The organism is Candidatus Acididesulfobacter guangdongensis (assembly GCA_004195045.1).
Classification (GTDB): Bacteria; SZUA-79; SZUA-79; order Acidulodesulfobacterales; family Acidulodesulfobacteraceae; genus Acididesulfobacter; species Acididesulfobacter guangdongensis.
This window is the reverse complement of sequence record SGBC01000003.1, coordinates 346028-461370: the sequence shown is the minus strand read 5'-3', so window position 1 is coordinate 461370 and position 115343 is coordinate 346028. Positions and strand designations below refer to the sequence as shown.

Here is a 115343-nt window from a genome sequence, read left to right as displayed (position 1 = left end):
AGGAGAAGAGACGGAATTAGACAAATCTGTGATTGAAGAAATTGGAGACCCGCTTGTGCATCTTATAAGAAACAGCATAGACCATGGCATAGAGATGCCTGAAGATAGAATAAAAGCAGGGAAATCTAAAGCCGGAACTATCAATCTGTCTGCCGAACATGAAGGAAATTATATTATTATAGAAGTATCGGACGACGGCAAGGGAATGGACCCGGATATTTTAAGAAAAAAAGCAGTCGAAAAGGGACTGATTGACGATAAAACAGCCGCGTCTATTTCAGATAAAGATGCGTTGAGTCTTATTTTTGCCCCCGGTTTCAGCACGAAAGACAAAGTAACTGAAATCTCAGGCAGAGGAGTCGGCATGGATGTCGTCAAAACTAATATTCAAAAACTAAACGGCATAATAGACATAGAATCAGAAAAAGGCAAGGGCTCCGATATAATTCTGAAACTTCCTTTAACCGTTGCGATAATTCAAACGCTGATAATCGGAGTAGAAGATGAAGTATTTGCGATTCCTTTAAATTCTGTTGTAGAAACGTTAAGAATACCCGAGTCTTCAATACAAACTATCGACAATCATGAAGTGATTAATTTAAGAAAATCTGTTTTATCTTTATTGCGTTTAAGCGAAGAATTCAGTGTCGGAGCTTCTCAGAATAAACCTTTGCAATCAGCAGGGAATTCTCCGGCAGCGGATAAAAAAGCTCTGTCAGGCAAAGAAGTTTATGTGGTTGTCGTAGCCCTTGCAGAAAAAAGAATAGGTATAGTGGTTGATACGCTTTACGGACAGGAAGAGGTTGTTATAAAATCATTAGGCGACTATCAATTCGGATATAAAGGTATATCGGGAGCGACTATTACCGGTGACGGAAAAGTCGTTCTTATTATGGACATTGCTTCAATGATAGATGTTTTACAAAAAAGATAATTTAAGTATTTAATATTTAGTTTATTACGCATGGAGGATTTAAATGCCTGAAAAAATTATTAGGGTTCTTATCGTTGACGATTCCGCATTTATGCGAAGGGCGATATCTTCTTTGCTTGAAGATGAAAATGATATAAAAGTAATCGGTCAGGCGAAAGACGGAGAAGATGCCGTTAAGCAGGTGGAAGATCTAAAGCCGGATGTTGTGACTATGGATATTGAAATGCCTAAAATGGACGGTTTGACGGCTCTTAAAATAATAATGAAAAAAAATCCGCTGCCGGTTATCATGCTTAGTTCACTTACCGAAGAAGGGGCTAAAGCAACTCTTGACGCATTAGATTACGGAGCGGTCGATTATATACCTAAAAATCTTTCAAATGTTTCATTAAATATTTTAAAGGTCAAGGATGATTTGATTTCAAAAATCAGAGCTGTTACGGCTAATAAGGTTATCTATAAGGTAAAGCCGTCATTTGAAAATCACGATAATATTTTATTTAAATCGGATAATAATAAAACAAAGTACGGCGAAGATATTACAGCCAAAACACTATATAACGGCAGCAATAATAATGGCAATAGCAATAGTAATAGTAATAGTAATATTAAACCGAATATCGGATTGTATGCCAAAAAAGAAATAGTAGCCATCGGTTCTTCCACAGGCGGACCTAAGGCTTTACAGGAGGTTATACCGCTGCTTCCAGCGGATTTTCCGTTTCCGCTGCTGCTGGTTCAGCATATGCCTAAGGCGTTTACCGGTCCGTTTGCTCAGAGACTCTCCGGTATTTCTCATATAAAAGTAGTAGAAGCCGAGGGAGGCGAAATTATTAAGCCGGGTGTGGCATATCTTGCGCCGGGCGATAAGCATATGAGTATCAGAAGAGACGGGAAAGACGGTGTCAGGATATTTATTTCCGAAGAACCTAAAGACCTTATCAATAGACCTTCCGTTACCGTAATGATGAAATCTGTCGCTGAGGAATATCACGAAAAATCTATTGCGGTAATGCTTACCGGTATGGGGTCCGACGGATTAGACGGGATGTCGGCTATAAAAAAATACGGAGGAAGCACAATCGCTCAGGATGAAGCGACGTGCGTAGTTTACGGTATGCCTAAAGCGGTAGTGGATGCCGGTGTTGTAGATAAAGTCCTTCCGATATATAAAATAGCCGAAGAGATTATAAGAGAAAGTAAATAGAAAAATGTAGCGCATAAAAAAATAAAAAACAGTAAGTGTTAAAAAATAGGCGTGTGTCCATAATTAAAAAAATGGCAGCTGTCCCCATTAAACATTAAAAAAATAGGAGGTAGGTTTTTATGGAGCAAGAAACGGTTAAGATGCCCGACAGTAAGAAAGCCGATGAAAATACGGGCGTGGATGCGATAATGCAATTGGTCACATTTACTTTGGGCAGTGAGGAATTTGCGCTTGATATATTAAAGGTTCAGGAAATTAACAGGATGGTGGAAATTACCAAAGTTCCTAAAGCGCCAAATTTTGTTGAAGGAGTTATAAATCTTAGAGGTAAAGTTATTCCGATAGTAGATATAAGGAAAAAATTTCACTTAAATTTAAAAGAATCAACAAAAGACACAAGGATTATCGTCGTAAATATATTGGGTAAAACAATAGGTCTGATAGTTGACAGCGTGTCCGAGGTTTTGCGTATAAATTCAAATACTATCCAGCCGCCTCCTCCGCTTGTTGCGAGTCTGGATTCCGATTATATAAAAGGCGTAGGCAAACTTGACGACAGATTAATTATACTTCTTGATATAGATAAAATTTTTACCGCCGGTGAACACAATTTAATCGAGTCGGCTGTTAAATAAATTGCTTTGCTGTAGAGCGGCGCATAGATATTAAATAAAATATTAATTTATTATGCGACAGACCGGCGACTGGTGATTAAAGATGTTAAATTCTTAAAAAAGCGGATTATTGGTGATGTAAGATGTTAAATGCATTGAATAGATAATTTCATATATATTATAATGATATGATTTGTCAAAAAAGACCGTTTATTTACGCAGTTGCAAATCAGAAAGGAGGGGTAGGTAAAACTACCACGGCTTTAACTCTTGCCAGTTCCTTATCTGTTTTAGGACAAAATGTTTTACTCATAGACCTTGACCCTCAGGCAAGTTTGACGGCACACCTGGCAATTGAACCGGAAATGGTTGAAAATTCTATAGGCAGTTTGCTGGTTTCAGACTCTTCCGATATTGAACGGTTTATTATAAAAAAATATAAGATTAAGGATGGCGGATGTATTGATATTATACCTTCTAATATTAATCTTGCAAAAATAGAATCTAATCTTTCCGCTTCTAACGGCGGAGGACTGCAGTTAAAAGAAAAATTAAAGTATTTGCCGGATTATTACGATTATGTTATAATAGATTCGTCACCGGCGCTAAGCGTACTTTTAATAAGCGCTATAGCAGCGTGCGACGGCATAATAATACCGGTTGAAGCTGACTATCTGTCTGTAAGAGGGGTTGAGCTGCTTATAAAAACTATACAAAAGGTGGAGCAGGCGCTTAATGTCAAGTGCTATTATAAACTTTTAATAACTATGTTTGACAAAAGAACAAATTCGTCAGCCAAGTCATTAAATTACTTTAAAAGCAATTATAAAGAAAATAGTTTCGACAGCTACATAAATGTTGATACAAAATTTAAAGACGCGAGTTTTGTCAAAAAGCCTTTAACTTACTATGAAGCAAAATCGCGCGGTTCTATGGATTATCTGCATATAGCACGTGAAATTTTAAGTGTCTCTGCAGAAACTGCGCAAGAGGAGGAATAAATAAGATGCAGAATAGTTTTTTAACTGAGAATTTTACAAAAGAGCCAGATATTATAAGCCCATGGATTGATAAGTTGCTGACTCCCGTTAGCAATATCGGCAAGAGCGGTATAATTAAAAAAATCGGTGCGAAGGAAAATGGTGAAGTTTCTGCAATAAAACCCAATTCTAACGTCATATCGCTAAATAATTCAAAATTAAGTCAGGCCCTGTCATACGAAAACATCGAGAACGATGATGAGGGCGAATATTCGGACGAAGGTGCGGAAGCTGAGGAAGGCGGCGCGCGCATTTACACTTATCCGGTTAAAAAAATATTAACACCCTGCAGTGATATTTATACCGATGCCGATATCGGCAGCGGTATAAACAAAAATACGTTCAGGAAACTTTCTGTCGATAATGAACTTGAAAAAGAAATTACATATCTAAGTTTTAATGTTAATAATTCTTATCTTTCTTTTTCCGTTGATAATATTATTGAAATTATCAGATATACAGAACCTTTTAAATTATATACAAAAAAAATAGAACTCTTAGGTCTAATTAATTATAGGGGCAGCGCTATTCCGATATACGATTTTTTTGCGGTTAATTCTTATTATTCCAGCAGCAGCTATGTATATGGATGCAATGACGGCAGTGAGGCTTTATTCGGTAAAGGTAAAAATGGCAGATTTAAATATATAGCTATATGTTCATTTAATAAAGAAAATTTCGGTCTATGCATTGACAATGCAGGTACGATAAAAAAGATAAAAAACAAGGAACTTATGACGCCTAATATTATTAAATATAAAAATTCAAAAAATCTGACCTATAAACTGTTTGAAAATGAGGACGGTAAATTTTCCTCAATAATTGAAATGCAGAACTTGTATAATTATTTAAAATCTTAAATAGGAATTAAACCTGCATTTTAATAATACGGCTATTTAACATTTTCGAAAAAGGTGTCTGACCGAAAAAGGTGTCTGACACCTTTTTCGTGTAGCAATTAACAAAGAAAATATTTGCAAGAATTAGGAAAAAAAAGGTGTCTGACACCTTTTTCGTTCTTTTATATAGTATAATAATAAGTATTTATTATATTATATGTAATGATATGTTATATATAATAATATATTATATAAATTATGGAAGGCATAGTAGAAATTCAGCAGATTATAACCAATGCCTCTTTAGTAGAAAAAGTTGCCGCTACTCCTCAGACTTTTGCAATAAACGCCAATACTATTTCAAATGAAAATAATAATAGCGCCGGAATTAAAAAAACCGAATCAGTAAACGAAGCCGACGAGGTTTTAGAACCTATCGACGACAGCGATAAAAAAAACAGCGAAGACAGCGAAGAAGATACAGAAAAAGATAATGGAGAAGGACGGGCTTATGACGATGAAGCATCCGAATTAGAAGGTGAAGCCTATGATAGCGAAGGCGCAATGACTAATACCGATAAGAATCAAGAAAACTTAAATAAAAAAGATGATAATAAGCGGCAGCATATTAATATTATGGCATAATATAAAAACTAAAATTTGCAGTCAGTATATTCCATAAAGCAAAGCTACTCACATAAACTAATAATTGGTAATATAAAAACTAATAGCTGCAGTATATTCATCATATCAGCGCATAAAAATATAGCATCCTTACTTAAATGAATTTACCCGAAAATAATAATGCTATCGGAAGAATAAATTCTGATGCGAATATTAATATTTCAAAAATATTAATTAATAAAAGTTTAACTAATCTATTAGATTCAATAAAGCCAAATGATATTTTAGATGTTAAATTAATAGACGCAGAGATATCCGATGCATCATTCACAGGCATTTTATCCTTTAACGGAAAATTATTCAAAGCTGAAATACCTGAGTCCGTCTATGACGAGTTTAAAATGTCCGCAGCTGCAGGCGAGGGTTCCAGTACTAACGAAAATTTTAATCTGCGGTTAAGCGCCGAGTCCGTCAACGGAAGCGACGTGATTTTCAAAATAATTAACGAATCACTAGATGAAAATAATTTAAAACTTTTTAGCGCAACTGCAGAAAATATATCAAATTCCATAAAAGAAAATCTTACATCGTTAATTGATAATAATTTAAATTTAAACTTAAATTTAAATATTAACAACTTAACAACAGATATTAAAAATAATACATTAATTTTAAATTTTGCTATGTCTAATCCCGCTGATTTTATTTCGGTATTAATAGCGCCGCGAAAAGAAGAAAAAGACATAGGAAAAGATTCAGCTAAGAAAAATAAATTAAATTCTTACGGTTATTTCTTTTTGGTCGAATTTCAAATCGAACCGTTAGGTCTTTTAAAATTGTCGTCTTACTATTTTAATCGCAATTTAGTTTTAAATTTTAAAACATTTTCAAAAACTGCTGAAATACTCATAAAACAAAATATAAATATGTTAAAAGAAGAACTTCTCAAGGACAATATTATATTAAAAGATATTGAATTTAATAAAAATATGTCTAAAAAAGAATTTGACAATGAATTTGGCGGTATAATCAATGAACAGGCGTAAAGAAGAACCTTTTGCCACAGCTTTAAAATATGATAAAGACAAAAATAAAGCTCCGGTAATTGTCGCAAAAGGAAAAGGTAAATTAGCCGAAAAAATTAAAGCGATAGCAAAAGAAAACAACATCCCTATAATAGAAAACAAAGGCTTAACCGAGGTTTTGGATAAGCTTGAAATTTACGAAGAAATACCTCCAGAACTTTATAAAGTTGTAGCTCATATTTTTGCATTTATCTATAAACTGAATAATAAATTATAGGCAAGTTAAAAATAAATTATAATCAGGATATACTGATTTAATGTTTATAGACCTCTGTCTTTTGCAACGAGTTCCCTCTGTCTTTTAAAGATATACTTAAACATTATGTCCTGCTGCGCAGGTTTTATATTTATTATTTGCACGCCTATTTTATATTTAGAATTCATAGGTATGGAAACTTTAATCTCCGCTCTTACAGTAATAGAAGGAAGTTTTGGGAATTCTAATTTCATGTTTTCTATCACTGTATATTTCTCAAAACTGAAATCAGATAAAAATGAAAAACCTTCTCCTGAAATGTCAAAAACATTAAAACTCAGCACTTTATTTATCCAAAAAAATGTTATCTTTATAGGTTCGGATATAGCAGGTTCTATTCTAAAAAATTTTCTCTTTTCTATTGAATAAATTTCTAACGGCGTGTATATATTAAAATTAAAATAATTATTTTCTTCCGCAAAATTGTAGAGTTTGGATAAAAAATAATGTTCCTTGTCATTAAAATGAAAACTGACTTTCAGATATGCTGAAGACAGCATCTTCAAATTCCCGTTCTTCGGCATCAGCGAATCGATAGTGATAATATCCTCGTCAACGTTTATAATTTCCGAAGAGTAATCATTGTTAGCCTGCGAGCCTGTTAAATCAGGGGAATACGGATAGATTATAAAATTCTTTTTTGTTTTGGCAAAATTCCTTAAAATTGTTAATATTTCTTTTTTTCTGGAAAAAATACTGACATTGGGATTTTCTTTAATTTTTTTAAGGTCAAACATATATATTATATTTCTATTTATTTATTTTTTTTGATAATTAGGAACGGACACTAATTTTATAAATTATTTATTTATTTATTTATTTGTTTGTCTATTTATTAAGTCTGTAATTAAGGGCATACTTACCTATGTATAAATTTTAAATATTATGAAAATAGAAAATAGTACACATATTATAAATTATCTTCATATATAATATCAATTTAAAAAATAAAATTACAGTTTAAATTTTGCGCAAACATTTAAGACTTATTTATTTTGCAGTAAATATAAATTTAATAAAAAAAGTTGCAGTTTAAAATTGTCCTTTAACCGCTATATATTTATAGATGTAAATATGGAAATTTTTTCTATTATATCTTCTTAAACATAACTTAAACAAAAATTAAACGGAAAATATAAGAAATAATTTCCTGAAATTAATGGCATAGTTATTGCATAATTATAATTGTGTAAAATTTTAGCTCTATTTAACTGGATGTTAAGAATTTAACAGATTTTAGCAAGGAGGCGTAAAATTGAACGGCGGACTGTATATTAATTTGAGCGGCATAATATCCGAAGGTAAAAAAATGGCTATTGTAACTAACAATCTTGCTAATATTAACACGGTAGGATATAAAAGCGAAGGTTCGGTATTTGGTGATTTTTTATCTCAAAAAGCTATAAGTGCTGAAAATGCCGGCGACAAAACACCTCTTGCGGATAACCAGTACCCGATAATGCTTTACAGTTATAACAATTTTTCACAGGGTTCGCTGAAACATACTGGCAACAGATTGGATTTGGCTATTCAGGGAGACGGTTTTTTTGCCGTTAAGACATCGAACGGGGTGAAATATACAAGGAACGGAGCTTTTTCGCTTAACGGCGAAAATCAGATTGTGACGCAGGAAGGATACCCTGTGCTCGGTGTCAATGGAAAACCGATAAGCCTTACGGAAAGGGGTTCTGATATTACAATTTCAAAAAACGGCATTATCAATATTTTAAATCCGCAGACAGATGAAAATGAATATGCAGGTCAAATAGGTATTGTTGATTTTAAAAATCCCGAATTATTATCCAGAAACGGCGGCAATCTATTTTCAGAGACTAAAAAATCCGGAAAACCTGTGCTTAACGACAATGCCGATATTACACAAGGGTATTTAGAAGAATCAAACGTAAATGAAATAAAAAATATGGTGGAACTTATAGATATAAGTCAGACAAAGTCCACTATGATGAATGTTTTAAAATCGTATTCGCAAGTTGACAGCACGGCAATAAACACTGTAGGAGCGCCTGTATAACTGCAAAATATAAGAGATATAAAAAAATAAATATGTCAAATATGTAAAAAATATAAATAAAGCAATATAAATTGCAATATAAATTAATGAAGAAATATTAATAAAGCAATATAAATTGCAATATAAATTAATGAAGAAATATTAATAAAGCAATATAAACTGCAATATAAATTAATGAAGTTAATGATGAAATATAAATAAAACAATATTAATAAATATATATAAATACAAATAAATATTACATATTACATAAAAATAAAATAAATATAAATAACAGAAGTAAGTAAATATTTATTCTGAAGAAACAAAAAGAGGAGGATTTAAATTGAGAGCGTTATGGACGGCTTCGACCGGCATGGAAGGACAGCAGATTGAAATAGATAATATAGCGAATAATCTTGCAAATACAAATACTACCGGATACAAAGAATCCAGAGTTAATTTTGAAGACCTTTTTTATCAGACGGTGCAATCGCCTGGGGCTTATTCATCAGAATATACCCAGGTTCCGACAGGAATTCAGATAGGTCTGGGTTCTAAAGTTTCTTCCATAGAAAAAGAATTTACCCAGGGAGATATGCAGCAGACTTCAAATCCTCTTGATTTAGCTATTGAAGGACAGGGGTTTTTTCAGATACAGATGGCAAACGGTGAAACCGCCTACACGAGAGACGGAACTTTACAGACTAATTCGCAGGGTCAATTAGTAAACGCCAACGGAGACGCATTAGTTCCTCCTATTACAATTCCGCCCGATGCTACGTCTATAAGTATATCTAATGATGGTACAGTTTCCGCTGCCGTATCTGGTCAAACTAATCCTGTTCAGATTGGAACTATCACATTGACTAATTTTATTAATCCTGCCGGTTTAAACAGTATAGGGAACAATTTGTATCTTCAGACATCTGCTTCAGGCGCGCCCCAGGTTGGAACGCCCGGTCAGAATGGTTTAGGAACTATACAGCAGGGATTTTTGGAAATGTCTAATGTCAATCTGGTCGGACAGATGGTATCTATGATTACGGCGCAAAATGCCTATACGATAGATTCAAAAGCTATTACCATTGCTAATCAGATGCTTCAGACTGCCGCATCTTTAGTGCCGTAATAGTAATTATTTATAATAACTGCAAATAATGACATTAAAATAAAATGAATAATTGCGGTTAGAAAGCATCTTGATGATAGTTCATTATGATAATTAAAAAATTAATTAGAATAATAAATAAAATGAATAATTGCGGTTTGGAAGATAAAATTGAAAATTTTAACAGTATCCCTTTTAAACCGGTCAAACCGATATTTAAATTAATGCCGAATATCGGTTTAATCATAATTTTTTTATCATACGCATTCGCATTTATTATTTGTTTTCTCTGTTCCGCAACTGCTTATGCATCAGGCAAAACAATTGCCGGCAATAATATTGATAACTTCAAGTATAGCAGGAACATTAAGCATATTAAGCATATTGAAATTAAAAGCGAGGGGCATAAGGGTTCTATATCAGCGACTTATCTTTCGTTTAACAGTTTAAAAAAGAATATAATCAGATCTTTTTTTATGAGCATTCCATCCGGATATAAAAATTATGTCAAATATATGCAAATTTCAAATTTCAGGCTGTCAATAAATAATTTAAATAAAATTAATAGCATAATTAAAAATAAACATAATTTTTATATAGTCAGGTATAATTTCTACGACCAGGGTTTTGCAGGTATGCATACTGCTGTTATTAAAATAATAAATAAAAAAAACGGCAAACTTATTGATATGTTTTATGCCGATTTCAATACGGCAATAACGGCTCCTGTCGTAGTTGCTTCCCGTCCTGTCGGAAAGTTTCAGATTTTAGGCAAAAACGATTTGATGATTAAAAAGATTAATATTTCAAATATCTATGCAGGATATAATTTTTCCGTGAATAAAACTGCAGGGAAAGAAGCCGCCGTTTTTATATCCGAAAATATGCCCATTACTAAAATAAATTCAGAAAGGAAAAGAATTATTAATTTTGGAAATATTGTATCCATAGTTTATAAAAAATACGGAATAAATATTAAGATGAGAGGGATAGCCTTACAGGCAGGAGCTTACGGTCAGATCATAAGAGTCAAAAACCTTGAATCAGGCAGTATAATTTCAGGGATAGTTAAAACAGATTCATCTGTTATTGTAAAATAATTAAGATACTATAATTAAGATAAGACAATTAAGATTTAATTGATAAAATAGTTAAAACATAGGAAAAATTAAGGTATAGCAGACTGCGTACAGTAAGCTATATACAATAAATAATGTATTTTATTCAGTTGATGTTGAAGCAAAGACTAAACCTGAAGTATATATATAAGCTAAAATCATGAGACAAGAGAGGGCGCAGGAAGATTATGATAAATAAAAATTTATTCAATAATTTATTCAATAAGTTATTTAGCGGTTTATTTAATATATCAAATAAAATGAAGCGGTTGAAACATAGAAATAAAATTATATTTGCGGTAATGATGATTACAGGATTATCTTTTACTTTAAGCGGATGCGCCGGCAATATAACGCCGCCTAAATCTATGATTCCTCCGACCTATGTTAAGCCTACGTCAAAAAATTCTATAATACACAAAAAAATAGCCGGTTCTCTGTGGACTGGGTCGGCATCTGGAGCAAATCTGTTTACCGATAACACCGCTTTTACGCTCAATGACATAGTAACAATAATTGTTAACGACCAGACTTCGGCTCAAGATTCTTCAGGCACTACGCTGTCAAAAAATTCATCCGGCAACGGCAGTTTTTCATTCGGCAGTTCTACGTCAAAACCTACCGGATATTCAGGCTCTAATGTAGAAAGTTTTGACGGGGGAGGAGGCGTGACGGATTCAGGTCAGATTTCTACCACTATAGAAGCTCAGGTTGTGAAAGTATATCCTAACGGAAACCTTGAACTTAAAGGAGAACGAACAGTGTCTCTGAATAGAGAAAAAAGATATATCTTAATTAAAGGAATTGCAAGACCTGTTGACATAACTCCGGCTAATACTATTATTTCAAGTCAGCTTGCCGATGAAAGAATATGGATTAACGGTCAAGGTCCGGTCAACTGGCAGGAAGGCACGGGGTGGCTGTACCGTCTCATGAATTTTTTGTGGCCTTTCTGATAATCTTCTATTATCAGTTTATAAAATAGGCGTCTGTTCATAATTAACATGTCCATAATTAACCAAATTGGAATAGCGGAGAAAAAAGTGAAGAAAATATTCGTCGGCAATAATATAGAAACGACAAAAATTAAAACGGTACGTAAATTTAGAAACGATTTATTGGCTGCTGCAGTGCTGATTGTTGGTTTTCTATTTACAGCAGGTGTTTTTTCCAACGGATTCACTTTAAATTTAAACAGCGGCGTTACCGTATGTGAAGGGGCGACTATAGGCGATATAACGTCTGTTTACGGAGCAATGAGCAATCCTTTGGTAGGATACGGCATAGTAGTCGGACTTGACGGGACAGGCGACCAGTGGGGGGTTAACGTAACCCAGCAGAGCATAGTGACAATGCTTTCAAAATTGGGCGTTAATACAGATGAATCTTCATTGTATGAAATTCGGGATTCCGCCGCCGTTATGGTGACAGCCGAACTTCCGCCTTTTGCAGTGCCTGGTCAAAAAATTAACGTGACGGTCGCTTCTATAGGAAATGCTACCAGTTTGCAGGGCGGCGTTCTTTTAATGACGCCTTTAAAAGGACCTAACGGAAAAGTCTATGCGTTGGGGCAGGGCAGTATTTCTGTCGGGGGCAATGTTTCTACCGACAATGTTATGCCGCTTCCCGGTTATATACCTGTTTCGGAAAATTTCCAAACTGCCGGCATTATAGATGACGGGGGCATTATAGAAAAAGGTATTTCTATCGGATTAAATTCATACAAAACGGTAAAATTAATATTAAAAAATCCCGGATTTATTAATGCGGAAAGGGTTGCATCTGCTATAAACGCAAAATTCGGCAAAGGCACGGCTTCAGATTTAAATTCTACGGCAGTTTCCGTCAACGTTAAGCCTGCCTATTTAGGAAAAGTAGCAAAATATATATCGTTAATAAACGCAATAAATGTTAAAACGCATACCCCCGCCATTATAGTTATAGACGAACGTTCCGGCACTGTTGTAATGGGCGGCAATATAAGAATCTCTTCAGTGGCTATTTCAAACAGAAATATAACAATTAAAATAAAACATAAAAGATTTCCCAAAGCTTTTTTGCTTAAAAGAGGCTTAACAGTCGCAAAACTTGTCAAAGCATTAAATGCCGTCGGCGCTTCAACTTCAAGTATAATATCAATTCTTGAAACTATAAAAGCGGCTGGCGCACTGTCGGCAAGGATAAAAGTTATCTGATATTATCTGATAATAGAAGTATAAAGTTATTTAACATAACTTCGCTGATTTTATGATTAAAGAATTATAATAAAAATGACGATTGCTATATAAGAAGTAAATTAAACAAATATGGCGAGGTAATGGTTATGGCAATCGAAATTAACAATATTTTACCGGTTGGCAATGCAGCCGATGTTTATAAAGCAAAGGACAAGAAGGTTCAGAATATTGACGGCGCTGCTCCTTCTTCTTCCGATACCGTCAATATATCAGGCAGCGGTTTATTTATAGAAAATTTGAAAAATCAGATTAATAATGCGGATTCGCTCAGCATTTCTAAGATAAGCGATATACGGAACAGCATTAACGGCGGGGCGTATGCCGATAGTTCTAAAATAGCGGGCGGTATATTAAATTTTATAAACACCGTTATATAATATATAAAAATATAAAAGGTTCTTATAATAATAGAGAAAAGTAAATGAATAATAATACTAATAATATAATAAGGAAAATAAAATTAAGCAAACTTTTGCAATTAGTCAATAATATTAAAACAGGCATTAGAGATTTTTACGCGGCGGTTCAATTAAATAATCCGCATAACAGCGATTTTACCGAATTTAACAGGAAAATAAATGAAATAAACGCTAACGTAAATCTCTTAAAAACTCTAACGTTTAATATTGTCAGCGATAACAACGGCAATAATGATAATAATATTATAACTAAGACGAATAGCAGAAACACTGAAGGGAAAGAAGAGAAAGAAAACAATACAGAAGAAACAGAGAGAGAGGTATTTGATGAAAAAGCAGAAGAGGAAAAAATAGGGGAAGAAGATGACATTTCTGAGTATCTGCTTAAAGACGAATTAAAAAATTCTATTTATGAAGTTATAAAAATAAATGACACTCTCAGCAATTTTCTAAATAAAAGCATAAATTATAATCAACAGACGATTTCTTTTATAGTCAATTTATTTAATAAAGATTATTCCTGTGATTATAATAAAAATGCCTCATATAATAAAAATATAAAAAGGTCGATATGTTTAGTTAAAGACATACAGGTATAGCGGAAAAACGTATATAATATTGCATGATGGCACTATTGTTGTTTAACCAAATTTCGCGCCATTGTATTGTATTAATGTATATGCTTTAAAAAATATGGTTTAACATAAATCAATAAATTAATATTTTTATAATATTTTAATACCTGTCTAATATCAATGATTTTATATTATGCATATTGTATATAAATGTAATAATTTTATAATATCAGTTGGTTGGCATTATATATCTAAATAATAACTTTAATTTATTTTTAATTTATTTAAATTATTTTATAGTAAAATGCTGTCAATAAATAACATAATGGAAATTGCGAATTCTGCGTTAAATGCCAATGAAACGGCAATGAACGTAGAAGGCGAAAATGTCGCTAATGTAAACACGCCTTTTTATAATAATGAAAATCCGGTGTTTTCAGCGGCTCCACCGGTTATAGGCGCGCCCTATAATTATGGAACCGGCGTTAATTTAACGGCAATACACAGACAGACGGATTCGTTCGTGCAGAACGAGGTTAACAGCGAGACGACCCAGAACAGCTATTATAACACATTGTACCAAGGATTGCAGCAGATACAGAATGTTTTTAACGATACTTCAGGTTCAGGATTTAATTCTTCCATTACGACATTTTTTAACGATTTACAGAATGTCGCAAATAATCCTTCAAGCACCGCTCAGAGAACAGTTTTGTTATCCGACGCAAAAACGCTGACGGGAGATATAAATAATGCATATACGACGATTGCCAATACCGTCGCATCGACCGGAACTTCCATTAAAGGAGTAATTCCTGAAATTAATTCTTATACGTCGCAGATTGCCTTTTTAAATCAGCAGATTACATATGCCCAGAATGCGGGCAGCAACGCCAACGAATTACGCGACCAGAGGACGGCGGCGGTAAATAGTCTGTCTAAACTTGTAAATATTTCATATTATGAGAATCAGAACGGAAAGCTGAATATATCGCTTGGCGGAAATGCTTTAGTATCAAGCGACACATCGTATAATTTATCGACGCAGGTTAACGGCAAAAATCCGAGCTCTTTAGAAATAATGTTAGATGGTCCGGATTCTACGGTGAATAACATTACTTCAAGCGTAACGGGCGGTACGCTGGGTGCTTACGTTTATCTGCAGCAGACGGCAGCGCCGTCTTACATAAATCAGCTTAATTCCGTTGCGGCGTCTATTACCGACAACGTAAATGCGGCGCAATTTAGCGGTTTCGGTCTTGACGGTTCTACCGGAAATTATTTTTTTAATCCTGATTTAACAACCGCTGCAACGACAAATTCTTCAACTGCAAAACCTGTAACCGATGCTACAATTTCAACTGGCATGGTTACTAATCCTCAGGATTTGACGGGGGATAGTTATACTATCACAGCCAGTAACTCTTCAGGAGCATTTTCAATAACAAACGATACTACCGGCAAAGCGTTAAGCAGTTCACAATATACGGTAACCCCTTCAACTAATAATTATGGGCAGAGTGTATATACAATAAATTTTGCAGGGGTTTCAGTTAATATTACGGGAACTTCCACAACAGGTACGGCTCCTGCAAAAGGAGACACTTTTACGGTAAATCAGTTAACTACGGCGCCTGCTTTTACTATGGCGGTTGATCCTAATTTATCTACTTCTCAGATTGCGGCTGCTTCTGCGGTTTCAACTGCTGTTAATCCAAGTAATACCGGCAACGCGACGATAAGCGCCGGTTCGGTTATTAATCCGACATCTTCAACGGCAGGAACGAAATTTTCAAAAAGCAATCAAGGCGGGCAATATACAATAACTTATGATGGAGTTGGAAGCTCTAGCTCAACAGCCGATTTTACAATTACGAACAATAGCACAAAAGATTCGCAAGAAATAACAGGCGTTCCAAGTACTGTAAATTCATCGGGGCAGCAAGTGTATTCTCTATTTTTCGGAAACCCGCCTTCTTCTTCAGGTAATGTAGCTAACGGCAATCAACCTGAGAACTTTCATGTCAATATTACCGGAACTCCCGTCAACGGCGACAGTTTTACCGCAAATATTTTAAGTCCTTCAAGTTCTACGTCCGTTACAGGCAACGGTTCTAATCTTAACAGTTCCTATTTGACCCCTATGACACTGTCTCAGATGAATGCGGCAGGCTTGCAGGGCAATAACGGCAATGCCCTTAATATGTCTAATATTCAGAATACCGACGTTCCCATAAACGGAACTACTCAGACTATATCGAATTATTATGCTTCTATCGTTTCAGACATTGGAACGGCGGCGCAGAGCAGCAACACAAATTATACAAATTCGACTTCCGTTCTTACAAATCTTAATAATCAGCTTTCTTCGGCAGTGGGGGTAAATTTAAACGACCAGATGACAAATCTGACTAATTATCAAAATTCATATGAAGCGGCGGCAGCTCTTTCAAAGTCCGCTCAGACTATAATGACGGCTCTTTTAAATATGGTGCCGTGATGATGCATGATGCCGTATCAATTTGGTTTATATTTAATTCATAATGTAATAAAAGCAATCAAAATATAAAAGTCGGTTTGGTGTATATTTAATTTATAGCGCAATAAAAGCAATTAAGTTATAAAAGGTGGATAGTCATGATTCAGATAACAAGCAATATGATATATAATAATATCAATAATCAGTTAGACAATGAGAGCGTTTCTATTTATAATCTTGAAGACCAGATTTCAACCGGACTGCAGATAAATCAGCCTCAGGATAATCCGGCAGGACAGGTGAATGTTCTGTCCTATCAGAATTCTTTATCGAACCTTACCCAATATACTTCTAACGTAAGTCAGGCAAGCGAGATAAGCGCTCTTGCGTCTTCTACCGCAAGCAATGCCATAAGCGTCGTAAATACGGCTAAAACTTTAGCGCTTCAAATGGCTAACGGAACTAACAGTACTGCAAATAACCAGGCTGCCGCCAATCAGGTAGGTCAGCTGATTAACGAAATACAGCAAATTGCCGGCACAAATTATAACGGCGAGAATATATTTACAGGAGAAGATACATCTATTCCTTCCGCATATACTTCTTCAACGGCGTATTATACACCGCCGTCATCTACAAGCGGTGCGCCGGTGCATATTCCTTACAAGGTCTACACTTATGCCGGAAATAACGTTCAACAGAAATATCAGATAACCCAAGACGAAACTTTAGCACCCAGCGTGACGGCTGATGAAATGTTCGGCAGCGATAATCCTCCAGCTTCGAATTCTTCCTCTACATCTACTATCCCCATCGCTTTACTGTCGGTTTTATCTTTATTTCAGTCTGAGCTGAAGTCTAATACTTATGCCGCTAATTCCAGTCTTATAATTAACGGATTAAGCAAGGGATTAAGCCGGCTGACTGCAGCCCAAGCCACTATCGGCACTAAACAGGAAAGACTGACTGAACAGACTACAAGCTATCAGACGGTTAACGCCAATATTCAGCAGCTTTTGGGCGATACTCAGGACGTTAATATCGCTCAGGCAACGACAAATCTCACGCAGGCGCAGACGACATATCAGGCGACGCTTGCAATGAGTTCTGAAATAACGCAGCTGACGCCTATGCTGTTAAAATACCTCGGATAATAAATAAAATTTGAGCTCGCTATAGAATAAGTTTTGTATTTTTGCGAAGTTAGTGTTAAAATACCTCAATAATAAATAAATAAATAAAATTGCAACAATTAAAAAAAACAGGTAAGTTAACTGGCTGTATAAAATAAATAATAATAACTAAGCGACTATGCTCATATTAAACAGACGGGAAGGCGAAAGTATAAAGATAGGCGACGATATAGAGATAGAGATAGTTTCGGTCAACGGAAACAGCGTAAAAATCGGCATAAACGCCCCGCAAGAAGTTTCTATTCTCAGAAAAGAATTGTATGACAGTATAATTTCTGAAAATATAAACGCATCTATGGTTGATTTAGGGGTTGATTTAGGGGTTGATTTAGGGGTTGATTTAGAAAAATTGTCTGAACTGAAATTTTCCTTGCAACAATCCGAAGAAAATATAAACAATAAAAAATGATATAAAAAAATATATAATATACAATTTCATATAAAAACATTAAGTACAAAATAAGTATAAAATTGAGGTTTTAGAGTGAACAGCGAAACAATTTTAGTGAAGAGCAAATATTATCCCGATGGAGTAGAGGTAGAAAAGGTTAAAATTATAGAATTTCTAAAACCTATTCTCGGGTTTAACGATTACAGAAAATTTTGCATTTTAAACGTTGATAAAGAAAAAAATATACCATTTTTTATTCTGCAGAGTGTTGACAACGAAAAGCTATGTTTTATAATTACCGATCCTAATACTTTTTTTAATGATTACAGCGTGCCTGTAACTAAAGAAGAAAAAGAAATTTTAGGATTACAGGATGAAAGCAAAGCTATAATATTTGTTATAGCAAGTATGACGGCGGATATAACGAACGCTACAGTGAATCTTAAAGGTCCGATAGTAATTAATACATTGACGCATAAGGCTATACAATGCGTTCTTATTAACGAAAATTATACAACAAATCAAAAACTGCCTATAATTAAAAAAAGCGAAACGGAACAGAAGATGAAGCAAGAGCAGAAGAAAACTGATTTGTAATATTAAACATTGTAATTATATAAAATATACGTCATAAAATATATTTGATATTATATTTGATATCTAAAAGGACCGTTTAGATTTTTATTCAAATTATTAAAAATTAAAAACTTTTGTTAAGTATGCGTATGTCTTATTTTTTTATTTCTTTCCTCTTTTGTCTATAACTATTTTTGAACCGGGCGAATTTTTTGCTTTCGATTTTAAAGCTGAGGTTATTTCACTTATTTCACCGTAATGAGATACTCTTTTGTTGATATCCGGAATTATCGCTACCGACAGCGACATTAATGGAATCTGTCTTAAAACGTTAGACCTGTCATAGGTTTCTATATAGCCGTTTGATTTATCCGTTTCATCGTAAAAAGACGGTATTATTTTGTCAAAATTTGAAATTATATTACTGCAAATTTCTACAATATCTTCAGGATGAGAAATAGCTACAAAATCGTCCCCGCCTATATGTCCGACAAAAACTTCCCTGCCGTGCCTTTTGCGATTTTTTGATATGTCATATGCTGTTGAAGCTATGAGTCTTGAAGTCAGCATTATTATTTCATCGCCGCTTAAAAAACCGTATTTATCGTTATAAGATTTAAAATTATCAATATCGATATAAGCGAAAGAACAGTTTATATTGTTTGTTATCCTTTTTTTTACTTCGTTGATTATTGATGAATTTCCGGGTAATTTTGTCAGCGGATTGGCATCTAATTGAGTTCTTGAAAACAGCAGAGATATTTTTACTTTATAGAGCAGCTCATTCTTTAACAGCGGTTCTTTCACGTAGTCTTTCATAGAACAGCAGTCTAAATCTATAATATTTTTAAAATTAAAATTGCGCGGCAGGATAAAAACTAATGGTATATTGCTGATTATATTATCTTTCTGGATGTTGTCAGTCATACTGTAAATATCGTGATAAACGGCATAGCAGTCTTTTTTTGAAGCCGTGCTGCTGCAGTTTTTATCAGAGAATGATGATGAAGCAGAGGCTGAAACCATCGGTTCGGCAGCAATAGAATAATCGGATAATTTATTATATTGATTGTTATTGTTAATATTTTTACCGTTATCTTTATTTTGAGTATTTTTGTTTTCTATCCTATTGATACGGACGGCATTTAAGTCTGTTATTTTATTGTCTGTATCCGTTTCTCCAAATATTTCATACCTTAAATCTACTAAAATAAGAGAAGGGGGAGATACATAAACAGAATAGTATGCCTGATTTATAGATTCGTAAAATTGCAGGTTGTAATTATAGAGCTCTTTAGTAAAATATTCCGTCAGTTCAAATTCTTTTTTTGAAACAATAAAAATAATTTCTTTGTTTTCATGCATTTTATTTTAGCAATAGTAAGTTTAGTTATCTTGGAACAGATTTAATTTTAGTAATTGATATATTTTCTATTTCTATAAACTATTTTAGGCAAATCTAATTTTAGCAGTTAAGAATTGTAAGCAGTTATTAACAATCTTAGTTAAAAACATTTAATTCATCTTTGAAATAGTAAATTTCTTCAATAATTTTCTTTAAGAAATCTAAATCTATAGACAGTATTTCCATTATTTCATTTTTAATTTCATCAACATAAATGCTGCCTGAAAAACCTATTCCAAGTGATTTAGTTAGAATGTCGGATAAATTAACTATTGCGGTTTCAATTATATAGTTATTAGAGGAATATGCCTTGTTTTTATTGTCGGCTATTGATTTTACATTATAATTTTTATTTATATTTTCATTTTTGTATAACATCATAAAATCGTGATGAAATCTTATAGGTGTATAAATGGAAGCAGGATAATTCCACGATTTAGTTAAATAATATCCAACGTCGGCGTGAGATATATCTAAAATTTCCTTTTCTGCCTCTGAATAGACCTGTTTCTTTTCTTCAGCTAATTTGATTATAGAGTCGAAATCGTCTCTGAATTTTATTGCGATGATAAGTTTGCCTATATCATGCAGCAAACCGGCAGAAAAAACCAGATCTTCATCTATTAGCTGTTTCTTCCCGTTTATCTGTTTCGCAATATATTTTGCCGTTAATCCGCAAAACAGGCTGTGCTCCCATAAACCTTTCATGGTGTCTTTCATTAATTCAAAAACCGAAGATGTAATTATAATGCTTTTTAATGTATTAGAACCGAGCAGAACAAGAGCAAGATTTAAATTATAAATCCTTTGCGGAAAACCGTAAAAAGGGGAGTTGACTATTTTAAGTATTTTTGCCGACAAACTCATATCTTTTGTCATTAAATTACCTATATAATTAACTGAGATAGTGTCGTCTTCCATTAAGCTATTAATTTTATAAATAACCTCCGGCAATGAAGGAAGATTATCCGTCATTTTAATAGCGCTCATTATTTCATCAAATTTATCTTTTTTCATAATTAGTAATCTAACTAACCTAACCTTGATATTCTTGAATTATGACTTTTTTTATAATATTTTTAATATCTTCCATTAATTTTATATTGCCGACGAGAATAAACCTTTCTTCAATATCCGACAAATCATTTTCCATTGTCCTGCCGTTAAGATAAGAAACGTCGGCGCCTTCATCCGTCAAGCTGCCGTTATTTGCAATATATACGTAAAATATGTGCTGTTTTTTTATCTGATTAATTATTAAATCGGTTAATATTGACCCCTTAGATAATAATACAACCCCGTTATCTAACACAATGCTTTTAGCTAAAACATTCCCTTCGGAAACTTCTTCAACTTTTATTCTTTTCATTTATATCAATAATATTATTTGATGAATTTATTTTTTACGATTATATTGAACTTAGATTAAACGGCTGTTGAATTTTTTCAATACTTATTATATCATATTTATTATAATCTATAGCAGATAAGCAATTAGTTTATATTATATACCGTATATAGTCTGTATATTATATAGTCTGTATATTATATAGTTAGTATCATAGTATAGTTTATATATTATACAGTTAGTATATTATATATTAATATTTTAATAAAGCAAAAATATTTGCAGTGAAAATGATATATCTATATTATAATTATAGTATTACAATGTTAATTATTAAGCAAAAATATTTGCAACTAAAAAAAGACATATCTCAAAAAAAGCATATCTATATTATACAATATTATCATGAAATTATCTAAAATCTGTCGTGAAAAATTAATTGATTTAAAAATAGATATTGCAGGAAGGATTCTTGTATTGAACAAATATATACTGCTTATTATACTCGAAGAAAGAGAAAATATTAAAAATTTAGCAGATATATTAAACAAAAAGAAATTATTTATAGACATTATTGCCAAAATTAAAATAGACTATAATAATATATTAAAATTGAATAAAGCTGAAATGGACAAAATGACAATTTTAAGAAAAATTATTTCAGATAATATTAATATTGAAAAAAACATTGTCGATAAATTTTCTGCAAAACAGGAAAATTTAGCCGAAAAAATAAAATTATTAAGAAAGATAGGCTATGCTATGAAAGCATATGAATCTAATACGAATAACGTATAATTCTAAATTGCAGAATAATTTTTAAATAAGGTTAGATTAGTTATGATAGACTATGAGGCATATTTTTACAAAGACCAGGAAGTTATTATTAAGTCAGGAAACAATAATTATAAAGGTTATATTTCAGACTTAAACGGAGAATATATTTTTGTTATTCTATATGCGCTATTTAAAGAAGACGACATATTAAAATTTGATTCCGGCAGCGAAGTGAATTTTGCCGACCGCGCCGCAGATATTAATATAGACAATATTATATCCGACATACATGATAAAATCGACGACAACATTCTGATTTACGAAGACATTAAGGACGCTTACGTTGTAAAAGTTAAGATAGACGAGATTATTAAAGGAAACGATAATATTGTTTTAAAAATTAAGGTATCTGATGCACCGTCCAAAAGAGAAGGAAGGGAATTTTTAAGAGTCAACGCGTTTTTGCAATTCTCTTATGATAAGATAAGCGCAGATGAGTTTCATAAGTTAAAAGAAGAATATATTTCTAAACCTTCTTTTACCACTTCGGTTTACGGTATATATAAAACTAATATACCCAGATTGTCATCTTCAACGCCTGTAATAGACGATATGGGAGTGCCCATAAATCCGAGACTGGAAAAATTATTAATTGCCATAAACAGCAAATTAGACATAATACTTTCCCTGCTAAATCCTGAAAAATCTCTGCTTTCCAATATAGAAGAGCAGAAGGTATCTATCAGCGGTTCTGGTATTATGTTTAATTATCCGGTTAACGGCGAAAATAAAGATGCTCAAAATGACTTTGCAAACTTAAACTCAAACTTAAATGTAAATTCTAACTTAAATATAAACTCATTAAAACACGGCGATTATTTGAAAATGACTATATTATTTCCTGCTATACCGCAGTTTATCATCAAATTGCTCGCTCAGGTTGTGAGAATAGAAACTGACAATAATTATTCCGTCGCATGCAAATTTTCGGCAATTAACGAATACGACAGGGACGAGATTATTAAATATACCCTTGAAAGACAGAGACAGCAGATAAAAAAATCTTCACTTTAGATTAGCTTACATACCATAATTAACTTATTTATTTGCATTATGATTTTGGAAGTTCATTGTTAAGAAATGTAGAAAGAACCACGATATTAACCCTTCTGTTTAAAGCCCTTCCCTGAGCGGTTTTATTTGAAGCTACCGGTCTGTATTTTCCATAGCCGGAAGCAGAAAGTCTTATCGGCGGAAATTTAACTTTTTTTATAAAAAATCTAAGAACATTAACGGCTCTGGCGGTGGAGAGCATCCAGTTATTGGGATATTTAAAGGTATGAATCGGCGTAGAATCTGTATAACCCTCAATAGACAGGTTGTTTTTAACTTTTAAAAGCGAAGATGCGATATATTTTAAAAGAGGATGAAATTGCCGTAAGATTTTAGCGCTTCCCGAATTAAAAAAATCAGACCCTTTAAGCGAAATAGTCAACCCGCGGGTTGACCTGTAAATTCTCAGAGACGTTCTGTATGTTTTGTTGCCTTTTATATATTTTTCAATACCCACAGAAATCATATTAAAAACATGCGCTTCGTGTTTTTCTTCTTTTATAAGTTTTTTATTCTGAGCAGAAACTTTAGTGGAAGGCGCAACTTTCGGAACAATTAATTTAGGGGTTGACGCGAGGTTTGGTTTAGATTTGGATACGGTAATAAATTTGTTGGCTCCGAAAGCCTGCTGAATAGAAACAGCAAGTTCTTTTAAACGGACATTGTTCACCTTTGAAATTGCAAACATAACTATAAAAAACGACAGCAGAGTGGTCAAAAAATCGCCATAGCTGATCATCCATCTTTCTTTATTAGATTCCGCCGGGGGTTTTCTTCGTCTTAAACTCATAACTGTATTATATCATATTTTTAATTTATTTAATTTTTAAATTATGATAGTTAATTTTTATTATCGCTGCTTGTCATTATTATCAAAAAATAGAACTCATCTTGCGTTCTTTGCTTCATATATTGCTTTTTGGCTTTCGCTCAAAAATGATTTCAGCTTTTCTTCTATAAGTCGTGGATTTTCACCATTTTGAATTGACTGGACTCCTTTAAGCACCAATTCATTTTTCAGCGTTTTTTCTTTTAATCTTATTTTTAATTTACTTGCTATAGGAAACAAAATAAGATTTGCAAACGCCAGACCGTAAAGAGTAGCGGTAAAAGCAACGGCAATGCCGGCGCCCAACTTATTTGGATTATTTAAATGCTGCATGACGTGAATCAGACCTAAAACAGCGCCTATAATACCGAGTGTAGGAGAGTATCCGCCTGCCTGTTCAAAAATTTTTACGCTTTCTTCTCCGAAATCTTCTAAATTGCCTAATTCTGTTTCCATAATCTCCGTAAGCACTTGAGGGTCTATGCCGTCAACTACTAATGATAACGCTTTTTTCATAAACTTGTCGTCAGAGGTTTCAACCTCTGCTTCCAGAGCAAGAACGCCGTTTTTTCTGGCTTTTCCGGCAAAATCTATAATATCTGCTATAGTGCTTTCATAATCGACTTTTTCAGAAATAAATACATCCTTAATGGACATAACCGCTTTTTTTAAATTTGGCAGAGGATTACCGGCAATGGTAGCGCCGCATGTTCCTATTATGACTATAGTAAGACCTATAGGGTCCATTAATTGCATAATAGTCGAGCCCTGCATGGTATTTGCGGCTATTAAACCGCCCAATGCCATAATAAAACCTATAATTGATGCTAAATCCATATTTTTATACTTTTTTATGTATGCTTATATTGAGTTGAGTGTCTATTTAATTTTAATTATTTATTGTTAGTTATTCTTAGTTATTCTTATTTATTTTATTTTATATTGTTTTGTTTATTTTAGTTATTTTAATTTATTTTTTTAATTTATATTACAATAGATAATTTGATATACAATATTAACAGCCTAATTTTTTTTAATAAAATATATAAAATATTATATTAATATTATCAAATTTATTTCATTTTCTCAAGATATTATAAATAAAAAATTGCATAATTTTCTCAATATTCATTCGGTTATTAATAATCTGAGCGGTTCAGATAAGGGGAAACAGCTTAAAATTTATCAATTGTCGTCAATAACCGCCTCAGGACGCCGGCTTATATTTGCAGTGTTATTATAAAAATATTCTGTAATTTTTATAATATATTTAGTATACTATAGATATTATGACGGAAATAATAAATAATCTAAGAAATTATTCTAATAAATACTTATTAAATGTCTATTTTTTTTAATACTATATAAATATTATGACGGAAATAATAAATAACTTAACAGATAAAGATAAAATAGACAAAACAAGTAATGCCGACAACGGCGGCGTAAGTGCCGGTCGTGTTAAAAATATCGCCGCCGCTAAAACGGCGGATAGCTCTGGCAATATAAATACAAAAGACAATAACGATATAACGTCTGCCGAGATGAGCGAGATAAAGCTTGTTGCGTCAAAATTTGAATCGATTTTTTTAAATATACTGTTTGATTCTATGTCTAAAGAAAATAGCGGCGGCACATTTGTAAATCACGGCAGCGCTTATAAGATTTTTAATTCCATGATGTACCAGTCGATTGCAAATGATGAATCTTACGGCAGAGGCATAGGAATTGCAAGAATGATAGTTAATTATTTTAAAGAAAATCCTTCATTAATAAAAAACAGTTTAAATATTTCAAAACTAAAATCAGAAACATCTGAACTGTCCGGCTCCAACGATTTTATGGAAGCCGTAAACGCTTCAGAGAAATATCTGGGTAATGCAAATATTTTAAATAATTATAAAAAGTTAAGCGCTTTAAATAATCAGGCAGACGGCGGCGGCTATAACGGCAATATTTCCGACAATACAGCTTCAGATTATACTTCCGGCGTATACACATCAATAGACAGTTTAGCGAGGGCAGCTTCTAAAACGTACGACCTGCCTTATAATTTAATTAAGGCGGTTATAAAAACTGAATCCGGTTTCAATCCTTACGCGGTCTCGCCTAAAGGAGCCGTCGGATTAATGCAGGTAATGCCTCAAACCGCCGAAGAAATGGGCGTGGCTGACGTATCAAATCCTGCGGCTAACGTGTTTTGCGGAAGCCTTTACTTAAAAAAAATGATAGAGCGCAATAACGGAAATATAGAACTGGCTCTTGCCGCCTACAACTCAGGGCAGGGTAATGTGGATAAGTACGGCGGGATACCGCCGTTTACAGAAACGCAGAATTATGTAAAAAAAGTTTTAAATTATTACAATGAATATAATGAAGGCGCCGGCGGATGAGATGCCGGCAATAGATAACAAAAATATAGCAATGTAGCAATATAGCAAAATAATTTTAAAAGGAAATTTAATAATGTCTATTTTTAGAAGAAATAAAGCGGCAGTGATTAATTTTTCAGGCGCCATAACATCGCAAAGTATAGCCCCTTATGTTTCTTTAATAAAAAAAATTGAGAAGACCGATTCGATAAAAGGCGTTCTTTTTACTATTGACAGCCCAGGCGGCAGCGCTATACATTCTGAACTTTTATACTTTGCAATAGAAAGATTAAAGAAAAAGGGCAAAAGAGTGTACGGGTATCTTGAACTTGCAGCATCCGGCGGATACTTAGTCGCTTCATCATTAGAAAAGCTTTATGCTCCGCCGTCCGGCATAATAGGTTCGATAGGAGTAATAAGCATGAAGCCGGTATTGAAGGAAATATTAGGCAAAATCGGCGTTGACTACGAGATTTTAAAAAAAGGCAAATATAAAGATATGTGGTCCTTTACCAGACATTATACAGACGAAGAAAGAGCGAGCATAGACGAACTTCAGGAAGATATTTATCTAAGATTTATAGAAATAGTTTCGGAAGGAAGAAAAATTCCTAAAGACGATGTTTTAAAACTTGCTACCGGAGAATTATTTTCTTCTAAAAAATCATTATCTAATAAACTTATCGACGAGATTTCTGATTTAGATAAAGCAATAGAAGATTTATGCAAAGAAATAAACGTAAATCCTGAAAAGGTTATCTATATGCAGATCAAAAAACCTTTTTTTCAAAAGATAATTAACAGGTCAATGGTCGGAATAATCGAAGATATATATTACAATTTAATGTTCTAGCCCAATTTAGCATTATGCTCAGTCATAGTAAATTAATTTAAATATTTTTATATTTGTTTATTATTATTTTCATTTTTATATTATATAGTTGTGGTTATGGGTAAAATTATAAATTTAAAAGAATATTTTGATGCGCTGAATAATACCGAAACTTACATTATAAACGGCAATATCACAAAAGCCGTCGGTCTTGCTATCGAAACAACGCATCCTTACTTATCGGTCGGCAAAATATGTAAAATCATTAACAATAATAACGGCAATAATAGTAAAACCGCTGACGGCAACGAAGAGTTTATTACCGCAGAAGTTATAGGCTTTAAAGACGGTAAGGCTATTCTAATGCCTTACGGCGATATTTCAGGAATAAATCAAAATAGCAAAATAATACTATTGGACGAAGAAGAGAAATTTCCCGTAGGAGACAATCTAAAGGGCAGAGTGGTTGATGCCTTTGGGAATCCCATGGATGATAAAGGCAAAGTGATATGTTCGGATTATGCAAGGATTATTAATGAGCCTCCTTCGCCATTATCGCGAAGCAGAATAAAAGAAGTTATGGATGTGGGGGTCAGGGCGATTAATGCGCTCTTTACTGTAGGAAAAGGTCAGAGAATAGGTATTTTTGCCGGTTCAGGCGTAGGGAAAAGTACCCTTATGGGTATGACTGCAAAATATACCTCTGCAAGCGTGAATGTTATAGCTTTAATAGGTGAAAGAGGAAGAGAAGTTAGAGAATTTATAGAAAAAAGTCTCGGGGAAGAAGGACTGAAAAAATCTATTATTATTGTCGCAACCTCCGATAAATCTCCGCTTGTAAGGATGAGAGCGGCGTTTGCAGCAACCTCGGTAGCGGAATATTTTAGAGACAGGGGCGAAAATGTTTTATTAATGATGGATTCTCTGACAAGATTTGCTATGGCTGTCAGAGAAATAGGATTGGCGGCGGGAGAGCCTCCTACGATGCGAGGGTATACGCCTTCCGTTTTTTCCGTTTTACCAAAACTTTTAGAGAGGGCGGCAATATCTGATAAGGGAAGCATTACCGGCATTTATACCGTTTTAGTGGAAGGAGATGATTTAAACGAGCCCATATCCGATACCGCAAGGTCTATATTGGACGGACATATCGTATTGTCGAGAAAAATAGCCGAGGAGGGAACTTTTCCAGCTATCGATCCTTTGTCAAGCATTTCAAGGGTTATGCCGGATATAGTCTCCAAAGAGCATCTTGCCAAGGCGAGAGAGGTTTTAAAAACTATTTCGGATTACAGAACTAATGAAGACCTTATAAATATCGGAGCATATTCAAAAGGCTCTAGCAAAAGTATTGATTTCGCAATTGACAGCATAGACAAAATAAAAAATTTTATAAGACAAAATTTTGACGAAGAATGTTCTTATGATGAAAGCGTAATTCAATTGCAGAAACTTATTTAACTAACATAGAACATACAACTACAACATGTAGCATATATTAAAACATAGGAAAATAGCATTATGACTCCGTTAAATTTACATAAGATTCATAAAAAAAGAATAGACAGGGACGAAGCGCTGAATTTGTTTAAAGGCAATGATTTGCTTAAGATAGGCAAGATGGCCGATGCATTGAGAAAAGAAAAGCATTCTGACGGCATCGTCACTTTTATAATAGACAGAAATATCAATTATACAAATATATGTTCTTCCCGATGTAATTTCTGCGCTTTTTATAAAAATGAAAATGATGACGGCGCGTATATATTAAATAAACATGAAATATTTAAAAAAATTGAAGAGACCATAGAACTTGGCGGTACGCAAATATTAATACAGGGCGGGTTAAATAAAGATATAGCATTTGATTATTATATAGATTTATTATCTTCTATTAAACAAAATTTCGATATTCATATTCATGGATTTTCTCCTCCTGAAATATATTTTATGGCGGAAAATAACAATTTAACCATTAAAGAAACTGTTGCCCTTTTAAAAGAAGTCGGTTTAGAATCTATACCGGGCGGCGGAGCAGAAATTCTTGTTGACAGGGTCAGAACTAAAATCAGCCCTAATAAAATCGGCAGGGATAAATGGCTTGAAGTAATGGAGACTGCGCACAATGAGGGATTAAATTCTTCCGCTACCATGATGTTTGGAACGGTAGAAACCGACGAAGAAATAATAGAGCATCTTTTTAAACTGCGCGAACTGCAGGATAGAACCGGCGGATTTAGAGCGTTCATTCCATGGAGTTTTCAGAGCAGAAATACAAAGTTAAATCCAAGAAACACTTATGGTTATTATTATCTCAAGGTTCTGTCTATTTCGAGAATAGTTTTGGATAATTTTGACAACATACAGGCGTCATGGGTGACTCAGGGAGCAAAAATGGCTCAGGCGGCATTGAGTTTCGGTGCAAACGACTTAGGTTCAACCATGATTGAAGAAAATGTCGTCAAGGCTGCGGGCACATGCAACCCTATGGTAGAAGAAAATGAAATGGTGAATATGATAAAAGATGCCGGTTTTACGCCGGCTCAGAGATTGAATGACTATACAATAATAAAATATTACCGATAGCGTTATCGCTATAATAACTATAATAAGTAGTATTGCTATTGGCAGATATTCTTATTATTTTTTATTATTTCTTATTATTTATTTTTACTGTTGTTGATATATGCTGTTTTGCCAATTTTTGTGTTATAAAAATTAATGAAGATTATTTTTACTTAAAATTTATAAATTATGTTATAATCTTATAAATTATAATTATTATTCAAATTTATAAAATAAAAACTTAAAAAATAATTAAAAAATTTATGAATCAGGAACAATTAGAGCACTTTAGAGGAATACTGAGTAATAAACTTAATTATCTCATAGGCGAAGCAGTAAAGACGGTAGATATCATGTCTAATACCGAAGAAGAAAATTTTCCAGATCCTACCGACAGGGCGACTATGGAATCGGACAGGAATTTTGAGCTCAGAATAAGAGACAGAGAAAGGAAGCTTATTCCTAAAATACAGCAGGCTATTGAAAGAATTAACGATGGAACATATGGAATATGCATAGAATGCGGACAGGAAATATCCGTTAAAAGATTAGAATCTCGTCCTGAAACGGCAATGTGTATCCAGTGTAAAACAAAAGAAGAAGAATTTGAAAAAAAATATAATATATAAATCTGAATATAATATATAAATCTGAATTAAATAGCTATATTAATTAATAGTTATTAAGTATAGCTATAATGCACGACTATTAGTTATTAGCCGATAAACATCGGCTGCTAAAAGAGGAAAAGGTGTCTGGCACCTTTTTCGTGACACCTTTTTCGTTTTTCGTATAAATATACTAAATACGGCAGGAACTGCCGGAATAAACGCCTGGGGAGTTGACGGGTTGCCGCCGATGAAGAACCAAGAAGCCTCGTCCGTGAGGGCGAGGTAGTTCACTATAGGCATTTAAACTCATTAAAACTTAATTTTACTTAAAAAAGGGTTATAACACACTATGAATGTTCTTTTTATGACTGCGGAATATTATCCGTTTGCCAAAAGCGGCGGACTTGCAGAAGTTGCCGAAGCTATAACCGTCAATCTTGTCCGAAAAGGTTTAAATGTCACTGTCTGCGTGCCATATTATAAACAGGTAAGCCAGCAAAAATTCAGAATATCCGGAAAAATTTCCAGAATAGAAATCGATCCGCCGGAGGATTGTTTAAAATTTTTAAATATTGAAGGTTCTTCCAGAAAAAAAGTTATCAACGAATTGCGATTTTTCGATATTTTACCATATAAATATAAAGGCGTAAATATTTTATTTATAAAAAACGATTATTTATTTAATCGTGATTTTTTATATTCCGACGGAAATATTGATTATGAAGATAATTTATTAAGATTTGCTTTATTTAATTATGCGTCTCTCGTCTATGTTTCGGATAATATGCTAAAATTTGACGTTATCCATTGCAATGACTGGCAGACATCACTTGTTCCGGCTCTCGCTAAGTTTAAATTTAAATTGGCTTCAAAGATTTTATTGACTATTCACAACTTAGGATATCAGGGTCTGTTTCCATCAGAACAGTTTCAATGCACTTTCTTAAGCAAATACTTACTAAATATTGAGGGATTTGAATATTTCGGCAAAATAAATCTTCTCAAAGGCGGTATCGAATTTGCCGATATTATAACTACCGTCAGTAAAAAATATGCTCTTGAAATTCAAACAAGCGAATACGGTTTCGGATTAGAAGGCGTGCTTCACGTAGGCAGCCAAAAACTATACGGCATATTGAACGGTGTCGATTATGACGAATGGAATCCTGAAACCGATAAATATATAGCTAAAAATTTTACATCCAAAAATTACAAAACGGGGAAAAAATCCTGCAAAAAAGATTTATTAAACAATTTTTTTGGAAAAGATTCTGCAGCAGGTTTGATGGATAAACCAGTGATAAGCATTGTCGCAAGACTTGACGAACAAAAAGGTTTCGATATATTAATAGAAGCCATGCCTGAAATAATAAAAAATAATACACTGTTTATAATCCTTGGAACAGGCAGTCCCGAGATAGAAAAAGAACTTAAGAAAATAGCGGATAAATATCCGCAAAATATAGGCTTAAAAATAGAATACAATAATCAATTAGCGCATAAAATTGAAGCCGGAAGCGATTTTTACATAATGCCTTCCAAATATGAACCATGCGGGCTTAACCAGATGTATAGCATGGCATACGGCACTGTTCCGATAGTTAGAGGAACAGGCGGATTAGACGATACTATAATCAATTATAACGCTGAGACTGACAATATAGAAGAATCAAACGGTTTCAAATTTTATAATTTTAGCGGCGAAGATTTAAGTAAAACTGTTAATTATGCAATTTCATTATATTATAGCGATAAAAATGCCATGGCAAAGCTTATTCTGAACGGAATGCAAAGTAATTTCTCATGGGAAAGAAGCATAAATGAATATATTGAGTTATACAATAAATAAAGTAAAAAAAGATTTGCTTTAAAAAGATTAATAAAAAATATAAATATATTATAAACTTAATATAAATATAAGTATAAATTTAATATGAGTTTAATGTAAATATATGTGAAATACAAAATTAATTTATTTTATTTATTATTAATACGGATTAATTAAAATGCGAATATTGAAGAAAGATGCCGATACCGATGTTTTTTTGTCAAATTACAATTTTCGCCGCAGCGGCTGCAAATCTAAAAATGATTGCGGAGACGATATATGCGCGCCTGTGAATATTTACGGCGGCAGACAATCGTCAAATTATGCCAATCTTAACGGCGGCGCACTGACTGATAATTCGGCAAGTTCTGCGGACAGCTTAAGCAGAAATGTTTCACAGCCGCTTAATCGGCTGTATAATGATGATAAAACAGGCGAAGACAATGTAATTAAAACCAAGTTTAACATTCTTATTGCTGAAGACAATGAAATAAATGCAGAGCTCATGAAGACAATAATAGAAGCTGAAAATTCGACAGACTCTGTTTCTGATTATAATAATTATAATACAAAAAGACGTTCCAATTCATTGCCGTCTGCATCGTCTTTGCCGTATAAAATTAATACGGTTATTGCAGAAAACGGAAAAAAAGCATTAGATATTATATTTTCGGATGCAAATATCGACTTAATCATTTTAGATTTGATGATGCCGATAATTAACGGTTTTGATGTGCTGCAACAGATAAAATCAAGCGGTTGTAACAGTCGGTTAGCTAATATTCCAGTATTAATAGTAAGCGCTTTAAGCGAGTCTTCAACTATTTCTAAAGGTATTGAACTTGGTGCGAACGACTATATTACAAAGCCTATCGTAAAAAATATTTTTAAAGCAAAAGTAAATTCATTAATAAATTTAAAAAAATTATACGACACGTTAGAAAGTTCTGAACATATAATAATGTCTTTGGCTTTAGCCGTAGAAGCAAAAGATAAATATACAAGCGGACATTCTAAACGGGTAAGCATGCTTGCCTATAATTTTGGAAAATACTTAGGATTGGGCGAAGAAGATTGTCTTCTGCTTAAAAGAGCCGGATGCATACATGACATTGGCAAGATCGGAATCCCAAACGATGTACTAAATAAAACCGGAAAATTGTCCGATGAAGAATTTAAATTAATAAGGAATCATTCCGTAATGAGCAGCGATATCTGCAAGCCCCTGATTTCACTCAAGAAAGAATCGTATATTGCAAGATATCATCACGAGAGATTTGACGGAAACGGCTATCCGGGCGAATTGAGCAGCAAAAATATTCCGTTTTTATCCAGAATATTATCCGTTGTCGATTCTTATGACGCAATGACAAGCGATAGACCGTACAGAAAAGCGCTGAGCAAAGAAAAAGCGCTCTCGATATTTGAAGCTGAAAAAGAGTCAGGACAGTGGGATAGCGATATAGTTAACGAATTGATTAAATTTATAAATATTAGTGATTTTAAATATAACTAAACTAATATTAATTAATAGTTACGCTTATTAACGCTTTTTTGTTGGCAAGTTTTAATCAATATATAAAAATTAGAAAGATATAAAAATATAAAAATTATAGATAAGTTTTAATTTTAATTAAGTTAAAAAGTTCCGATAATTAAAAAATTTTCTAAAGGAGAAATAAAGTCGCCATCCAGACAATAATTTAAAATATGATTAAAAAAGCAAACTTTATGAAAGAATTTATGGCTAAAATTTTAATTTACGGCGGCGGTAAAGCCGCAAAATCTGTTATCGAGCTGCTCCATAACGATAAAAATATTGAAATTGCCGCATTAGTTTCAAGGAATATGCTGAAAGAGGGCGTTCAATATGCGAATGGACTGAATATTAAATGCTTAAATTCAATAAAAGAAGCCTTAGATAACAATCTGGATTTTAATATTATCTTTAATCTTACCGGTGAGCCTTTTTATAGAATACCGGAGCTTAAAGATATATACGATATTAATTTTACTCTGAACACCGCCTATAATCAGGATTATAATAATAACGGCAAAAAATTTAACGTCGAAATAATAGACTCCACGAGCGCTAAATTAATATGGGATCTGCTTTACGACAGACATAAAGCGCATATGGATAAAGAATCTATAATAAATCAGCTCAGGAATCAGAAAGACTATTTTAAAAATATTCTTGACGATTCATTTGATATGATAATGGTTACGGATAAAAACGGCAAAATAACAGAGTTTAATAAAGGCGGAGAGACGATATTAGGATATTCAAAAAAAGATATTATCGGTACGCAGGCATCTGACCTGTATTCTAATAAAATAGAACGCGATGAAATTTTAAACAGGCTGCGCAGCGAACATTTTGTGCAAAATTATGAAACCGTCCTGAAGAGGAAAGACGGCACTCTTGTAAATATTTCTCTTACAATCTCTTCAATTTCAAATAATAATAAAGGAGAAATAACAGGAACAATAGGAATTTCTAAAGATATAACGGAAAAAAAGAAATATGAAAAAGAACTGATGAATCTGAACGAAAATCTTGAACAGAAAATTATAGAGCGCACTAAACAGTTAGAATTGACTAATAAAGAATTGTTAAAAGCAAATGAATTAAAATCAAAGTTTATAGCAAATATGTCTCACGAATTAAGAACCCCTCTAAACGCTATCATAGGATATTCCGACCTCATGCTTGATTCTTCCGATGTAACGGATAAGCATAAAAAATATATTAATAATATATTGGTTTCAGGCAAGCATCTTCTTCAATTGATAAATAATATATTAGATATAGCAAAGATTGAAGCCGGAAAATTTAATTTGGACTATTCAATTTTTTCGGTGAAAGAGGTTTTTGACGAGGTAAATACCGTTTTGAAATCGCTATTCGACCAGAAAATGCTTTCCTTAAGCATTATATATAACGGAAATGAAAATTACAGGCTTTACGGCGACAGAATAAAATTTAAGCAGGTCATTTATAATCTGCTCAGCAATGCTATAAAGTTTTCGTTTGAAAATTCGGCTATTAAAATTGTCTGCAATAAAAATATTCCTGAAATTAAACAGGGTATAGCGCAGGAAGAGAAATACGCAGAACAGAAATACTCTGAACGCGGAGCTAAAAAAAGTTCTCTGGAATATCTGCAGTTAGATATTATAAATAAAGGAATAGGTGTTCCGGAAAATAAGCTGAAAACTATTTTTGACGAATTTGTGCAGATAGACAACAGCTATTCAAGAAAATTTGAAGGAACCGGTCTTGGTCTGGCTCTGTCAAAAAAAATAGTTGAACTTCACGGCGGATATATTAACGTTCAGTCTGTCGAGAATGAGGAAACAATTTTTACTGTTATCATACCAAACGCAATTGATACCGAAAGTCTTCTGAATACGTCGGAAATATCCAAAAACATTGGAATGACATCGGAAGACGGAAGTAAGATTGAAAACTGCTACGATAATAGCTCGGACAACAAAAGAAATAAAAGTTCAGATAATTCTGATGAAATAGAGTATAATACCGCTTATACTGCCGGCGGCGGTTCTGTTTTAAATAAGCGCGCAAACATAAATTATACTTTCAGAGACGATTTCGGCAAAAAGAGAAAACCTGTCGTTTTAGTCGTAGAAGACGATTTGCCGACTTCTGAGCTGTTTACGGTAAATCTTATAAAATCAGGATATTCTGTAATTCATGCCTATGACGGAATTGAAGCGGTTGAAAAAGCAAGAGAATATAAACCATTTGCAATTCTTTTAGATGTGATGATACCGAAAAAAGACGGATGGGAAGTTTTAAGCGATTTAAAATCTGACGACATAACAAAAAGCATCCCGGTCGTAATTACCAGCATGATTGATAATAAAGATTTAGGATACGCTCTCGGAGCTACCGATTATCTTGTCAAACCGATTGACAGGGAAACCCTCATAAAAACATTATCGGAGTTTACGCTTACCACGAAAAGAAAAAAAAGACAGGTAAATATCTTATTGATAGACGATGAAGAAATAACGCATGAAATGATTGCAAAAATTCTCGAGCCGGCAGGATTTAATCTTCTGCATGCCTATACAGGAGACGAAGGATTAAAATTAGCAATAGAATATAAACCTGATTTAATACTGCTTGACCTTATAATGCCAGACGTCAACGGCTTTGAAGTGGCGGAAAACATTAAAAAACATCCGGTTTCATCGCAGATACCGATTTTTATAATAACATCTAAAGATTTAACCGTTGAAGAACGTATGCGGCTTTCAAATAATATCGACAGAGTAATAGGAAAAAGAATATTCTCTTCCGAGGAACTTACAAGGTCTATCAGGGAATTGGAACTTATCTATCCCCATAAAGCCGGCTTATTTGACGATGTAACCGGTTTATTAGACCATAACTATTTCAATATAAGACTTGCTCAGGAAATTAACAGGGCTAAACGATACCAGATAGCTTTCAGCGTTATACTTATAGATGTAGATAATTTCAAAAACTATAATGATACAGTCGGCAGTTTTCATTCAGATATTGCGCTTAAAAAAATTGCCGATATTTTTAAAAAATCTTTAAGAGGTTCAGACGTTGTTGTGAGATTCGGCTATGATGAATTCGCTATTATACTTAATAATACTTTAAAAGAACCGGCTTTATACGTTGCTAATAGATTTTTGTCTTCAATAAAAGAATATCCGTTTTATAAAGAAGAAGAACTGCCTTCTAAATTGCTGACGGCGACTTTTGTCGTGGCGTCTTATCCCGAAGACGGAGAAACCCCTGAAGAAATTATATCCAAAATATTCAATAAATTGTGCGAGCTTAAAAGCGCAGGCGGGAATATTGTTAAAGAGGTTTAAAAAATAATAAGAATATTTAAAAATATTCACGATGATAAATAGCAAAAAGTTATAATAGCGTAAATATTTATCAGTTCATTGCAGTCAATCAATATTTTGATAGCAATTTAATAGTTGATAGCTAACGTGACAGCTAATAATTAATAAAAAAATAATAATAAAATATAATAAGGTTTATCATGAACCTATCATCCGATAATAAAAAAATAATTATAGTAGAAGATAATGAAATAAATATGGATTTGATTCAGGCAATGCTTGAACCTTTTAATTTTAATATCATCGAAGCTTATGACGGATTCGAAGCTGTTGAAAAAATCAATAGCAACAGCGATGCCTTTCTGATACTTTTAGACATTGGTCTTCCTGGAATAGACGGCATGGAGGTATTTAAAAGATTAAAGCAATCGGAAAAAACTGCAAAAATTCCGGTTATTGCCGTTACGGCTCATGCTATGAAAGGAAATAAAGAACATCTGCTGTCCCTCGGTTTTAACGATTTTATAGAAAAGCCTGTCGATAGAAAGATATTATTTGAAAAAATTGAAAATTTTTTACATCTGTAAAATTTAAAAGTTTTATATACGGCATCGATATTGTTCAATGCGCAGTCAATTTTGTTTATTTTATTGATTAAATTAAATAAAATTAGCATAATTAAATAATTAAATAAGATAAATTAATTAAAAAATGGGGAAATATATTAATGGGTTTAATTCCTGAGATTAATGATTTTAAATTTTTCACAGAATTACAGGTAAGATATGAAGAAACAGATTCTATGTCTGTTGTTTATTACGGAAAATATTTTGTTTTTTTTGAAGTTGCCAGAACGGAATATATTAAAAAATTGGGTTTTAATTATATAAATGTTGAAAAAAACGGGCTATATTTTGTAGTTGCTGAATCAAATTGTACCTATATCGCTCCAGCAAGATTTGACGATACTATAAGAATATATACAAAAGTAGAGTACATGAAAAATTCAAGTTTTAATTTTATATATCTTATTACAAAAATTAACGATGATAACTCTGAAAGTAAAATAGTCCGCGGATTCACTGTTCTGGTTTGTGTTGATAAAAACACCTTTAAACCTGAAAGAATACCTTCATATCTCAGAAACGCCATTAATGATTTTGAGAAATTTTCGGTTAATTAATTATTTCAATTAATTAATTAATTAATTGAATAGACTAAAAATGGATTAATTATAACACATTAATGTTATTATTTTTTTTATTTTATAGTCTCCATAGACATTTTGTTGCCCCATAAATATAGCAATGTTGATGTGTTGCTGATAATTATGGTGAAGTTGAGTTAATATAATTAAAATAGTATTAATCCAACAAAACACAGCGATATGATCAATATTATCGATGTTATACGCATAATGTTCAACGATTTCATGATATCTTCGGTATTTGCGTAATCGTAATTTTCAAAACCGATGACAGGTCTATTGCTCTCAATTCCGCCGTAATAATTAGTACCTCCGAGTCGTACTTTTAATGCGCCTGCCATTATCGCTTCCAACTGTCCGGCATTAGGACTTGGATGCATTTTTCTGAATTTCCGCCATGATTTTACGGCATTGTTAAAATCGTAATTATTATTATAATTATATAATTTGTTATAATATGAACCTCTTTTGTTTTTTAAATGATTATTTTCATGCTTATCATCTTTGCTCTTATCATCTTTGTCGGGTTTATTATTTTCATATACGCGGCAGGCATTATTATTAGTTAAATTTTTATACTGATTATTGTTATACGATTTTTTATTTTTGTAAAAAAAATTAAGTATTATTAATGAAAATAACATAAATACAGCCGTTATTCTAAAAGGTACATAATTTAATACGTCATCTAATCTCGCCGAGAATTTTCCAAATTTTATATATTTTTTATTTTTATATCCTACTAATGAGTCCATAAGATTTGAAGTCTTATATATAACAGCGCCTGCTATGCCGAAAATCAGCATGTTTGTAAGAATAATGCCGCAGTTATTTCCGCTATAACCGTTAAAATTTATACCATGCATATTAATAGACGGTAAACCGGCACCGGCAATGCCGTATAAAGTAGCCATCAAATAATAAAATAAAGAAGATAGGAAAGCGGCAGATTTAGCGCAGTATCTATCGTAAAAATCGAAAGATACGGACAGACGCCCGACAGCAAATCCTGCTGCTGTATAAAATACGAGAGAACCAATTCCGTCGCCCGTATTCTCTGCAACAGATTCCACAACAGCTCTTGAAATTTCAGATTCATTCATATTTTCGCTATCGCGTCCGGCAAGAGCTTTCAGATTGGTTCTTGCGCGTGATATGCCGTCATTTTTTAAATCGTGGTACACAGTAAGAGCTGCATGGTTTAAACCTCCTGAAGAAAGAAACGATGACAATATAAAAATAAAAAAAATGACCAGCAGCCATATCGAAATTTGAGCCAGTATAAAACCGATAATTACAGACAAAAACGCCGCTATTAGGAGCGATAAAATTGTAAATAATACACCACCAAGATATTTATTGGAAAAATTATACATAATACGTTCTAAAAATTTTACGATATAGGCGATAATATTTAGAATATGGAAACGATAGCGAAGTTTTCCTGTAATATAATATTCATACAAAAAAGACAGAATTACAGCAGAAAACAATATTATTCGGCAGAACTGAAACGGCGGCAAAATATTATATGTCATTTAATATCCTTTATATATGCGAAAGTGACAAAACATTATATGTCATTTAATATCTTTAGTGTATTCGAAAAAGGAGATTAATTAAATTTTTAGACAAAAAATTGGGTAGTATTTAATTTAATAGTCTCCGTATACTTATAACATTATGATGTTCAGATTTAATTTTAAGTATGAATCTTATGTTAAATTATTCAAATAATAAATACAATAATTTTTTAAAGTAAGGGCTTATAATAATCCTTAATCCTGTAATAAAAAATATTTATGCATTTCTTTAATAGGTTAAGCAAAATATATATAAGGAAAAGGTGTCAGATTTTATTTTTTTTGCATATGGAGTAGTTCAATTAACAAAGAAAATATTTGCAAAAAAATTAATCTGACACCTTTTCCGAGCAGATAACTTTTTATTACAGGATTAAAGATAATTTCAGTCTGCAGTTTACAAAAAAATAGATTATAGTTGACAATTTGTTGTAATTATATTAAATTAAATTTTATATAAAAATTCTTTTTTATAAATATTTTATAATACTTAATCTCTTGCGCAATATCGGTTTTATTGTATTATATCCGATATTGTACCATATTGCAGTGTGTTCTATTCTACTGCATTTTATTGTAGTGTGCTTTATTATAGTTTATTATAGTGTATTGTTTTATTTTGTATAATATCGTATTTGTTTATTCTTTTTTATACTTTTATAGCGCACGTAACCGTTTATAATTATATACATACATATATATGAAAGATTATTATGAGATTCTTGAGCTGCCTGAAGATGCCGAAGATGAGACCATTAAACAACAATTCAGGAAATTGGCTAAGTTATATCATCCTGATAAAAATAATTTTTCCGAAAACATAAGTCTTAATAAATTTATCGATATTAATGAAGCATATAAAGTCCTTAGCGATAGCAATAAAAGAAGACAGTATAATGAAAGATTACATGAATTAAAATTAATAAGTGAAGAAAAAATTACTGCCTACAGATCTAGAGTCAGAGACGGCGGCGATATCAATTTAGAACTGTCCTTGCGTCAGGAAGAAATAATGTCTGACGGAGAGCAGGATTCCTCAGAAAATAAAGCAATTTACCAAAAAGTAGAATATGAAAGATTTATCAAATGTTCAAATTGCGGCGGATTAGGAAAAGAGCCGAATACTAAGATAATACAATGTGATAATTGCGGCGGTTCAGGTCTGGTTATAAATAAGCAGACCAACGCTAAAGATATTTGTCAGAATTGCGACGGTTATGGCGATATAATCTTATACAAGTGCAAAAAATGTAAAGGAAATAGCCGCATCAGAGAATTGTTTGAAAGCAATTTGAATTTTAATATAATTGATTTGAAAAACGATAATAAGATAAAATTTGAAAACTTGGGAGACGCTGGGGCATTCGGAGGTACGCAAGGGGATTTGATTGTATCTATTAATATTATGAAAGACGACGGCAAGAAATTCAAAAAAAATAATAAAAGAGCAGACAAAAACGTCAGCTCTGCCGCTGTTTCCAATATTAATAATGTTTCTAATATTAAAGATAGCCTTTTGACTGAAAACGAAGATAATAATGAAAAACAAGAGGTGAGAAATAAAGGTATAAAAAATCTATTATCAAATTTTTTTAATCATAAAAAATAACAAATAAAAATTGCAGCTATCGCTTAAAATAAAAATTGCAGTTTTCCGTATTTAAATTAGCTCTCACTCTAAGATAGAATAGAGTATGGTGAGCAACAAATGTTGTCGAATATACAAATATCCTTTCATTATATCACTCTTAAACAGAATATGGTATGGTGAGCAACAGTCTTAATCCTGCAATAGAAAGTTATCTACTCGGAAAAGGTGTCTGACACCTTTTACTTTACTTTTTACTTTTTACTTTTTACTTATATTTCGCTTAACCGAGCAAAGAAATGCATAAATATTTTCTATTGCAGGATTAAGGAACAACAGTAAGTATTCGTCGTTAAATAATAGAATCTATTTCATATTTTCCGTTACCGAAGGTTGTGTTTTTTCCTAAATGTATTATTTCACCGACTCTTATAATCCATAAAAATTCTTGTCCGACGTTTTCAAATGAAATTTTTCCGGTAAAACCGCTTATCTTCATATGCCTTTTCTGTCTATTGGAATATCTGTCGACTGATTTCCATTTTAGATTATTATTTGCCCTAACGCCGTATGCCTTTTCTATATAATAATTAAAATCTATATTATTATCAGGATTATCATTAATTTCATTTTTTTTGTTATCGCTATTGACGCAGTGAAAAAAGTTAAGATTAGAGATTCTTCTGAGCAAGTTTCGGATATATACATGAAATTCTAAATTTTGAACTATTTTTTCATTAAAGATTATTTTTGTAGGCGTTATAAAATCAAGATTAACAGAAAAGATTTCTTTTTTTGAAATATTACTGCATTTATATAGCTGATTATTATTATTTTCAGCCGATATCGCAGTTCTATCTGTTTTTAAGCCTATTGTATCATACGGCACAAATTGTTTCAAAACATTGCTGCCGCTGTCTTTTGCTATGCCGCTGTTTCCTGTACAGCAGCAGTCTTTTGTTTTTTCTATAAAATCTTTAACAGTATAGTAATTTCTGAGCGGCAGCAGTTCTTCTTTTTTAAAATCGTATAACTTTTCTTTATTTTTATCATTTATTATGTTAAAAAGAGAAAATTTGCCCTGCTTCATTTTTCCGATGCCTCGTCTGCCTGCTAAACCGAAAGAATATGCAAAATAAGGAAATAAAGATATAGCCTGTCCTATTAAAATCAACGAAAATTTTATTATTTCATTTTTCTTATAAAAATTTTTAGTTTCTAAAGGAGGCTCTATAATGTAAGGATGAGGAAGGGACGAATAATTTTTTAATCTTGATGAATTTGAAGGAGGAGGCGAGTCGAAAATTTTTTTAAACATACATACAGACTTAAAATTGCAGGTTTCGCACTCATTTTCATAAGAAATGCACATTACATCCTTAAAAATATGTCCGAAAACGCCTCTAAAAGTAGAACCTTTGTAGTCAGGAAGCAAGGTGTCATTTTCAGTTTTTATTTCAAAATTCAGTTTTGCTATTTTAAAATCATTTAATATTGCTGAAATTTTTTCATTCATAAGAGAATCCGCTGATATTTTATAACTTATAATTATGATTTTAATGCGACTGCATATACTGCATACACAAAAGCATACAAGCAATTGTATCGTAAATTTCTAAGATTGTAAATTTATAAAATAATTATAATAAAAAAACAATGTTGTTTTTAATTACAAATGCAAAAAGTTTTATTAGTATATAAATAAATATGATTACTGTCTTAATGAAAGCTGACAGCTAACATATTTATATATATTTAATTTTACATATATTCAATTATTTTAACTTAATTTTTTTAACTTAATTATTTTAACTTAATTTTTTAAATTTATTTAATCTTTAATTCAATTATTTTAACTTAATTTTTTAAATTTATTTTTTAAATTTATTTAATCTTTAATTCAATTATTTTAACTTAATTTTTTAAATTTATTTAATCTTTAATTCAATTATTTTTTAGGAGGAACTAAAACTATGTTGGTAAAAACGAAAAAAGATTTAAAAAAAATTGAATCGGCGGCATTGAAGCGGTATGCAGTTTCAATTTCACTTCTACTATTTGCTTTATTTATGTTTTCTGCAAAATCTGCGTTTGCATCGAATATTTATTTTAATAGATATTATGTCAGTCTGAACGGTGGAATTGCAGATACGTCAATAAGCGGAATATCTTCTAAATCTGGAGGGACTTACAATATCACGTTAGGCAAAAATTTCAACATGAATAAGATAGTTATAGGCGGAGGTTTATTATTAGGCTATGCGGACAACGGCTCATATTCATACTCTTACGGAAACGCAAGTCTTCATTCGGCATATTATGGAATATTTTTAAAAGGTGGATATGCATATCATAATTTTATGCCTTTTGTTAAATTGGGCTATATAGATTACGCTTTTGTCGGTACTTCAAGCACCGGTACGCAATGCTTTGACATTGAGGGAGATACTGAATGCGATGATGCTCAGTATGTATCAAGTATGAGTTCTGAAGGCGGCTTAATGTATGGCGCCGGCGTAGAATATTTATTTAATCCTGCATGGGGATTAACCGCTCAATATTTCGGCGGAGCATTGTCTGACAGTGATAAAGTTAACAGTTTTACAATCGGAATCGACTATAATTTTTAGTAGCATAGTTATAAGCATAATTCATAATAACTTTTTAAGTTTTGCAAACGGAACCGACTATAATTTTCAGGAGGAAAGTGGAAAAAATGAAAAAATCAAAAAAAATGTTTTTATTGCTGACTTTAGTATTGGTAATGTCTGCAGTAGCTCTTTCAGGCTGCGCAGACGGAATTGGAAACGGCAGGATTGCAAATCAGTCCAATAATACGCTTTCAAGAAAAATAATAAAAGGCAAAACTACCGAATCTCAAATTAGGCAGATGTTCGGAGACCCTGATAAAACTACTTTTAATAGCAAAGATGATTTAATGTGGACATACGAATATCAGCATGACCATGATACAGTTGCAGCTTATATACCGGTAGTAAATTGGTTTGCAAAAGATGTAAAGGGACATAAAAAAACTCTTGTTATTCTATTTAATAAAAAAGGTATAGTAAAAAATTATGCGTTCAGTAATTCTGCTAACAGTATCTCTTTAGGTATGTAACTATCATTAAATTGTACGAATTTAATTGAATTAAAAAATAGAAAGTTTTAGCGGTCGGCTATGATAGTTATTGATAATATTCATTGATTAACAACGATGGTGTAACCTGCTAAAACTTTTTATTTTTTTTTGCATTCAAAATATTTATATATTTATATATTTATTTGTATATTTTGTATATAATATATATTTATTAGCATATTTTATGTATAATACTAAAGTATAGCGTTATAGTTTATTAATTTATTTTGTTAATATGACATAGCTTATCAACTCGAATCTTTCATAATTATCAGCAGCACATTAATATTGTAACATTTATGAGACAATAAAAATGTCTAGGGGTTTTTTGCTATCAAAAAGTAAAAATATAAGCTTAAATAGACATAAAATAAAAAAAATAAACAAAATAAATAAAATAAATAAAATAAGAATTAATATTTCAGTTATGTCATCGATAATATCAAATAAAACGTCAGATAAAACAATTAAATCTATCGAAATAACTAGTTCCAAATATCTCTGCAATGCTTTTTCTATAAATATGCTTCAAACTTTCCCGGCAGAAATAAAAATAGAAGAAATAACCACTGCCGATGCTTCAAAATTAATTGCATCTGGAAAATATAAAAGTGCGATAGGTCACGCCTCAACAGCAGAATTGCTTTCAAATATATTAAGTTTTCCTATTAAAGTGAACAGGACGACATTACAGTTAAATGAAAACGATGAATTGCTGCTTGCCCAATACTACGGCGAAAGGCTGCCTGAAGGGGTGATAAAATTACCTGAAGGAAGTTCTATAAGGTGGTTCTTAGTTGTTGTGAAGTAGGTAAAATTAATAACGGTTAGATAATTAACAGTCAGACAGTTATTAAAATGACTCATAATTAAATGAATTAAATTAAAATTATTATATATAAAATTAAGAGAATACCCGCTTATGCCAAATAATTCGCTTCTTATAACGTTAGTCAGCGCACAGACTATTCCGAATATTTTATGTACGGATTTTTTTAAACCTGATGCCGTCTTATTTATTTCAACCGATAAAATGGAAAAAATAAATAAGGTAAATGCAACATTAGAATCAATAAAAGCAATTAATCAAAATAGCAGAAGTATTAATAGTTATTACTACAACGAAGCATCCGATAGAGCAGATAGAGCAAATGAGATAAAACATTATACGATTATCGTAAAAGAAGATTCAATTTTAGACACTATAGAAAAATTATCTTTTTGGATATATGAAAATGGTTCTAAGTTTGATGAATTTATAATAAATATAACTTTAGGAACAAAGATAATGTCTATTGCATTATTTGAAGCAATGAGGCAAAACAATAAAACAAAAAAAATAGTTTATATGCCTATAGACGAAAATATTATCGAAATTATTCCTGCCAATCTGTCAGAATTGTCGAAAAAAATGCTGTTATGCGATAATAACAACTATGACGATAATAATTATAATATTAACAATACTGGCAAAACAAACCAAACCCGCAGTATATCGCAATTTAACTGTTCTGATTGCAATGAAGAAAAACTAATAATAAAAAGAAGGTTGTCGTTATTTGAATATTGTAAAGCATATGATGTCGATATAACAAATTTTGATTGTTTGGATAGTATTAAGATACGATCAAAAAAAGACGAAAATTTTGCAAAATGGATTATCAATAACTATTTTGACGATAATTTTGCAGCAAACAGCATAATTGAACAACTGTTATCAAATTTTTTTATATTATTGATACAATATCGCAATGAAAAAGAACACAAAAAGAAATTGTCTAAAAACAAAGAACTTGCATTGAATTTAGATTTTACGCTGACGACATCTGCTAAATCTGATAAAAAAACTGTAAAATTAAAAAAAGAAGCTGTAAAAGAAGTCATAGAAGAAGTTGCGATGAAAGCAGCAAAAGAAGAAGAGTTATCTAAAAAGGTGGAAAAATCTGGGAAGAATACCGGCATATCAATGGAAAACAAGGAAAGTTTTGAAGAAAGTTTTGAAGAAAGTTTTGAAGAAAATAAAGATACTGAAATCAAAATTGAACTACTAAAAAAATTCTTCAGTTTTGAAAAAATGAACATTTGCAAAGTTGATATCCAAAGAGTAATTTCTGATGATTCTATTTCAAATACTTCCAATATAAAAATCGTCGGCACAATCTTAATAAATAAAGACACTGTCGATTTTTTAACAGGAGGATGGCTTGAAGAATTTTGTTTCAATGAAATAAATAGCCTGAAGGATGAAGGAATAATAGATGATGCAGCGATAAATGCCTCTTTAAGCAAAAAAAACGGCACAGATAATGAAATAGATGTTATATTCACTTCAAAGAATAAAATATATATGATTGAATGCAAATCTTTACAGCAAAAACATGACGCTAATTCCGAAATATTCTATAAAATTTATTCCATTCAAGATAAAGTTGGACGTCTTGCTACTAAAAGTTTTTTAGTCAGCACGGCGGCAGATAATATACTTGATAAGCAAGATGACGGGATTACAGATAGAAACAACGCAGCAGAAAATAATATAAAGACGGAAAACTGTAACTCAGAATATGCAAATCAGCCATATTTTCCTGCTATAAAGGACGCAGTTAAAAAAAGAGCTAATGAATTAAATGCAATTGTAATTAATCCAGTTTGTATAAAAAATCTAAAGAATGAAATAAAAAAATATCTATAATTCTATTAGTATAATTATTTTTAGTATAATTATTAGATTAATTTTTAAATTCTATTAGTATAATTATTTTTGATATAATTATTAGATTGATTCTTACTTAAATTAAATAATAATGAATAATAATGAATAATAATGAATAATAATGAATGTTAATGAATAATAATGAATAATAATGAATGTTAATAGCTAACTTAAACACATATCATTAATTCTGCTCAATTATAGCTTAATAATGAATTATATTATTTCCTACGATATAGCCGATAACAAAATAAGATTGAAACTATTTAAGATTTTAAAAGATTACGGGACGCACGTTCAATTCAGCGTATTTGAAGCAACGTTAAACAAAAAACAATATGATAAAATGTTGTCGGAAATATGTCAAATCAAAATAAATAAGTCTAAAGACAGTATAATAATTTATTCTCTGAATAAGTTGTCTGTTAAGAACAAATTGATTATAGGATGTTTTTCCAGAGACGAAAATAAAAGCTGTTATGTTATTTAATAAATTTGGCAAAATCAGGTGAGGCAATGTCTGATTTATTTGAAAATTTTTGTGAGTTCACAAATCTGGCGGCCGCTTTCAGAAGGGTATCTGAAAGCGGCGGAGGTCCAGGTACGGACCACATAACAATTGAAAAATATGCATCTGAATTAGACAGAAATCTCCATTTATTAATCGATGAAATTAAAACTTCATCGTATATACCCAAGCCCATAGCAAAATTTAAATATAAATCACCAAATTCCGGAAAAATTAGAGTATTAGGCATACCTTCTGTAGTCGATAGAGTAGTTCATACCGGACTGCTAAATGTTTTGGAACCTATTTTTGAGAAAGAATTTTTAAGATGCTCTTACGGTTATAGACCACGCAAATCATATGTCTGCAGTGCAGATATACATGCCTTTTTTGATTCTATAAATATCGGGATTTTGAATGAAAAGATTAATGCACGCATAAAGGATAAACCTTTCTTAAATTTATTGCGATTAATAATTGTAAATTCGGCTGAAGGCAAGGACACTGGAATTACCCTTGGTGCCCCTACATCTCCAATTTTCGGGAATATTTATTTAAACGATTTTGATAAAATCATTTTTAAAGAGTCAAATTCAAAATATTTAAGATATGCAGATGATTTTGTAATTTTTTCTGATTCGGAAGAAAATATCTATAAACTTAAAGATATATCTGAAAGATACCTTAAAGAAAATTTAATATTGGAATTATCAAAAGAAAAGACTTCGATAGTAAACATAAAAATCGGTGATGACAACAGAAAAGGATTTGATTTTCTCGGATATCATTTTAACAGCTCAGGTAAATACCCATCAGAAAAATCATTGTGTAATTTTTCAGAAAAAATTAACGGACTAACTTTAAACGGCATTAAGAATATATATTTAGATAACATAATTGACGGCTGGCTGAATTATTTTGACATAAAAATAGCAAATAAGGATAATTATCAGGAGATAGTCGAACTGATAGATCGATTAATAGCTGAAAAGCCTGAATTAAATGTTGGTTTATCAATTTTAAAAAGCGCATTATTTGCAAAAAACTTTCAGAAAGATATTTCATCGTTTATTATTAAATCCATTAAAGATAAAATCTTGTCTGATGATTTAGGAAATGAAAATGTAAATGAAAATGAACAGTATAAAAAATGTAAGAGAGATATTAAATTAGATGCGGCTATTTTAAGCAATGAATTAGATTTAGAAAGAGATTCTTTTGATTTTATTTCTGAAAAAAGCGGAGATACAGAAAGAATTTTGAATATAAGCGATTATTTTGTGTCAAAAAATGAGTATGAAAAGGCCATAAGGTTATTAAACAGATTTATTGAAAATAATCCGAATTTTACAGACGGATACGAAAAATTGTCAGAAATATACAGAAGAATGGGTTTAACCGGACTTTCTGAAAAGATGCAGGATTACAAAAAAGGAACTGAAAAAAAAGAAGGAACTAACGACATAAACATTAATCAAAATGTAAATAAAAACATAGATGAAAAAAAATCTGAAGTGGAAAATAAGGACTCGGAGACAGAAAATAAAACAGACAGCAAGTCTCTATACGATAGTGTACCAGATGCAGATATTTTAACTCCAGAAAAAATGGCTGCTGAAAATAAAGATAAAAAGGACAATAAAGATAATATAAATAACATAATTAACGCAGGTTATTACGATAGCAGTGCTACTTACCAAGATAACAAGAAGATTATAGATATAAATAATGTTGATATTGCTTTAAAATATCTGAACATTTTTACCGGAGCCGAAAATTATTACGCTAAAGCTTTAATCAATAAAAATCAAAAATTATTTTATACTAAAATAAATAACCAATTAGACGAAAATGTTATTTTTGAGCACATAAACGGCATCAATACTATTGGCGAATATATTATTCGAAACGATAACTGCATAAATTATGCTGTAATAGATATCGATATTAATTCGGAGCATATAAAAAGTATTTCTTTGGATTCAAACGAATATAGAGATTATCTTAATGAAGCACTAATGTATTCTATTTTAATTAAAAATAGCTTGAAAGCAGAAACGGATTCTGATTGCTACGTCGAATTCAGCGGTTATAAAGGTTATCATGTATGGTTCTTTTTTGAAAAACCTATTTTGGCAAAAACAGGCAGGGAATTTGTAAATTATTTTATTAATAAGCATAAATTTAGACCTCATATAAATATTGAAATTTTTCCAAAAGAAAATAAGATAAATAAAGATGCTGCAGGAAGTCTAATAAAACTGCCGCTTGGTATAAATCTATTGACAGGCGCCGAAACATATTTTGTGAATGACGAAGGCGATAAAATTGTAAATCAGTTTAAATTTATAATAAATGATATAAAAAGAATTTCTGAACAATCTATTAAAGAGATATTAAACCGAAAAAATTATAGGGCAATAGGGGCAATAGACACAGAAATTGCATTATCGGATATAGAAAGCGAAGAGCTTAAGATACTTCTTGATAAATGCGATGTTTTAAAATATTTATACGATAAAGTTAAAATAACTAAATATTTAACTCACACTGAACGATTATCGATATTATATTCAATAGGATATGCTTATAACGGTAAAAAATTAGTTCATTATATAATTAGCTATTGTGCAAATTACGATAAAAATATTACTCAAAAGTATATAAATAAAGTAAAAGGCGATAAATATTCTATATCATGCTATAAAATAAGAGAATGGCTTTCATATATAACTTCGCAAGTTGGATGCAACTGTAAATTTAAAATTGAAAAGGGTGAATATCCAAATATAACAATGCATCTAAAAGATTTTAATAAGAAAATAGCTGATTTGAAAGCCGAAGACGAATTGATGCTAAAAATTAAATTGAAAGAATCGGAAAATGCGAAAAATCAGGAAAAAGACCAAATTAAAGCAGACACCATCTTGAAATTTAACGATAAATCTTCCGATGTGAAATCTAATACTGATGTTACTATAGAAAATAAACAGAAAAAAATATCTGATTTAGAATTAATTATAAAAGATAAATCATATTTTTCATCTGAAACATCAAGTAACGAAATAAACTTAGAGACAGAAACGGAAATTGATAATCTAATATTAGAATTTATTTCGGCAAAAAAAGAACTTTCTGAAAAATTGCAATTTTTTAATAAAATAAAAGGGAATATAGATGCAATTTTTAAAAATAAAGAATTAAACTATCTAAATACAAAATATGGAAAGTTATATAGAATATCAGTTGACAATAAAAGAAATATTAACAATACTGAACATAATGATAATGATATCAAAAATGAAACAGATGGCTCTATAAAATATTTTATTGAGATTTAAATATAGATACAAATTTTAAAATAAAACTACATATTGTTAAAAAATTATAAAAATATAAAATTTAAAAGTGAAAAAAGTGAAAAATAATAGAATAGTTTCAAAAAAAACATTATTGTAATTTTTATACAATCAATATGTCGACACTTTATATTTCAGAACAGGGCGCAGTTGTAACAAAAATATCAAGAAGACTATCTGTACAAAAAAACTCTAAAACTATTTTAGAAATACCTATAATAAAAATAGATAAGGTTTTTTTATTCGGAAATATTCAAATTACGACGCAAGCTATTAATTTTTTATTGGAAAGCAATATAGATGTTTCATTTTTTACGATGAATGGGAAATGTCATGGAAGATTGACTGCTATGGAATCTAAAAATATTTTTTTAAGATTAATACAATATGAAAGATTTTTAGATAAAGAATATCAAATAAAATTAGCCAGAACGATTGTTAAATCTAAATTAAATAACGAAATTGACCTTATTTACTCTTTTTCTAAAAACTATGGAATATCTAGATTTAAAGACATATTAACCGGAATTAAAAATTGCATTTTGCAATTAGATAATAAAATTACTATAAATTCTATCATGGGGGTTGAAGGCATTGCAGCAGCATACTTTTTTAAAGCTTTTAAAATGATGATAAGAAACGAAAATTTTATTTTTACAGTTAGAGAAAAGAATCCATCATTAGATCCTATAAATTCTTTATTGAGTTTCGGATATACATTGATTACCAATGAAATATTAAATATGTTATTCGGTAATGGATTTGACCCATATATCGGTTTTTTACACGGTATAAATTATGGGCGTCCATCTCTTGCATTGGATTTAGTTGAAGAGTTTAGAAGCTCAATAGACGGTTTTACATTGAAACTTATAAATAAATCAATAATTGCTCAAGATGATTTTGTATCTTCAACAGGCGGGGTATTTTTAAAAAATCATGCCATGAAAAAATATTTTAATCATTATGACAAGCTTATGGCTGAATCGACCCCAAAATCTAAAAGACTTTATATTAAAGATAGGATTAATATGCTAAAAAAATCAATAACAAATAGAACAGATTTTATACCAATAAATCAGGTTGCTATGCCATACCCTTAAATTAGAGTGAACTTAAAATATACAATAAAAATGAATAAGATAATTCAATTAAATAAAGTAATTTAATTATATAATAAATATATCAATAAGTTACAAAAGAGTATCAGTATTAATGCTATTTTCCGTTATCTATTATTTTACAAAAAAATGTTGACTTAACGGAAGTAATTATGTATATTGGTTTAAGCTTATGTATTTATTTAAATTTTCAACAATAAATTTGTTAATAAGTTGTGGATAACCGATACATTACGAAAAACGAGCCATATAACTTAATAAATTAAATAAGTTACAAAAGGCAGCATTTGAATATTTCCCTGATTTAAAAGGGATTGAGACTTCTTTAACTCCCCTTCGGGAGTTAAGAACTCCTTACTTAAATTTGAATATTTCCCTGATTTAAAAGGGATTGAGACCTTATCCTTTTTTTAATTATATTTATTTTATTTTATTTTATATTTGAATATTTCCCTGATTTAAAAGGGATTGAGACGGAAAAAATAAAAATTAAACCTTCTTTGATCCCCTATGAATTTGAATATTTCCCTGATTTAAAAGGGATTGAGACATTTTTGATATTCTAATGATTTTTCATCATTAGAATAAATATTTGAATATTTCCCTGATTTAAAAGGGATTGAGACAAATACTACCCTGAAAAATAACGTCAGCATTCAGCTTACCGATTTGAATATTTCCCTGATTTAAAAGGGATTGAGACGTACGGCGCTTCTTACCTTAAAGAAGGCATTGCTGCCTTCATTTGAATATTTCCCTGATTTAAAAGGGATTGAGACACTTCATCTAACATAATAACTCTCCTTTTTTTATTGTTATTTGAATATTTCCCTGATTTAAAAGGGATTGAGACGGTGAAAGGCAATATTATTGCCCTGTTTTTTTGCTACGAATTTGAATATTTCCCTGATTTAAAAGGGATTGAGACTCGGCTGGCTTTAAAATTTTTTTTTATTTTATTTTTTATTTGAATATTTCCCTGATTTAAAAGGGATTGAGACAAGATAAAATAATAAAGAATAAATAATGTATATGCGATAAAAATTTGAATATTTCCCTGATTTAAAAGGGATTGAGACTTTCAAAATTAAATACACTTTCTTTTTTTAACTCCCCATTTGAATATTTCCCTGATTTAAAAGGGATTGAGACATTTCATTCATTTTCATTTTTTAATCTCCTTTTTTTTATTTATTTGAATATTTCCCTGATTTAAAAGGGATTGAGACCTTTCAAAATCTTTTATGTCTGAATAAAAATATTTCCTAATTTGAATATTTCCCTGATTTAAAAGGGATTGAGACATTTGTTTTGCCGTCCCAAGAAAACTTTAATGCCCTCAAATATTTGAATATTTCCCTGATTTAAAAGGGATTGAGACTTATACTCATCCTTTTTAAGACTTCTACTGAAATAAGAATTTGAATATTTCCCTGATTTAAAAGGGATTGAGACTGAAAACACACACAAAACGTTTTCAAATTCCTTATTAGCTAAATTTGAATATTTCCCTGATTTAAAAGGGATTGAGACTATAGTGCTGCTGAAATAAGAATTGCTTCTTATTTCAGATTTGAATATTTCCCTGATTTAAAAGGGATTGAGACCTTTCCTATTTTCCTAATGCGGTGGCGGGTTTATTTGGCTTGATTTGAATATTTCCCTGATTTAAAAGGGATTGAGACTAAATTTAGTTTGAAAAGTTTATATAAAAACTATAAAATTTGAATATTTCCCTGATTTAAAAGGGATTGAGACAATAGATAAAAGCTGATAATAAATAAATAATAAATATGAATTTGAATATTTCCCTGATTTAAAAGGGATTGAGACTCATCTGCAATTCTTCTTATTTCTTTAGTTTCCATGTAAATTTGAATATTTCCCTGATTTAAAAGGGATTGAGACAAAGTTTATTCAATCTTTCAAAATCTTTTAAATTTGTAAAATTTAAATATTTCCCTGATTTAAAAGGGATTGAGACGCCTCTCGGCAGTTTTAACCTGCGCATCTGTCAATTGAATTTGAATATTTCCCTGATTTAAAAGGGATTGAGACAAAAACTGCCTCTGTTGTTGGACGAGTTTCTTATACTATTTGAATATTTCCCTGATTTAAAAGGGATTGAGACGCCTCTCGGCAGTTTTAACCTGCGCATCTGTCAATTGAATTTGAATATTTCCCTGATTTAAAAGGGATTGAGACCGAATATTTCGCCATCGTTTTTTTCTAAGTCGTATCCGGATTTGAATATTTCCCTGATTTAAAAGGGATTGAGACGTACATAGACACATGTACGGTAGTTCTTACCTTAAAGAAGGATTTGAATATTTCCCTGATTTAAAAGGGATTGAGACGTACATAGACACATGTACGGTAGTTCTTACCTTAAAGAAGGATTTGAATATTTCCCTGATTTAAAAGGGATTGAGACAAAAATAATAATTTTTATTCATTTTAAAGCCTCCTTATATTTGAATATTTCCCTGATTTAAAAGGGATTGAGACAGCGCCTAATGATATAGACGCCTTAGAATTATCAAGTTTTATTTGAATATTTCCCTGATTTAAAAGGGATTGAGACAATGTTAAGTTCTCCTTCAACGAATAATCCTTTCCCTTATTTGAATATTTTCCCTGATTTAAAAGGGATTGAGACCTGTATATGAAAAAGCGTTTGAAACGAAAACATCTCCCGCATCATTTGAATATTTCCCTGATTTAAAAGGGATTGAGACTAATTGTCCAATGATACATCAGTTTCACTGATTTAGTTTTATTGATTGGTACTAACCCATTACCTAATTATATTGCTTTACAATATTTTATTGGACAAAATAAGTATCTAAAAAAAATATGGCTGATATGTTCAGAAAAAAATTCAGGTATAAATCAAGATAGTACAAAAGAATATGCAGAAAGTCTTCAAAAATATTTTTCAAAAGAAAATCTCTCACCCGATTATGCCAACGATGTTCAAAAAGTAGAATTTCAGGAAATAATATATATTACGAATATTGGCAGCAAAAAAGCTATAGAAAACCAACTGGAAAAAATAGCAAAAAATTCTAATAATGGGAAATTGCATTTATTTTTTACAGGAGGTTCTAAGGCGATGTCTGCATATTCTTATTACTATTTAAAAGAGAAATTTAAGAATAAGTTTGACGCATCTTATTTATCGGCACGAGATTGGAAAATCATATTTGACAACGAAAAAAACATTCCTGAAAGTATTGCAGATAAAATAAAAATAAATTTTGATTATTTAACTGAACTGCATAGCTTTGAGATAATAAAAAATACCGAAAAACATTATTGCAGCTCTATTGAATTTATTGAAATAATAGAGTCAGATGAAATAGAAAAATTTTATTGCAATTCCGATGGATACAATAGAGATATTTTTAAACCTTACGACGATCATAAAATAATGGAAAAAATATTTCATAATATAAAAAACGAAGATTCTAATATATTAAAGGCTGCTGCATCCGATAATTGTTTGAATGAAGAAGAAAATAAAATAAAAACTGACGCCGATAGATCAAAATTTAAAAAAAAGGTTGATATTTTTAGAAATATTATAGAGACATTGAATTACCGGCCCAATGAAACTTTCATGAAGATAATAAACTCCTTTCCTGAAGATTGTAGAATTTATTATTATGATAGTTCTGAAAAACCTAATTTTAATACTAAAATAGAATACAAAAAATATAATGATGCTATTGAATTTTTAGACGGTTTTTGGTTAGAACAATATATAAAAAAGATTAATTTTAAGGATAATTTCGATGAAATCTTATTTAATAAAGAGCTTTATAAGAGTTCAGGCGGTCCAGAAAATAAATTTGAGCTTGATGGTGTTTTGATGAAAGGATGTCAACTCATAGGGGTTAGCTGTACAACTTCAAAAAATTAAGCGCTTAAATTAATTTGTTTAATACGACAGTTATAATTGAGAAATAATGCAAAATTTACTTATTAGTTTACATAATGTTCATTATGGGACATATTAATTATCTAACTAGCCTATTCGTTTTTATTATTTTATTTTATAGATTTAATATAATTAGCGCTGATATAATTATCAATCTGCTCTTCAAAATAAATTCTTATACTAACTCTATCGATGGAATATTTTGGTTTTAAATAATCATCAATATAGATGTCCGTTAATTTGTCGTCCATCTCTATGAGTCTTTTTATAAATAATTTAGTATTAAAATTAGAATTTACCTTTAGTGAATCATCTATTATTTTTTTAAATCCACATTTCTTAGATATAGCATATAAATCATAGTAATCCCTTATTTTTTCTCTACCTATCAATGCATCAACTTTCATAGCCGTTAAAACGTCGAGGTCAGCAATTTTTATATTCCCAAACAATATTTTATTATTTTTTTGCAATAAATGTCCAAATTTTGAATAAGCGCAAAAAGTATTTTTTACATTACCTATATAAAAATCTAACTGCTCTTCTTCATCTAGAGTATTTATAATTTTATAGTTTTTATTACTCAATTTGTCTATTAATTTTCTTACATTCTTTTTATCTAAAATATTAGACGATGCAGAGTAAAAAAAATCAATATCTTCAGAAAATCTATGCTTTAAATAGTAGGATAATGCAGAGCCTCCGGTGAAAATAAAACTTTCAATCTCTTTATATTCAGAAAGTTCTCGAAGTAATTTTTCTGTTTCCGCTAACCACATAAGTTTGCATAACTTCATTAATCATAATAATTAATGAATTATAAAATTAATCAATTTTTTGCGTCTTGATTTTGTACATAATAGGTAAAATAAGGTCAAAAAGTTTTAAAAGACCGGGGCTTCTGCTTAAATTTTTTTGCTCGTATGTTTTTTGTTCTTCTTTAGACAGCGAATTATAAACTAAGTAGCTGCCTTTACCTTCAAATACCGGTCTTACCGTATTCCGATAAATATTCATAAATTCGTCGGCATCTATAAGATTAAAAAGTGTAAATATTTCTTCAAGCGTGCCGTATTTTAGAACCTGCTCTATTATAATAGCTGCAGGCAATCCCGTTTTTTCTTTGTCATAACTCCAAAAATGCGTCCTATTGATTTCAGGAGGTAAATTTTTAATTTTATATAATATTTCTTTCATAATTATATTATACGATAATAAAAAACATTTTCAATGAATATAAAATATATAAAAACATATATAAAAGATAAAATTAAATTTATCATTTATTATTTGCATTAATATTATTGCTATACAATCCAATTTATTATTTCATAATTTTTATCGGGAATTGATTCATCAAAATATCCTGCTACAGGAATGCGTTCTATTTCGTATAATGAATTATTCTGAAAAGAAAGATTTGCATAAAACTGTATATTTTCACCTATATTAATATTTAAATACGATAAAGGTACGGATAATTCTAAAACATCTGCAAAACTTCCCTGAATACCATGTTTATTTCCAAAATTATCAATCATGTATGAATTTACTGAAATTACGACGCTATTCTTAGCATTACCGCTGCCGTTGTCGTTATCTGCACTGCCGCCAATAATATTGTTCTTGCCGGTGCTATTATAGGCATGGTCATCGGTGTTGATATTATTTTTATTTAAGTTGTTTAAATCGGCGCTGTTAACATCTATATGGTTATTGCCCGATTTGAATTCGTTTATTATTTTAAAATTATTAGGTTTTAGAAAATTGATTATAAATTCTTTATCTTTTAAATTCTCTATATGCTTCTTAAAAAAATCTATCCTGAAAAACATATCAGATTTATTAAATCCGTATCTTATGCTTCTAATATAACGGTTTGAGTGCGCCATAGCCTTTCCTGATGTAATAGCCGGAAAATAAACGGCGCTGCCGAGCCATTCAAAATAATTGTCTATATAGCCGTTAATTGTAGGATTTATAAAACACACCATTTTTATGCCCGGTTTAACCTCCTGTTTCCCTTTAAATATAGGTATAAAATATTCATCTGGAATAGGTTTGTCTAAAATCCTGTAAATATTAGACAGATGAGTTCTGTATAAAGCGTCGTATTCATCGTCAATGCCGGACGTTCTGTCGTCTCCGTACCACCAGTTATAATCGCTTCCTTCAGCAATATATATCTGTTCCCAAGCTTTTTTTAAGTCAGTTTCTTTTATAGCCGTATTTTTCAGGTTAACAAGCCAATCTCTGGTTTTGGAAAGCAGATCCCATGATTTATTGTCCTCGTCATCGCCTATCCATATATTAAAATTATGATTTATCCATGAGCCGGGATAGATTACCGGAATATTATATAATTTGTTAAAATCATAATCGTTTACGCTATTCCATTTAATGTCTTCTAAATCTTTCGCACCGTAATTATTATTATTTTCAATGCTTTCTAAATATTCGCTTATAGTTACAGTTTTTATAGATTTTTCTTTTGAAAGACCATCATATAAATAATTAAAAAAATCCAATGCATTATTCGGATAGTATTCCCAGGCGTTTTCTCCGTCTAAGATTATAGGCACTATTCCATATCCTTTTTTATTTATATCTTGAATAGTTACATGTATATTTTTAATGTAATTTATTAATTCTGAAGCCGCATTTTTCGGTTCATAATTGGCATACCTAAATCCTATAAGGTCGGAAATTGACCTATCCCTGAAAAAAATATATAAAAATCCCCCGTTCCTTTTTATAATATAAGGCTTATATAAAAATTTTCTGTTTTGAATATTACTCAAATTAATGCCTATGGAATTTGCAAGAATATCTTCATCGGTAGCAATCCATTTTAATTTATTGTCTATCATAATATTTACCGCATTTTCGCTCACGCTGCCTTCGGAAGGCCACATTCCTTTTAAACTATAATTCAATTCATTATTAAAATATTCAATGCTTTTTTTTATTTGAATCTCAGCATCTTCAGGATGCCTGAAAGCGTTTTTGGGCAGCGAAACTTTAGGATTGCTGAAATTTGCGACATTTGTATCGCATAGCAGCGGAAGTATGGGATGATAAAACGGACTGCCGGAGACTTCAATCTGCCGGTTGTTAATTAACTCTTGGATAGCAGGAATGAACTTTTTCAGAATTTCAGGTATCTTGATATTTATTAACTTTTCCTTTTCTTCTTCTGTAAAATTATAGTCTTTTGTTTTAAGTCCGTTTAAAAATTTATCGTTTGATATTGAAAGAGGGTCTATCCATAAAAGGTTAAATAAAACTATAATATCGATATAATCCTGTTCGCTGAATAAATTTATTTTGTCTGCATTCTGAACTAAATCTGAATTATGGTTTGAAAAGAGCAATAATGACAACTCATAAAAATGCTTACTCTTTTTTATAAAGTTATCGCTGCTTTTGCAGGCGGAAAAAAATTTATTTATTATAAATATTTTATCTTCCGCAGATAATTCCGTAATTTTGGTTTTTGATATTTTTAAAAATATATCCAATGAAGCATTTTCATAGTTATCGGAATAATCTTTAAGCTGCGTCAATAAAGAAGGAGAATAATTAAATGTACATTTAATATCAGGAAAATTCTTAATAAGCTGCGCCATATAAAGATAATCTTTTGTGCCGTGTAATCTCGTCCACGGCATAAGATATTCGCTTGTATAATTATCTTTATAATACGGCTGATGAAAATGCCAGATAAAGGCTACATTTAAAGGATAGTCCATTTTATTATCGTTTAGAATTCAGCTGAATAAGATTTTCAATATGACCGCGGCTTTTCGTCATTGCATCGTTTTCAAGCATTTTTTTATAAACGGCAACAGCCTGTTCCGGTTTGCCTATCATTGTATAAATTGAAGCTTCTTCCAGCATTGCATATTCTTTGAGTTTTACATCGTTTATTTTAGCCATTTTCTTTAAATAATTAATGGCTTTTAAGTTATTTTTCTGATTCAATTCAGCAGTCACAATATTACTGTAAGCTAAATAGCTGATATTATTTTTATGCGGAACAGGTTCATGTATAGTATATTTTTTAAAATATGTAATTGCTTTTTTATAATTTCTTAATAAAAGATAGTCTGAGCCTAAATAAAAATTTGCAATAATTTCTGCTTTAGTTCCGCTATATTTTGTTTTTAGCCGGCGCAGCACAATAATAGATTTTTTGACATTTTTGAGATTGCCTGTTTTTGAATCTCCTACTGAAAGATATAGTCTGACCCCTTTTCCTAATAAAGCATATGCCTTGCCTTCCCTATAGCCGTTATAATATTTATATCCGATTATACCGCCTGCTATAATTATAATGCCAATGCAGCAAAAAATAATTAATTTTTTATTCTTCTTGAAAAATTCTTCTACGTCAATCGCCATGTTTGTTGTCCTTATTAATTTATTTATATTTTAATTTGTATTTTATTTTGTATTTTATTTTTTTAAATTAATTAAATTAAATTTTTTATACTGCATCACAATTTTTAAATATTTATATTTTGCAACATTAATTGATAGTTTAAGAAAAATTTTAATTTAACATGAGCGTCATAATGTTTTAAGATTTGTATTTTTGCGACAGCTCCTCGGCATTTTTCTTTATTTCTTTTAATTCAGAAACATTAAGTCCTGCGCCGAAAGCAATATTGTTGTAGATATTTTCTGTTAAAATATCATCAGGCGAATGTGCATCGCTTGAAATTATTAATTTTGCCCCTGTGCGTTTTGCAATTTGAAAAACGATACCGTTTGATAAACAATGTCCTTTTCTGTAGGTTAATTCAAGATAAATATTTTTATTTTTAGCCAGCAGAGCTTCTTCTTCAGTTAAAAGCCCTGGATGCGCAAGAATATCAATATTCTCATTTAAAGCCGCCAAATTAGTTCCTTTTTCAACCGGTTCACTCAGTGTTTCTCCGTGAACGACGACTATTTTTGCGCCGGACATTCTTGCTAAATTTACCGCTTCACCTATTAATGACGGTGGCACGTGGGTTATTTCTACACCCGGCAGCACTCGGAATTTATTATTGTTTTTAATATTTTCGGCATTAATTTTATTGCTTATTGCAATAATACCGGATAATATATATTCAATATTTGAAAAATCGGCATGGTCGGTAATCGCAAGGGTTTCTATACCGGAATAAACCGCTCTCCTAATTAATTCGGAAGGCACCAGTTCACCGTCTGAAAATAATGTGTGTGTGTGAAAATCTGATATCAAAAATTTCTCCGTATATTAAATATATGTAATAGTAGTAGTATATATTCAGTACAGCATAGTATATATTAAATTAAATATAGTATATTAACGTGTATAAGCATGTAATTTTTTAGCTATACTGCTCTATACTGCTAATTTCAACAGCAAAAAAATATGAAGATAATTATCTATCTATATATACTATATATAATATCTATCTATCCTATTTATTTAATTAAATAAATAAATATCGCTTTCTATATCGCAAAGATATTATTCGTTAAATGACTTCTCCATATAATTTATTACTTACAACTTCTGTTATTTTGACTTTAACTTTAACTAAAGTACTTTCGGATTTTTCCAAAGTTGAATTCAGTAAAAATTCGGACATTTTTTTTATATCAAAATTTTTTAGATATACAACCCTTTCATTAGAGGTAATTCCTCTATAGAATATACCTTTATTGATTATTTCAGAATTATAATCATCGTTCTCCGCTATTTTTTCTATTATAACATCATAATAATTTCCTATCAATTTATTTAAAGACGAAGCAAAAATATTTTTTTGCAGATTAAATAATTTATTTAACCTTTCTTTCTTTATTTCAAGAGGTACATCGTCTTTATAATTTAAAGCTGCGGTAAAAGGTCTAGGCGAATATTGAAAGCCGTAAATAAACTCGAATCCTGTTTCTTTTATTAAAGATAGCGTTTGTTCGAAATCTTCGTCTGTTTCTCCCGGAAATCCGACAATTATGTCCGTTGATAATAATATACCCGGACAATTTGATTTCAGCTTTTCTATAAGGTTTATATAGCGATCTCTGTCATAACCCCTGTTCATCAATTTTAATATTCTGTCTGAACCTGATTGAACAGGCAGATGCAGACTCTTTGATATTTTATTTTCTTTTCCGATAAGTTCGATTACTTCATCGCTCATATCTTTAGGATGAGATGTTAAAAATTTTATTTTTTTTATATTTTTTATTTCTGCAATCTTTTTCAGAAGATACGCAAAATTATAATCTGGGTTTTCTGGGGACTTATAAGAATTCACATTCTGCCCAAGTAAAATAATTTCTTTAACATTTTTTTGAGCGTATTTTTCTACAGTTTTCAATAAAATATTTAAAGGTATATATTTTTCAGCGCCTCTGACATACGGAACTATGCAATAGCTGCAAAAATTGTTGCACCCCTCCGTTATTTTTAAATATTGCGAGTAATTTAATAAGCTTTTTTTTTCAGACCTTTGATTAAAAGATTTTTCTAATCTTCTGTAGTAATTTTCATCTTTGGCAAATATATCTTCTTCAATTTTCGAATCAACCGGAGTAATTTTCAATAAAGATTTAAATTCTTTTTCAAGCATGTCGGGAATGGATAAAATATCTTCGGGGCTAACGTAATAATTTACGGACAGCTCTTTATATCCTGAATCTTCTGCAATTATTATACTATTACTTCCAGTCTTATCTTTATTTCTACTTTTATTTTTTATATTTGTATTTTGTTTAATCTTTTGCTGGGCGTAGCATCCCGCAAGTATTATTTTTTTCTTTTTATCTGTTATACGTCCGATATCGGATAGTATTTTGTGGTCTGCGTTATCCCTTACACTGCATGTATTTAAAATTATTATATTAGCGTCATTTAATGATGCCGCTTTTTTGAATCCTTTAAAAATCAGCCCGTCTTCAAGCAGCTCGGAATCATGGAAATTCATCTGACATCCGTAAGTTTTGATGTAAAAACTAATATCTTCCGCAGCATCGGTAAATTTCATAATATTGCTCAAAGAATTAAAGAATTAAAAAATTAAATAATTAAGTTATGAAATAATTAAGTAATAATAAAATAATAATGATAATAAACCAAATGATAATAAACCAACAAATAAAGAAATTATAAACATAAAATGCAAATGAGCTTACAGAGCGCTTAAATCAAACGGGACGGATAATGATGTTAAACATTTTCTTTTATGAGGTTGTTTTTGCAGATTTTACTCATTTTAAAAAAAGGAACCAATTTTTCTTTTACTTTAATATTTTCTCCTGTTTTAGGATTTCTTCCTTCGTATGATTTATATTCTTTTATTTTAAAACTTCCAAATCCTCTTATTTCTATTCTTACATGTTGGGCAAGAGCTTTGACCATTGTGTCTAATATAGAATTTACGATTGCTTCTGCTACTTTAACGGAAATTTTGTTCTGCTCCGCAAATAATTCTATAAATTCCGCTTTATTCATAATCACCTCTAAATATTAAACAATATATTGCTCAAGTAATTTGCTAAGCTACATATATTATCATATAAGAATATCAGGGTCAACATCTATAACTATTTTTCTGGCTGCAAAAAATTTATTGAGTTCACGTTCATTTTTAATAATATTAATAAGGCTGTGCATATATGAAATATTTTTTTCTCCCGGCACAAGAGGCGATTTTATAATTATCTGAAACCTGTAATAATTGTTTAATTTTGAAATAGGACAAGGTGATGGACCCAGGATAGAAATTTTTTTGAATTCACTATTTATTGCGATGATTTTGCTGATTATTTTTTTTAAAAAAAAAGCCCTTTCCTGCAATTTGTCAAAATCTTTATCTATTAATCTTAATGCTATAATTTTGGAGTAAGGAGGATAGGAATATTCCTTTCTTAAACTCAGTTCTTTTTCAAAAAATCCTTCAATATCATGTTTTGATGAATATTGAATAACATAATTTGAGCTGTTGAATGTTTGAAAAATGACATTTCCAGGCATATCCCCTCTTCCGGCTCTTCCTGATACCTGCGTCAACATTTGAAAAGTTTTTTCGGCGCTTCTGAAATCAGGCATATTTAAAAGGCTGTCCGCCGAAATAACTATAACTAAACCAACATTAGGAAAATCATGTCCTTTTGCAACAATCTGCGTGCCGATTAAAATGTCTATTTCTCCGGCATTCATTTTATTAAATATATCCGTACCTGTCTTTTTATTCCTGCCTATGTCGGAATCTATTCTTGCTATTTTAGCCGTATTTCCGAATAACTCATTTACTTTGTCTTCTAACTTTTGTATTCCTGCGCCGTAAGGCTCTATATTATCACTTAAACATTCAGGGCAAAGCTTTGGAACTTCCTCCGTATAATTACAGTAATGACATTTTAAAAAACTTTTTTCATTACTTTTTCCTTTATGATATACCATGGAAACGGCGCAATTTTTACAGATAAATTGATGACCGCATGTTTTACATATAATAAAAGTTGAAAATCCGCGTCTATTTAAAAATAACAATACCTGTCTTTTCTGTTCTATGTTAGTTAAAATTTCTTTTTTTGAGAAATCAGAAAGCATTTCATCGCTGAAATTAATATTCTTGCTCACGCCTGAGCCGTTTGTTGGGCTGTTTGATTTAAATTCATTTTTCAGGTCTACAATTTTAATTTTCGGAAGAAATTTTCCTGAAACCCTTTCCTTTATGTTGATGTATTCATATTTTTTTGCTTCTTTAGCATTATAGTACGATTCCAACGATGGAGTTGCAGAACCTAAGACTGCAACCGAATTATTTTTATTTGCGAGCATAACCGCTACGTCTCTTGCGTTATATAAAAAATCAGATTCCTGTTTATACGAACTGTCATGCTCTTCATCTACTATAATAAGTCCGTAGTTAACTAAAGGAGCGAAAATAGCAGACCTTGCTCCCAGAACTATTTTAATTTCTCCGGATAATATCTTAAACCAGTTAATTAATTTTTCTTTTTTAGCAATTTTACTGTGGAATATTGCAAATTCATGAGGATTTAACATTCTAGAAAATCTTTTTCTCATCACATCTATAAACTGATTAGTAATGTATATTTCTGGAACAATAATAATAACTTGTTTATTTAAAATTAAAGCATATTCTAATAAATTAAGATATATTTCTGTTTTTCCGCTTGCAGTTACGCCGTGCAGCAGAAATGTTTTATAGAAATTGTCTTTAATAGGTTTTTTAATAAGCTCTATAGCTTTTAACTGGTCTTCTGTTAATTTTATATTATTCGCAGCCGTATTTTGTTCGGTATTAATGCTATTAATATAAAACGAGTCCGGTTTACATATCGTGTTCGGCTCGCAGTTGTCTAAACAGGATACGGAAGATGCAGAAAAGAATGATTTTTCACATTTTTTCAAATCTTTATTGTTTTTTTCGGAATAAACATCGAGCAGATGAAAACTTTTAACGTCTATCGAAGGCAAGGCAGCGTCCAATACGCGCGAAATGCTTTCGTGATAATATGAAGCAAGCCAATAATAAAAATTTAAATGATTTTGATTAAATAATGAATTTTTAGCTACGGATAATACTTCTTTTAGGTTTGAAATATCAAGACTGCATGAAGAATTTAATGAAGTGATAAATCCGTATGTTTTTCTGTTTTTAAGAGATACTAATACAGGCGCGCCTACCTGCGAAAAATCAAGAAACTGTTCCGGAAGCAGGTAAGTTAATGGATAATCCAATCCGCTTTTCGGCACAACTATTTCAACTTTAACCTCATTCATAACCATAATTATAATTTATTGCATCAAAAAATTAAATAAAAAAATTACAGCTTTTATAATTATGGCTATGAATTACGTTTGTAAACCAAAAAAATATTTTTTAAAATTTCTACATCTAATTAACTTATATTAATCAGATGTAGAATTAATTAGACATAGAGATTTAAAATACATTAAATTTAATACTTAATTAGACATAGAAAGAGTTTTGTCCTCTTGTTTTTTTGCTTTTTTATTTTTTCCGCCTTCAAGGGGATAAAGCTGCCTTCTGTAATATTCATCTTCATTGAGCGCAAGTTTTTCCCCATCTTTTGCTATGATATATTTCCCGTTTCCAAATTCTTCAGACCAGACTTTATCTGCTATCTCCGCATAAGATGACGAATATTTATCCATATCGTCTTTCAAATCTGTTATAATAGACTCGCCGCCCTCCTGCGTTGCTGCCGCATTTCCTTTAGCAACAACCTTTCTTAGAATGTGAGGATGGTCAATTATCATACATGGACGCAGGCGGTTTTTAATTCCCATCTGTTCGCTTCTTATAGCTTTAAAATACATTGAATTTAATACTTCTTCTATAGTTTTATCGAATACGTTATCTGCGGCAAATTGCGCAAATACGCACGGTTCTACTCCGCCGTTGGCATTTATATGCAGATATACCCGTCCTCCGGAAAGGCAGCCGTGAGAAAGTACGCCGTCATTCCAGAAATCGGCAACTACAATCGGTTTAGTTTCTCTTATTTCTGCTACTCTTTTTCTTCTAAAATCTCTCTGTGCTGCCGTAGGCATAAGTTTAACGTCTGGCTCTCTGCCTATAGGTATATAATTAAAATACCATCCTAAAAAGCAGCCCTGCTTAATATAAAAATCGATAAATTCATCGCTTACGATAGTTTCGTTATTAAATCTTGTCGCAGTGGCGGAAAAACCAAAGAGCACACCGTTATCCTTCAGGTAATTCATGGCGGATACTATTTTTTTGAAATGACCTTTTCCGCGTCTTTCATCGGTTTCAGCTTCAAAACCTTCTACACTTATAGCAGGAAAAACATTTCCGAGTTCAGAAAGCGTTTCTGCCATCTTTCCGTCAATTAAAGAAGCATTTGTATATACTTGAAAATAACAGTCGCTGTTCCTTTTAAAAATATCAATCAAATCTTTTCTAACGAACGGTTCTCCGCCGGATATAGTATAAAAAAATATACCGTAGCTCTTACCTTCGTCTATTATCTGATTTATTTTTTCATATGATAATTTATCTTTTTTTGTATAATTGGCTGAATAGCAGCCGTAGCATTTTAAATTACAGTGCATACTTGGGCTTATTACATAAAAAAGCGGCGGATAATAGCCGTTCCTTTCGATAAATGCCTTTCGTCTTTCTCCGCTTAAAAGCAAGAAATTAGATATAAAATTATCCAATATTTTCTTCTTGACATTTGTGGAGAGATAAGGCAGTTTTCTTTTTAAATTGACAAAAATATGGTCAAAAAATATCTTGCCGGCAGGTGCATTGAAATTATTGAATTTATCCGAAAGTTTTACTATCGTTTCGTCTTTCAGACGCGGCACAATATAATTGCTCGCAAGGTATAAACTCTTCTTAATGATATAATTTTTTAACTGATTGTTTTTAGCTAAAGTCTGCTGTCTCATGTTAATGTACCCTCCCCCATTTATTTTAAGTTTGCATAATTTTAATTTTTAATTATAGTAAATTGAAATAAACATTAAATTAAAATAATTACAGCAATAATATAGCTTTATTTATATTATTATTTAGAAAAGTGCACACTTATTTAAATTATAACTCGTGTTTTGCAAAATTTCAATCAATCGGTAAAAATTTTATTATTTTCATATAATCCTTAATCCTGCAATAGAAAGTTATCTACTCGGAAAAGGTGTCCGCGGAAAAGGTGTCAGACACCTTTTACTTCCTTTTACTTTTTACTTATATTTCGCTTAACAGAGCAAAGAAATGCATAAATATTTTCTATTGCAGGATTAAGGTAAAAATTTTATTATTTTCATATAATCTTTAGTATTGATATAAAATTTATAATATAATATAATCTGTAAAAGCGGCGTTCAATTAATGTGCTTACATTAATGAGTTTACATTTTTTTAATGTGTATACGCTGATACAGCACAGTAAATCAGTTGCTGTTATATCGGGGGGTTAGCTCAGATGGCAGAGTGGCGTCTTCGCATGGCGCAGGTCGTGGGTTCGATTCCCATACCCTCCACCAATAAATACAATGGGTTACGGCATTTTATTTTTTTCTGCTCAGTTAAAAACTTGTTCTATCGCTTTTTTAATAATGGAAAGTGTTTGGTCTAAATCGTCTTTTGAATGTGCAGAACTTAAAAACATAGCTTCATACTGCGATGGGGCGGCAAAGATCCCTTCGTTTATCATTATTCCGAAAAATTTCTTAAACTGTCCGGTATTTGTTTCCATTACGTCGCGAAAATTATTGACGTTTCCTTTTTTGAAAAATATTGTCAACAGAGATGATATACTGTTTATCGTAATCTTGTCCTGAAATTTTTTAAGCTCAATCGTTAAATTATTTACTAAATATCTTGCGGCTTCGTTCGCTTTAGAAACCGCATTATCGTTTTCTATCGCCTGCAATGTTGCAATGCCCGCCGCAACGCATATCGGATTACCGGACAGCGTTCCAGCCTGATAAACAGGACCTATCGGCGATAAATATTCCATAATATCTTTCCTTCCGCCGAATGCGCCGATTGGAAGTCCGCCGCCTATTATTTTTCCGAGGCATGTAATGTCAGGTTTTAACTCAAATAATTCCTGTGCTCCTCCCATAGAAACCCTGAAGCCGGTTATTACTTCGTCAAATATTATTAAAGCGTTATTTTCACGCGTAAGTTCGAACAGGGATTTTAAAAATCCTTCATCAGGCAGCACCACTCCCATATTGGCAGCAACAGGCTCAATTATTACCGCTGCAATTTTGCCATTATTTTTTAAAAATAGATTTTTAACGGAGTCTATATCGTTATAGCTTGCAACTAATGTGTCTTTAGAAGTGCACTCGGTAATACCTGCACTGGATGGAACAGATGTCGTTAGTGCTCCTGAACCGGCTTTTACGAGCATAGAATCTGAATGACCGTGATAGCATCCTTCAAATTTTGTAATTTTTTCTTTTCCGGTATAGCCCCGCGCAAGCCTTATGGCGCTCATAACGGCTTCAGTTCCTGAATTAACAAGCCTTAGCATCTCAATTGAAGGAAAATGTTTATTTATTAATTCAGCCAGCACAATTTCATTCTCCGTGGTAGCCCCAAAGCTGAAACCGTTTTCAGAGGTTTTTTTTACAGCATCGACTACCCTTTTGTCGGCATGCCCTAAAAGCATAGGACCGTACGACATTACATAATCTATATATTCCGTATTATTATAATCATAAATTTTACTCCCCTTTGCGCTTTTTATAATTACAGGTTCCATATCAACCGATTTAAAGGCTCTTACCGGGCTGTTAACGCCTCCTGGCATTATTTCGGCAGCCTGTCTTATTAATAATTCAGCGCTTTTTTTGGTATCGTTTTCATTGCTGTTTTTGTTCCTGATGTTATTATTGTTAGTCATTTTTAATCTAATCTCCAAAATTAATTATATTAAGATAACTATTTAATTTTATTATTAATTATTGACAAAATTATTTTAATGAACTAACTTGCCCGCGCAGAATGTGAATTCTCGGCAATATTAGTTAAAATTCGGTTTTATTATTTATTTTTATTTTATTTTTATTATTATTTATTAATTTATTTATTTTATTAAATTTAAAAAATATTTTTAACTTAAAATTTAATTAGCTGCGGACAAATTGATATCCTTAATCTTAAAATCAGTTTCTACATTTATTATTTCCAGAATTTTTAATCCTTCCGGCAGTCTGCTGTTCAGTTTGGCTTTAATTAATTCGTTATAATTTATTAATTGATTATAATTTTTGCTGCCGTTAACTTTTTCTGAGTAATTTTCATTATCATTTTCATTATCATTATATTTATCCTCAAAGATGTTTTTATTTTTATCTTTATTATCACAATTATGAAAATGAGCAGTTATACCTGTATTTATACCGTCAATTATACTTACGGCTTCATTCCAATTGCTTACCGTTGCTAAAATATACATAGAATCGCTTTCAGACATAAATGGGATCGGATTTGAAAAACTTACCTTAGGCTTAGGACTGAATTTTGATTCTGAATAAGAAATTTTAACATTGAACATACGTAACGCCCGCAATAATATTTTAATTGTTTCCAGATGTCCTAAATATTTCATGCCGCTTCTTTTTGAATAGCGTATAAGTATCTTAGAATCGTTTCGTTTTGCTGAAATAGCCTCTGCTGTACCGGTAATAGCAGATTTATTATTATCCGAATTATTATCCGAAAAATTATATTTTTCACCGGCTGTTATATCTTGAACGTCGTTATAATTTACATATTCATCTTCATCAGTGTTTTTATTATTTTTTGATTTAGTCGAATATACGGGCTGAACTATTTTAAAATCGCATACGCCGCAGAGATGGCATACTTTTCTGCAGTTTTCTGTAATATAACCGTATGTTTTTTTATCTTTTTTATCATTTATGATGTTTATATTCGCATTTAAATTTTTGTTATAGTTATAGTCATAGTTACGGCTATAGTTGCCGATACCATTATTTAAATTTTCATTATGGTTATAGCCGTTGTTATTGTTGTTGTTATTATTATTGTTGTTATTATTGTTGCTATCGTTATTATTGTCGTTGTTATTATTATTAAAATTGCAGCTTTCGCCGTAAATCGTTATCCTGTTTAATTCAAAAGATTTTTTAAATTCAGATTTCAAATATTCCTTTTCAACCATTATGTCTATAAAATCCCAAGGCAAGGTTTCTCCTAAATCTTTCTGAATATAGAGATAGTTATGCAATAATTCATTATAGCTGAGATTATCTGCTGTGCCGAATGATTTTAAGGCATCCGTCCACGCTTTAAAATTAAAATATTTTCTTTCGCTGTCAAATTTTGCGCCGTTTAGATATGCCTGATAAATTATCTTTGATGTGAATCTATCGCCTCTAGAAATAAGTCCTTCAATAAAACTTACCTTAGGGTCCTGATATTTAAAAATAACATTTAAAGGTTTCAATAAATGTTTAAGATAATTTATTTTAAAGTTAAGTTCTTCTTCGGTATTCATAGGATGCCACTGGAACGGCGTATGAGGTTTAGGGACAAAATTGTTTACGTTGACGGTCACGTTCAACTGTTTTGATATTTTCTTAATTTTTAATATTAAATCTTTTATACCTTCGATATCTGAAAGTCTTTCATATGGTAATCCGAGCATGAAATAAAGTTTTAATTTGTTAAAACCTTTTGCAGCTAAATGCTTCACCTCAAAGAGCAGGTCTTCTTCTGAAATATTTTTATTTATTATTTTGCGCAGTCTTTCCGTACCGGCTTCCGGCGCAAGCGTAAAATTAGTTTTTTTAATCTCTGAAGTTTTTTGCAGTATATTTTCGCTTAAACTGCCGATTCTCATAGAAGGGAATGAAAAAGAAATTAATTTTTCATTGGTATATTCCGACAAATTATTTATTAAGGATTCAATATCGGAATAATCTCCGGTCGAAAGCGACGACAACGAAATCTCTTCAAAGCCTGTTTTATCTATCCCATTCTTTATAATATCTGCAATAGTTTCTTTTTTTCTTTCTCTCACAGGTCTATAAATATACCCTGCCTGACAGAATCTGCAACCGGACGAACAGCCTCTCGCAATTTCAACCGAAAACCTGTTGTGGACGGTTTCGATTGCCGGAACTAACGGATTATTAATGTAATTTATAGAATTTAAATCATATATTATCGATTTTTTTATTTTATTTGATATTCCTGGAACATAAACGCCGCTTATTTCAGAAATTTTTTCTTTTGTATATTGCCTTAGATTTTTAGATTCAGCTGAATATTTACTGTCACGATTATGATGATACTGATTATTCTGATTATTATCATCATCATTACTGTTATCATAAGAATGATAATTATTATCGTTGCTATTATGAGTTTTCTGATTTTTTATAATACATATTTCTTTCTTAATAATATTAATATGTTGTTTTTTGACATCTATAACCGTTTTGCATATTTCTTTAACAACATTTTCTCCGTCGCCTATAATAAAAAAATCTATGAAGTCATTTAGCGGCAGCGGGTTAAAAGCGCATGGACCGCCCGCTCCGACAAAAGGGTCGGTAATATCTCTCAAATTTGACATTATCGGAATATCGGACAGCTCAAGCATATATAATATATTTGTATAAGACAATTCATATTGTAAAGAAAACCCTATTATGTCAAAATTTTTTATAGGTTCTTTTGATTCTAATGAAAAAAGCGGAAGTTTATGCTCAACCAACTTGGCAATCATATCCGGGTACGGCAGATAAACACGCTCGCATGCGATATTATCCTGTGAATTTAATATATCGTATATTATCTCCATACCTATATGGCTCATTCCCAATTCGTAAAAATCAGGAAAAGCGATAGCATATTTAAGCTCGGCAAGACTAAAATCTTTTTTTGAGATGTTGCTTTCAATTCCTATGTATCTTGAGGGTTTTTGAACATAAGGCAGAATTTTTTCTTCTAAAGTCTTTTTTATCAGGTAAGTATCCTTGAAAAATTTGTTCATATAAAATAAAATTGTTTTATTAATTGATTAATTGCACCTCAATATTATACAATAAAGAAATGTGTAAATATATATAAAAAATTTGTCAAAGATTAACTATATGTAATTTATACGAAAATATATGTAAGGTAGATGCAATTTAGTTAGGATAGTTAGAATAGGATAGTTTAGATAGTTAGTTAGGTTAGATAAATAAATAGTTAGTTAGATAGATAAATAAATAGTTAGTTAGATAGATAGAATAGCTAATGAAGCGTTAGATAATATAATGACATTGATATTAAATTCAATAAACTAAAAATAATTCAAAGCAAACAAATAAAAATAAAAGTAAAAACAAAATAAAAGTAAACAAAAAAAATAATTAAACTCATTCAAAATTAAAAGGTCGGCATAAAATATGAACAATACTATTCAGCTTATCGCAGTTGCAGCAATTCCAGTGCTGCTGGCTATTATACTTCACGAAGTTTCTCACGGTTATGTAGCTCATTTGTTCGGTGACGACACGGCAAAAAATGCAGGCAGACTCACCCTTAACCCGATTAAACATATTGACCCTTTTGGAACTATTTTGCTGCCTATTCTCCTAATTATAATAGGTTCTCCTTTTCTATTCGGCTACGCAAAGCCGGTTCCCGTGAATTTCAATGCGTTAAGAAATCCAAAAAAAGATACTGCTTTTGTAGCGGCGGCGGGCCCTGCAACAAATTTTCTTTTGGCGATTATTTCGTTTATATTATTAAAAATAATTCTGTTCAATTATCCAGTAATGAATTTATATCTGTTTGAATTTTTACATACCTTTAAATTTCAAAATGTTTCAAATACGGGCATTTTTTTTAAAGACTTTATCTATCCCGTCACCTTCATGCTTTTTATAAGTATTATGATCAATGTTATTTTAGGTATTTTTAATTTGATACCTATTCCTCCTTTAGACGGAGGCAGAGTCGCCGTCAGTATACTTCCTGAGCCGCTTTCTTCTTCGCTTAGCAAAATTGAACCGTTTGGAATTTTTGTTATATTGATTTTATTATTAATAGACCCGTATAATTTCTTTATAGCAGGATTTAATTTTATCGTGAATAACCTAATTTTAAGAAATATTTAAATTTAAAATTGGAAAATAAAAGGTTCAATGCCGGCAGCATTACAGATGCAGAAAACAACAGCGGCGGTGATGATTATATCGTTGCAGATAAAGGAAATAACCTCGTAAACAGCGGTAAAACAGAAAAATACACTCCAAACACGGTTAAATTGGAATTTTTTGAAGGACCGTTAGACCTTCTTTTATCTCTAATAAAAAAGAAAAAAATAAATATTTACGACATTCCTATAAAAGAAATAACTGAAGATTACCTGAATGCTATAGGAATGGATGAAAGCAGATTTAAATCGGATAATAGCGGCCATAACGGAGCAGCGCTTAATTATGCAGGCATTAATATTGATATCGGAGGCGACTTTATCGTAATGGCAGCTCATCTCATATATATAAAATCATTAATGCTGCTCCCTAAAATTATTTTATCAGATGAATCATCTTCTGAAAACGGAATAAACGACGCTGACCCGAGACATGAACTTGCAAATATGCTTATTGAATATCAAAAAGTTAAAGAAATTGCTTATTATCTTGATAATAAGCCTATCTTAGGCAGAGATGTGTTTAATATTAATATCAGTAATAATGCAAGCGTGAATATAAATAATGATAATGATAACAATAGCGGCATCTGCGCCAAATCCGGCAGTTTTTTATTTGAAGCCAATGTATATGCGCTTTCTAAGGCATTTTACAGTATAGCTAAAGAAGCAGAAACAAGAATTGACTCTTATGAATTAAAAAAAACGAAATTTTCTATAAAAGAGAAAATAATTGAAATAGTAAATATACTGCAGGATTTAAAAATAATAAAATTCTCAGAACTTATATTCGTCTGCTGCAATGATGAACCCAAAGATAATAGCGGCTGCCTCGAAAAAGAGAAATCCAAACTCATTTCTGAAATCGGCTGCAATGACGGACACATCGGCAATAACGGCTGCATTAACAGCGGCAGCATTTACGGCAGGAATAAAGAATTGTTTATAATATATTTTCTATCAATATTAGAAATGTCAAGACTTGCAATAATAAGAATAGACCAGGAAGAATATTTCGGAGAAATTTATATATCGTTATCCGATGAAGATGAATTATTAAACTACAAATTAAAAATTGAAAATATCAGCTAGGTAAATAAGCGGCAATATATAAAATAAATAAACTAAACAAACAAATAATAATATTTTTCAGATATTTATTATTCTAATTGTGTTATTCCTTTTTCTATAATTTCAGCCTGCCGATAATATCGTCCAATCTTCCGGGAACACCCATTTTAGTTACCGGCGGATGCTTGGCATTCCGTTTTTGAAATGCGTGAAGAATTATCATAGTACGATTAATTACGACATATACAATCCTATGATTTCTTTTGAATCTGTCGGCTAATTTAATTTTCCAGAATTTATCCCTCATATGTTTTATTTTTACCGTTCTGACTTCCGGGAATTCTTTAACGAACATATCGATAGAATCATAAATCTGCTTTTTTGTGTTGTCATCCAGCGATTCAATGTATTTCAATACCGGACTTACGCCGTTTTCAGGAGAATAATATATCACTTTTTCTACTTTCATTTTGCGTCGGCCGACTTATGTTTATAAGCAATTATAAAATAACTATTTATTTGTTCGTGCGTTATTTGTTCTTAAGGCAGATTTTTTAAAAGCGCCGATAGTTATTTTGCCTTTTTCGTCTGTATGTTTCGTATGCATATTATTCTTAAGTATTATTTCTCCGCGCTTTTTTTCCTTATCCCCGCTGATATTGCTTCTGCTATTTTTATTGCCTTCCTTATACCCGTCTTTATATTTATTTTGAAATTTTTTGCCGTTTTTAAACTCTTCAGGATTTTTATAATAAATCTTATTTTTTGCATTTACAGATGTTGAACTTGCAGATATTAAACCGGATGCTGCTTTTCTTTGTTTCGGCTCTGCCGTATTTACCGTTTCAGTTTCTTTTTTAAATACAAGTTCCGCAACATTTTTCTTTATTATTTTAAATTCGCCGGAGCGCAGATCTCCGATTGGAAGACCGCCTACTTTAATCCTTCTCAATAAAATAATTTCTAAATTAAGGAATTCAAGAATTTTTCTTATTTCTCTATTTTTTCCATTTTTTAAATCAATCAATAAAATATATTTATTTAAATTTTTTTTAACAACTTTTACGCTATGGGGCTTTAACAGACCGTCATCTTTTAAAAATACCCCTTTTTTAATTTTACTGAATATTTCGGGTGTAATATCACCCTTAACTTCGACTATGTACGATTTTATAACATTAAATTTCGGATGCGTCACCTTATATGCAAAATCTCCGTCATTTGTCATAAGCAACAGACCTTCGCTCATAAAATCCAATCTGCCGACAGGAAAAACAAACTTGGCTATTTCAGGTTTGTCTATTAAATCCATAACCGTTCTAAAACCTTTTTCTGATTTTCTGGAACTGAGAAACGCTTTCGGTTTATTAATCATCAGATAAATAAAATCTTTACCGGACGCTCCTATGCGTTTTTCGTCAAGCAGCACGATATCTTCACCGGACACGTTTGTTGCCAGCTGACTAATTTTTTTACCGTTTACGTTAGCTCTGCCTTCTCTTATTATTTCATCGGCTGCGCGTCTGGAAACTCCGGTATGCATGGCTATAAATTTATTTAATCTTACACCTTGCTTCATGTTGTCATTATTATAACTTTTCAATTATTGTTTTCCTCTAACTTTATTGCTGTTTTATAATTTGATTTACAGCATTAGTTAATAATATTCTCTCTCTTTTAGCTATGATACTAATAACTTCATTGCTATTTTATAATTTAATTTACAAGCTTCCTATTAACATGTTTTTATGTTTATTATTATACACTAAAACTTTTATAATTTTAACCATTAAAACATTATTTTTAGCATTTACAGGTTTATAGTAATATTCTAAAAAAACATTTCTATCGATATGACCAAAATTTCCGGTTCTTGAATCTATAAATTTTTTGGCTTTGTTTTCACTTACTTTAATAAAATTAAATTTTCCCGCATTAATATTGTCAACGGTTAAATTTTTAAACAGATAATAAATATTGCCGTGTATCGACCTTATGAAATCTATGTTTCTATCTGTTTTCATACCGTTTTGGATTTTTCGTCTTGAACCGTAATATCTTAAATAAAAACCGTGTTTTTTAAAATTATAATTGCCTATACCCGCTTTAATATATTCTTTAAAATAACCGACTTGCGAGATATAATTCAATAATTTCTTGAATCTTGCCTTATCTTTATAATATAATTTTTGCCATAAGAAGGCGTTAAACCGGTCATGCTTATATTTTGCAGGATTAACAATCTTAATATAATCGGTAATAATTTTTTTAGTCAAAGGTTCGTTTGAATATTTTACGTATAAAGCGTAAATAATAGGGTCTGAGGCATAAACAGCGCCTGAGTATTGTAGTTTATTGCCGTCTGTCTTTTGTTTAACGGTTTGATAATCGGCAGCATTAGCCGGCTTTGTAAAAAATAAACTGAAACCTGATACAAATGTAAAAAGAAACAAACCTGAAATTAAAGAAATTGCGGAAACAGAAAATTTATTATTCATAATCAACACCTGCTTATTTTTTTAAATTTTATTATTAAATTTAAATTATATTACATTATAAAATATATAAAATAAGATTATATTTCTTAATTGCATTATATGATTTTAATATAATATAATTTTATTATAACATCAATAAAAAATTTTAGTGAGCTGCAATATAATAAATCAACAGTAGGTGCATAGCATATATTCTTTATAAATAATTGCAAATAAAATATATAAAAGCCTTAATTATATACATTATACACTGCCTATATTGAGCTTAACCAATTTTTTATTGAGTAAAATATGAACTGAAAATTTTAATCTGCTAAGCAGTTTTAGTTTATATTTTTTATTTACTTTAAATACCGCAACATTTCTGATAATTTTATAAGGCATATATTGTTTATTATGCGGCTGTTGATTCATTATCATAATTTCCCTTACGCCTGTCGGATTATATCCGCTAAAAAAATTGCCTCCGGTTTCTAAAAACAGATAAACATTTCTGATAAAAAACTTTCTGTCCGTCGTGTTTGTCAGCTGATATTGCAGATAATAAATTTTTCCTATGCGGCTTAATGAGTTGATTGTTAATACTATCCCTTTTTTTCTTATTTTTTTATTAATTTTAATTTTATTTACGGATAAAACAATATTTAAAATTTCTTTTTTCTGTTTTTTTATATCTGAGCGTTCTTTATCAAGCAAATTTAATTTTTTAGAATATTTCTCTTTTATAATATCTTCGTCTTTTTTAATTTTAGTTTTTATATAATTAGTTACAAAAACATTATTGACCCTCTGCGTTAGATTTAAATCGTAAGTAACATACTTTGGTTTGGTAATTTTTAAAAGAACATTAATCAGACCGTATTTAGTCAATATTTCAAGATTTGTATTAATTTTACTATTATAAGTCATCGGTTTAATAAATATTTGCTTTCCTACAATCTGTTCCGAAAAATCTGATGCGCTGCCAATAGCAACATTTAGCGGGATACATGGAAGCGTTATAATGCTTACGTAGCCTAATGCGGTATTCAGCTTATAGATTATATCGGATTTTATGGCAAGCCTATGTGTATATAATCTATTTTTAAAGCTGTATTTTACTAAACTTGAATAAGGCTGAGCATTCGCGGCATCACAGCGCATATGAAAATAAAAAGCAGATGAAACCGATAAAATAAATAGGAAAAAATAAAAATTTAAAAATTGCCGCATCGGCAGAAATGCATCGCGATTATTTTTAATTCTTTCAATTCCTTGAATTCTTGATGTTCTTGTGATTTTTGTATTTTCCAATTTAGTTATCCTCTTTATTATTGTTCTTTAAATTTTCTAATTTATCGTGCATTTTAAGTTTTGCGCCTGTGACTTTTATTTCAAAAATTATTACATATAAACCGTAAATGCCGCTGAAAAATAAATATAAGTTAATTAAATATAGAACGGATACGGCTGTAAAGTGTTCAAACGCGTAATTTGCAAATATATAAAAACAATTTATATAATATTTAAATTTATCGTTTGAAAAATAAAATAAAGCAAATAAACCTGAAACACAAAGAAAAGCAATTTCCAGTATGTCAAGCTCATCATCATTATTATATTTTCTGGAATTGTTCATATAAAATCAAGCTTATCCTCATTGTTATATTTTCTGGAATTATTCATATAAAATAAATTAAATAAATATATTAACTATTAGTCAAACTTCACCGCTTCTATTATTCTAAAATTATAACTCATTGATATTATTACATTTTATTTTTTATTTTGTAATCTCTATAAACGTTTTTATTGCCGCCATAAATATAGTATAATATCAATATGCTGCCGATGCTGCCGGTAATTATGATGAAGTCGGGTTAATAAGCCGATTCATATGTTTATGTCATTAATATTAGCGATTTTTATCAAAATACCCTTTGTATTTAGAATAATAATAAGGATGAAGATATGCTACGCCGGGTCCTTTAATGCCTTTATCGGAATAAATTCTGTATATTGCCTGATTAAGTTTAAGATTTGCAAAGTCATCGGTATCAAATGCCGGCATTTTTTCCATTGTTTTGCTTGTACCCTGCGATAGCGTATTATCATCGGACAATAAACCGCCTATATAAGAGTTAAATCTGGCGCTGTCGTCCTGTTCTGTTATATTTTCGGTAATTTTTGCTTTAAATTCTTTATCGCATATTTTTGAAGCTTTTTCTCTTGAATAATCATCGCTCAAAGAAAGCCAAACGGAAGACCTGATATTTCCTATAAGCGAATTAAGCTTCTCTTCAGAGCCAAGTTTTAATTTTAATGAACTGTAACTTTGCGTTAGCATTATATTAATGGCTTTAGATTGTCTGCATCTCGCGAAAAATTCGCCGTCGGATTCAATGTCTCCAGATGTCACATAGTTCTGATATTCGTCGCAGAGAAAAAGCACCGGTCTTGCCGTATTAATCTTATTATTTATTACGGCATTATATACCCTGTTAAGAACAGTTCTGAAATAATCAAGCTTGAGCATAATTCCTATAGCGCGTCCGGTCAATCCGTATTGAGATTCCGGCATCCTCAGAATAATTATTTTGCCTTTATTTATTACTTCTTGAAAACCCGGAAAATTCAAATCTTTTTCAGGGGCGCAGAATGTTTTCTTATATAACGGTTTTATAAAATCTGAACAGACTCTTAACGATTCGCTTTTTATTATCCCTTTAGTTCTTTCATCAAGATTTTTATAATCGCTGCCTGAAAAATAATCTATATACATGAGCAGGTTGCCTTCGTCGGATTCATTTATTTTTTTTAAATCAATTAATTTTTTTGAATAATTAATAATATTAAGCAGTTTTTCCTCGTCGGATATAATTTCATAAACGGCATCAAGCGTCACATATTTAAAGGTTATTCTTAAAAGCCCTATTGCACTGGCTAATAAATTAATAGATTTGTCTTTCCAGAAACTATCCTGTCTCCCGTCGTTAGAATTTAAATTTTCTAAAACCGAATATAATCTTTCCGCAATTATAGAAACATCCAAATTTGGATAATGTATCGGATTGTAGAAATATCCAGAACCAGGTTCTATAATAATTGTATCGGAAGACCTCCCGTAATTTTTTATTATATCTGTTGCGGTTTTCCAGAAATCGCCTTTAACATCCAGAATTAACGCGCCTATCCTTTTATCTTCTTCATTTTTGTTGCAATTCAGCAGCTGGTCTAAAAATGGATATGCGCATGAACTGGTTTTGCCGGTACCTGTTGAACCGATTATTATAAGTCCTGTATATAACCCGTCTTCGTTTAGCGTCAGCCAGTCGTATTTTTCTTTTCTGCTCCCGTCTTTATTATGTATCTCGCCGATTACTAATTTAAATTCATTTTCTTTAACAGGCCATAAATATATATTGTTATTCTGCGCAGCTTTTTTTATTTTTTTCTTTTTTGCCGGTTTTAAATAAATATATTTGTTGTAGATTATGCTTGAAAGCGAATAAGCTGAAAAAAACCACATGGTCAAAGGCAAAAATATTAAGACTAATTTTACGTCGTTAAAATAATAGAAATAATAATTTAAATTTTTATTAGAAAAAAAACCTGAGAAGACAAACAAATAAGAAATTTCTATGACAAATATAAAAAATGAAATAATAAGTTTGAATGCCAAAATTTTATTTTTATTCATTTAGTTTTACGCGAAAGCGTACAGATGCTTATTAATTATGCTTTTAACCGTTCTTATATCCGAATAGTATGTCCACATAGACGACTCTATGGCTCTTATATCATTTTCAGAAGCATACAATCTATCTTCAAGCAGCGCTTTTGCTTTTATAATTTTCACCGTATCGCGCCATCTCCGGTCGGAAACTATTACCTGTCTGTTTTTTAATTCTTCCCTGATGCTGAAAATTAAATTATAAATATGTTCCTCTATATTTATTTTCCGTGAAGCTATGATTATTTTTTTCAGTTCCTCCAATGTTAAATTTATATTATTAGGTGAATATTCTTCGCCGAGTTTCAGCAGATTTTTAAAATTATCTTCGCCTGCTATCGGCAGCACTTCTTTTCTTAATAAAAATCTGTCATATAAAGGCAATAAATTAGAAGAAACAGTCCTGTCGGGCTTTTCATTAGAAGTTGCAAATAAACTGATAAGCGGTATATTTGCAGGTTCCGGGTTATATAATATTCTTTCGTTCATTATTGATAATAGCGAATTAAGCGTTGAAGTTTTGCCCTTGAAAAATTCGTCTATAAGCACAATTTCACATTTATCTATACCATTGCCTTTATTTAACGGATTATCAGACAATAAATCATTTATTTCCGTATGCGGGGTCATTTGATAATCAAACAATTTCATTCCTTTTATATGTTTTATTAAACCTTTTAATATTGCAGTCTTAGCAAGCCCGGGTTCGCCTATAAGAATCATATGCTGTTTGGCGATAATTGAAATTAAAATAGCTTCTATAAGTTCATATCGTTCAAAAAAATATGCATCAAGATTTCCTATTATAGAAATTATTCTTTCCCTTGCACTGTTAATATCACTAATATCACTGTTAATATCTGAATTTAAAAATCCGTTCATAGCAGTTTTATTTAAAAAATGATAAATTAATAATTAATTAATTAATTAATTGATTGATATGCACTGCCCTCAAAAATATAATTTTTATCGGTGTTCCTTCAGGTAAAGTAATCGTTGTCTGCTGCGCTGATGACGCCATTGAATCTAACCCGTTTTGAGCCTGATTTAATTCATTCTGCGCAACATTTTGTCTTATCTGGTTTTGAAAAGTATAAGGATTAGAAGAATTTACGGCAGAGCCTCCCCCTGCAAACATTGCTGCTGCGCCTACTACACCCTGAGCTAACGATGTCAGCGCATTTGCTGCATAATGACGATGAACATTCCCCTTTACGCCTCCCGAGCCGTTAGGCATCATAGCTATAGCGTTAATATTCAGAGATGAACCATCGGTTTTGATTATTCTGTTAAAATGTATATTGAGTCTGTTTATAGAATGTTTTATGCTGACCATTCCGAAAAATTTATCGCCTTTTTTTAAAAATTGTTTATTTTTGTAATAATATGTGTTTGATAAAATTGCTATTACCGGAACCTCTGTGTTATAGGAAAATATCTTATATTTTATATACGCGTTGACGACTGTTCCTATGGGTATCGCCGCTTTTATCGAATTATTTAGGACATTTTTATAATTAATTCCTTTTTCGCCTTTTTTTTGATAAAGGTTAAAACCGCCGGTCATTATATTATTTTTAAACCGTGTATTGTTTTTTAATCCTCTTTCGCTGTTCAAAATTAATTTTTCATAACTTTGTTTAATAAAAACAACTATTTTTTTATTTATAGGCAATAAATTTTTTTTGACTGTTCTGTTTTTATTCCGCCGATGTTCATTATTTTTCAATTTTTTTAACATTTCCATTTCTCTATAAAATTTTTTACTCAATTTTCCGTTATGTTCAGCCGGTTTGTCTGTTTTATTGCTAGAACCGTAATTAAAAATACGCGGAGAAAATCTTTTTTTATAATTGATAATTTTATTTTTATATCCGATTGCTTTTTCTGTTTTATTATTATGTTTCTGTTCAGACCCGTTAAAATATAAAAACTTAAACATAATAAAAAGCGCTATAATTATTCCTGATATAATTATTAATCCGTTAAATGATTTTAAAAATGTAAATTTACCTCTTTTATTTTTTAAATCCGGTGTAGAATTATATATATTACTGCCTGCTGTCATATCTTCAGCTGTTGAACTTTCCTGTGCTGCATTTAATGATATATGTTTATTATTATCTGCTGCCGTATCTTCATCTTCTGCTGCCGAAACGCGATCTGAGGCTGAGGATATGCTGCGTGCGGCATTGATATCATTATTATCATTATCGTCGTAATTATGCTCATCGCAATTACTATTGTAATTGTCGCCGTAATTGCCATCATTGCAGCTGTCATTACAGTTATCGCCGCATTCCTTATTTGTTCTATTCAGCTGCTCTTCATAATTTAGCTGTTCCTCGGAGATAATATGAGGGTTATCTAATTCATCATCCATTTTATTACTACTCAGCCCCGCCTAATTTTAACGTGTTAAAATATACTACTTCCAAACCGAAAGGATATTGAATGCTTCTTTTTACTCTTTTTAATATTAACTTATCTTCGTAAGCGGCGCTGCTTTCAATATTTGAATTTGAATTAGATATTACCGTTCTTATTATGTAAAGTTTTAATTCATCATGATTCACCGTCTGTCTTGTGAGTTTAATTTTCTTATATTTAATCACGGAAGAAATATTAGCCTTTTCCATTTTTTGTATAAACTTTTCTCTTATAATCATCTTTAGCGTATTTTCTCCATAAGATTTGCTCATTTTATTTAATGCTCTTGAAAGCTGCGTTTTAATAGTTATAGAATTAAATCCGGTAAATTCCCTTATAAAAGTTTTTGAAAAATAGACTGTTTCGCCCATGCCGACCCTGTTATTAAAAGGCAAATCTCTTAATATCTTTGCGCTGCCTGCTTCAGAAACCCTTATAACAACCGGAACTCTGTTGATTTTATAAGTAAAATAAGCAGTAAAAAGAGCAATGGAAGTAATGATAGTCATCAATACTATTACAATTTTTAAAGTATTATTCTGGGCATTAAGGTCGCCCCATATTTCATAAAAGAATCTATTTTCATTTTTTTTGTTATCAAGATGCAATTGCTTTACCTGCCGCTGTTATAGTTTGTTTTATGCTGGAATGATATCTGTCGCCTAATCCGTCAAAAATCTTTCCTATTAAAAATGGTACTGAAACTGAAATTGATATCATTACCACAAAAATAACAATATCTTCCGCAAAAGTGAATAGCCCTAATATTTGACCTAATCCTGTTCCTGTCGATTGCATATTTGCGGACATTATTTTTCCTAACATAGTAAAAAAAATTAATTGCTCAAGACCGGTCATCACACCCCAGAATGAAATTTCAACAAAGAGTTTCAGCCATTTCGAAAAAACTCCTTTAGTATAAGGGATTGTTTCAAATCCTATAATTATCGGAAATATTGAAAACAATAATCCTAGTATAACAAGCTGTATTAACGCCATAAAAAGCTGAATTCCCACGTATAAGATATTAAAAATAAACCAGAATATTCCCATTAAAACCGCGCCTGTCAGTGCATGCAGAGCGCCGGCAAACCACGACACCGGATTAAGATTCCATCCTTTTTGCACGGAAGCCGTTCCGTTTGATGATATTGTAGGCAGCGATACCGAATGAAGACTTTTAACTATTGACGAATTTATCTGCGATACATTCTGACCTATACTGTATATATTTAGCTTAATGATATAAAGCTGAATTTTATCGGCTAACGATAAAATATCCTGGGCAAAATTTGATAAACCTGCTGATTTCCATGATAAAAAACCAATTGCTATTAAGACGGTTTTAAGGAATAGACCATAATAATTTGCAGATTGTCCTGTTAATTCCAATTTGTAAGATTCCCATAAAGAAAATACAATACCGGAAGCAAATAAAAAATAAAACAGATAAGTCGTCAGCTGCACCAGGCTAGAGTTTTTATTCAATGCATCGGGAATTGAATCTATCGACAGAATAGTCAAATCTTCCCCGTTGTTTAATTTTGAAATGGACAGCGATGACGAATTCAATTTAGCGCTATTTAAATTAGAACCGGAGTTAGAAACAGAGCTTGTTCCTGAACTGCCGCCGGCTGTCAAAGCCATTGCGCTTCCGGTATTTAAAAATTCTGCCGTTAAAAAACATACGGAGGTTAGCATGAAAATTAAGATATATTTTTTTATCATAATATTCTTTGATATTTATTGTTTAGAGTTTTAACGTTTTAATGTTTTAATGTTTTATAATGTAGTGTTATCGTAAAAATTTAAATTCGGATTATTGCTATTCTGTTCCATAAGTGAAGCGCCAATGTGCTCTTTTTTTATTTCCGAGGCGGATTTAGACAATTCAAGCTGCTTAAGCTGACTTTCAATATACCCCATATTTTTCAAATCAGCCGCATTTTCCTCAGCTATTAATGTCAGCACTGAACTCTGATAAGTGTAGTAATTGCTGCTATTTCCCAGAGCACCTCCTGCAATTTCGTTTTCAAATGCACTCCCTTCCAATTCGGCTTTGTGCGCTCTTGCGGATGATATACCGGCATTATAAATATCTGACGCGGCGACATTACTTTCAAACCCGTTTACATAATCCATACAATTTTGAGCCTCAGCTGCGCCGTCATTAGAACTGCCGGAAGTGCTTCCGCTATCCGTTAAATCCGGCTGACAATTATAATTTATAGAATTAACGGGTACTGCAGCGGTTATGCCGTTAGAATTTAATATTAATGAATTTGCGAGGCTCTGAGCTTTTCCGGCTAAGTCTTCTTTGCTCTGGGATTCTCCAGAAACTATTTGCTGTATGCCGCCGTAAGAAGTGTTCTGTAATGAATTAAACGCGCTATTTTCTGAATTGATATTATCTTCTATTGAAGCGGCTGGTTCAGTATTAACCGAAACGTCATTTGATGTTAATCCCTGAGGTATCCGGCTAAATGCGCTTTTAATTTGACTGTTTAAGCTATTTAAATTATTAATAGTGTTTTGAACGGAGTCTGTAATATGCGTTAATTTATCATAATTTATAATGATATTCTGCTCTGCTTCCTGCATTTCAGATTCTGCAGCCGTAAGCGATTCAAATGATTGCAGCGCCTGCCCTATACCTATTCCTGGAGTTGCAACCGGCATACCTGCAGATTGCGCGGAAGACGCGGCGTTTCCGACTGTTGTCATCACCCCTGAGGCAGCTGAAGCAACTGAATTAATCTGACTTGTGATTAAATTCATATCAGGCAGTGGCAAACCTAATGCATATGCTGTCTGAACACAGATATACCCCGACAGAATAATAGCGGAGGCTGATAATATAATTTTTTTAGAATTTAATTTAAAATTTTTAAAATTTCCGTTGAAAATTTTCTTATGGTTTATGAACTCTGTAAACATAAATTGATACCTCCAAATTTATTTTAAACCGTACGGACCGTTAGGATATTCCAATGCTAAAATTTCAAGTCTTTCTCTTAAAGTTTTGTCCGGATATTTGACGGCTATTTTATTTTCCAGTTCTTCATCTTCCGATGATTTACAGTATAGCCAGTATTCAAAAGGGTCAGGCTTATTCATAATAACCGCCGCATCTTTTCCAAACTTTAAAAAATATTCGGCATAATGCCCTTTAATCACTTTTAAATTTTTTACTGTTTCAATTTCTTTTTTGCTTAATCCGCAAATCCTTAAATCATCAGGGGAAACTTCTGCATCAAGCTGACAGAAGATTTTAACGGTAGAATTTTCAATTATACTTTTCCCTGCGTTTCCGGTCTTTAAAAGATCTGACGGTTCCTGAGTTATACTCCATACCAATGATCCCCATTTTGCCGAAGTTTTATATAAATGCATAATTAACTCAGCTATTTTAGGGTCATTCATAAATTCCCAGCATTCGTCATAAAAGAAAAATACCCTGGCCTTTTTGTCGTACATCTTTTTGAAAGATAAATTTTTGATTACGGCAAAGACTATTTTCTGCAAATCTTCATGTCCTTTCAATTTTTGCAGGTCAAAAATAACTATTTTATTATCTATGTTTAGACCGCCTTTTCTGTTTAGCAGAATACTATACGGAGAACTTATATCCGTCCATTGAAAAAGGTTTTTGCCCATTTCCATAGCCCTTCTTTTGTCTTCGGCATCTCTTGCCTCATTGTAATTAAATAAAACATTATTAATATCGGAAATAATCGGCATGTCATTTTCATCTTTAATATAATCGTATGATGCCTGTATTGCCCTTGCTATAATAGTTTTATCATTCGGCGACAGGCTTCTGTCCGGTTCTGCCATGATACCTATTATGCCTATTAAAAAAACCATGATATCCGGGTTAAATATTTCTTCCCCGTTAATATATTTAATAACATACTTTTTTGGAGGAAAAGGGTTTAAAGAGTATGTGCCGTCCATATCAATTTCAAAATAATCTCCGTCAAAGAGCCTGCAAAATTTTCTGTATGTTCCTCCTATATCAACCCCGATAATATGATAATTATCGCCTGATAAAAAAAAGTTAGATAAAAATCCATTCAGCATAAACCCCTTGCCGCTTCTTGTTTTTCCAAAGATAACGCCATGTTTTGACGGCAATTTGTTATTATACAAATCTAACTTAATCGGCTCCGACCTGTTATTTTTTAACGGTATGGAGCAATTTTCAGTTCCTCCGAATCCTTTATGCAGCGGAAAAAATGAAGCCGCGGCGGGAGAAAGCAGAGTTTTAAATCTTCTGTTAAAAAAAGACTGCCCCGGAAAAAATGATAAAAATAAATTATGATGCTCCATATTGTCTATTATTCCTTCCATAAAATTAAAATCTTTAAACGATTGCAGGATTTTCAAAGACATATAGTCTAATTCCCGTAAACTTTTGGATTTTATTCTGGCGCATAAAGATATATTAACGGCTTTTTTCTGGAGTTTTGATATTTCAGCTAAAAACTCATCCATCTGGGATGTTATGTTTGTTCCTTTATGGTCAACATAGCCGCCGTTGACTGCATCCGTCAAACTTGCTTTGATATTTCTTTCAGACTGAATTTTATTAATTATTTTTTCCTGCTCTGGGATATTAAAAGAGACCTGAATATCGTACGGAAAAAATTTTTTTACATCGTTTGATTCTAAATTAAGTATTTTTGCTATGCCGAATGAATCCGTCTGCGATGGAAGCTTATGCATATTAATAAACTTAAAGTAAAAGCCGTCAACATAAAAATATTCTTTATTTATTTCTGCAGGTGAAAATATCAGAGAACTTCTGAATGTGGCTTCGTTTAATATATTGTTATAAAACGGAGCGTCAATATGCCTGGCTCTTTGCGGATTAAGTTCGCTGTAAAAGTAATCAACCAGTTCCTGATTAGACATTCTTTTTATTTTTATATTTAACCTTGCAGAAAAAAAACTTAAATTATTTTCAACATTTTCCATTTTTTTTAACATATACTCAAACTCCTTCTCTGCCTGGGCTCTGGAGTTTTTATTAAGCGCATCTTTTGGTTTAATCGTCAATAAATTGGCTGCAAATTGAGCTAATCTTGAAAATAAATTTATATTATTAACAGTGCCAGGTTTGAAACCTGATATTGTGCAAAAAAGAAATATATCTATTTTTTTAATCAATTCTGTATGCAGGGATTTAATCTTTTTTTCTTTTATAAATAAATATTTTTCCGGCGGATGTGAATTATTTATATAATTTGATATAAAATTTTCGTCAGAATCTGATATTTTATATATCCATTGAAGAGAGATATCTTCGTTTAATAAATTTAATAAAATGTCGTTAATATAGGCAGTATCATTAATTATTCCGTCGTTTGCGAGAAAATAATCAAATCCCTGTACGGCGAACCCGACGGTCAATGAACCGTCTATGCCTACAACAGTATCTTTAAATATGCTTAATAGATTGATATAATTATTTAAAGAATCAGATTGGTTTTGTTTTTTTAAAATATTATTTATTAACATATTTTATGATTATATCTATCAATTTAATAAAGAATCTGATTTATTTTGTTTTTTTAAAATATTATTTATTAACATATTTTATGATTATATCTATCAAGTATATATTGAAGGCTGCCTGCTAACTTAGTTATTTTTTTGTTTAAACTTTTTATAAGTTCTTATATTTTTATATTATTAATCTTTTATTTAAATTTTTTATTTAACAAGCCGTAACTTTCAATAATATTTTTTGTATCTGTAATATCGCGCTGCGGTTCCAGAACAAATAATTTTTTTGTCATAAAAAAATAATTTATTAGTGTAGTTGTATATAAATCAGGTTTACCTTTTTTATATTTTTTAAGAAAAATAAATATTAAAAGGTCTAATATAATAGCTGCAAGAATTTCTTTCTTGAGCAGTAATATAATGCCCATGGTCAGAAAAATATATAATCCCCAGTCATATAGCTCTAAACCTAATTTTGTTACTTTTTCGTGAATGCCTCTATGTATTTTAAAAACTGTAAAACCCATTTGTATTTATTTTTTTTTAATAGAATTTAATAAAATTTAAATTAAAAAAATTAAAACTAGAAATTTATTTACATAATTTGATTCTAAATTTATTATTTTTATTATACTTAAAGAATCTTTTGCATTGGATTCTGCTTACTGATTATATATAAGTCTGTTAAATTAAGGCTGTCCAACTGTGCTTGCGCCGTTTCCCGCGCCAATAGTTATCCCGTTTGCAGCTCCTCCGGCATTTTGGACAATGCCCAGAACGGCGCTTGTAATTGTGGGAGCCAGCATAACGCCTGTTCCTGCAGCCGCCGTTATAAAAGCTTTTCTCGCCGCATCCGGTTTATGCTGTTTTATATCATAAAACCCTTTAATTAGTCCCAAAGTTAAAGTTGCAGGGGCTAATCTATAGCATATCCATGTCGTTGCCTCGTTTAATATTCCTGAAGCTCCGATACCCAGCGAACCTTGATTTAAATTTATATAAGAATAGGCTGGTGAAGCAATTGATAAAATAGAAACTGAAAATAAAAACGTTAAAAAAAATATTTTTTTGAATCTATAATAATAAGTAAAAGAATTAAAGGAATTAAAGAAATTAAAGAAATAAGCAATAGTATTCTTATTTTTATTCTTATTTTTATTCTTAATTTTAAATGTTCTTCTTAAAATCGGATTGCCGATTATAAAGCTGTTTAATTTATAAATAAATTGTTCTTCGAATAATCCCGATATAATTCCCGATTCCAAGCTGATTGACAATCGATTATACAAATTGATTATTTTCATTTTTTTTAGCCTCCCGCAATTTATCTGATTGTTATTTGATTTATATGAATTTTTTTTGTTTTCATAATATAAATTTATATCATTTAAATATTGCAACATTATGTCGTTTCTGTTTCAATTTTATTATTTAAATATTAAAATTATATTTCAATAACACTGTATCTTTTTAATATTGTTAATAAATTATAATATTAAATACAAATTTTTCTTTTTTATTTTATTTTTTTATTTCAAACTGTCATAAAATTGTAATATTAAAATGATATTATTTAATTCTTCCAAAAAATTTATTAAGTAAAATATGACAAAAGGAGAAGCCATGAAAAATCAAAAAAAAAGGAAACAAAAAAAGGGAGAGCGCAAGAGCTATCAGCAATTTATTGATGAAATATATAAGAAATTGCAGGAAAAAAAAGAAATTGAAGAATTATACAAACGTGTTATAATATTTAAAGCAAGCGATGTGCTTGAAGAATTGAGAATCAGAAAAAAAAATACGGAGGCATTAGAAAAATATAATGGAAAACCCGACAGGCGATAACAATAGCTGCGTTGAAAAGGACGGTCAAAACGGTTCAGATAATAAAAACATAGATACAATATTTGATGAAATAAAATCCTACATTAACGATACGAAAGACTACGGTCTGAATGAAAACAAGAGAGATGAAGCGTCGAGTATTATCTCTTTTACGGGAATGATTTTAGATGAATTGTCTAACTCAATAAAAAAGGCAAAGTTGTCTGATTTTAATCTTGAAAAAATTTCCAATGAAGATTTAGATATAAAATTATCAAATTTATTAAGGCAGCTTAAACCTTATTATTTTGAAAAGGAAACTAGTGTGATGTTGGACGGACTGGCAGATTATTGCAATGATGTATTTATGGAACTCATGGCAGGACATTCCTGCGCGGTGCCTGAAAAACATTAATAAAATATATTCATTCAATAAACGCCGGCAGCAGCAATCACGTTATGTATATTAGCCGGCGGATAGTTATCTTATTTTTTGTATTTGCGGCTGCGGTCATATGCGCTTTATGTATATTAGCCGGCGGACAATTGTCTCAGCTGAATGCGATATATTAAAATAAAAATTGCAAAAAAAATTGCACTTTTTCAAAAATAGAAACACAACATCTTAAAACAAAAAAGGTCAGGTTTATTTTTTTCTAATAAATATAAAATATAAAAACATTCTTACCACTGGTATTTAAATCTGTAGGAAAAAACCAAACTGACCTTTATTAAAATAAGCACATAGTCTATATCTATATAAATAAATAGCTTATAATGTGTTTTTTTTGCGAAATTATGCTTTGCCTGCGCATCCCAAAATATTCATTCTTTCTTTTATTATATCTGTAACATATTCCATTGCCGGACCGAAAATTTTTCTAGGGTCTATCTGAGACTTATCAGTCGATATGCTTTCCCTCACCTTTGCCAGAAAAGATATCCTTAAATCAGTATCGGTATTTACTTTATTTATGCCATATTTAATTGCTTCTTTTAAAACATCGAAAGGAACGCCTTTTGCTCCTTTTAAATCTCCGCCGAATTCCTCAAATTTTTTAGAAGCTCTTTCCGGGACAGATGAAGCGCCGTGCAAAACAAGAGGAATACCGGTAAGTTCTTTTACTTTTTTTAATCTTTCAAAGTCTAATTTTGCCTCACCTTTAAATTTAAATGCTCCATGTGATGTTCCTATTGCCGGAGCAAGAAAGTCAATTCCTGAAGATTCAACAAAATCTTTAGCTTCGTCAGGATTAATCAAAACAGCGTCTCTTTCTGCAACGGAAACATTATCTTCAATACCTTTTAATCTTCCAAGCTCCGCTTCTACCGAAATTCCGAGCGGTTTGCAAACGCTGACGACCTGCTTTGTTATTTTCAGGTTTTCTTCAAACGGATAATGTGAAGCGTCAATCATAACCGAAGTGAAGCCTGCTTTAATCGCAACTAAAACGGAATTAAGATTAGAACCGTGGTCTAAATGAAGGGCAACAGGTATTTTAGTCTTGTCCGCCAGCGTTTTTGTCATAGCATAAAGCATTTCAGCTCCTGCATATTTAATAGCTCCTTCGCTCGCAGCAATTATAATAGGCGACTTTTCAGATTCCGCCGCAGAAAAAATAGCCTTTAAAAATTCCATGTCATTAATATTGAAAGCTCCTACGGCGTAATTTCTTTTATTTGCGTCATCAAGTATTTCTTTAGCCGATACTAAAGGCATATTACCTCCCGTTAATATAATTAGTTAATTTAGATAAGTTTTATTCATAAATCTAATAAATTTAGATTTTTCATGTGTATGTTGTATTGCATCTGTCAATATGCCGAAAACTTTTTTGCCGCCGTTATTAACATATGTATTATTATATCACAAGTGCAAGTGAAATCTATAATCCTTAATCCTGCAATAGAAAATATTTATGCATTTCTTTGCTCGGTTAAGCAAAATATTAGGAAAAGGTGTCAGATTTTATTTTTTTTGCATATGGAATAGTTCAATTAACAAAGAAAATATTTGCAAAAAAAATTAATCTGACACCTTTTCCAATCTGACACCTTTTCCGCTATATCGGCAACGTTAGTTAAATGCTTTGCAATATTTTTAATTATATCATATTTTTTATCTTTAATTTTTGAAAATTTCGCCTAATCTATTCTGGCAATCAAAATACTTAACAGTTTTCTCTTTTTCTTCCACTTCTTTTATATCATCTGCAATATCGCCGTCTATTAGATTATATTTGTTTACGCCGGTTAAATAAAACTCTGCAATTTTATTGTGAAGTTCATCCTGTTTATCATCACGCATCGCAGTCCTGCCATATTTTACATATCTTCTTTGGTCAAGTATCCATGAGTTATAATTATCCCTCATATTACAGTCTAAAATTGTCATTAATTTTTCTTTTGCTTCTGTATCTTGTATTTCTAATAACAATTCAATTCTTTTGTCCATATTTCTTTCCATCCAGTCAGCGGTAGAAATAAATGTTTTTTCTTCTCCTCCCGCATAAAAATATAATATCCTGGGGTGTTCAAGGAACCTACCTACCATGCTTTTTACGATTATATTTTCGCTGATGTCTTTTATGCCCGGCACCAAGCAGCAAATGCCGCGTATGACCATAATTATTTTTACGCCCGCCTTTGATGCCTCATATAATTTCAATATAATTTTTTTATCTGTAAGAGCATTGACCTTAACAACTATTTTTGCATTTAACCCTTTATGTGCATTAATAATTTCTCCGTCGATTAATTCAATTAATCTGTTTCTTATCATCCCGGGAGAAACAGTGATTCTTTTATAATTTCCAAATTCCGAATATCCCATTAAACTATTAAATAAGTTAGTAATATCCGAACCTATCTGTTCGTCTGCCGTTAAATAATCTACATCTGTGTAAATATTAGCGGTTATTTCATTGTAATTTCCGGTAGAAATATGACAGTATCTGACAATTTTTTTATTTTCTTTTCTTACTATTAATAAATTTTTAGTATGCAGTTTTAATTCAAGAAACCCGTATGTTACTATACATCCTGCATCTTCCAGAACTTTTGACCATTCAATATTTTTTTCCTCGTCAAATCTGGCTTTAAGTTCAATTATAATGCTTACCTGTTTCCCTTTTTTAGCCGCATTTATAAGACTTTTTATAATGGAGGAATCTTTATTTGTACGGTAAAGCGTCATCTTAATAGCAATTACGTTAATATCATCCGATGCAATTTCAACTAATTTTGAAATAATACTGAAGCTATTGTATGGTCTGTATAAAATAATATCTTTATTTTTAATTCTTTTAAAAATAGAAGAATTAAGATGGATATCCGAAGGAAAATATTGTTTAAAAGGTTTATATAAAAATTGCTTTCTGTTTATATTTAATTCGCTCAGGCAGCTTAAATCAATCGTATATTTTATATTTAATACGTCTATATCGCTAAAATCTAATTTTGATTTAAGGAATGACATAGCGTTTGAATCTAAAACGGAATTGGTTTCAACCCTGACAACATCTCCTTTTTTCCTTTTAGAAAGTTCAAATTCTATAGTTTCTAACAGGTCTTCGGCATCCTCCGCTATATCAAAATCAGCATTTCTGGTAATTCTCATAGTATTAGCATTTTGAATTGTATAACTGCTGAATATCCTGTTTATGAACTTAAGTATAATATTTTCGGCAAATATTATGTATAATGTATTATTATAATTAATTTTATATATTCTCTTTAAATTTTCCAATACAATTATTGCGTAATACTTATTTCCTCCTTTGTGCAGTTCTGCAAATATACTGACTAATTTATTAGATACAAACGGGAATGGTTTCGCCGGTCCTATAATTACAGGTGAAATTGCGGGCATTATCTCCTGCAGCCATATTTCTTCCGCTAAATCAATTATGTCTGAACCAATTTCATCTGGCGTCAAAATAAAAACAATTTTTTTAGATTTAAAAGTTTTTACTAATTTCAAAAATATATTCTGCTGTTTGTCTATAAGCTGCTGCGCTAATATATTAATAAGCTTAAGCAATTCCGGCGGAGCAGGTTCATTAACAACAATACTTTTTAAAACAGCATACCCTGCGTCTATAACCTCTTTAACGCCTGCAACCCTTATCATGTAGAATTCGTCAAGATTTGATGAAAAAATTGATAAAAATTTTAATCTTTCCAATAAGGGGACATTTTGACTATCAGCTTTAGATAATACTCTTTCGTTAAAATAAAGCCAGCTGATTTCCCTATTTACAAAAGGATAGTTATTAAGATTTAAAGATTCAGATGATTTTTTTTGCAAATTTGAATTTACTTTCGACATAAAATTTATTTTTTAGAATAAAATATCTGTTTCAAATTCAATATTTACGCCGAAAGTCAGCTTAAACAAATTGCTTTTCTGATAAAACGAAAGATATTCTAAATAAGGATATTTTTTAGCCAGTGATTTTATTATAATACAATTTGAATCGATTGTTACACTAAAATCGTCTATAAACTGGCTATGGCTTGCGTCCATAGAATCGGCTATTCTTAAAATACTTGCCAGCTTATATATGATTAATTTTTTTTCAATTGAAAAGTTAGAAAGCAGATTATTCGTATTATCTGCGTTGACTATGCCTATAGCTCTTGAATCCCAGTAATAATCACCGAAATTATAGCCGAAATTATTTTTATAATTTTGATGATAGTTAGTATTATTATTCTTATTATTAACGCTTCTATTATTGCAAATATTAACGTTATTAACATGTTGATTTTGATTCTGGATATTGTTGTTAAACTGATTATCTAAAACCGGCTTTTTATAGTCATTTTGATTTTTATTTTTAGCGCCTGTTAATTTGTCTGTTAAATAATTATTGCCGTCATGCTCTGCGTTCTGATAGATTTCTTGCTTTTCTCTATGCATCAGCACTATCAAAGCCGTCATATCGATAAACTCTTTTGATATGCCGGGAAAATCTATCGTTTTAATGATATTAAAAGAATGCTGCTCATGATTTTTTGCTTCAATTATATAGCCTATGTCATGCAGAACGGCAGCCGCCTCTAACAGCTTTCTTTCTTTTTGTTTTAAAGAATGAATTGTTTTAAGATTATCAAATAGTTTTAATGCAAATTTTGTTACAATTTTTGAATGATTTTTATCATACGAATATTTTTCGCCGATATGATACAGCGTGTTTTTAAATCTATTGTATAAATCAGGGTCTTTTATCGTTTTAGAATAAAATAAAGACATAGAATAGGGGAAAGTATTTCTTGTAAACAAAAATTTCTTTACTTTTGCAAAATCCATTATTTTTAAATAAGTTATTAATGTAGGTATCAGTATTTCAACCTGCTGCTCTCTTAATTTAAATTTTTCGGTTATTTCATAAAAATTAAGCTCTTTTATCTGACTGTATGCAGCTTCTAAATCTTTTCTGTCTATCGAATCCTTTTTAGGTTTGAGCATATCGGTAAGAACTGCTATGGAGCTGCCTGAACTTATCATATGCCGGATGCTTATTTTTTTAACGCTGATATTTTTCAGTGTCAGCACCATTTTGTTAATATCCTGTTCATAAGCCTTATGCTGTTTTTGATAAGGAACATCTTTAAAAATCTGCGTAAGCCTCAGATTGCCGTACGGAAAGGCTTCTGAAAGCATAAGCTTATCTTTTTTCAGAATATTTATAAATATATTTCCGCTTGAAATATTCGTAAATAAGATGCCGTCTTCTTCATAAGCCGATATTTTAGGTATAGCCTGTTTGACGCCGAGGTATTTTAGGTATATCTCGTCGGACGGTTCAAGGATTTCTAATTCTATACCGGTATTATTTTTGATATAGTCAATAAAAAAATATTTATTTAAGGCTTCCCTGACGCCGCTTGTACAGAGGGCTTTATAGCTTTTCCATAAATCGTATTCGTCAAGTTTTTTAGCGAATCCTTCCAGAATTTTAACAGATTTGTATATATTATCTAAGGAAATATAACCGTGCGAAAATGTATCTTTGCCGAGAGGGAGCGATTTTACAAGATATTCTATCGTCCTTTCCTTTTTACCGGAATATTCGCTTATATGCATCCTAAATGCGCTTGTGCTTATATTTATAATTGCAAAATTTTTAATTTTTATTTTACTGTTACCTCCTTCTTAGCTATAAATTCCAGAAAATTTTTTTTATCCATTGCACTTTGAATTTCTAAAGAAAGGTCGGCATCTTTTGAATTAGATTTTAACATAATTTTAATTGAATCGTCGTCAATTTTCACATCAATATCTTTAACAGCCGATTTATGAGAATTATCGAGCGCATCTGCTATTCTGAGAATTGCCGAGAGTTTTTGAACAAGTTCCTGATTTTTGCTTGAAAGTTCCGCATAGCATTTCTGGCTCTTTTTCGGAAAACTCTTTCTATGATAGCGTGCAATATTAGCTATTATTTTAATTTCATTAGAACTGTATCCTATAAAATCAGAATTTTTTATTAGATAATATGAATGTTTATGATGGTCGTAATAAGAAATATAACTGCCCACATCATGCAGAAGCGAAGCCGCCTCCAAAAGTTTATAATCTTCCTCATTTAATTTTAAAATATCTTTTAATTTTATAAAAAGTATTTTAGCAATTTTTTCTGTCCGACGCGCGTGTTCTTCTTCAAAGAAAAATTTAGAGCCTATTTCTAAGATGCGTGAAAGTCTTACGTCGGCATTTTCCTGAAAATGCATCCTTATACCGTGATTATTTAACGTATCGATAGTCAAACCGTTTTTGAGTCCGCCTTTAATAGTAAAAAAACCGTCGCAATTTGTTTTATCTAACAACATCTCCGCAATTAAAGCTGCAGGCTGTATTATATCGGTTCTCTGAGTATCTATTCCTTTAATGTTATTTCTTTCCTCAAATGTTTTATCTTTAAGCTCATTTAAAAAAAATTCAATAAATTTTTTATCGACAAAATTTACGTTTTCGTCTCTTAAATGCTCTCTTTTATTGTATATAGACGCAATATTAGTTATAGTTCCGCCTGTAAAAATTAAAGTATCTATATCTTTATTTATTTTTTTATAAATACCCGCATCTTTGAGCGTTTTTTCAATATGTTTCATTAATTTTTCAATTTCGTTGTTTTTCGGAGGATTGTTTTTTAAAAAATCATTTTTTAATCTTAGCATGCCCAGAGGAATACTGTGCAAGTCGGTTATTTCACCTTCTTTAGATATAATAAGTTCCAAAGTGCCGCCGCCTATATCTACCGTAAGAGCGTTTAATTTGCTCATCTGAAAATTAGCAGAAGCATAAAGGTCAACAATTCTGGCTTCTTCATTTCCGTCAATAACTTCTATATCGATGTCAAATTTGTCTTTTGCCATATTAACAACATCTTTGCTGTTTGAGGCATCCCTGAAAGGAGCCGTAGCTACGGCTCTTATATACGGTTTTTCTTTCTTGTCGGTTTTTTTACCTATTAAAACTTTCATTTTTTCTAAAACGGTCATAATTGATTGAATTGTAGATTCCGAAATAATCCCTGTTTTAAAAACATCTTCGCCTATTCTTATAGTTTCTTTATAATCTTCTATAATATCGTAAGATTTTCCTTTAATTTCTGAAATCTGCAGACTGATTGAATTGCTTCCGATATCAATTACCGCTAAATTTTTCATGAGAATCCTCGTTAATTTTTAATTATGATTTATTTTTCATGATTTTTATATTAATTTTTATATTTAAACATATTTAATGTTACAACGGTGTTACAATTTTATTACATTTTTGTTACATTGCAGGATAGACATAGACAGATAAAATATTCACTGTGCTACTACTTTACAAGTTCTTTACGAATAAGCAGTAATTCGGCGCGACGTTCTTCGCTTACTTCAGGATAAGACATTTTCAGTCCTTTCATAGTATCAAGAAGTGTTTGGGATACAATAAGTCTTGCCGTGTGTTTATCATCGGCGGGAACAATATACCATGGCGATTTTTTTGTGCTGGTATTACTGAGACATTCTTCATAGGCATTCATGTAGGAATCCCAAAACTTGCGCTCTTTGATATCTGCCATACTAAATTTCCAGTTTTTATCCGGTTCGTCAATTCGCGCCAGAAAACGTTTGCGCTGCTCTTCTTTAGATAAATGAAGAAAAAATTTTATAATATGCGTACCGTTGGCGTAAAGATGTTTTTCCATGTCATTTATTGAACGATAGCGTTCATGCCATATTTTAGCATAGTTTTTAGAACTGTTAGAACCATCAGAAATTGCCTCATTGATTAGCATATCCGGATGCACGCGTACTATTAAAACTTCCTCGTAATAAGACCGGTTGAAAATACCTATGCGTCCGCGTTCTGGTAAATTACGCGTAGTGCGCCAGAGAAAATCATGCTGCAGTTCCGACGCGCTTGGAGATTTAAAACTGAAAACCTGGCATCCTTGCGGATTGATTCCAGACATTACATGTTTTATAGCACCGTCTTTGCCTGCAGCATCCATAGCTTGAAAAATCAATAATATTGCATGCTTTCCGCGTGCATAGTGAAGCTGCTGCAGTTCGCTCAGCTGCAATACGTGGTCTTCCAGCAGTTTTTTGTATTTTTTATTGGATTTATACGGAGGTTCAATATAAGAAGACCATTTTGACAGGTCAACTTTATCACCCTCCTTTACCAAAAAATCTTCTGATTTTATTTTCATTTAATTTAATTAAATTAGTTTTTATTTAAATTTAGATAAACTATGCGGCAGGACAGGAAATACTAAAACTTACATATAAATATTGCGAATATTTTAAAACGTTTTTTGATAACTTTGAGACAAAAGGCTAAAATAGAACTTATTCATTTGCAGCTTTATTGCGATATTCTCTATCCCTGAATCCCATGTGGACTAGTATATCGTAATAGTCTGTCTATTCTATCCGTTAAAGCTTTATTGTTTTCATCTATTCTATTTGAAAGTTTAGTGTCTAATTGACTAATCTTTTTGTCCGTATGAACATAGACCCCGATAACAAAGCCAAGCATAACTAAAAGTATGCCTAAATTTATATAGCCTATCATAATACCCCTTATACCATCAATTAAATTAATCCTTTATTAAGTTATACAACCGTTCTTTAAAATAATAAATGATTTTTTATATCCTTAATCATGCAATAGAAAAAAATAATCTTCAAGTTTGACTTTTTACAGCCATTTTTTTATTTTATTTCGTCAAACGTTGTACATCTTCCTATTAAGGCTTATTTATTACGGTATTGGCGGAAGCGTATGGGAATCGAACCCACCCCGCCCTTATTGGGGGCGACGACTGATTTGAAGTCAACGAGGGGCACCAGCCCTCTATCCGCTTCCTGATACTTTGCAAAATATTTTTTGTAAACCATAACACTCATCATATTATCTATACACCGCAACTCTACTCTTTACCTCTGACTATTCTGCGGTCCCGGTCCTGGCGGTGGAGGCGGTCCCATTGGAGGAGCCGGAGGCGGCCCAAAAGGCTGCGGTCCCGGTCCTGAAGGAGGCGGCGGTCCCATCGGAGGAGCCGGAGGTCCCGGAGGCGGTCCAAAAGGCTGCGGTCCTGGTCCTGGCGGTGGAGGCGGAGGTCCCGGAGGCGGTCCAAAAGGCTGCGGTCCTGGTCCTGGCGGTGGAGGCGGAGGCATTGCAGGAGGACCCGGCGGCATTACAGGAGGACCTGAAACTAATGGTCCAGGCAGCATATAGGTATAAGAAGGCGAAAGCGGATACCACGGACCTGTCGGATATAAGCCGTAATACCAATTATCAGCCGCCCACATATAAAACATACCATTAGCGCTATAAATATAATTTTGATAGGATGGAGAAAAAAAAGCATTAACCCCGCTTCCTATACTGAAATTTATATTCGGTGTGCTTATGTTAAACATAAATCCGTCGGCATAGACCTTCCTCAACATATTGTTATTAAACAAAACAAAAGAACACAATATAAAACCGATAGACAAGTAAAATAAAAAATTTTTCTTTAAATATAAATATAAAATTTTTAAAATTTTATCTTCCTCCTTTTCTTAAAACCAATAAAATAATAAGATTCTGCAGAATACTACAAATTATATTGCAGATATAAATATTATACTTCACCATGGCAATAAAAGCAACTGTAGCTGCGTTAAAATGTATATTAATTTACGCAAAAGTCAATTGCTGTTTGTGAACCACATATTAATAAGTCAATAAGCTTCTTAGTTAAACGACAGGATACTTTTTAGTAGATAGATATTGCTATTCTATACGATTTAAAATAATAAAATTTTAAAAAAAACGCAAATTGTGTTATAATATAAATACAATAAAAATTAATTATTAATATTAATTAACAAATTACATATGGAACGCTGGACTCTGGGCGGCGATAGCTCTTCGGACATTAATAAAAATAAAAAAAAAGACGATGAAGACATTAATTTTATATTAGACGGTTTTAACGATAATGATAATATTAATGAACAAAATAGCGGAATGAAACAATCGTCAACTCCGAACGGCAATAAATCCCAAAAAAAAAATTATAGCGGAGATAAAAAGGCTAAACGTTCGCCAAGCCAAAAAATATTGTACGTTTTTTTATTTATAGCGGCTGTTATTTCCATATATTATGTTATTAAAACATTTTATCCAAACAACGATATACATATAAAAATTTTTAATTTGAAAACAAAACTTTACAGATCTAAAGTACTGCCTGAAAATAATCTGTTAATAACCGGATTTTTGTCAAATAATAACAAATTTCCGATAGGATTTGTAAAATTAAAATGCAACCTTTACAGCTCTAAAAATATAATTTTAGCGACAAAGTACGTCTATGCAGGAAATTTCATAAATCTCAGCAAATTAAAAACCATGTCTAACACATCAATTAATAGGGCATTTCAGAATAAAAACGGAAAAAGTATGTCCGATTTAGAAATAGTGCCGCAGCACCCTATAAAATTTATGGTTGTTTTTCTTAATGTGCCGACTGACACTAAAAATTTTTCAATAACCGTCAGCCATTTTTATGCTATCAAGAAAAAATAAAACAGAAAAAAACAGAAAAAATAAAATAATTTGCAGTATTTAATTTGTACAGTATTCAATCAGTGCGGAGCAGTTTTACGCTTTTTTTACTTTGACGCTTCGTTTAGACGAAATTTTTTTTGAAGCTGTTTTTTTTGTTAATTTTTGAGGGTTACTCGTTATCTTTTTAACCTGCCGTTTAGAAGGCTCCGGAGTCACATCTATCTCATCCTGTCCTGACGCGCTTCTTTTAAAATTTTTTATCGCTTTTCCTATACCGCTTCCTAATTCAGGCAATTTGCCTACTCCAAACACTAAAACCACAACTAATAACAATACAAAAATAGCAATAGGAGAAAAACCAAACATTTTTTATACCTCCATTTCCATAATAAATAGCATATTATTCGATATGTTTTACACCCGATTATTAACTATTATAAATATCATTCAATATTATAGCAATTCTTCTCCAGCCTTAAAAGGCGGAAATACTTTTACTGGGTTTTTGATAAATTCAACTCTTCGCAATTTATAACTAAAATTAATAAAATTTAAAACTGCTGTTTGTTTTTAAATAATGCTAATAAGACGATCAGATATACAGCAAGGATAGCATTCCATTGCTTTATATATTATTATTATTTTATCTGAAATAAAGATATCATAATAGCCATAAACTGGCGGAGAGGGAGGGATTCGAACCCTCGATAGACTCACATCTATACATGATTTCCAATCATGCTCCTTCGGCCTCTCGGACACCTCTCCTTATAAAAACTATTTGTTTCCCTACGGATATTATATATAGTATTTTATTTATTGCTAATATTCTTACAGTGGTGAATCATCGCAATGGAACATCTTTAATAGATTAACATTTATTAATAACCAATTTCAAGTTTATTTTTATTTCTTAATCATGTAATAGAAAATATTTATGCATTTCTTTGCTTGGTTAAGCAAAACATAAGGAAAAGGTGTCAAATTTTATTTTTTTGAGTATGAAGTAGTTCAATTAACAAAGAAAATATTTGCAAAAAAATTAATCTGACACCTTTTCCGAGCAGATAACCTTCTATTGCAGGATTAAGGTTATTTATTTTTACATTAAATTTTTTGTTAACATTTAAAACACTCGACTAAATTTTCTTATTTTTAAAAAAAGAAAAAAAGGGAAGACAAAAGTTATTGATAATTATTATTAAAATATTTATTGACATTATTTATATTTATTGCTAGATTATAGATATGTATTCTTTTTCTCCATTTTTCCCGCATTATTAAATAAATTATTTTATTTAATAATGCGGGTTTCTATTTTAGCTTATTAATAAATAAATCAAAACACCATAAGCACAAGGCAAGCACAATATTATAGAATTTCCATTTTAGCTTATTAATAAACAAATTTATTCTCATAGTCTTATATTAATAGTCTTATATTGATAGTTTTATATTGATAGTTTTATATTAATAGTCTTATATTTAATCAATATTTCCTTAGGCAATAAATTTAAATAATAATGGATAGAATTATTAATAATACAGATGTCTTAAATAAATTAGTTGCCGAACTGAAAGATAAATCAAAAAAAATAGTTTTTACCAACGGATGTTTTGATATTATTCATGCGGGACATGTCGCATATCTCAATGAAGCAAAACAATTAGGCGATATTCTGATAGTCGGTATCAATAGCGATTCATCCGTCAAGAAACTCAAAGGAAACAGCAGACCTATAGTTACTGAAGATGACAGGTCCTATATAATTGCAAATTTAAAACCTGTTGATTTTGTCGTCATATTCAGCGATGATACACCGTACAATTTAATCAACGAAATAAAACCAGATTACTTAGTAAAAGGTTCAGACTACAAAAATCAAGAAATAGCAGGGTCGGATATAGTCAAATCATATGGAGGACAAGTAGTCCTTATAGATTATGTCAATGGAAAATCTACTACCAATATAATTAATAATATAAAAAGCGCTATCCTCTCGCCGTAATTATTTTAATTATAAAAGTTATCATAATTAAAGATATGAAAATGTAAGGAAGCAAAACGATAATAATTGATTTTGCAGTAGAAATATCATCAGTTTTTTTAATACCTATCGCTGTAAGAGCAAAAAACCATGATAAAATTATATTATACCCGAATATCGGCATTATCGAAAAAATATTAACGCCCGCAGTGTAGCAAATTATCCTGAACGTATATCTAAAATGTTTTTTACCGCCGAACAGAAGGATAAAACCATGCAGAATAACACCCAACAGCAATAAAAATAAGCTATATAAAATTCCAAAAAATATTAATAATATTAAAATTCCAAAAATTATAAATAAAGTAATAGTATCTTTATGCGCAAATAATAATGGAATTTTCGGCAAAAAAGAATAATTTGAATAAAAACCGATTTTAAAAAAAAATATTTCCCAAAAAAACGAGAATACAAGATTAATGTATCCGAAAATAACCGCATAAAAATACGGATGCAGCACATTATCGCTTGACGTTATCTCTCCAAAAAAAATTTCAGGAGAAAAAAGAGATTTTCTCCATGTAAGAAAAAAAGCCTTCAGAAATCCTTTTTCTTTGATTTTATCAAAATCTATCATGAATTTTTCCTTATATAGTATTAAAAATAAATATATTTACAGCAAAACTACCCTTACTTATTTATTCTTGAAGCCGGTTAAATATTTTCTTTAATTAATTTATAATTAATGCTGTCTGCTAAAGCTTGATAGCTCGCCTCTATAATATTTTCAGATACTCCGATAGTCGTCCATTTTGAAGCTTTATCGGAAGATTCTATAAGAACCCTCACAAAAGAACCTGTCCCTGATTTCATATTGCGTCCGTTTATTACCCTGACCTTAAAATCAGACAGCTTCATTTCATTCAGCACAGGATAAAATCTTAACAAAGATTTTCTCAAAGCATTATCCAAAGCATTGACAGGACCGCTTCCAATAGCAGCTGTATGCTCAATTTTTCCGTTAATATTAAGTGTGACGGCTGCTTCGCTTAAGATGTTATAGCTATTTTCACTGTATTCGGCAGCGTTTTCTAATGAACTCTTCTCAATTACAACCTTAAATGATATTAGCTTAAAATAATTATTATATTTTTCAGACGAATATTTATTAAGAAGCATCTTAAATGAACCGTCGGCGCTTTCAAAATTAAATCCGTTATCTTCCATTTCTTTAATTTTATTAAGCAGTGCTTTTTCCTGTTCTTCATTTATACGGCTTAAATCAAAACCGAGTTCTTTTGCTTTAGCCTCTATATTTCCCTTGCCGGAAAGATCGGATATTAAAAATCTGCGTGCATTGCCGATCGACGACGGTTCTATATGCTCATAAGACGACGGGTTTTTAAGAACAGCGTTTGCGTGTACTCCTGCCTTATGAGCAAATGCGCTTTCTCCGACATAAGGTTTATTTTTAACAGGAATATTATTAGATATCTCATCTATAAGATGAGATACTTTGGTTAGGTCTTTTAATTTATTCTCAGGAATACAATTTAGCCCTAATTTTAATGCAAGATTTGGTATTATAGACGATAAATTTGCATTCCCTGTTCGTTCTCCATAACCGTTTATTGTTCCCTGCACATGGCTGACACCGCATAAAACTGCCGAAAGAGTATTGGCTACGGCGCAATCCGTGTCATTATGCGCATGAATTCCTAATCTATTAACATCAATATTATAAAAATCGGATAGTTTGTTGATTATATTTAAAATTTCATGCGGCAGCGTACCTCCGTTAGTATCGCAGAGCACAACCTTTTCCGCTCCTGAAGACAATGCCGATTGAATAGTTTTAACTGAATATTCTTCATTATTTTTAAAACCGTCAAAAAAATGTTCTGCATCAAAAAAAACGATTTTCCCGTTTTGCTTTAAAAAATCTATGGAGTCAGCAATTAATTCTAAATTTTCTTCACATGAAGCTTTTAGAATTTCTTTAACATGTAAATCCCATGATTTACCAAAAATAGTTACGTATTCAATATCTAAATCGGATAATGTCAAAAGACCGGCATCGGAAGATGCTTTGCAATTTTTCTTTTTAGTGCTGCCAAAAGCGGTTATTTTAGAATTTATATATTTTTTCTTTGACGACAATTCAAAAAATTTATTATCTTTCTGGTTTGATAAAGGATAGCCGCCCTCTATAAATTGCACCCCAAGCTCATCGAGAATATCAGCTATCATTAATTTATCGTCTAAAGAAAGAGAAAAACCTTCGCCCTGCGTTCCGTCTCTCAGGGTCGTATCGTAGATTTCGATATTTTTATTGGCATTATTATTTTTCAAAATTTTTTCCAGGTTATCAATTCTATAAGTTAATTAATTAATTAATTATGATTAATATTATATATTATTGCTATTAAAATTTATTCTATTGTTTAATTTACTGTTTTCTGTATATATGTGCAAACAAAAGAGATAAAAAAATATTAAAATTTATTTTATTGCTTAATTTATTATTCTAGTTATAGTTTTAGTTATAGTTCACAATTTATTATTTATTCCGAGGTTAAAAGTCTCATGTAATATCCTCGTTGCAAGTTCTGCGTATTTTAATTCTACTATACATGATATTTTAATTTCAGAAGTAGAAATCATCATTATGTTGATATTTTCTTTAGAAAGAGCGGAAAACATAGTAGATGCCGTTCCGAAATGATTTCTCATTCCAACCCCTATAACGGATATTTTAGCAATTTTATCATCCGATATCACCTCTTTCGCATTAAGTTTAATAGCTATATTCTGAGTAATTTCCAAGGCTTTTTTGAGGTCTTTTTTAGTAACGGTAAATGTTAAATCCGTTAATCCTTCAACCGAAATATTCTGAATTATCATATCCACTACCAGACCTGCATCGGCAATACTTGAAAATATAGCCGCTGCGATACCTGGTTTATCGGGAATACCTCTGATAGATAACTTTGCTTCATCTTTATCGCAAGCAACGCTTGAAACCTGCAATTCTTCCATACTATCCTCTTTACTTGAAAATTTAATTTGCGTCCCAGGTCCGTCAACGAAAGTTGATTTTACAAATAGATTTACTTTATATTTCATTGCAAACTCAACCGAGCGAATTTGCAGAACTTTAGCGCCTAAACTGGACATTTCAATCATTTCATCAAAATAAACCACATCTAACCTTCTTGCTTCAGGAACAATAGAAGGGTCAGAAGTATAAACGCCTTCCACATCTGTAAAAATATCGCATCGTTCCGCATTTAAAGCGGCTGCAATCGCAACTGCAGTAGTATCTGAACCGCCTCTTCCGAGGGTTGTTATGCATCCGTAATCATCAATCCCCTGAAAACCGGCGACCACGACTATATTGTTATTCTCTAATTGTTTTTTTATATTTTCGGCGTCAATAGAAAAAATTCTTGCATTGCCGTAAGTCCCGTCCGTCTTTATTTTTACCTGATGTGCAAGCATGGGAACAGCTTTATACCCTTCGTTATTCAAAGCTATTGACAGCAATCCTGCGCTAACCTGCTCTCCTGTGGATATTACCATATCAGTCGCTAAATTATTATGGGTTCCGCCAATTTCAAGAGCAAGATTCAACAGTCTGTTTGTTTCGCCGCTCATCGCGCTGACAACTACAACAACGTCATTATTATTGTTTTTTTCACAGATTACGCGAGACGCAACTTGTCTTATCCGTTCCACGTTCCCCATTGAAGTTCCGCCGAATTTTTGCACTATAAGGGACATAAATAAACCTCTTATTTTTTGAACATTCTGGGATTATATTTATGAATAGCTTCTCCTATTGAATCTAACACTGCCTCGGGAACTATCTCGGATAATGTCGGATGAGAATGGATGGTAAACTCCGCATCATTTATAGTTCCGTTAAAATGCATTATAGCGGTAATTTCAGCTGCCAATTCCGGCATATCTGCCCCGATTCCCGTAGCACCTATAATCCTGCCTGTTTCTTCCTCCGTCAGCACTTTCAAAAAACCTTCTTTTTCTTCCATAGCAAGAGCCATACCGTTAGCTGCATAAGAAAAACGACCGACTCTATACTTTATATTTTCTAATCCTTTATCGCCTTCTTTTAGTCCTACAGTGCCTATAGGCGGACTGACATAAATAGACCACGGCAACGCGGAATAGTTTTTTTCAATCTTTCTGCCGGCAATATTTTCAGAAGCGATAACGCCGTCGTAAGACGCCTTATGTGCCAGCATAGGACCGTCTATAACATCGCCGCAGGCATAAATACCCGGAATATTTGTCTCATTGTGCGCATCAGTTTTTATTTTACCTTTGGCATCTAATTCTACGCCTATTTCTTTTAAACCTAAACTGCCGGTATTCAGATTTCTTCCTATAGAAACTAATACTTTTTCAGCTTCAATATTTTCGCCGGTTTTTAACGAAACAACGGCTCCCCTGCCGCCGGCCGATATATCGGCAACTTCGACGGAAGTCCTTATTTCAATATTTTTTGATGTAAGTATTTTATGCGTGAATTTAGAAATTTCTTTATCTTCGGTGCTCAATATAGACGGTAACAGTTCAAGCATGGTAACTTTAGAATTAAATTCATTAAAAATATTTGCAAATTCACACCCTATAACTCCTGCTCCGATAATGGCGATATCCTCAGGCACCGATTTAATATTTAATATTTCGTCGGATGTTATAATATTTTCGTGGTCAATATGAAATGCAGGAATCATTGCAGGAGACGAACCTGTTGCAATGATAATATTTGAAGCCGCTATTTCTATTTCGCTATTATCATTATTTTCTTTAATTTTAATTACCGCTGCAATATTGTCTTTTTTAACAGGAGCCGATACTATAAAAGCAGTTCCGTTAAAAACGTTGACATTTCTGGCTTTGAGAAGTTTGCCGACCCCCCCTACTAATGTAGAAACTACTTCATCTTTATAATTTATTATATCTTCATAATTGTAATTATACTTATCGATATGAAAACCGCTCACGCCGGATTTCAGACTGCTTAAAAATTTAGCTTTTGAATATAATACCTTAGTTGGTATACACCCCCTGTTTAAACATGTTCCGCCCAGCTTATCTTTTTCAATTATAGCGACTTTCATACCGTTAAGAGCCGATTTTAAAGCTGCGACATAGCCCGCAGGTCCTCCGCCTATAACGCAAATATCAAAATTGTCCATAATATTCATTCCTCTCTTTGTTTATTTATTTATTGCTGACTACTTATTGTTAATAATTAATTAATAATTTATTTCTTTATTTATTTCTTTATTCATTTCTTAATTTATTAGTTAATTTTTAATTATTTTTTTTTCGATAATTATCTCTCTGTATAAATTTTCTGCCGTAAACTCATTATCTGCTTCATTGACAGCTATATTCACTTCAAAATAATAATTTTTTATAATATTTATATAATCAAATCCTATTTTATCTCCCCATTCCGCTATTGTAATGGAATCAGATGATAAAGAATCAAAAAAACCCGAATTTTCAAGGTCGTATAAATTTTTTAATCTATAAAAATCAAAATGGTCGATGACAATCTCTTTGTTGCTTTTATCTATACCGCAAAAGTATCTGTTCATCAAGCTAAAAGTGGGACTGGTTACGATATTGCCGCTATCTTTGACATGGCAAAAATACTTAGTCATACCGGAAACAAATTTTGTTTTTCCTGCCCCAAGTCTTCCTTTTAAAAGAATAAAATCTCCGCACGACACCATACTTCCAAATTCTTCCGCTATTTGTTCCGTTTCGGCAGGCAATTTTGATACATATTTAAACGGCAAATTCATTTTTTATTTTCATCCGTCATAGATTTTATAATATCAAATCTTGAAACTATTCCTTTTAATTTATCATTGTCGTCAACGACCGGTATTGAATAAAATTTTTTTTCGGTGATTATACTTGCGATATCATATATAGATTCATTTTCTTTTATGGACAGAACTTTTTTCGTCATAATATCTTTCACTTTTGAAGCGGTTATTTTATTTAAATCTTCTTTAAAATGTTTAGAGCTCTGAAGATAAAAAACACTGTCAAATATACTAAAAACAGTAGGTATATGAAGACTCGCGTCTTGATAGACAAGGTCTGTTTCCGACACTATGCCTATAAGCTTGCCTTCATCATCTACTACCGGCACAGAATTAATTTTTTTTTCTATAAATATTTTAGATAAAGTTTTTATATCGGTATCTTCCTTAACTGTCACTAAATCCGTACTCATTATATCTTTAGCGGTAATCATAAGAATTTCGCTCCATAAATTGTTTATTAAATTTATATTATAATATTTTTATTTATTTTATTTAGTTTTGTGCTATGTTAGTTATTATATATTATTCATTCAAGTATAGTTTTTTTGTTTTTTATTTGCTCGTTTATTTTTTATGTTTTTCTATATTATCATTTTTCTATATTATCATTTCTCAATAATCTTACGGCATTTGGTATATTTAAGGCTATTTTAACCGCGCCGGCGCCCGATTCACCGTATTGCTTCCGAAGATTATTTGCAGAATATACCAATAAATATGAAGATAGACAGATTGATTTATATAAATCAAGACCCTGAGCTATAAAAGAACCTATTAAACCGCTTAAAACATCGCCGCTTCCGCCGCTTGCAAGCAGCGGGCTATGTTTATACTGAATCGCTTTATTGCTTAAATTATTACTGAATGCAAACATGCTCGCGCCTTTTAATAATAAACATACGCCGTATTCTCTGACAAAATCACCGCCGATTTTAATAGGGTCTTTTTCTATTATTTTTCTGTCTATTTTAGCAAGTCTTTCCATTTCTTTATAATGAGGCGTCAATACGATATGTTTATTTTTCTTTGTTAATTTTTTAAGAAAGTTCATATCTTCAGAAATTAAATTTAATCCGTCGGCATCTATAACAATAGGAACTTCAATTAATTCAAGAATATTATATAAAAAATCGGCAGTTTCCTTTTTTAATCCGAGTCCCGGACCTATAACAACCGCAGTTTTGTTTTTTAACAAGTTTTTTGAAATATCGTCGGCTCCGTTAATATTAAAACAGCCTGAACCGTCGTTAATCACCGGATAAGTCATTACTTCAGATGTTTTGATTTCTAAAATATGATTAAGCTCATAAGGCACTGCCAAAGTTACAAGCCCTGCACCGGCTTTAAATGCTGACAAAGAAGACATATAGGCGGCGCCTGTTTTTCCCGGACTGCCCGCTATAATTAACACATGACCGTAGTCAAATTTTGTATTAAAAGACAATCTTTCCGGCAAATAAGCGGATATTTTTTTTTCTTCCAGAATTTCAATATTCGCATGACAGCTGTCTAATAGAGCACGCGGATGATTTATATCTATCAGTATCGTTTTGTCATGTAAATTTAATTTTTCACCTTCATTCAGATAAAATCCTACTTTTAAACCGCCGAACGTAAATATTTTTTTAATATTATTTTTTATTCCTGTTCCCATATAAAAACCGCTATCGGTATTAAAACCGCTTGGGTTATCTAAACATATAACATCATAATTGTTTTTGCTTTCTATAATTTCTATCACATTTTTATAAAAACCTGCAATATCCCTATTTATGCCTATTCCAAAAATAGCGTCTATAAGTATATCCGTATCGTTTAATAATTCTGATAAAATATTTATATCATTTTCATTAACTGCCTGAATTATTTCAACATTTAATTTTATTAAAATATCAAGATTTAATTTTGCAATGCCGGTATAATTATTCGGCTCGGCAAGTATAATTGTTTTTACGTTATATCCCGCATTAAATAAATATCGCGAGAACACAAAACCGTCCCCTCCGTTATTACCTTTTCCGCAGATAACGGAAATTACGTAATTTTTACTTAATACGTTTTCGTTCTTATTGTAAACTTTAACAAATTCTCTAAAACAGCCTGAACCTGCATTTTCCATTAAAACAGCTTCAGAATAGCCGAAATCCGAATATGTTTTAGAATCTATCTGCTTTAAGTTTTCCGAATAGTATAATTTCATTATAATCAAATAGAATGTATTTATTAAGGCAGCATTGTAATTATATAAGTATAAAAATATTATCTAAATATATTATATATTATATATTATATATATAAATTGCATAAATTATGTATTTTCAATTATTACGGTAGCTATAGCTAAACCGTTATCATGAGAAATAGATAAATTTATCGTGCCGATTTTAATATTATAAGTATCTAAGATAAATTTTTTTATTTTATCATCTATAAATAAAAAAGGAGCTCCGCTTTGCTTATTATATACGGCAATGCAATTCAATGGTATAGAAAAAAGTCCTATGTGCAAAGATTTTAAAAAAGCTTCTTTTGCCGCAAAAAAACCGGCTATTTTTTGTTCGATATTACTTTTATTTTTAATTTTATAAATATTATTTAATTCAGTTAACGAAAAAACTCTATTTAGAAATCTATCGCCGTAAGTCTCTACGAGGTATTTAATCCTTTCTACGCCTACGATGTCAATACCTATCCCGCTAATCACCTATAAAATCCTTTAATTGTTTTATTATCCGCAATGTTTTGTTAATTCGGCTGCTTTAAGTATTTCCAGCATTTCTTTAACGGCGTTATTAAGACCTGCAAATATAGCGTGCGCTACAATAGAATAGCCTATATTAAGTTCATATATTCCTTCTATCTCGGCTATATCTCCGGTATTTTCATAATTTAATCCATGTCCCGCATTTACGCTAAGCCCTGCGCTCAAAGCAAACTCTGCCGCTTTTTTAATTTTCGCCAGTTCTTCCTGCCGTTTATAAGGGTCAAGATATTGCGCATATTTTCCGGTGTGAATCTCAATAAAATTAAAATCGGCTTTTTTTGCAGCTTCAATTTGAAGTTCTTCCGGTTCAATGAATGCCGATACGTTTATATCCTTAGACCTGAATTTATTATTAATTCTTTTATATTTTTCGATATCGAGAGCGACATTAAGACCGCCTTCGGTGGTCAGCTCCTGTCTTTTTTCAGGAACAAGCGTAATTGACCTTGGAATGACATCAAGCGCTATGGAAATTATTTCATCGTTTGCAGCCATTTCCAAATTTAATCTTTTCGTCTGTTCGGAAATTAATCTTATATCGCTTTCTTTTATATGCCGCCTGTCCTCCCTGAGATGACAAGTTACATTAAAAGCACCGGCTTCTAAAACAGTAAAAGCGGCATAAAGAGGCGACGGAAAATCCCCTGCGCGCGCATTTCTGATGGTCGCAATGTGGTCAATATTAACGCCTAATTTCATATAAATTCAAAAACCTCCGAATAAACAATTATAAATAATTAATAATTAAAGAATTGTCAAATATATAAAAATCTATATAAAAAATTAAATAAAACATAAAAAAAATTAAAAAAATATAAAAATATAAAAATATAAAAAACATTAATATATACGGCATATGCATTATTTATATGAAAATAAGTATGCTCTACCTACATACCTGTCTATCTATGTATCTATCTATGTATATATATTCTATCTATTTGTCGTCTATATAAAAATATTAAAATAAAGTAAACCAAATAATATTAAACAAACTTCAAAAATGCTTCAGCAATTCTTCTTTAAGGTCGAGCCCTATTTTTTTAATTTCTTCGCCATCCTCGCCTTCTACGAGAATTCTTAAATAATTTTGCGTTCCTGAATATCTTATAAAAATTCTTCCTCTATTCTCCAATATTTTATTATAATAATTAATTTTTTTATTGAACTCCGGCAATTCATCTAAATTCTTTTTATACGGAACATCTATATTTATTAAAACCTGCGGAAACGGCGTCATAACCTTTCTCAGTTCAGAAAGCGATTTATTTAATCTTATCATAATAGTTAAAAGTTTTAAAGCGGATATTATTCCATCCCCCGTGTTTGCATCATCTAAAAAAATAACGTGTCCTGATTGTTCACCGCCGAGATTATATCCCTGTTCAACCATTTTTTCCATTATATATCTGTCGCCGACATCGGCATATATTATATTAATCCCGTTTTTCTTCATCAATATTTCAAGAGCGATATTAGACATGGACGTCGTAACTACTCCGTTATTTTTTAATTCTCCGATGTTTTTCATATATAAAGCGCAAATAGCAAGAAACTCATCACCATATAAAATACTGCCGTTTTCATCGCAAAAAATAGCCCTATCGCCGTCTCCGTCAAATGCAATGCCTAAGTCCGCTTTATTTTTCAGAACTTCCGAACTTATAAATTCCGGATACGTGGAACCGCATTTTTCATTTATATTTAGACCGTCAGGTCTTGATGCCACAACTATGACTTCCGCTCCTAATTCGCTGAATACTTCCGGAGCAGCTTTATATCCTGCACCGTTTGCACAGTCAATTACAATTTTAAGTCCGTTTAATGTTAAACATTTTGGAAATGTAAGCTTTGCAAAAATTACATATCTCCCCGTTGCGTCGTCAATTCGGTGTGCTTTGCCTACATTAGCATTTACCGGTCTAAGTTTGCTTGAATCAAGTATAGACGAAAAAAAAATATCTTCTATTTTATATTCAATCTCTTCAGGAAATTTAAATCCCTTGCTGTCAAAAAATTTTATACCGTTATCATAATACGGATTATGCGATGCAGAAATTACAACTCCGGCGTCTGCACGCATGCTTGACGTTATAAACGCAACGCCGGGAGTAGGCATAGGACCTATAAGATACACATCTGAACCCATGGAGCAAATACCCGAAGAAAGAGCCGTTTCAAATATATAACCTGAAATTCTCGTATCTTTTCCTATAACTACTTTTAATTTTTTTCCAGGAGATTTTAAATTTAAAATGTAGATTAGCGCCATGCCAAGTCTTAACGCGTTTTCAGGCGTCAGCGGATCTTTGTTCGCAATACCTCTTACACCGTCCGTTCCAAATAATTTACGCATTTTTTTTAATCCTGCCTACAATCAGATTTATATTAATTTTCCTCTTATATAAAATTTTAATTAATTTTGTAGGGTCAAGTAATTCTACCCTTACCGATTCGTTATTTTTAAAATTGCCGATATTTATTTTTTTTGTCG

Annotated in this window: 96 protein-coding genes, 2 tRNA genes, 1 pseudogene and 1 CRISPR repeat array (2 of these 100 running past the window's edge); of the genes and pseudogenes, 47 read left to right on the top strand and 52 right to left on the bottom strand. The window is 31.3% G+C overall.

Annotated elements, in window-relative coordinates:
- The 8 genes from EVJ46_08410 to EVJ46_08375 form a co-directional block, all read left to right on the top strand.
- Positions 1-934, top strand: partial view of a chemotaxis protein CheA gene (locus tag EVJ46_08410; GenBank protein ID RZD16198.1) — the final stretch only. It extends 1466 nt beyond the left edge of the window; only the last 934 of its 2400 coding nucleotides appear in the window; its start codon lies beyond the left edge, outside the window; it ends in the stop codon at positions 932-934.
- A 43-nt stretch (positions 935-977) separates the two neighbouring features.
- The gene (locus EVJ46_08405) at positions 978-2141 is read left to right on the top strand and encodes a chemotaxis response regulator protein-glutamate methylesterase (protein RZD16197.1); all 1164 of its coding nucleotides are present in this window, start codon (positions 978-980) and stop codon (positions 2139-2141) included.
- 140 nt (positions 2142-2281) lie between these two features.
- Complete coding sequence (locus EVJ46_08400; protein RZD16243.1) at positions 2282-2776, top strand: chemotaxis protein CheW; 495 nt, start codon at positions 2282-2284, stop codon at positions 2774-2776.
- 167 nt (positions 2777-2943) lie between these two features.
- On the top strand, positions 2944-3756 hold the full coding sequence (locus EVJ46_08395; protein ID RZD16196.1) for a ParA family protein: 813 nt from the start codon (positions 2944-2946) through the stop codon (positions 3754-3756).
- A gap of 5 nt (positions 3757-3761) precedes the next feature.
- On the top strand, positions 3762-4655 hold the full coding sequence (locus tag EVJ46_08390) for a chemotaxis protein CheW (protein RZD16195.1): 894 nt from the start codon (positions 3762-3764) through the stop codon (positions 4653-4655).
- Positions 4656-4892: 237 nt separating this feature from the next.
- Positions 4893-5279, top strand: coding sequence for a hypothetical protein (locus tag EVJ46_08385; GenBank protein ID RZD16194.1), 387 nt, complete (start codon positions 4893-4895; stop codon positions 5277-5279).
- 137 nt (positions 5280-5416) lie between these two features.
- The gene (locus tag EVJ46_08380; GenBank protein ID RZD16193.1) at positions 5417-6304 is read left to right on the top strand and encodes a hypothetical protein; all 888 of its coding nucleotides are present in this window, start codon (positions 5417-5419) and stop codon (positions 6302-6304) included.
- Positions 6291-6560: a flagellar biosynthesis protein FlhB gene (locus EVJ46_08375; GenBank protein RZD16192.1), complete on the top strand. Its 270-nt coding sequence runs from the start codon at positions 6291-6293 to the stop codon at positions 6558-6560. Before EVJ46_08380 ends, EVJ46_08375 begins: the two co-directional genes overlap by 14 nt.
- A 44-nt stretch (positions 6561-6604) precedes the next feature.
- Here the strand turns inward: EVJ46_08375 and EVJ46_08370 are convergent, their stop codons facing one another.
- The gene (locus EVJ46_08370; protein RZD16191.1) at positions 6605-7336 is read right to left on the bottom strand and encodes a hypothetical protein; all 732 of its coding nucleotides are present in this window, start codon (positions 7334-7336) and stop codon (positions 6605-6607) included.
- A gap of 518 nt (positions 7337-7854) precedes the next feature.
- Between EVJ46_08370 and flgF the strand changes: the two genes are divergently transcribed.
- The 11 genes from flgF to EVJ46_08315 all read left to right on the top strand — a co-directional run bounded on the left by flgF (position 7855) and on the right by EVJ46_08315 (position 18730).
- Positions 7855-8631, top strand: a complete 777-nt coding sequence (flgF, locus tag EVJ46_08365) for a flagellar basal-body rod protein FlgF (protein ID RZD16190.1) — start codon at positions 7855-7857, stop codon at positions 8629-8631.
- A gap of 355 nt (positions 8632-8986) precedes the next feature.
- On the top strand, positions 8987-9742 hold the full coding sequence (gene flgG / locus EVJ46_08360; protein ID RZD16242.1) for a flagellar basal-body rod protein FlgG: 756 nt from the start codon (positions 8987-8989) through the stop codon (positions 9740-9742).
- 86 nt (positions 9743-9828) lie between these two features.
- Positions 9829-10821, top strand: coding sequence for a flagellar basal body P-ring formation protein FlgA (flgA, locus tag EVJ46_08355; GenBank protein RZD16189.1), 993 nt, complete (start codon positions 9829-9831; stop codon positions 10819-10821).
- Between the two features lie 206 nt (positions 10822-11027).
- On the top strand, positions 11028-11795 hold the full coding sequence (locus EVJ46_08350) for a flagellar basal body L-ring protein FlgH (protein ID RZD16188.1): 768 nt from the start codon (positions 11028-11030) through the stop codon (positions 11793-11795).
- A gap of 48 nt (positions 11796-11843) precedes the next feature.
- Positions 11844-13034: a flagellar basal body P-ring protein FlgI gene (locus tag EVJ46_08345; protein RZD16187.1), complete on the top strand. Its 1191-nt coding sequence runs from the start codon at positions 11844-11846 to the stop codon at positions 13032-13034.
- A 128-nt stretch (positions 13035-13162) separates the two neighbouring features.
- Positions 13163-13453, top strand: coding sequence for a hypothetical protein (locus EVJ46_08340; GenBank protein ID RZD16186.1), 291 nt, complete (start codon positions 13163-13165; stop codon positions 13451-13453).
- Positions 13454-13497: 44 nt separating this feature from the next.
- A complete protein-coding gene (locus EVJ46_08335; protein ID RZD16185.1) occupies positions 13498-14094 on the top strand; it encodes a hypothetical protein in 597 nt (198 codons plus the stop codon).
- Between the two features lie 280 nt (positions 14095-14374).
- Positions 14375-16570 carry a flagellar hook-associated protein FlgK gene (gene flgK, locus EVJ46_08330; protein RZD16184.1) on the top strand — a complete coding sequence of 732 codons (2196 nt, stop codon included), beginning with the start codon at positions 14375-14377 and terminating at the stop codon, positions 16568-16570.
- 137 nt (positions 16571-16707) lie between these two features.
- Positions 16708-17703 (top strand): hypothetical protein, encoded by a 996-nt coding sequence (locus EVJ46_08325; protein ID RZD16183.1) that lies wholly within the window; start codon positions 16708-16710, stop codon positions 17701-17703.
- Between the two features lie 157 nt (positions 17704-17860).
- Positions 17861-18151: a carbon storage regulator gene (csrA, locus tag EVJ46_08320; protein RZD16182.1), complete on the top strand. Its 291-nt coding sequence runs from the start codon at positions 17861-17863 to the stop codon at positions 18149-18151.
- Between the two features lie 75 nt (positions 18152-18226).
- Positions 18227-18730: a flagellar assembly protein FliW gene (locus EVJ46_08315; GenBank protein ID RZD16181.1), complete on the top strand. Its 504-nt coding sequence runs from the start codon at positions 18227-18229 to the stop codon at positions 18728-18730.
- Between the two features lie 141 nt (positions 18731-18871).
- Here EVJ46_08315 and EVJ46_08310 read toward each other — a convergent pair whose 3' ends face one another.
- The 3 genes from EVJ46_08310 to EVJ46_08300 all read right to left on the bottom strand — a co-directional run bounded on the left by EVJ46_08310 (position 18872) and on the right by EVJ46_08300 (position 21483).
- Positions 18872-20074 (bottom strand): GGDEF domain-containing protein, encoded by a 1203-nt coding sequence (locus tag EVJ46_08310; GenBank protein ID RZD16180.1) that lies wholly within the window; start codon positions 20072-20074, stop codon positions 18872-18874.
- A gap of 136 nt (positions 20075-20210) precedes the next feature.
- Positions 20211-21131 (bottom strand): HDOD domain-containing protein, encoded by a 921-nt coding sequence (locus EVJ46_08305; GenBank protein RZD16179.1) that lies wholly within the window; start codon positions 21129-21131, stop codon positions 20211-20213.
- 19 nt (positions 21132-21150) lie between these two features.
- Positions 21151-21483: a hypothetical protein gene (locus EVJ46_08300; protein RZD16178.1), complete on the bottom strand. Its 333-nt coding sequence runs from the start codon at positions 21481-21483 to the stop codon at positions 21151-21153.
- A gap of 384 nt (positions 21484-21867) precedes the next feature.
- Here EVJ46_08300 and EVJ46_08295 point away from each other — a divergent pair, with 384 nt between their 5' ends.
- Both EVJ46_08295 and EVJ46_08290 read left to right on the top strand, forming a co-directional pair.
- Positions 21868-22260, top strand: coding sequence for a hypothetical protein (locus EVJ46_08295; protein ID RZD16177.1), 393 nt, complete (start codon positions 21868-21870; stop codon positions 22258-22260).
- A 42-nt stretch (positions 22261-22302) separates the two neighbouring features.
- Positions 22303-23313: a hypothetical protein gene (locus EVJ46_08290; GenBank protein RZD16176.1), complete on the top strand. Its 1011-nt coding sequence runs from the start codon at positions 22303-22305 to the stop codon at positions 23311-23313.
- A gap of 37 nt (positions 23314-23350) precedes the next feature.
- On the opposite strand, the gene EVJ46_08285 is transcribed toward EVJ46_08290, so the two are convergent.
- On the bottom strand, positions 23351-24142 hold the full coding sequence (locus EVJ46_08285; GenBank protein RZD16175.1) for a chemotaxis protein MotB: 792 nt from the start codon (positions 24140-24142) through the stop codon (positions 23351-23353).
- A 96-nt stretch (positions 24143-24238) separates the two neighbouring features.
- Positions 24239-25018 carry a flagellar motor protein gene (locus tag EVJ46_08280; GenBank protein RZD16174.1) on the bottom strand — a complete coding sequence of 260 codons (780 nt, stop codon included), beginning with the start codon at positions 25016-25018 and terminating at the stop codon, positions 24239-24241.
- A gap of 536 nt (positions 25019-25554) precedes the next feature.
- Between EVJ46_08280 and EVJ46_08275 the strand changes: the two genes are divergently transcribed.
- The 10 genes from EVJ46_08275 to EVJ46_08230 all read left to right on the top strand — a co-directional run bounded on the left by EVJ46_08275 (position 25555) and on the right by EVJ46_08230 (position 38429).
- Entirely contained in the window at positions 25555-26574 is a 1020-nt protein-coding gene (locus EVJ46_08275) for a hypothetical protein (GenBank protein RZD16173.1), read from the top strand.
- A gap of 73 nt (positions 26575-26647) precedes the next feature.
- Positions 26648-27406 carry a signal peptide peptidase SppA gene (gene sppA, locus EVJ46_08270; GenBank protein ID RZD16172.1) on the top strand — a complete coding sequence of 253 codons (759 nt, stop codon included), beginning with the start codon at positions 26648-26650 and terminating at the stop codon, positions 27404-27406.
- A gap of 96 nt (positions 27407-27502) precedes the next feature.
- The gene (locus tag EVJ46_08265) at positions 27503-28846 is read left to right on the top strand and encodes a FliI/YscN family ATPase (GenBank protein ID RZD16171.1); all 1344 of its coding nucleotides are present in this window, start codon (positions 27503-27505) and stop codon (positions 28844-28846) included.
- Between the two features lie 60 nt (positions 28847-28906).
- Complete coding sequence (gene mqnC, locus EVJ46_08260) at positions 28907-29971, top strand: dehypoxanthine futalosine cyclase (protein ID RZD16170.1); 1065 nt, start codon at positions 28907-28909, stop codon at positions 29969-29971.
- A gap of 242 nt (positions 29972-30213) precedes the next feature.
- The gene (dksA, locus tag EVJ46_08255) at positions 30214-30579 is read left to right on the top strand and encodes an RNA polymerase-binding protein DksA (GenBank protein RZD16169.1); all 366 of its coding nucleotides are present in this window, start codon (positions 30214-30216) and stop codon (positions 30577-30579) included.
- Between the two features lie 331 nt (positions 30580-30910).
- On the top strand, positions 30911-32410 hold the full coding sequence (locus tag EVJ46_08250; GenBank protein ID RZD16168.1) for a glycogen synthase: 1500 nt from the start codon (positions 30911-30913) through the stop codon (positions 32408-32410).
- Positions 32411-32567: 157 nt separating this feature from the next.
- Entirely contained in the window at positions 32568-33905 is a 1338-nt protein-coding gene (locus tag EVJ46_08245; GenBank protein RZD16167.1) for a response regulator, read from the top strand.
- A gap of 194 nt (positions 33906-34099) precedes the next feature.
- A complete protein-coding gene (locus EVJ46_08240) occupies positions 34100-37267 on the top strand; it encodes a response regulator (GenBank protein RZD16166.1) in 3168 nt (1055 codons plus the stop codon).
- A 179-nt stretch (positions 37268-37446) separates the two neighbouring features.
- Positions 37447-37833: a response regulator gene (locus EVJ46_08235; GenBank protein ID RZD16165.1), complete on the top strand. Its 387-nt coding sequence runs from the start codon at positions 37447-37449 to the stop codon at positions 37831-37833.
- A 140-nt stretch (positions 37834-37973) separates the two neighbouring features.
- The gene (locus EVJ46_08230; GenBank protein ID RZD16164.1) at positions 37974-38429 is read left to right on the top strand and encodes an acyl-CoA thioesterase; all 456 of its coding nucleotides are present in this window, start codon (positions 37974-37976) and stop codon (positions 38427-38429) included.
- A 170-nt stretch (positions 38430-38599) separates the two neighbouring features.
- Here EVJ46_08230 and EVJ46_08225 read toward each other — a convergent pair whose 3' ends face one another.
- A complete protein-coding gene (locus EVJ46_08225) occupies positions 38600-39991 on the bottom strand; it encodes a cobalamin biosynthesis protein (protein ID RZD16163.1) in 1392 nt (463 codons plus the stop codon).
- A gap of 745 nt (positions 39992-40736) precedes the next feature.
- Between EVJ46_08225 and EVJ46_08220 the strand changes: the two genes are divergently transcribed.
- The gene (locus EVJ46_08220) at positions 40737-41645 is read left to right on the top strand and encodes a hypothetical protein (protein RZD16162.1); all 909 of its coding nucleotides are present in this window, start codon (positions 40737-40739) and stop codon (positions 41643-41645) included.
- A 331-nt stretch (positions 41646-41976) separates the two neighbouring features.
- Here the strand turns inward: EVJ46_08220 and EVJ46_08215 are convergent, their stop codons facing one another.
- Positions 41977-43140, bottom strand: coding sequence for a CRISPR system precrRNA processing endoribonuclease RAMP protein Cas6 (locus tag EVJ46_08215; protein ID RZD16161.1), 1164 nt, complete (start codon positions 43138-43140; stop codon positions 41977-41979).
- A 457-nt stretch (positions 43141-43597) separates the two neighbouring features.
- Between EVJ46_08215 and EVJ46_08210 the strand changes: the two genes are divergently transcribed.
- The 8 genes from EVJ46_08210 to EVJ46_08175 all read left to right on the top strand — a co-directional run bounded on the left by EVJ46_08210 (position 43598) and on the right by EVJ46_08175 (position 56392).
- Complete coding sequence (locus EVJ46_08210; GenBank protein ID RZD16160.1) at positions 43598-44254, top strand: porin family protein; 657 nt, start codon at positions 43598-43600, stop codon at positions 44252-44254.
- 86 nt (positions 44255-44340) lie between these two features.
- A complete protein-coding gene (locus tag EVJ46_08205; GenBank protein RZD16159.1) occupies positions 44341-44745 on the top strand; it encodes a hypothetical protein in 405 nt (134 codons plus the stop codon).
- Positions 44746-45079: 334 nt separating this feature from the next.
- A complete protein-coding gene (locus EVJ46_08200; GenBank protein RZD16158.1) occupies positions 45080-45577 on the top strand; it encodes a DUF1874 domain-containing protein in 498 nt (165 codons plus the stop codon).
- A 111-nt stretch (positions 45578-45688) separates the two neighbouring features.
- Positions 45689-47458 carry a DUF1887 family protein gene (locus tag EVJ46_08195; GenBank protein ID RZD16157.1) on the top strand — a complete coding sequence of 590 codons (1770 nt, stop codon included), beginning with the start codon at positions 45689-45691 and terminating at the stop codon, positions 47456-47458.
- Between the two features lie 229 nt (positions 47459-47687).
- Positions 47688-47969, top strand: coding sequence for a CRISPR-associated endonuclease Cas2 (cas2, locus tag EVJ46_08190; protein ID RZD16156.1), 282 nt, complete (start codon positions 47688-47690; stop codon positions 47967-47969).
- A gap of 26 nt (positions 47970-47995) precedes the next feature.
- Positions 47996-51328 (top strand): hypothetical protein, encoded by a 3333-nt coding sequence (locus EVJ46_08185; GenBank protein ID RZD16155.1) that lies wholly within the window; start codon positions 47996-47998, stop codon positions 51326-51328.
- Between the two features lie 134 nt (positions 51329-51462).
- The gene (gene cas1 / locus EVJ46_08180) at positions 51463-52449 is read left to right on the top strand and encodes a CRISPR-associated endonuclease Cas1 (protein RZD16154.1); all 987 of its coding nucleotides are present in this window, start codon (positions 51463-51465) and stop codon (positions 52447-52449) included.
- 303 nt (positions 52450-52752) lie between these two features.
- Positions 52753-55205: direct repeats of the CRISPR family, unit length 36 nt; unit sequence ATTTGAATATTTCCCTGATTTAAAAGGGATTGAGAC.
- Between the two features lie 41 nt (positions 55206-55246).
- On the top strand, positions 55247-56392 hold the full coding sequence (locus tag EVJ46_08175) for a hypothetical protein (GenBank protein RZD16153.1): 1146 nt from the start codon (positions 55247-55249) through the stop codon (positions 56390-56392).
- Positions 56393-56520: 128 nt separating this feature from the next.
- On the opposite strand, the gene EVJ46_08170 is transcribed toward EVJ46_08175, so the two are convergent.
- The 9 genes from EVJ46_08170 to EVJ46_08130 form a co-directional block, all read right to left on the bottom strand.
- A complete protein-coding gene (locus EVJ46_08170; GenBank protein ID RZD16152.1) occupies positions 56521-57207 on the bottom strand; it encodes a hypothetical protein in 687 nt (228 codons plus the stop codon).
- Between the two features lie 28 nt (positions 57208-57235).
- On the bottom strand, positions 57236-57607 hold the full coding sequence (locus EVJ46_08165; GenBank protein RZD16151.1) for a hypothetical protein: 372 nt from the start codon (positions 57605-57607) through the stop codon (positions 57236-57238).
- A 110-nt stretch (positions 57608-57717) separates the two neighbouring features.
- The gene (locus EVJ46_08160; GenBank protein RZD16150.1) at positions 57718-60162 is read right to left on the bottom strand and encodes a hypothetical protein; all 2445 of its coding nucleotides are present in this window, start codon (positions 60160-60162) and stop codon (positions 57718-57720) included.
- A gap of 4 nt (positions 60163-60166) precedes the next feature.
- Positions 60167-60814, bottom strand: a complete 648-nt coding sequence (locus EVJ46_08155; protein RZD16149.1) for a tetratricopeptide repeat protein — start codon at positions 60812-60814, stop codon at positions 60167-60169.
- Positions 60815-60992: 178 nt separating this feature from the next.
- On the bottom strand, positions 60993-61658 hold the full coding sequence (locus EVJ46_08150) for a histidinol phosphate phosphatase domain-containing protein (GenBank protein ID RZD16241.1): 666 nt from the start codon (positions 61656-61658) through the stop codon (positions 60993-60995).
- 262 nt (positions 61659-61920) lie between these two features.
- Positions 61921-63435 (bottom strand): MiaB/RimO family radical SAM methylthiotransferase, encoded by a 1515-nt coding sequence (locus EVJ46_08145; GenBank protein RZD16148.1) that lies wholly within the window; start codon positions 63433-63435, stop codon positions 61921-61923.
- 182 nt (positions 63436-63617) lie between these two features.
- A complete protein-coding gene (locus EVJ46_08140; GenBank protein RZD16147.1) occupies positions 63618-63902 on the bottom strand; it encodes an integration host factor subunit beta in 285 nt (94 codons plus the stop codon).
- Between the two features lie 60 nt (positions 63903-63962).
- Complete coding sequence (gene priA / locus EVJ46_08135; protein ID RZD16146.1) at positions 63963-66209, bottom strand: primosomal protein N'; 2247 nt, start codon at positions 66207-66209, stop codon at positions 63963-63965.
- A gap of 180 nt (positions 66210-66389) precedes the next feature.
- Positions 66390-67865, bottom strand: coding sequence for a radical SAM protein (locus EVJ46_08130; GenBank protein ID RZD16145.1), 1476 nt, complete (start codon positions 67863-67865; stop codon positions 66390-66392).
- A 521-nt stretch (positions 67866-68386) separates the two neighbouring features.
- Between EVJ46_08130 and EVJ46_08125 the strand changes: the two genes are divergently transcribed.
- A tRNA-Ala gene (locus EVJ46_08125) sits at positions 68387-68462 on the top strand.
- A gap of 38 nt (positions 68463-68500) precedes the next feature.
- On the opposite strand, the gene hemL is transcribed toward EVJ46_08125, so the two are convergent.
- Both hemL and EVJ46_08115 read right to left on the bottom strand, forming a co-directional pair.
- Complete coding sequence (gene hemL / locus EVJ46_08120; GenBank protein RZD16144.1) at positions 68501-69835, bottom strand: glutamate-1-semialdehyde-2,1-aminomutase; 1335 nt, start codon at positions 69833-69835, stop codon at positions 68501-68503.
- 222 nt (positions 69836-70057) lie between these two features.
- On the bottom strand, positions 70058-72958 hold the full coding sequence (locus EVJ46_08115; GenBank protein ID RZD16143.1) for a DUF2344 domain-containing protein: 2901 nt from the start codon (positions 72956-72958) through the stop codon (positions 70058-70060).
- Positions 72959-73358: 400 nt separating this feature from the next.
- Here EVJ46_08115 and EVJ46_08110 point away from each other — a divergent pair, with 400 nt between their 5' ends.
- Complete coding sequence (locus EVJ46_08110; protein ID RZD16142.1) at positions 73359-74072, top strand: site-2 protease family protein; 714 nt, start codon at positions 73359-73361, stop codon at positions 74070-74072.
- 8 nt (positions 74073-74080) lie between these two features.
- Positions 74081-75202: a hypothetical protein gene (locus EVJ46_08105; protein ID RZD16141.1), complete on the top strand. Its 1122-nt coding sequence runs from the start codon at positions 74081-74083 to the stop codon at positions 75200-75202.
- Between the two features lie 94 nt (positions 75203-75296).
- On the opposite strand, the gene EVJ46_08100 is transcribed toward EVJ46_08105, so the two are convergent.
- The 14 genes from EVJ46_08100 to EVJ46_08035 all read right to left on the bottom strand — a co-directional run bounded on the left by EVJ46_08100 (position 75297) and on the right by EVJ46_08035 (position 90636).
- Complete coding sequence (locus tag EVJ46_08100; protein ID RZD16140.1) at positions 75297-75650, bottom strand: hypothetical protein; 354 nt, start codon at positions 75648-75650, stop codon at positions 75297-75299.
- Positions 75651-75692: 42 nt separating this feature from the next.
- Positions 75693-76784, bottom strand: coding sequence for an rRNA pseudouridine synthase (locus EVJ46_08095; GenBank protein RZD16139.1), 1092 nt, complete (start codon positions 76782-76784; stop codon positions 75693-75695).
- 118 nt (positions 76785-76902) lie between these two features.
- On the bottom strand, positions 76903-77679 hold the full coding sequence (locus EVJ46_08090) for a DUF4852 domain-containing protein (protein RZD16138.1): 777 nt from the start codon (positions 77677-77679) through the stop codon (positions 76903-76905).
- Positions 77680-77922: 243 nt separating this feature from the next.
- A complete protein-coding gene (locus EVJ46_08085) occupies positions 77923-78972 on the bottom strand; it encodes a hypothetical protein (GenBank protein ID RZD16137.1) in 1050 nt (349 codons plus the stop codon).
- Between the two features lies 1 nt (position 78973).
- A complete protein-coding gene (locus tag EVJ46_08080) occupies positions 78974-79297 on the bottom strand; it encodes a hypothetical protein (GenBank protein RZD16136.1) in 324 nt (107 codons plus the stop codon).
- 276 nt (positions 79298-79573) lie between these two features.
- On the bottom strand, positions 79574-81358 hold the full coding sequence (locus tag EVJ46_08075; GenBank protein ID RZD16135.1) for a hypothetical protein: 1785 nt from the start codon (positions 81356-81358) through the stop codon (positions 79574-79576).
- Positions 81359-81364: 6 nt separating this feature from the next.
- On the bottom strand, positions 81365-82273 hold the full coding sequence (locus EVJ46_08070) for a MoxR family ATPase (protein RZD16134.1): 909 nt from the start codon (positions 82271-82273) through the stop codon (positions 81365-81367).
- A gap of 37 nt (positions 82274-82310) precedes the next feature.
- Positions 82311-83774 carry a hypothetical protein gene (locus EVJ46_08065; protein RZD16133.1) on the bottom strand — a complete coding sequence of 488 codons (1464 nt, stop codon included), beginning with the start codon at positions 83772-83774 and terminating at the stop codon, positions 82311-82313.
- A 7-nt stretch (positions 83775-83781) separates the two neighbouring features.
- Entirely contained in the window at positions 83782-84429 is a 648-nt protein-coding gene (locus EVJ46_08060; protein ID RZD16132.1) for a hypothetical protein, read from the bottom strand.
- Positions 84419-85549 (bottom strand): hypothetical protein, encoded by a 1131-nt coding sequence (locus EVJ46_08055; protein ID RZD16131.1) that lies wholly within the window; start codon positions 85547-85549, stop codon positions 84419-84421. The genes EVJ46_08060 and EVJ46_08055 overlap by 11 nt, the downstream gene beginning before the upstream one ends.
- Positions 85550-85603: 54 nt before the next feature.
- The gene (locus EVJ46_08050; protein ID RZD16130.1) at positions 85604-86758 is read right to left on the bottom strand and encodes a hypothetical protein; all 1155 of its coding nucleotides are present in this window, start codon (positions 86756-86758) and stop codon (positions 85604-85606) included.
- 18 nt (positions 86759-86776) lie between these two features.
- Positions 86777-89344 (bottom strand): hypothetical protein, encoded by a 2568-nt coding sequence (locus EVJ46_08045; protein RZD16129.1) that lies wholly within the window; start codon positions 89342-89344, stop codon positions 86777-86779.
- 182 nt (positions 89345-89526) lie between these two features.
- Positions 89527-89859 carry a hypothetical protein gene (locus tag EVJ46_08040; GenBank protein RZD16128.1) on the bottom strand — a complete coding sequence of 111 codons (333 nt, stop codon included), beginning with the start codon at positions 89857-89859 and terminating at the stop codon, positions 89527-89529.
- Between the two features lie 162 nt (positions 89860-90021).
- The gene (locus EVJ46_08035; protein ID RZD16127.1) at positions 90022-90636 is read right to left on the bottom strand and encodes a hypothetical protein; all 615 of its coding nucleotides are present in this window, start codon (positions 90634-90636) and stop codon (positions 90022-90024) included.
- 319 nt (positions 90637-90955) lie between these two features.
- On the opposite strand from EVJ46_08035, the gene EVJ46_08030 reads away from it, so the two are divergent.
- Together EVJ46_08030 and EVJ46_08025 are read left to right on the top strand one after the other, a co-directional pair.
- Entirely contained in the window at positions 90956-91177 is a 222-nt protein-coding gene (locus tag EVJ46_08030) for a hypothetical protein (protein ID RZD16126.1), read from the top strand.
- Entirely contained in the window at positions 91155-91571 is a 417-nt protein-coding gene (locus EVJ46_08025) for a hypothetical protein (protein ID RZD16125.1), read from the top strand. The genes EVJ46_08030 and EVJ46_08025 overlap by 23 nt, the downstream gene beginning before the upstream one ends.
- A gap of 381 nt (positions 91572-91952) precedes the next feature.
- On the opposite strand, the gene fba is transcribed toward EVJ46_08025, so the two are convergent.
- The 6 genes and pseudogenes from fba to EVJ46_07995 form a co-directional block, all read right to left on the bottom strand.
- A complete protein-coding gene (gene fba / locus EVJ46_08020) occupies positions 91953-92876 on the bottom strand; it encodes a class II fructose-1,6-bisphosphate aldolase (protein ID RZD16124.1) in 924 nt (307 codons plus the stop codon).
- A 405-nt stretch (positions 92877-93281) separates the two neighbouring features.
- A complete protein-coding gene (ppk1, locus tag EVJ46_08015; GenBank protein ID RZD16123.1) occupies positions 93282-95486 on the bottom strand; it encodes a polyphosphate kinase 1 in 2205 nt (734 codons plus the stop codon).
- 12 nt (positions 95487-95498) lie between these two features.
- A complete protein-coding gene (locus tag EVJ46_08010; GenBank protein ID RZD16122.1) occupies positions 95499-97247 on the bottom strand; it encodes an HD domain-containing protein in 1749 nt (582 codons plus the stop codon).
- Between the two features lie 47 nt (positions 97248-97294).
- Positions 97295-98833, bottom strand: a complete 1539-nt coding sequence (locus EVJ46_08005) for a Ppx/GppA family phosphatase (GenBank protein RZD16121.1) — start codon at positions 98831-98833, stop codon at positions 97295-97297.
- Between the two features lie 158 nt (positions 98834-98991).
- The gene (locus tag EVJ46_08000) at positions 98992-99870 is read right to left on the bottom strand and encodes a polyphosphate kinase 2 family protein (protein RZD16120.1); all 879 of its coding nucleotides are present in this window, start codon (positions 99868-99870) and stop codon (positions 98992-98994) included.
- 853 nt (positions 99871-100723) lie between these two features.
- Positions 100724-100795 (bottom strand): annotated as a pseudogene (locus EVJ46_07995) (DUF4190 domain-containing protein).
- A gap of 754 nt (positions 100796-101549) precedes the next feature.
- Between EVJ46_07995 and EVJ46_07990 the strand changes: the two are divergent.
- A complete protein-coding gene (locus EVJ46_07990) occupies positions 101550-102242 on the top strand; it encodes a DUF3426 domain-containing protein (GenBank protein ID RZD16119.1) in 693 nt (230 codons plus the stop codon).
- 75 nt (positions 102243-102317) lie between these two features.
- Here the strand turns inward: EVJ46_07990 and tatA are convergent, their stop codons facing one another.
- Both tatA and EVJ46_07980 read right to left on the bottom strand, forming a co-directional pair.
- A complete protein-coding gene (gene tatA, locus EVJ46_07985; GenBank protein ID RZD16118.1) occupies positions 102318-102590 on the bottom strand; it encodes a twin-arginine translocase TatA/TatE family subunit in 273 nt (90 codons plus the stop codon).
- A gap of 312 nt (positions 102591-102902) precedes the next feature.
- Positions 102903-102992 (bottom strand) — tRNA-Ser (locus tag EVJ46_07980).
- Between the two features lie 755 nt (positions 102993-103747).
- On the opposite strand from EVJ46_07980, the gene rfaE2 reads away from it, so the two are divergent.
- Positions 103748-104233, top strand: a complete 486-nt coding sequence (gene rfaE2 / locus EVJ46_07975) for a D-glycero-beta-D-manno-heptose 1-phosphate adenylyltransferase (protein ID RZD16117.1) — start codon at positions 103748-103750, stop codon at positions 104231-104233.
- On the opposite strand, the gene EVJ46_07970 is transcribed toward rfaE2, so the two are convergent.
- From EVJ46_07970 to EVJ46_07920, 11 genes are all read right to left on the bottom strand, one after another.
- Positions 104217-104849, bottom strand: a complete 633-nt coding sequence (locus EVJ46_07970) for a hypothetical protein (protein RZD16116.1) — start codon at positions 104847-104849, stop codon at positions 104217-104219. The genes rfaE2 and EVJ46_07970 overlap by 17 nt on opposite strands.
- Before the next feature lie 77 nt (positions 104850-104926).
- Positions 104927-106564, bottom strand: a complete 1638-nt coding sequence (locus EVJ46_07965; GenBank protein RZD16115.1) for a citramalate synthase — start codon at positions 106562-106564, stop codon at positions 104927-104929.
- Positions 106565-106762: 198 nt separating this feature from the next.
- Positions 106763-107995 carry an aspartate kinase gene (locus EVJ46_07960; protein RZD16114.1) on the bottom strand — a complete coding sequence of 411 codons (1233 nt, stop codon included), beginning with the start codon at positions 107993-107995 and terminating at the stop codon, positions 106763-106765.
- An 11-nt stretch (positions 107996-108006) separates the two neighbouring features.
- On the bottom strand, positions 108007-109446 hold the full coding sequence (gene lpdA / locus EVJ46_07955; protein RZD16113.1) for a dihydrolipoyl dehydrogenase: 1440 nt from the start codon (positions 109444-109446) through the stop codon (positions 108007-108009).
- 102 nt (positions 109447-109548) lie between these two features.
- Positions 109549-110055 carry a tRNA (adenosine(37)-N6)-threonylcarbamoyltransferase complex ATPase subunit type 1 TsaE gene (tsaE, locus tag EVJ46_07950; protein ID RZD16112.1) on the bottom strand — a complete coding sequence of 169 codons (507 nt, stop codon included), beginning with the start codon at positions 110053-110055 and terminating at the stop codon, positions 109549-109551.
- Positions 110052-110516: a CBS domain-containing protein gene (locus EVJ46_07945; GenBank protein RZD16111.1), complete on the bottom strand. Its 465-nt coding sequence runs from the start codon at positions 110514-110516 to the stop codon at positions 110052-110054. The genes tsaE and EVJ46_07945 overlap by 4 nt, the downstream gene beginning before the upstream one ends.
- Positions 110517-110674: 158 nt before the next feature.
- A complete protein-coding gene (locus EVJ46_07940; protein RZD16110.1) occupies positions 110675-112285 on the bottom strand; it encodes an NAD(P)H-hydrate dehydratase in 1611 nt (536 codons plus the stop codon).
- Between the two features lie 108 nt (positions 112286-112393).
- Positions 112394-112789, bottom strand: a complete 396-nt coding sequence (acpS, locus tag EVJ46_07935) for a holo-[acyl-carrier-protein] synthase (GenBank protein ID RZD16109.1) — start codon at positions 112787-112789, stop codon at positions 112394-112396.
- Positions 112790-112813: 24 nt separating this feature from the next.
- Positions 112814-113548: a pyridoxine 5'-phosphate synthase gene (locus tag EVJ46_07930; GenBank protein ID RZD16108.1), complete on the bottom strand. Its 735-nt coding sequence runs from the start codon at positions 113546-113548 to the stop codon at positions 112814-112816.
- 298 nt (positions 113549-113846) lie between these two features.
- Positions 113847-115205: a phosphoglucosamine mutase gene (locus EVJ46_07925; protein RZD16107.1), complete on the bottom strand. Its 1359-nt coding sequence runs from the start codon at positions 115203-115205 to the stop codon at positions 113847-113849.
- Positions 115198-115343 carry the 3' end of a YbbR-like domain-containing protein gene (locus EVJ46_07920; GenBank protein ID RZD16106.1) on the bottom strand. Its footprint extends 532 nt past the window's final position, so only the last 146 of its 678 coding nucleotides appear in the window; its start codon lies beyond the right edge, outside the window; its stop codon occupies positions 115198-115200. Before EVJ46_07920 ends, EVJ46_07925 begins: the two co-directional genes overlap by 8 nt.

What these genes read in the sequence shown, in the direction of transcription:
- EVJ46_08070 (RZD16134.1), bottom strand. Translation starts at nt 82,273, where the DNA reads ATGAACGGATTTTTAAATTCAGATATTAACAGTGATATTAGTGATATT.
- EVJ46_08390 (RZD16195.1), top strand. Translation starts at nt 3,762, where the DNA reads ATGCAGAATAGTTTTTTAACTGAGAATTTTACAAAAGAGCCAGATATT.
- EVJ46_08405 (RZD16197.1), top strand. Translation starts at nt 978, where the DNA reads ATGCCTGAAAAAATTATTAGGGTTCTTATCGTTGACGATTCCGCATTT.
- ppk1 (RZD16123.1), bottom strand. Translation starts at nt 95,486, where the DNA reads ATGTCGAAAGTAAATTCAAATTTGCAAAAAAAATCATCTGAATCTTTA.
- EVJ46_07930 (RZD16108.1), bottom strand. Translation starts at nt 113,548, where the DNA reads ATGAAATTAGGCGTTAATATTGACCACATTGCGACCATCAGAAATGCG.
- EVJ46_08075 (RZD16135.1), bottom strand. Translation starts at nt 81,358, where the DNA reads ATGAATAAAAATAAAATTTTGGCATTCAAACTTATTATTTCATTTTTT.
- EVJ46_08065 (RZD16133.1), bottom strand. Translation starts at nt 83,774, where the DNA reads ATGGATGATGAATTAGATAACCCTCATATTATCTCCGAGGAACAGCTA.
- EVJ46_08335 (RZD16185.1), top strand. Translation starts at nt 13,498, where the DNA reads ATGAATAATAATACTAATAATATAATAAGGAAAATAAAATTAAGCAAA.
- EVJ46_08350 (RZD16188.1), top strand. Translation starts at nt 11,028, where the DNA reads ATGATAAATAAAAATTTATTCAATAATTTATTCAATAAGTTATTTAGC.
- EVJ46_08395 (RZD16196.1), top strand. Translation starts at nt 2,944, where the DNA reads ATGATTTGTCAAAAAAGACCGTTTATTTACGCAGTTGCAAATCAGAAA.
- EVJ46_08290 (RZD16176.1), top strand. Translation starts at nt 22,303, where the DNA reads ATGATAGACTATGAGGCATATTTTTACAAAGACCAGGAAGTTATTATT.
- EVJ46_08265 (RZD16171.1), top strand. Translation starts at nt 27,503, where the DNA reads ATGGGTAAAATTATAAATTTAAAAGAATATTTTGATGCGCTGAATAAT.
- EVJ46_07990 (RZD16119.1), top strand. Translation starts at nt 101,550, where the DNA reads ATGGAACGCTGGACTCTGGGCGGCGATAGCTCTTCGGACATTAATAAA.
- EVJ46_08040 (RZD16128.1), bottom strand. Translation starts at nt 89,859, where the DNA reads ATGGGTTTTACAGTTTTTAAAATACATAGAGGCATTCACGAAAAAGTA.
- EVJ46_08195 (RZD16157.1), top strand. Translation starts at nt 45,689, where the DNA reads ATGCCAAATAATTCGCTTCTTATAACGTTAGTCAGCGCACAGACTATT.
- flgA (RZD16189.1), top strand. Translation starts at nt 9,829, where the DNA reads ATGATAATTAAAAAATTAATTAGAATAATAAATAAAATGAATAATTGC.
- fba (RZD16124.1), bottom strand. Translation starts at nt 92,876, where the DNA reads ATGCCTTTAGTATCGGCTAAAGAAATACTTGATGACGCAAATAAAAGA.
- priA (RZD16146.1), bottom strand. Translation starts at nt 66,209, where the DNA reads ATGGTTATGAATGAGGTTAAAGTTGAAATAGTTGTGCCGAAAAGCGGA.
- lpdA (RZD16113.1), bottom strand. Translation starts at nt 109,446, where the DNA reads ATGAATATTATGGACAATTTTGATATTTGCGTTATAGGCGGAGGACCT.
- EVJ46_08090 (RZD16138.1), bottom strand. Translation starts at nt 77,679, where the DNA reads ATGAATAATAAATTTTCTGTTTCCGCAATTTCTTTAATTTCAGGTTTG.
- EVJ46_08045 (RZD16129.1), bottom strand. Translation starts at nt 89,344, where the DNA reads ATGTTAATAAATAATATTTTAAAAAAACAAAACCAATCTGATTCTTTA.
- EVJ46_08400 (RZD16243.1), top strand. Translation starts at nt 2,282, where the DNA reads ATGCCCGACAGTAAGAAAGCCGATGAAAATACGGGCGTGGATGCGATA.
- EVJ46_08340 (RZD16186.1), top strand. Translation starts at nt 13,163, where the DNA reads ATGGCAATCGAAATTAACAATATTTTACCGGTTGGCAATGCAGCCGAT.
- csrA (RZD16182.1), top strand. Translation starts at nt 17,861, where the DNA reads ATGCTCATATTAAACAGACGGGAAGGCGAAAGTATAAAGATAGGCGAC.
- sppA (RZD16172.1), top strand. Translation starts at nt 26,648, where the DNA reads ATGTCTATTTTTAGAAGAAATAAAGCGGCAGTGATTAATTTTTCAGGC.
- EVJ46_08050 (RZD16130.1), bottom strand. Translation starts at nt 86,758, where the DNA reads ATGTTTACAGAGTTCATAAACCATAAGAAAATTTTCAACGGAAATTTT.
- EVJ46_08080 (RZD16136.1), bottom strand. Translation starts at nt 79,297, where the DNA reads ATGAACAATTCCAGAAAATATAATAATGATGATGAGCTTGACATACTG.
- EVJ46_08130 (RZD16145.1), bottom strand. Translation starts at nt 67,865, where the DNA reads ATGAGACAGCAGACTTTAGCTAAAAACAATCAGTTAAAAAATTATATC.
- EVJ46_08100 (RZD16140.1), bottom strand. Translation starts at nt 75,650, where the DNA reads ATGAAAGTAGAAAAAGTGATATATTATTCTCCTGAAAACGGCGTAAGT.
- EVJ46_08035 (RZD16127.1), bottom strand. Translation starts at nt 90,636, where the DNA reads ATGAAAATAATCAATTTGTATAATCGATTGTCAATCAGCTTGGAATCG.
- EVJ46_08370 (RZD16191.1), bottom strand. Translation starts at nt 7,336, where the DNA reads ATGTTTGACCTTAAAAAAATTAAAGAAAATCCCAATGTCAGTATTTTT.
- EVJ46_07970 (RZD16116.1), bottom strand. Translation starts at nt 104,849, where the DNA reads ATGATAGATTTTGATAAAATCAAAGAAAAAGGATTTCTGAAGGCTTTT.
- EVJ46_08200 (RZD16158.1), top strand. Translation starts at nt 45,080, where the DNA reads ATGTCTAGGGGTTTTTTGCTATCAAAAAGTAAAAATATAAGCTTAAAT.
- EVJ46_08030 (RZD16126.1), top strand. Translation starts at nt 90,956, where the DNA reads ATGAAAAATCAAAAAAAAAGGAAACAAAAAAAGGGAGAGCGCAAGAGC.
- EVJ46_08205 (RZD16159.1), top strand. Translation starts at nt 44,341, where the DNA reads ATGAAAAAATCAAAAAAAATGTTTTTATTGCTGACTTTAGTATTGGTA.
- mqnC (RZD16170.1), top strand. Translation starts at nt 28,907, where the DNA reads ATGACTCCGTTAAATTTACATAAGATTCATAAAAAAAGAATAGACAGG.
- EVJ46_08160 (RZD16150.1), bottom strand. Translation starts at nt 60,162, where the DNA reads ATGGACTATCCTTTAAATGTAGCCTTTATCTGGCATTTTCATCAGCCG.
- EVJ46_08305 (RZD16179.1), bottom strand. Translation starts at nt 21,131, where the DNA reads ATGAAAAAAGATAAATTTGATGAAATAATGAGCGCTATTAAAATGACG.
- EVJ46_08300 (RZD16178.1), bottom strand. Translation starts at nt 21,483, where the DNA reads ATGAAAAGAATAAAAGTTGAAGAAGTTTCCGAAGGGAATGTTTTAGCT.
- EVJ46_08140 (RZD16147.1), bottom strand. Translation starts at nt 63,902, where the DNA reads ATGAATAAAGCGGAATTTATAGAATTATTTGCGGAGCAGAACAAAATT.
- cas1 (RZD16154.1), top strand. Translation starts at nt 51,463, where the DNA reads ATGTCGACACTTTATATTTCAGAACAGGGCGCAGTTGTAACAAAAATA.
- EVJ46_07945 (RZD16111.1), bottom strand. Translation starts at nt 110,516, where the DNA reads ATGATTACCGCTAAAGATATAATGAGTACGGATTTAGTGACAGTTAAG.
- dksA (RZD16169.1), top strand. Translation starts at nt 30,214, where the DNA reads ATGAATCAGGAACAATTAGAGCACTTTAGAGGAATACTGAGTAATAAA.
- hemL (RZD16144.1), bottom strand. Translation starts at nt 69,835, where the DNA reads ATGACTAACAATAATAACATCAGGAACAAAAACAGCAATGAAAACGAT.
- EVJ46_08170 (RZD16152.1), bottom strand. Translation starts at nt 57,207, where the DNA reads ATGAAGTTATGCAAACTTATGTGGTTAGCGGAAACAGAAAAATTACTT.
- EVJ46_08325 (RZD16183.1), top strand. Translation starts at nt 16,708, where the DNA reads ATGATTCAGATAACAAGCAATATGATATATAATAATATCAATAATCAG.
- tatA (RZD16118.1), bottom strand. Translation starts at nt 102,590, where the DNA reads ATGTTTGGTTTTTCTCCTATTGCTATTTTTGTATTGTTATTAGTTGTG.
- EVJ46_08025 (RZD16125.1), top strand. Translation starts at nt 91,155, where the DNA reads ATGGAAAACCCGACAGGCGATAACAATAGCTGCGTTGAAAAGGACGGT.
- EVJ46_08110 (RZD16142.1), top strand. Translation starts at nt 73,359, where the DNA reads ATGAACAATACTATTCAGCTTATCGCAGTTGCAGCAATTCCAGTGCTG.
- EVJ46_08010 (RZD16122.1), bottom strand. Translation starts at nt 97,247, where the DNA reads ATGCATATAAGCGAATATTCCGGTAAAAAGGAAAGGACGATAGAATAT.
- EVJ46_08345 (RZD16187.1), top strand. Translation starts at nt 11,844, where the DNA reads ATGTCCATAATTAACCAAATTGGAATAGCGGAGAAAAAAGTGAAGAAA.
- tsaE (RZD16112.1), bottom strand. Translation starts at nt 110,055, where the DNA reads ATGAATTTGCCGTTTAAATATGTATCAAAATTGCCTGCCGAAACGGAA.
- EVJ46_08215 (RZD16161.1), bottom strand. Translation starts at nt 43,140, where the DNA reads ATGAATGAAAAAATTTCAGCAATATTAAATGATTTTAAAATAGCAAAA.
- EVJ46_07960 (RZD16114.1), bottom strand. Translation starts at nt 107,995, where the DNA reads ATGTCCCTTATAGTGCAAAAATTCGGCGGAACTTCAATGGGGAACGTG.
- flgK (RZD16184.1), top strand. Translation starts at nt 14,375, where the DNA reads ATGCTGTCAATAAATAACATAATGGAAATTGCGAATTCTGCGTTAAAT.
- rfaE2 (RZD16117.1), top strand. Translation starts at nt 103,748, where the DNA reads ATGGATAGAATTATTAATAATACAGATGTCTTAAATAAATTAGTTGCC.
- EVJ46_07925 (RZD16107.1), bottom strand. Translation starts at nt 115,205, where the DNA reads ATGCGTAAATTATTTGGAACGGACGGTGTAAGAGGTATTGCGAACAAA.
- EVJ46_08240 (RZD16166.1), top strand. Translation starts at nt 34,100, where the DNA reads ATGATTAAAAAAGCAAACTTTATGAAAGAATTTATGGCTAAAATTTTA.
- EVJ46_08005 (RZD16121.1), bottom strand. Translation starts at nt 98,833, where the DNA reads ATGAAAAATTTAGCGGTAATTGATATCGGAAGCAATTCAATCAGTCTG.
- EVJ46_08235 (RZD16165.1), top strand. Translation starts at nt 37,447, where the DNA reads ATGAACCTATCATCCGATAATAAAAAAATAATTATAGTAGAAGATAAT.
- EVJ46_08385 (RZD16194.1), top strand. Translation starts at nt 4,893, where the DNA reads ATGGAAGGCATAGTAGAAATTCAGCAGATTATAACCAATGCCTCTTTA.
- EVJ46_08000 (RZD16120.1), bottom strand. Translation starts at nt 99,870, where the DNA reads ATGAAAATAAAATCAGAAGATTTTTTGGTAAAGGAGGGTGATAAAGTT.
- EVJ46_08250 (RZD16168.1), top strand. Translation starts at nt 30,911, where the DNA reads ATGAATGTTCTTTTTATGACTGCGGAATATTATCCGTTTGCCAAAAGC.
- EVJ46_08210 (RZD16160.1), top strand. Translation starts at nt 43,598, where the DNA reads ATGTTGGTAAAAACGAAAAAAGATTTAAAAAAAATTGAATCGGCGGCA.
- EVJ46_08055 (RZD16131.1), bottom strand. Translation starts at nt 85,549, where the DNA reads ATGATAAAAAAATATATCTTAATTTTCATGCTAACCTCCGTATGTTTT.
- EVJ46_08230 (RZD16164.1), top strand. Translation starts at nt 37,974, where the DNA reads ATGGGTTTAATTCCTGAGATTAATGATTTTAAATTTTTCACAGAATTA.
- EVJ46_08275 (RZD16173.1), top strand. Translation starts at nt 25,555, where the DNA reads ATGACGGAAATAATAAATAACTTAACAGATAAAGATAAAATAGACAAA.
- EVJ46_08220 (RZD16162.1), top strand. Translation starts at nt 40,737, where the DNA reads ATGAAAGATTATTATGAGATTCTTGAGCTGCCTGAAGATGCCGAAGAT.
- EVJ46_07940 (RZD16110.1), bottom strand. Translation starts at nt 112,285, where the DNA reads ATGAAATTATACTATTCGGAAAACTTAAAGCAGATAGATTCTAAAACA.
- EVJ46_08245 (RZD16167.1), top strand. Translation starts at nt 32,568, where the DNA reads ATGCGAATATTGAAGAAAGATGCCGATACCGATGTTTTTTTGTCAAAT.
- EVJ46_08115 (RZD16143.1), bottom strand. Translation starts at nt 72,958, where the DNA reads ATGAACAAATTTTTCAAGGATACTTACCTGATAAAAAAGACTTTAGAA.
- EVJ46_08295 (RZD16177.1), top strand. Translation starts at nt 21,868, where the DNA reads ATGAAATTATCTAAAATCTGTCGTGAAAAATTAATTGATTTAAAAATA.
- EVJ46_08285 (RZD16175.1), bottom strand. Translation starts at nt 24,142, where the DNA reads ATGAGTTTAAGACGAAGAAAACCCCCGGCGGAATCTAATAAAGAAAGA.
- EVJ46_08380 (RZD16193.1), top strand. Translation starts at nt 5,417, where the DNA reads ATGAATTTACCCGAAAATAATAATGCTATCGGAAGAATAAATTCTGAT.
- EVJ46_08375 (RZD16192.1), top strand. Translation starts at nt 6,291, where the DNA reads ATGAACAGGCGTAAAGAAGAACCTTTTGCCACAGCTTTAAAATATGAT.
- EVJ46_08165 (RZD16151.1), bottom strand. Translation starts at nt 57,607, where the DNA reads ATGAAAGAAATATTATATAAAATTAAAAATTTACCTCCTGAAATCAAT.
- EVJ46_08225 (RZD16163.1), bottom strand. Translation starts at nt 39,991, where the DNA reads ATGACATATAATATTTTGCCGCCGTTTCAGTTCTGCCGAATAATATTG.
- EVJ46_08185 (RZD16155.1), top strand. Translation starts at nt 47,996, where the DNA reads ATGTCTGATTTATTTGAAAATTTTTGTGAGTTCACAAATCTGGCGGCC.
- EVJ46_08145 (RZD16148.1), bottom strand. Translation starts at nt 63,435, where the DNA reads ATGAAATTTACCGATGCTGCGGAAGATATTAGTTTTTACATCAAAACT.
- EVJ46_08155 (RZD16149.1), bottom strand. Translation starts at nt 60,814, where the DNA reads ATGGCGATTGACGTAGAAGAATTTTTCAAGAAGAATAAAAAATTAATT.
- flgG (RZD16242.1), top strand. Translation starts at nt 8,987, where the DNA reads ATGGAAGGACAGCAGATTGAAATAGATAATATAGCGAATAATCTTGCA.
- EVJ46_08310 (RZD16180.1), bottom strand. Translation starts at nt 20,074, where the DNA reads ATGCATGAAAACAAAGAAATTATTTTTATTGTTTCAAAAAAAGAATTT.
- EVJ46_08280 (RZD16174.1), bottom strand. Translation starts at nt 25,018, where the DNA reads ATGGATTTAGCATCAATTATAGGTTTTATTATGGCATTGGGCGGTTTA.